Origin of the sequence: Streptomyces sparsogenes (assembly GCF_001704635.1) — a bacterium.
Classification (GTDB): domain Bacteria; phylum Actinomycetota; class Actinomycetes; order Streptomycetales; family Streptomycetaceae; genus Streptomyces; species Streptomyces sparsogenes.
Window position 1 is genome coordinate 56,771 of sequence record NZ_MAXF01000020.1, and the last position, 113,328, is coordinate 170,098.

Annotated in this window: 101 protein-coding genes, 1 other RNA gene, 2 pseudogenes and 1 CRISPR repeat array (2 of these 105 only partly in view); of the genes and pseudogenes, 41 read left to right on the forward strand and 63 right to left on the reverse strand. The window is 72.5% G+C overall.

All coding sequences use genetic code 11. The features are described 5' to 3' along the window. The 3 genes from BBH68_RS03320 to BBH68_RS03330 form a co-directional block, all read right to left on the reverse strand. Nucleotides 1-180, reverse strand: partial view of an endonuclease/exonuclease/phosphatase family protein gene (locus BBH68_RS03320; RefSeq protein WP_076971025.1) — the 5' end (the start) only. Its footprint begins 849 nt before the window's first position; 180 of the gene's 1,029 nt are visible here — the first part of the coding sequence; it begins with the start codon at nt 178-180; its stop codon lies beyond the left edge, outside the window. A gap of 207 nt (nt 181-387) precedes the next feature. Further along, on the reverse strand, nt 388-996 hold the full coding sequence (locus tag BBH68_RS03325) for a TetR/AcrR family transcriptional regulator (protein WP_065958721.1): 609 nt from the start codon (nt 994-996) through the stop codon (nt 388-390). After that, complete coding sequence (locus BBH68_RS03330) at nt 993-2,618, reverse strand: MFS transporter (protein WP_065958722.1); 1,626 nt, start codon at nt 2,616-2,618, stop codon at nt 993-995. Before BBH68_RS03330 ends, BBH68_RS03325 begins: the two co-directional genes overlap by 4 nt. 200 nt (nt 2,619-2,818) lie before the next feature. Between BBH68_RS03330 and panB the strand changes: the two genes are divergently transcribed. The 3 genes from panB to BBH68_RS03345 all read left to right on the forward strand — a co-directional run bounded on the left by panB (nt 2,819) and on the right by BBH68_RS03345 (nt 5,704). Beyond that, entirely contained in the window at nt 2,819-3,709 is an 891-nt protein-coding gene (gene panB / locus BBH68_RS03335; RefSeq protein ID WP_065958723.1) for a 3-methyl-2-oxobutanoate hydroxymethyltransferase, read from the forward strand. Nucleotides 3,710-3,851: 142 nt separating this feature from the next. Continuing rightward, complete coding sequence (locus BBH68_RS03340) at nt 3,852-4,883, forward strand: ATP-binding cassette domain-containing protein (RefSeq protein WP_065958823.1); 1,032 nt, start codon at nt 3,852-3,854, stop codon at nt 4,881-4,883. Beyond that, the gene (locus BBH68_RS03345) at nt 4,880-5,704 is read left to right on the forward strand and encodes an ABC transporter permease (RefSeq protein WP_065958724.1); all 825 of its coding nucleotides are present in this window, start codon (nt 4,880-4,882) and stop codon (nt 5,702-5,704) included. The genes BBH68_RS03340 and BBH68_RS03345 overlap by 4 nt, the downstream gene beginning before the upstream one ends. A gap of 30 nt (nt 5,705-5,734) precedes the next feature. Here the strand turns inward: BBH68_RS03345 and BBH68_RS03350 are convergent, their stop codons facing one another. Next, on the reverse strand, nt 5,735-9,262 hold the full coding sequence (locus tag BBH68_RS03350) for an AfsR/SARP family transcriptional regulator (RefSeq protein ID WP_245737865.1): 3,528 nt from the start codon (nt 9,260-9,262) through the stop codon (nt 5,735-5,737). A gap of 155 nt (nt 9,263-9,417) precedes the next feature. On the opposite strand from BBH68_RS03350, the gene BBH68_RS03355 reads away from it, so the two are divergent. After that, complete coding sequence (locus BBH68_RS03355) at nt 9,418-10,206, forward strand: site-2 protease family protein (RefSeq protein WP_065958726.1); 789 nt, start codon at nt 9,418-9,420, stop codon at nt 10,204-10,206. Here BBH68_RS03355 and BBH68_RS03360 read toward each other — a convergent pair. The 6 genes from BBH68_RS03360 to BBH68_RS03385 all read right to left on the reverse strand — a co-directional run bounded on the left by BBH68_RS03360 (nt 10,196) and on the right by BBH68_RS03385 (nt 15,684). Continuing rightward, nucleotides 10,196-10,405: a hypothetical protein gene (locus BBH68_RS03360; protein WP_065958727.1), complete on the reverse strand. Its 210-nt coding sequence runs from the start codon at nt 10,403-10,405 to the stop codon at nt 10,196-10,198. The two genes, BBH68_RS03355 and BBH68_RS03360, sit on opposite strands and share 11 nt — an antisense overlap. Nucleotides 10,406-10,504: 99 nt before the next feature. After that, a complete protein-coding gene (npdG, locus tag BBH68_RS03365; RefSeq protein ID WP_065958728.1) occupies nt 10,505-11,230 on the reverse strand; it encodes an NADPH-dependent F420 reductase in 726 nt (241 codons plus the stop codon). 53 nt (nt 11,231-11,283) lie between these two features. After that, on the reverse strand, nt 11,284-12,114 hold the full coding sequence (locus BBH68_RS03370; RefSeq protein WP_079150781.1) for a carbohydrate ABC transporter permease: 831 nt from the start codon (nt 12,112-12,114) through the stop codon (nt 11,284-11,286). 107 nt (nt 12,115-12,221) lie between these two features. Continuing rightward, entirely contained in the window at nt 12,222-13,214 is a 993-nt protein-coding gene (locus tag BBH68_RS03375) for a carbohydrate ABC transporter permease (protein ID WP_079150767.1), read from the reverse strand. Further along, the gene (locus BBH68_RS03380) at nt 13,211-14,569 is read right to left on the reverse strand and encodes an ABC transporter substrate-binding protein (RefSeq protein WP_065958730.1); all 1,359 of its coding nucleotides are present in this window, start codon (nt 14,567-14,569) and stop codon (nt 13,211-13,213) included. The genes BBH68_RS03375 and BBH68_RS03380 overlap by 4 nt, the downstream gene beginning before the upstream one ends. Continuing rightward, nucleotides 14,566-15,684 (reverse strand): sialidase family protein, encoded by a 1,119-nt coding sequence (locus tag BBH68_RS03385; RefSeq protein WP_065958731.1) that lies wholly within the window; start codon nt 15,682-15,684, stop codon nt 14,566-14,568. Before BBH68_RS03385 ends, BBH68_RS03380 begins: the two co-directional genes overlap by 4 nt. Before the next feature lie 212 nt (nt 15,685-15,896). Between BBH68_RS03385 and BBH68_RS03390 the strand changes: the two genes are divergently transcribed. The 3 genes from BBH68_RS03390 (at nt 15,897) to BBH68_RS03400 (ending at nt 18,154) form a co-directional block, all read left to right on the forward strand. Further along, entirely contained in the window at nt 15,897-16,094 is a 198-nt protein-coding gene (locus tag BBH68_RS03390; protein WP_065958732.1) for a DUF5708 family protein, read from the forward strand. Nucleotides 16,095-16,174: 80 nt separating this feature from the next. Continuing rightward, nucleotides 16,175-16,771, forward strand: coding sequence for a hypothetical protein (locus BBH68_RS03395; RefSeq protein ID WP_065958733.1), 597 nt, complete (start codon nt 16,175-16,177; stop codon nt 16,769-16,771). Between the two features lie 159 nt (nt 16,772-16,930). Further along, nucleotides 16,931-18,154, forward strand: coding sequence for an MFS transporter (locus BBH68_RS03400; RefSeq protein WP_245737874.1), 1,224 nt, complete (start codon nt 16,931-16,933; stop codon nt 18,152-18,154). 165 nt (nt 18,155-18,319) lie between these two features. Here BBH68_RS03400 and BBH68_RS03405 read toward each other — a convergent pair whose 3' ends face one another. Then, nucleotides 18,320-18,550: a hypothetical protein gene (locus tag BBH68_RS03405; RefSeq protein ID WP_065958735.1), complete on the reverse strand. Its 231-nt coding sequence runs from the start codon at nt 18,548-18,550 to the stop codon at nt 18,320-18,322. A gap of 71 nt (nt 18,551-18,621) precedes the next feature. Here BBH68_RS03405 and map point away from each other — a divergent pair, with 71 nt between their 5' ends. The 5 genes from map (at nt 18,622) to BBH68_RS03430 (ending at nt 24,124) form a co-directional block, all read left to right on the forward strand. After that, nucleotides 18,622-19,479: a type I methionyl aminopeptidase gene (map, locus tag BBH68_RS03410; RefSeq protein WP_065958736.1), complete on the forward strand. Its 858-nt coding sequence runs from the start codon at nt 18,622-18,624 to the stop codon at nt 19,477-19,479. Between the two features lie 148 nt (nt 19,480-19,627). Continuing rightward, nucleotides 19,628-20,755: an iron uptake system protein EfeO gene (efeO, locus tag BBH68_RS03415; RefSeq protein WP_065958737.1), complete on the forward strand. Its 1,128-nt coding sequence runs from the start codon at nt 19,628-19,630 to the stop codon at nt 20,753-20,755. 13 nt (nt 20,756-20,768) lie between these two features. Continuing rightward, the gene (efeB, locus tag BBH68_RS03420) at nt 20,769-22,232 is read left to right on the forward strand and encodes an iron uptake transporter deferrochelatase/peroxidase subunit (RefSeq protein ID WP_079150768.1); all 1,464 of its coding nucleotides are present in this window, start codon (nt 20,769-20,771) and stop codon (nt 22,230-22,232) included. Between the two features lie 58 nt (nt 22,233-22,290). Further along, on the forward strand, nt 22,291-23,268 hold the full coding sequence (gene efeU / locus BBH68_RS03425) for an iron uptake transporter permease EfeU (RefSeq protein WP_065958738.1): 978 nt from the start codon (nt 22,291-22,293) through the stop codon (nt 23,266-23,268). After that, nucleotides 23,219-24,124 (forward strand): SCO2278 family lipoprotein, encoded by a 906-nt coding sequence (locus tag BBH68_RS03430; RefSeq protein WP_065958739.1) that lies wholly within the window; start codon nt 23,219-23,221, stop codon nt 24,122-24,124. Before efeU ends, BBH68_RS03430 begins: the two co-directional genes overlap by 50 nt. An 86-nt stretch (nt 24,125-24,210) precedes the next feature. Here the strand turns inward: BBH68_RS03430 and BBH68_RS03435 are convergent, their stop codons facing one another. Beyond that, on the reverse strand, nt 24,211-24,945 hold the full coding sequence (locus tag BBH68_RS03435; RefSeq protein WP_065958740.1) for a bifunctional DNA primase/polymerase: 735 nt from the start codon (nt 24,943-24,945) through the stop codon (nt 24,211-24,213). A gap of 158 nt (nt 24,946-25,103) precedes the next feature. Between BBH68_RS03435 and BBH68_RS03440 the strand changes: the two genes are divergently transcribed. Beyond that, a complete protein-coding gene (locus tag BBH68_RS03440; protein ID WP_065958741.1) occupies nt 25,104-25,928 on the forward strand; it encodes a glycerophosphodiester phosphodiesterase in 825 nt (274 codons plus the stop codon). A gap of 60 nt (nt 25,929-25,988) precedes the next feature. On the opposite strand, the gene BBH68_RS03445 is transcribed toward BBH68_RS03440, so the two are convergent. Continuing rightward, nucleotides 25,989-26,618, reverse strand: coding sequence for a TetR/AcrR family transcriptional regulator (locus BBH68_RS03445; protein WP_065958742.1), 630 nt, complete (start codon nt 26,616-26,618; stop codon nt 25,989-25,991). A 177-nt stretch (nt 26,619-26,795) separates the two neighbouring features. Here BBH68_RS03445 and ddaH point away from each other — a divergent pair, with 177 nt between their 5' ends. Continuing rightward, nucleotides 26,796-27,590, forward strand: a complete 795-nt coding sequence (ddaH, locus tag BBH68_RS03450) for a dimethylargininase (RefSeq protein ID WP_065958743.1) — start codon at nt 26,796-26,798, stop codon at nt 27,588-27,590. A 154-nt stretch (nt 27,591-27,744) separates the two neighbouring features. Beyond that, nucleotides 27,745-28,758, forward strand: coding sequence for a small ribosomal subunit Rsm22 family protein (locus BBH68_RS03455; protein WP_065958744.1), 1,014 nt, complete (start codon nt 27,745-27,747; stop codon nt 28,756-28,758). A 4-nt stretch (nt 28,759-28,762) separates the two neighbouring features. Here the strand turns inward: BBH68_RS03455 and BBH68_RS03460 are convergent, their stop codons facing one another. Next, nucleotides 28,763-29,962: a serine hydrolase domain-containing protein gene (locus BBH68_RS03460; protein WP_425428767.1), complete on the reverse strand. Its 1,200-nt coding sequence runs from the start codon at nt 29,960-29,962 to the stop codon at nt 28,763-28,765. After that, the gene (locus BBH68_RS03465; protein WP_076971022.1) at nt 29,926-31,281 is read right to left on the reverse strand and encodes a multidrug effflux MFS transporter; all 1,356 of its coding nucleotides are present in this window, start codon (nt 31,279-31,281) and stop codon (nt 29,926-29,928) included. The genes BBH68_RS03460 and BBH68_RS03465 overlap by 37 nt, the downstream gene beginning before the upstream one ends. 99 nt (nt 31,282-31,380) lie before the next feature. On the opposite strand from BBH68_RS03465, the gene BBH68_RS03470 reads away from it, so the two are divergent. After that, nucleotides 31,381-32,376, forward strand: coding sequence for a Gfo/Idh/MocA family protein (locus BBH68_RS03470; protein WP_245737867.1), 996 nt, complete (start codon nt 31,381-31,383; stop codon nt 32,374-32,376). 39 nt (nt 32,377-32,415) lie between these two features. Here BBH68_RS03470 and BBH68_RS03475 read toward each other — a convergent pair whose 3' ends face one another. Then, the gene (locus tag BBH68_RS03475; RefSeq protein ID WP_245737875.1) at nt 32,416-33,747 is read right to left on the reverse strand and encodes a phosphatase PAP2 family protein; all 1,332 of its coding nucleotides are present in this window, start codon (nt 33,745-33,747) and stop codon (nt 32,416-32,418) included. Nucleotides 33,748-34,002: 255 nt separating this feature from the next. Continuing rightward, nucleotides 34,003-35,625 carry an alkaline phosphatase D family protein gene (locus BBH68_RS03480; protein ID WP_065958748.1) on the reverse strand — a complete coding sequence of 541 codons (1,623 nt, stop codon included), beginning with the start codon at nt 35,623-35,625 and terminating at the stop codon, nt 34,003-34,005. Between the two features lie 415 nt (nt 35,626-36,040). Here BBH68_RS03480 and BBH68_RS03485 point away from each other — a divergent pair, with 415 nt between their 5' ends. The 3 genes from BBH68_RS03485 to BBH68_RS03495 all read left to right on the forward strand — a co-directional run bounded on the left by BBH68_RS03485 (nt 36,041) and on the right by BBH68_RS03495 (nt 38,388). Next, nucleotides 36,041-36,703 carry a hypothetical protein gene (locus tag BBH68_RS03485; RefSeq protein ID WP_065958749.1) on the forward strand — a complete coding sequence of 221 codons (663 nt, stop codon included), beginning with the start codon at nt 36,041-36,043 and terminating at the stop codon, nt 36,701-36,703. A gap of 155 nt (nt 36,704-36,858) precedes the next feature. Next, the gene (locus tag BBH68_RS03490) at nt 36,859-37,443 is read left to right on the forward strand and encodes a hemerythrin domain-containing protein (RefSeq protein WP_065958750.1); all 585 of its coding nucleotides are present in this window, start codon (nt 36,859-36,861) and stop codon (nt 37,441-37,443) included. 264 nt (nt 37,444-37,707) lie between these two features. Further along, on the forward strand, nt 37,708-38,388 hold the full coding sequence (locus BBH68_RS03495) for a response regulator (RefSeq protein ID WP_076971021.1): 681 nt from the start codon (nt 37,708-37,710) through the stop codon (nt 38,386-38,388). 143 nt (nt 38,389-38,531) lie between these two features. Here BBH68_RS03495 and BBH68_RS03500 read toward each other — a convergent pair whose 3' ends face one another. From BBH68_RS03500 to BBH68_RS03550, 11 genes are read right to left on the reverse strand one after another with little or no spacing between them, the layout of a single operon-like run. Continuing rightward, complete coding sequence (locus tag BBH68_RS03500; RefSeq protein WP_065958751.1) at nt 38,532-38,981, reverse strand: SRPBCC family protein; 450 nt, start codon at nt 38,979-38,981, stop codon at nt 38,532-38,534. Between the two features lie 18 nt (nt 38,982-38,999). Then, nucleotides 39,000-40,346: a hypothetical protein gene (locus BBH68_RS03505; RefSeq protein ID WP_065958752.1), complete on the reverse strand. Its 1,347-nt coding sequence runs from the start codon at nt 40,344-40,346 to the stop codon at nt 39,000-39,002. Beyond that, the gene (locus BBH68_RS03510; RefSeq protein ID WP_065958753.1) at nt 40,279-42,639 is read right to left on the reverse strand and encodes an MMPL family transporter; all 2,361 of its coding nucleotides are present in this window, start codon (nt 42,637-42,639) and stop codon (nt 40,279-40,281) included. The genes BBH68_RS03505 and BBH68_RS03510 overlap by 68 nt, the downstream gene beginning before the upstream one ends. 41 nt (nt 42,640-42,680) lie before the next feature. Further along, entirely contained in the window at nt 42,681-43,859 is a 1,179-nt protein-coding gene (locus BBH68_RS41750) for an acyl-CoA dehydrogenase family protein (protein WP_065958754.1), read from the reverse strand. A 5-nt stretch (nt 43,860-43,864) separates the two neighbouring features. Beyond that, nucleotides 43,865-44,929, reverse strand: coding sequence for a methyltransferase (locus tag BBH68_RS03520; RefSeq protein ID WP_158080324.1), 1,065 nt, complete (start codon nt 44,927-44,929; stop codon nt 43,865-43,867). A 2-nt stretch (nt 44,930-44,931) separates the two neighbouring features. Then, nucleotides 44,932-46,728, reverse strand: coding sequence for an AMP-binding protein (locus BBH68_RS03525; protein ID WP_079150772.1), 1,797 nt, complete (start codon nt 46,726-46,728; stop codon nt 44,932-44,934). Beyond that, nucleotides 46,725-47,969, reverse strand: coding sequence for an aminotransferase class I/II-fold pyridoxal phosphate-dependent enzyme (locus BBH68_RS03530; RefSeq protein ID WP_065958756.1), 1,245 nt, complete (start codon nt 47,967-47,969; stop codon nt 46,725-46,727). The genes BBH68_RS03525 and BBH68_RS03530 overlap by 4 nt, the downstream gene beginning before the upstream one ends. Beyond that, entirely contained in the window at nt 47,962-48,255 is a 294-nt protein-coding gene (locus tag BBH68_RS03535) for an acyl carrier protein (protein ID WP_065958757.1), read from the reverse strand. The genes BBH68_RS03530 and BBH68_RS03535 overlap by 8 nt, the downstream gene beginning before the upstream one ends. Next, nucleotides 48,255-49,061 (reverse strand): acyl-ACP desaturase, encoded by an 807-nt coding sequence (locus BBH68_RS03540; RefSeq protein WP_065958758.1) that lies wholly within the window; start codon nt 49,059-49,061, stop codon nt 48,255-48,257. Before BBH68_RS03540 ends, BBH68_RS03535 begins: the two co-directional genes overlap by 1 nt. Before the next feature lie 3 nt (nt 49,062-49,064). After that, nucleotides 49,065-49,337 (reverse strand): acyl carrier protein, encoded by a 273-nt coding sequence (locus tag BBH68_RS03545; protein ID WP_065958759.1) that lies wholly within the window; start codon nt 49,335-49,337, stop codon nt 49,065-49,067. Continuing rightward, nucleotides 49,334-51,058, reverse strand: coding sequence for a fatty acyl-AMP ligase (locus BBH68_RS03550; protein ID WP_079150773.1), 1,725 nt, complete (start codon nt 51,056-51,058; stop codon nt 49,334-49,336). Before BBH68_RS03550 ends, BBH68_RS03545 begins: the two co-directional genes overlap by 4 nt. Before the next feature lie 323 nt (nt 51,059-51,381). Here BBH68_RS03550 and BBH68_RS03555 point away from each other — a divergent pair, with 323 nt between their 5' ends. Beyond that, nucleotides 51,382-53,043, forward strand: coding sequence for an FAD-binding oxidoreductase (locus tag BBH68_RS03555; protein WP_065958761.1), 1,662 nt, complete (start codon nt 51,382-51,384; stop codon nt 53,041-53,043). Nucleotides 53,044-53,406: 363 nt separating this feature from the next. Here BBH68_RS03555 and cas2e read toward each other — a convergent pair whose 3' ends face one another. The 9 genes from cas2e to BBH68_RS03600 all read right to left on the reverse strand — a co-directional run bounded on the left by cas2e (nt 53,407) and on the right by BBH68_RS03600 (nt 64,556). After that, nucleotides 53,407-53,754 (reverse strand): type I-E CRISPR-associated endoribonuclease Cas2e, encoded by a 348-nt coding sequence (gene cas2e / locus BBH68_RS03560; protein WP_065958762.1) that lies wholly within the window; start codon nt 53,752-53,754, stop codon nt 53,407-53,409. Then, nucleotides 53,751-54,704: a type I-E CRISPR-associated endonuclease Cas1e gene (gene cas1e, locus BBH68_RS03565; protein WP_065958763.1), complete on the reverse strand. Its 954-nt coding sequence runs from the start codon at nt 54,702-54,704 to the stop codon at nt 53,751-53,753. The genes cas2e and cas1e overlap by 4 nt, the downstream gene beginning before the upstream one ends. 8 nt (nt 54,705-54,712) lie before the next feature. Next, the gene (gene cas6e, locus BBH68_RS03570; RefSeq protein ID WP_065958764.1) at nt 54,713-55,417 is read right to left on the reverse strand and encodes a type I-E CRISPR-associated protein Cas6/Cse3/CasE; all 705 of its coding nucleotides are present in this window, start codon (nt 55,415-55,417) and stop codon (nt 54,713-54,715) included. Further along, nucleotides 55,417-56,133: a type I-E CRISPR-associated protein Cas5/CasD gene (gene cas5e, locus BBH68_RS03575; RefSeq protein ID WP_065958765.1), complete on the reverse strand. Its 717-nt coding sequence runs from the start codon at nt 56,131-56,133 to the stop codon at nt 55,417-55,419. Before cas5e ends, cas6e begins: the two co-directional genes overlap by 1 nt. Next, nucleotides 56,130-57,329 (reverse strand): type I-E CRISPR-associated protein Cas7/Cse4/CasC, encoded by a 1,200-nt coding sequence (cas7e, locus tag BBH68_RS03580; protein ID WP_065958766.1) that lies wholly within the window; start codon nt 57,327-57,329, stop codon nt 56,130-56,132. Before cas7e ends, cas5e begins: the two co-directional genes overlap by 4 nt. After that, entirely contained in the window at nt 57,326-58,000 is a 675-nt protein-coding gene (gene casB, locus BBH68_RS03585) for a type I-E CRISPR-associated protein Cse2/CasB (protein WP_065958767.1), read from the reverse strand. The genes cas7e and casB overlap by 4 nt, the downstream gene beginning before the upstream one ends. Nucleotides 58,001-58,027: 27 nt before the next feature. Continuing rightward, nucleotides 58,028-62,575 carry a type I-E CRISPR-associated protein Cse1/CasA gene (gene casA, locus BBH68_RS03590; protein WP_079150774.1) on the reverse strand — a complete coding sequence of 1,516 codons (4,548 nt, stop codon included), beginning with the start codon at nt 62,573-62,575 and terminating at the stop codon, nt 58,028-58,030. Nucleotides 62,576-62,748: 173 nt separating this feature from the next. Beyond that, nucleotides 62,749-63,073: direct repeats of the CRISPR family, unit length 25 nt; unit sequence GGGACCATCCCCGCGGGTACGGGGA. 452 nt (nt 63,074-63,525) lie between these two features. Next, nucleotides 63,526-63,929: RNase P RNA component class A (gene rnpB, locus BBH68_RS03595), an RNA gene on the reverse strand. A gap of 57 nt (nt 63,930-63,986) precedes the next feature. After that, complete coding sequence (locus BBH68_RS03600) at nt 63,987-64,556, reverse strand: Uma2 family endonuclease (RefSeq protein WP_065958768.1); 570 nt, start codon at nt 64,554-64,556, stop codon at nt 63,987-63,989. Nucleotides 64,557-64,758: 202 nt separating this feature from the next. Between BBH68_RS03600 and yaaA the strand changes: the two genes are divergently transcribed. Together yaaA and eda are read left to right on the forward strand one after the other, a co-directional pair. Next, nucleotides 64,759-65,556: a peroxide stress protein YaaA gene (yaaA, locus tag BBH68_RS03605; protein ID WP_065958769.1), complete on the forward strand. Its 798-nt coding sequence runs from the start codon at nt 64,759-64,761 to the stop codon at nt 65,554-65,556. Nucleotides 65,557-65,708: 152 nt separating this feature from the next. Then, the gene (gene eda / locus BBH68_RS03610; protein WP_065958770.1) at nt 65,709-66,359 is read left to right on the forward strand and encodes a bifunctional 4-hydroxy-2-oxoglutarate aldolase/2-dehydro-3-deoxy-phosphogluconate aldolase; all 651 of its coding nucleotides are present in this window, start codon (nt 65,709-65,711) and stop codon (nt 66,357-66,359) included. A 118-nt stretch (nt 66,360-66,477) separates the two neighbouring features. On the opposite strand, the gene BBH68_RS03615 is transcribed toward eda, so the two are convergent. The 3 genes from BBH68_RS03615 to BBH68_RS03625 form a co-directional block, all read right to left on the reverse strand. Continuing rightward, the gene (locus BBH68_RS03615) at nt 66,478-67,857 is read right to left on the reverse strand and encodes a bifunctional RNase H/acid phosphatase (protein ID WP_065958771.1); all 1,380 of its coding nucleotides are present in this window, start codon (nt 67,855-67,857) and stop codon (nt 66,478-66,480) included. 166 nt (nt 67,858-68,023) lie between these two features. Next, entirely contained in the window at nt 68,024-68,767 is a 744-nt protein-coding gene (locus BBH68_RS03620) for a zinc ribbon domain-containing protein (protein WP_104531212.1), read from the reverse strand. Continuing rightward, nucleotides 68,764-69,648, reverse strand: a complete 885-nt coding sequence (locus BBH68_RS03625; RefSeq protein WP_065958772.1) for a Nif3-like dinuclear metal center hexameric protein — start codon at nt 69,646-69,648, stop codon at nt 68,764-68,766. The genes BBH68_RS03620 and BBH68_RS03625 overlap by 4 nt, the downstream gene beginning before the upstream one ends. A gap of 207 nt (nt 69,649-69,855) precedes the next feature. Here BBH68_RS03625 and BBH68_RS03630 point away from each other — a divergent pair. Together BBH68_RS03630 and BBH68_RS41755 are read left to right on the forward strand one after the other, a co-directional pair. Next, a pseudogene (locus tag BBH68_RS03630) lies at nt 69,856-70,941 on the forward strand (hypothetical protein); the annotation flags it as partial. A 746-nt stretch (nt 70,942-71,687) separates the two neighbouring features. After that, complete coding sequence (locus BBH68_RS41755) at nt 71,688-71,858, forward strand: hypothetical protein (RefSeq protein WP_170066527.1); 171 nt, start codon at nt 71,688-71,690, stop codon at nt 71,856-71,858. Between the two features lie 164 nt (nt 71,859-72,022). Here BBH68_RS41755 and BBH68_RS03635 read toward each other — a convergent pair whose 3' ends face one another. The 4 genes from BBH68_RS03635 to BBH68_RS03650 form a co-directional block, all read right to left on the reverse strand. Further along, nucleotides 72,023-72,721 (reverse strand): hypothetical protein, encoded by a 699-nt coding sequence (locus BBH68_RS03635; protein WP_065958773.1) that lies wholly within the window; start codon nt 72,719-72,721, stop codon nt 72,023-72,025. Nucleotides 72,722-72,780: 59 nt separating this feature from the next. Beyond that, nucleotides 72,781-73,728: a 3-oxoacyl-ACP reductase gene (locus BBH68_RS03640; protein ID WP_065958774.1), complete on the reverse strand. Its 948-nt coding sequence runs from the start codon at nt 73,726-73,728 to the stop codon at nt 72,781-72,783. Between the two features lie 80 nt (nt 73,729-73,808). Beyond that, nucleotides 73,809-74,894 (reverse strand): Zn-dependent alcohol dehydrogenase, encoded by a 1,086-nt coding sequence (locus BBH68_RS03645; protein WP_065958775.1) that lies wholly within the window; start codon nt 74,892-74,894, stop codon nt 73,809-73,811. A 68-nt stretch (nt 74,895-74,962) separates the two neighbouring features. Next, on the reverse strand, nt 74,963-75,817 hold the full coding sequence (locus BBH68_RS03650; protein WP_065958776.1) for a MaoC/PaaZ C-terminal domain-containing protein: 855 nt from the start codon (nt 75,815-75,817) through the stop codon (nt 74,963-74,965). 338 nt (nt 75,818-76,155) lie between these two features. Between BBH68_RS03650 and BBH68_RS03655 the strand changes: the two genes are divergently transcribed. After that, nucleotides 76,156-77,370, forward strand: a complete 1,215-nt coding sequence (locus BBH68_RS03655) for a sensor histidine kinase (RefSeq protein ID WP_065958777.1) — start codon at nt 76,156-76,158, stop codon at nt 77,368-77,370. Then, nucleotides 77,367-77,972 (forward strand): response regulator transcription factor, encoded by a 606-nt coding sequence (locus tag BBH68_RS03660; protein WP_065958778.1) that lies wholly within the window; start codon nt 77,367-77,369, stop codon nt 77,970-77,972. The genes BBH68_RS03655 and BBH68_RS03660 overlap by 4 nt, the downstream gene beginning before the upstream one ends. A 50-nt stretch (nt 77,973-78,022) precedes the next feature. Here the strand turns inward: BBH68_RS03660 and BBH68_RS03665 are convergent, their stop codons facing one another. The 3 genes from BBH68_RS03665 to BBH68_RS03675 all read right to left on the reverse strand — a co-directional run bounded on the left by BBH68_RS03665 (nt 78,023) and on the right by BBH68_RS03675 (nt 81,018). Continuing rightward, complete coding sequence (locus BBH68_RS03665; RefSeq protein WP_065958779.1) at nt 78,023-78,919, reverse strand: double-stranded RNA binding motif domain-containing protein; 897 nt, start codon at nt 78,917-78,919, stop codon at nt 78,023-78,025. After that, complete coding sequence (locus BBH68_RS03670; RefSeq protein WP_065958780.1) at nt 78,916-79,455, reverse strand: SigE family RNA polymerase sigma factor; 540 nt, start codon at nt 79,453-79,455, stop codon at nt 78,916-78,918. Before BBH68_RS03670 ends, BBH68_RS03665 begins: the two co-directional genes overlap by 4 nt. 66 nt (nt 79,456-79,521) lie before the next feature. Beyond that, a complete protein-coding gene (locus tag BBH68_RS03675) occupies nt 79,522-81,018 on the reverse strand; it encodes an MFS transporter (RefSeq protein WP_065958781.1) in 1,497 nt (498 codons plus the stop codon). Between the two features lie 298 nt (nt 81,019-81,316). Between BBH68_RS03675 and BBH68_RS03680 the strand changes: the two genes are divergently transcribed. The 5 genes from BBH68_RS03680 (at nt 81,317) to BBH68_RS03700 (ending at nt 85,616) form a co-directional block, all read left to right on the forward strand. Beyond that, complete coding sequence (locus BBH68_RS03680; protein ID WP_065958782.1) at nt 81,317-82,021, forward strand: class I SAM-dependent methyltransferase; 705 nt, start codon at nt 81,317-81,319, stop codon at nt 82,019-82,021. Between the two features lie 164 nt (nt 82,022-82,185). Next, nucleotides 82,186-83,094 carry an N-acetylmuramoyl-L-alanine amidase gene (locus BBH68_RS03685; RefSeq protein ID WP_065958783.1) on the forward strand — a complete coding sequence of 303 codons (909 nt, stop codon included), beginning with the start codon at nt 82,186-82,188 and terminating at the stop codon, nt 83,092-83,094. 165 nt (nt 83,095-83,259) lie between these two features. Next, complete coding sequence (locus BBH68_RS03690) at nt 83,260-84,081, forward strand: DUF5336 domain-containing protein (protein WP_065958784.1); 822 nt, start codon at nt 83,260-83,262, stop codon at nt 84,079-84,081. 127 nt (nt 84,082-84,208) lie between these two features. Continuing rightward, the gene (locus tag BBH68_RS03695) at nt 84,209-85,219 is read left to right on the forward strand and encodes an LLM class F420-dependent oxidoreductase (protein ID WP_065958785.1); all 1,011 of its coding nucleotides are present in this window, start codon (nt 84,209-84,211) and stop codon (nt 85,217-85,219) included. A 103-nt stretch (nt 85,220-85,322) separates the two neighbouring features. Further along, nucleotides 85,323-85,616 (forward strand): hypothetical protein, encoded by a 294-nt coding sequence (locus BBH68_RS03700; RefSeq protein ID WP_065958786.1) that lies wholly within the window; start codon nt 85,323-85,325, stop codon nt 85,614-85,616. A 206-nt stretch (nt 85,617-85,822) separates the two neighbouring features. Here BBH68_RS03700 and BBH68_RS03705 read toward each other — a convergent pair whose 3' ends face one another. From BBH68_RS03705 to BBH68_RS03715, 3 genes are read right to left on the reverse strand one after another with little or no spacing between them, the layout of a single operon-like run. After that, on the reverse strand, nt 85,823-86,917 hold the full coding sequence (locus BBH68_RS03705; protein WP_065958787.1) for a prenyltransferase/squalene oxidase repeat-containing protein: 1,095 nt from the start codon (nt 86,915-86,917) through the stop codon (nt 85,823-85,825). Then, nucleotides 86,917-87,651 carry a class I SAM-dependent methyltransferase gene (locus BBH68_RS03710; RefSeq protein WP_065958788.1) on the reverse strand — a complete coding sequence of 245 codons (735 nt, stop codon included), beginning with the start codon at nt 87,649-87,651 and terminating at the stop codon, nt 86,917-86,919. The genes BBH68_RS03705 and BBH68_RS03710 overlap by 1 nt, the downstream gene beginning before the upstream one ends. A 39-nt stretch (nt 87,652-87,690) precedes the next feature. After that, entirely contained in the window at nt 87,691-89,187 is a 1,497-nt protein-coding gene (locus BBH68_RS03715; protein WP_425428765.1) for a glycosyltransferase family 4 protein, read from the reverse strand. 365 nt (nt 89,188-89,552) lie between these two features. Here BBH68_RS03715 and BBH68_RS03720 point away from each other — a divergent pair, with 365 nt between their 5' ends. Then, on the forward strand, nt 89,553-90,164 hold the full coding sequence (locus tag BBH68_RS03720; protein ID WP_065958832.1) for a TetR family transcriptional regulator: 612 nt from the start codon (nt 89,553-89,555) through the stop codon (nt 90,162-90,164). A 318-nt stretch (nt 90,165-90,482) separates the two neighbouring features. Then, nucleotides 90,483-90,941: pseudogene (locus tag BBH68_RS38925) on the forward strand (response regulator transcription factor); the annotation flags it as partial. Here BBH68_RS38925 and BBH68_RS44215 read toward each other — a convergent pair. From BBH68_RS44215 to BBH68_RS03745, 6 genes are all read right to left on the reverse strand, one after another. Then, nucleotides 90,867-92,888 carry an ATP-binding cassette domain-containing protein gene (locus tag BBH68_RS44215; RefSeq protein ID WP_065958789.1) on the reverse strand — a complete coding sequence of 674 codons (2,022 nt, stop codon included), beginning with the start codon at nt 92,886-92,888 and terminating at the stop codon, nt 90,867-90,869. The pseudogene BBH68_RS38925 and the gene BBH68_RS44215 overlap by 75 nt on opposite strands. 97 nt (nt 92,889-92,985) lie before the next feature. Beyond that, nucleotides 92,986-94,941 (reverse strand): ABC transporter ATP-binding protein, encoded by a 1,956-nt coding sequence (locus BBH68_RS03730; RefSeq protein WP_065958790.1) that lies wholly within the window; start codon nt 94,939-94,941, stop codon nt 92,986-92,988. A 196-nt stretch (nt 94,942-95,137) separates the two neighbouring features. Next, entirely contained in the window at nt 95,138-95,272 is a 135-nt protein-coding gene (locus tag BBH68_RS40445; RefSeq protein ID WP_104531210.1) for a SapB/AmfS family lanthipeptide, read from the reverse strand. Between the two features lie 15 nt (nt 95,273-95,287). Continuing rightward, nucleotides 95,288-98,137 (reverse strand): class III lanthionine synthetase LanKC, encoded by a 2,850-nt coding sequence (lanKC, locus tag BBH68_RS03735; RefSeq protein ID WP_065958791.1) that lies wholly within the window; start codon nt 98,135-98,137, stop codon nt 95,288-95,290. A 219-nt stretch (nt 98,138-98,356) separates the two neighbouring features. Continuing rightward, a complete protein-coding gene (locus tag BBH68_RS03740; RefSeq protein WP_065958792.1) occupies nt 98,357-98,599 on the reverse strand; it encodes a ferredoxin in 243 nt (80 codons plus the stop codon). After that, nucleotides 98,599-100,101, reverse strand: a complete 1,503-nt coding sequence (locus BBH68_RS03745) for an aldehyde dehydrogenase (protein WP_065958793.1) — start codon at nt 100,099-100,101, stop codon at nt 98,599-98,601. The genes BBH68_RS03740 and BBH68_RS03745 overlap by 1 nt, the downstream gene beginning before the upstream one ends. A gap of 139 nt (nt 100,102-100,240) precedes the next feature. On the opposite strand from BBH68_RS03745, the gene BBH68_RS03750 reads away from it, so the two are divergent. The 4 genes from BBH68_RS03750 (at nt 100,241) to BBH68_RS03760 (ending at nt 105,518) form a co-directional block, all read left to right on the forward strand. Next, nucleotides 100,241-101,290 (forward strand): Strvi_7410 family MBL fold metallo-hydrolase, encoded by a 1,050-nt coding sequence (locus BBH68_RS03750; RefSeq protein WP_065958794.1) that lies wholly within the window; start codon nt 100,241-100,243, stop codon nt 101,288-101,290. A 158-nt stretch (nt 101,291-101,448) separates the two neighbouring features. Then, nucleotides 101,449-102,906 (forward strand): cytochrome P450, encoded by a 1,458-nt coding sequence (locus tag BBH68_RS42900; RefSeq protein WP_245737868.1) that lies wholly within the window; start codon nt 101,449-101,451, stop codon nt 102,904-102,906. Next, the gene (locus BBH68_RS03755) at nt 102,888-104,039 is read left to right on the forward strand and encodes a cytochrome P450 family protein (protein WP_245737876.1); all 1,152 of its coding nucleotides are present in this window, start codon (nt 102,888-102,890) and stop codon (nt 104,037-104,039) included. Before BBH68_RS42900 ends, BBH68_RS03755 begins: the two co-directional genes overlap by 19 nt. Nucleotides 104,040-104,342: 303 nt before the next feature. Further along, nucleotides 104,343-105,518 (forward strand): serine hydrolase domain-containing protein, encoded by a 1,176-nt coding sequence (locus tag BBH68_RS03760; protein ID WP_079150776.1) that lies wholly within the window; start codon nt 104,343-104,345, stop codon nt 105,516-105,518. 32 nt (nt 105,519-105,550) lie between these two features. Here the strand turns inward: BBH68_RS03760 and BBH68_RS03765 are convergent, their stop codons facing one another. Beyond that, complete coding sequence (locus tag BBH68_RS03765; RefSeq protein WP_065958795.1) at nt 105,551-105,814, reverse strand: hypothetical protein; 264 nt, start codon at nt 105,812-105,814, stop codon at nt 105,551-105,553. Between the two features lie 20 nt (nt 105,815-105,834). Beyond that, nucleotides 105,835-106,587, reverse strand: a complete 753-nt coding sequence (locus tag BBH68_RS03770; protein ID WP_065958796.1) for a TioE family transcriptional regulator — start codon at nt 106,585-106,587, stop codon at nt 105,835-105,837. A gap of 69 nt (nt 106,588-106,656) precedes the next feature. Between BBH68_RS03770 and BBH68_RS03775 the strand changes: the two genes are divergently transcribed. Beyond that, nucleotides 106,657-107,862: an erythromycin esterase family protein gene (locus BBH68_RS03775; RefSeq protein WP_065958797.1), complete on the forward strand. Its 1,206-nt coding sequence runs from the start codon at nt 106,657-106,659 to the stop codon at nt 107,860-107,862. Here BBH68_RS03775 and BBH68_RS03780 read toward each other — a convergent pair. Together BBH68_RS03780 and BBH68_RS03785 are read right to left on the reverse strand one after the other, a co-directional pair. Continuing rightward, a complete protein-coding gene (locus tag BBH68_RS03780; protein ID WP_065958798.1) occupies nt 107,849-108,466 on the reverse strand; it encodes a GNAT family N-acetyltransferase in 618 nt (205 codons plus the stop codon). The two genes, BBH68_RS03775 and BBH68_RS03780, sit on opposite strands and share 14 nt — an antisense overlap. A 65-nt stretch (nt 108,467-108,531) precedes the next feature. Continuing rightward, nucleotides 108,532-108,963: a DUF2000 domain-containing protein gene (locus BBH68_RS03785; protein ID WP_065958799.1), complete on the reverse strand. Its 432-nt coding sequence runs from the start codon at nt 108,961-108,963 to the stop codon at nt 108,532-108,534. Nucleotides 108,964-109,012: 49 nt separating this feature from the next. Here BBH68_RS03785 and BBH68_RS03790 point away from each other — a divergent pair, with 49 nt between their 5' ends. Beyond that, entirely contained in the window at nt 109,013-109,816 is an 804-nt protein-coding gene (locus BBH68_RS03790) for an AraC family transcriptional regulator (protein ID WP_065958800.1), read from the forward strand. A gap of 10 nt (nt 109,817-109,826) precedes the next feature. Here BBH68_RS03790 and BBH68_RS03795 read toward each other — a convergent pair whose 3' ends face one another. After that, entirely contained in the window at nt 109,827-110,477 is a 651-nt protein-coding gene (locus BBH68_RS03795) for a TetR/AcrR family transcriptional regulator (RefSeq protein ID WP_245737869.1), read from the reverse strand. Between the two features lie 162 nt (nt 110,478-110,639). Between BBH68_RS03795 and BBH68_RS03800 the strand changes: the two genes are divergently transcribed. Then, complete coding sequence (locus BBH68_RS03800; RefSeq protein ID WP_065958802.1) at nt 110,640-110,855, forward strand: DUF4287 domain-containing protein; 216 nt, start codon at nt 110,640-110,642, stop codon at nt 110,853-110,855. A 49-nt stretch (nt 110,856-110,904) separates the two neighbouring features. On the opposite strand, the gene BBH68_RS03805 is transcribed toward BBH68_RS03800, so the two are convergent. Both BBH68_RS03805 and BBH68_RS03810 read right to left on the reverse strand, forming a co-directional pair. Further along, nucleotides 110,905-111,528: an RraA family protein gene (locus tag BBH68_RS03805; protein WP_065958803.1), complete on the reverse strand. Its 624-nt coding sequence runs from the start codon at nt 111,526-111,528 to the stop codon at nt 110,905-110,907. A gap of 110 nt (nt 111,529-111,638) precedes the next feature. Then, nucleotides 111,639-112,985: a hypothetical protein gene (locus tag BBH68_RS03810; protein ID WP_065958804.1), complete on the reverse strand. Its 1,347-nt coding sequence runs from the start codon at nt 112,983-112,985 to the stop codon at nt 111,639-111,641. A 151-nt stretch (nt 112,986-113,136) separates the two neighbouring features. Between BBH68_RS03810 and BBH68_RS03815 the strand changes: the two genes are divergently transcribed. Then, nucleotides 113,137-113,328 carry the beginning of a TetR/AcrR family transcriptional regulator gene (locus tag BBH68_RS03815; protein WP_245737870.1) on the forward strand. The gene runs 633 nt beyond the window's last position, so 192 of the gene's 825 nt are visible here — the first part of the coding sequence; its start codon is at nt 113,137-113,139; its stop codon lies beyond the right edge, outside the window.

Below are 113,328 nucleotides of genomic sequence, written 5' to 3' on the forward strand. Positions count from 1 at the left end.
CTCGGCATGGAAGATCATGACCAGCGCGAGGACCACCGCGATCGCCGCGAGCACCAGACCCCGCCGCCAGATGCCGCGGTCACGCCGGAGCCCGTCGAGGAGACGCCGGACCCTGGAGCCGGTCGGCCGCGGGGCATCCCCTGGGTGCTGCGCCGTCTCCTGCGTGTACGCCTGCGCCATTCGCTGTCCGTCCCTCACTGCCTCTGCCACTGCCTCGTCCGCCGCGCCCTGCGCCAAGACCCTAGGCGATCACCAGGCTTCCCCCGACACCCGGGCGAGCGCCCCCCGACAAGGGGACGTTCGCCGGGAGCGTACGGGTTCCGGATGCCGGGGGAAGCGGGACCGTTGTGACAGAACGAGCACAAACCAGCCGCAAGGCGGCGGATGTCACGGCCGGGGCCGCACCCCCTCCAGCACCGTATCGACGATGGTCTCGGCCAGTCCCTCCGGGAGCGCCTTCCACTCGTGGAGGATCACGCGGGACAGCATCGGGCCGGTGAACAGGTCGGCGAGCAGCTCGAGGTCCAGATCGCCGCGGATCTCGCCGCGGGCCATCCCGCGGCGCAGCACCTCGTACAGCATTTCCCGCCGGGCCGCTATCACATGGGCGTCGTAGGCGCGCCACAGCTCCTGGTTGGCGTGCATCTGGGTGACGACCGTACGCAGGAGGGCGGAGTTCCGCTTGGCCAGGCCGCGCCGCCGCATCAGCTCCAGGAGGGTGACCAGGTCATCGCGGACCGAGGCCCCGGCCGGCCTCGGGTTCGGCTCCTCCAGGGAGCGCATCACATCGATCATCAGCGCTTCCTTGCCGGACCAGCGGCGGTAGACGGTGGCCTTGCCCACCCCCGCCTCGCGCGCGATCCGCTCGATGGACAGCTCCCCGATCGTGGCGCCCTCCTCGATCAGCCGCAGCGCGGCCTCGATGATCGCGGCGTCGGCGGCGGCGCTGCGCGGCCGCCCCGGCAGCCGGGCCCCCGCGTACCCGGGCGCGGTCATCGTCCCGCCCCGGCTCCCGCCTTCTCCCTCGGCCGGCCGGCGTCGGGGTCGTCGGGGGCGGCTCCCTTGCGGGGGAGGAAGGCCACCGAGACCAGCGCGCCGAGGAGGGCGACCGCGGCCGAGCCGAGCGCGGTGACGTGCATGGCGTGGATGAAGGCGTCATGGGCCGGGCCGATCAGCGCCTGGCCCTTGGGCCCCAGCTTCTCGGCGAGGCCGAGGGTGGCCTCGACGGACTCCCCCGCCGCGTGGCGCGCGGAGTCGGGCAGCCCGGGCACGGCCGCCAGCGTGTCCTTGATGCCGTCGCGGTAGGCGGTGGAGAGCACCGAGCCGAGCACCGCGACCCCGAGCGCGCCGCCGACCTGGCGGAAGGTGTTGTTGAGCGCCGAGCCGGAACCGGCCTTCTGGCGCGGCAGCGTCTGCATGACCGTCAGCGTGACGGGCGGCATGATGTGCGCCATCCCCGCGCCCTGGACGAAGAAGAGCACCTCCATCACCACCAGCGGGGTGTCCACCGCCAGCTGGGTGAAGCCCGCCATGGTCCCGGCCACCAGCAGCATGCCGCCCGCGCACACCGTCCGGACCCCGAACCGCTCGACGACCAGCCGGGTGCGCGGCGCGAAGATCAGCTGGGCGACGGCGAGCGGAAGGATCAGCAGGCCGGACTCCAGGGCGCTGTAGCCGCGCACGCTCTGGATGTAGAAGACCATGAAGAAGGTCACGCCCATCAGGGCGAAGAAGACCAGCGCGATCGCGGCGATGGCGGCCGAGAAGGCGGGCTTGCGGAAGTACGAGACGTCGATGGCCGGGTGGTCGCTGCGCTTCTCGTGCACCACGAACAGCACCAGGACGGCCAGTCCGCCGCCGATGGTGCCCAGCACCCGCCCGTCCGTGAAGTCGGCGAGCTGGCCGCCCTTGATGATGCCGTACACCAGCAGGACCAGGCCCACGACCGACAGCACCACCCCGCCGGGGTCCAGCCGGCCGGGCGCCGGATCCCTGGAGTCGGGGACCAGCAGGCTCATCGCGACCAGCGCGACGATGACGATGGGCACGTTGACGAAGAAGACCGAGCCCCACCAGAAGTGCTCCAGCAGCACCCCGCCGGTGATCGGGCCGATGGCGATGCCGAGGCCGACGGCGGCGGTCCAGATGCCGATGGCCCTGGGCTGCTCCTCGCGCTCGAAGACATTCACCAGGATCGCGAGGGTGGCGGGCATCACGAACGCCGCGCCCAGGCCCATCACGGCCCGGTAGCCGATCAGTTCGCCCGGCGAGCCGGAGAACGCGGCGAGCACCGAGCCGATGCCGAACACCGTCATGCCGCCCAGCAGCACCTTCTTGCGGCCCAGCCGGTCCCCGAGGAGCCCGGCGGTGAACAGCAGCCCGGCGAAGACGAGGGTGTAGGAGTTGATCGCCCATTCCAGCTGGCTCTGGGCGGCGCCGAGCCCGGTGGGCTCGGGCGAGGCGATGGTCTTCATCGCCACGTTGAGTATGGAGTTGTCGAGGACGACGACCAGGACGCTGAGCATCAGCACGACCAGGATCGCCCACCGCCTGCGGTGGATCACCTCGGGGACGCCGCTCACGGCGGGGGCGCCCTGGGTGTCGGAGGGGGATGCCATATGTCCCAGGCTAGGCAGCGTTCCGAGACGGCCCCGTCTCGTATTGGAAAACCTTTGCGAGCCTTTACCGGACTTTTCGAGTCATGCGTGGCCCAGCACACGTCGGGGGCCCACTTTCGCGCCGCGACACCGCGTGCCAGCATGGGGGTGGTCCGGGGACGCCGTCAGGGCGCCTCGAGATGACGAACAGGAGCGTTGCGATGACGCACGTCACCCCTGCCGGGAAACAGCACGACAGCAGCGGGACCGGCCCCTCGGCGGCCGGTAAGGCGCTGTACGGAGGGACCGGGTCCCGGCGCATCACCGTCCGTGACATCGCCGCCGCCAAGGAGCGCGGCGAGAAGTGGCCCATGCTCACCGCCTACGACGCGATGACCGCCTCCGTCTTCGACGAGGCCGGCATCCCGGTCATGCTCGTCGGCGACTCCATGGGCAACTGCCACCTCGGCTACGAGTCCACCGTGCCGGTCACCATGGACGAGATCACCATCCTGTCCGCCGCCGTCGTCCGGGGCACCAAGCGCGCCCTGATCGTCGGCGACCTGCCCTTCGGCTCGTACCAGGAGGGCCCGGTACAGGCGCTGCGCAGCGCCACCCGCCTGGTCAAGGAGGCCGGCGTGGGCGCGGTGAAGCTGGAGGGCGGCGAGCGCTCCGCCCACCAGATCGAGCTGCTGGTCCAGTCCGGCATCCCGGTCATGGCGCACGTCGGCCTCACCCCGCAGTCCGTCAACGCCTACGGCGGGTACCCGGTGCAGGGGCGCGGCGAGGAGGCCGCGCAGCAACTGCTGCGGGACGCCAAGGCCGTCCAGGACGCGGGCGCCTTCGCGGTGGTGCTGGAGACGGTCCCGGCCGAGGTGGCCGCCGAGGTCACCCGCTCGCTGCACATCCCGACCGTGGGCATCGGCGCCGGGCCGGACTGCGACGCGCAGGTCCTGGTGTGGACCGACATGGCCGGGCTGACCGCGGGCCGCGTGCCGCGCTTCGTGAAGCAGTACGCGCAGCTGCGGCAGACCCTCGGGGACGCGGCGCGCGCCTTCGCGGAGGACGTCGTCCAGGGCGCCTACCCGACCGCGGAGCACTCCTTCCACTGACCCCTGAAGGGGCCCGCTCATGGGCCCCGCCGAGGCACGCCGAGCCATCGCGGTACACCGACAGCCCGCCGATCTTCCCCCGTCGGCGGGCTGTCTGCCGCCTGTCGGCGATCTGTCGGTGGCCCCTGCCATCGTGGGGGACATGACGCGATACGAACGAAAGACCAGCGGCGGCAACGCCGTCGAAGTGCGGGGGCTGGTCAAACACTTCGGCGACACCAAGGCGGTCGACGGAGTGGACCTGGACGTGCCGGAAGGCACCGTCCTCGGCGTGCTCGGCCCCAACGGCGCCGGTAAGACCACCCTCGTCCGCTGCCTCTCCACCCTGCTGGTGCCGGACGCCGGCACCGCGGTGGTCGCCGGGTACGACGTGGTGCGCCAGCCGCGGCAGCTGCGCCGCACCATCGGGCTGACCGGGCAGTACGCCTCGGTCGACGAGAAGCTCTCCGGCCGGGAGAACCTCTACATGATCGGGCGGCTGCTGGACCTGTCCCGCAAGGAGGCGCGGGCGCGGGCGGACGCCATGCTGGAGCGGTTCTCGCTCACGGACGCGGCCAAGCGGGCCGCGCGCACCTACTCCGGCGGCATGCGCCGCCGGCTGGACCTGGCCGCCTCCATGATCGGCCGGCCCGCCGTGCTCTACCTGGACGAGCCGACCACCGGTCTGGACCCGCGCACCCGCAACGAGGTGTGGGACGAGGTCAAGCTGATGGTCTCCGAGGGGGCCACGGTCCTGCTGACCACGCAGTACATGGAGGAGGCCGAGCAGCTCGCGGACGACCTGACGGTCATCGACCGCGGCAAGGTCATCGCCGAGGGCCGGGTCAACGAGCTCAAGGCCAAGGTCGGCGGCCGCACCCTGCAGATCCGCCCGGCCGACCCGGGCGAGCTCCACCGCATGGTCGGCGCCATCGCCCAGGCGGGGCTGGACGGCGTGACCGGGGCGACCGCGGATGTGGCGGAGGGCCTGGTCAATGTGCCGATCGTCAGCGACGAGCAGCTGACGGCGGTGATCGGCCTGCTCGGCGAGCGCGGCTTCGCGATCTCCGGGATCGACACCCATCTGCCCAGCCTGGACGAGGTGTTCCTGGCCATCACCGGCCAGAAGACGTCCACCCCGCAGGACCAGGTCGACCACATGGACGACAAGACGCTCGAGGAGGTCCCGGCGTGAGCGCCGCGACGTTGAGTTCCGCGCCCCTGGAGGCGCACGGCGAGGGCCGGATCGGGCTGCGCGCCAATCTGCGCCACATCAGCGCGCTGGTGCGGCGCAACGCGCTGCAGATCAAGCAGGACCCGGAGTCGATGTTCGACGCCCTACTGATGCCGATCATCTTCTCGCTGCTGTTCGTGTACGTCTTCGGCGGCGCGGTGGCGCAGGGCGACCGCGACGCCTACGTCAATTACTTCATCCCCGGGATGATGGCGATGGGCGGTCTGAACATCGCGATGTCGGTCGGCACCGGCGTCAACGACGACTTCAACAAGGGCGTCATGGACCGCTTCCGGACCATGCCCATCGCCCGCTCCTCGGTGCTGATCGCCAAGCTGATCGTGGAGACCGGCCGGATGCTGGTGTCCACCGTGGTCCTGCTGATCATGGGCTTCGCCATGGGCTTCGACCTCGAGACCGGACCGCTCGAGCTGCTCGCCGCGGTCGCGCTGGCCCTGCTCTTCGGCTCCTCGCTGACCTGGGTATTCATGCTGCTGGGCCTGTCGGTCAAGACCCCTCAGGCCGTACAGGGACTGGGGTTCCTCGTGATCATGCCGCTGCAGTTCGGCTCGTCCATCTTCGCCCCGACCGCGACCATGCCCGGCTGGTTGCAGTCCTTCACCAAGTACAACCCGCTCTCCCAGCTCGCCGACGGAGCCCGGGCGCTGACCAGCGGCCACGGCGCGGTCGCGCACCCGGTGACCATGGTGGTGATCTGGGCGCTGGCCATCACGGTGGTCACCGCGCCGCTGGCGGTGGCGAAGTTCCGCAACAAGACCTGAGCGGGATGCGCCACCCGCCGGACCGCCGTGTCAGACGAGGGCGGTGGCCTCCTCCAGGGACAGGCCGCCGCCCTCGGCGTGCGCCCGCTCGTACGCCGCGTCGCCCAGCCGGGCCCGCAGCGCGGCCTCGGTCCGCCGGCGGCCCGCGCTCTCCGAGAGGAGGACGCGGAAATGCGGCTGCCGCAGCGCGTCGTACGCGCCCACCAGCCGCGCCGCGGCCTCGGTGCGCTCCGGGCCGCCCAGGTCGCACAGCGCCCAGGCGCCGATCAGCACATGGGTGACCTGGATGTGCGGCGCGACCATCTCGGCCAGCGGGTCGTCGACCTTCGCGATGGCGCCGCGCACCCGCACGAGTGCCTCCTGGGGCCGTCCGTCGACCAGGTCCAGCCAGGCGATCAGCCCCTGCACCACGCCCTCGAAGAGGCCCAGCGCGCGCCGGCCGAACTCGTCCAGCAGCCGCTCGAGCTGGTCCCGCGCCTCGTGGGTGGCGCCGGTGTTGCCGCAGCGCATGGCCAGTTGCAGCCGGGCGTACGACAGGGCCTCGCTCCCGGCGTGCGGGCCCTGCTCCACCACCGCCCGCAGGATCCGCTCCCCCGCCGCCGCCTCGGCCTCGTCCCGCGACTCGACCATCGCCCCGCCCAGCCGTGCCCGCAGCAGTGACACCTGCGCATGCGCCCCCAACTGCTCGGCCCAGCCGATCGCCGCCCGGTAGTCGGCGGCGGCCGCCTCGCCCTCGCCGCGCTGCTCCAGCAACTCGCCGCGGCCGGACAGCGCCTCCGCCGCGCCCCACGCGTCCCCGAGCCGGGTGAAGATCTCCAGGCTCTCGTCGGCGTCCCGCAGCGCCTCCCGGCTTCCCCGGCCCACCTCGGCGCCCATCGGACCGCTCAGGACCTTGGCGCGCAGCTGGAGGAGCATGGCCTTCTCCCACTCGTAGCCGAGCTCCCCGCAACTGCGCACCCCTTGCTCGACGACCTCCCGCAGCAGCGCGAACCGGCCGGTCAGCAGCACCGCGTAGAACCACATGAAGCCCGGGATGCGGCAGGTCTGCGGAAGCCCGGGGCGGTAGGCGCGGACGATCCCCTGGAGGTCTTCGGCCGCCTCGTCGTCGCTCAGCCCCCGCAGGTCGCCCTCGATGTTGGCCAGCCCGAGCAGCCGCACCCCGCGCCGCGCCTCGTCCAGCAGGTCGGGCGGCATGGGCGGCGGGCGGTCCGTACAGGACTCCAGCAGCGGGGCGACCGGGGAGACGGGCGGCGCGAAGGGGTTGGGACCGAGCGCCGCCGCGGCCGTCGTCCACTGGCGTGCCTCGCCGCGGTGCCCGCGCAGAGCCCAGAACCAGCCGAGCGACAGCACCAGGCACAGCGCCTCCTGCTCGTCGCGCGCGGCGACGGCGCGGCGCAGCGCGGCCCGCAGATTGTCGTGCTCCGTCTCCAGCCGGGCGAGCCACCGGCGCTGCTCCCGGCCGCGCAGCAGGGGGTCGGCGGTACGGGCCAGCTCCCGGTAGGCGACCAGGTGCCGCCGCTCGACCGCGGCGCGCTCCCCCGCCTGTTCGAGCCGGTCGGCGGCGTATTCGGCGACGGTCTCCAGCAGCCGGTAGCGCATGCCGTCGGTCGCGTCCGGGGCGGCGACGACCAGGGACTTGTCGACGAGCGAGCCGAGGAGCGCGGCGACGTCGAGCGGATCCACGCCCTGGGCCCCACGGGCCCCGCCGGCCCCGGCGCCGACCCTGCCAGGCCCGCCGTCCCCGCCGGTCCCGTCGGCTGTGCCGTCCGGGTCCCCGCACACGGCCTCCGCGGCGGCCAGGTCGCAGCCGCCGGCGAAGACCGACAGCCGGCGCAGCACGGTGCGCTCCCGCTCGTCGAGCAGCCCCCAGGACCAGTCGACGACCGCGCGGAGCGTCTGCTGGCGGGGCAGTACGGTGCGGCTGCCGCTGGTCAGCAGGCGGAAGCGGTCGTCGAGCCGGTCGGCGAGCTGGCGCGGGGTGAGCACGCGCAGCCGCGCCGCGGCCAGCTCGATGGCCAGCGGCAGGCCGTCGAGCCGGCGGCAGATCTCGGCGCAGGCCGCCGGGTCGTCGGCCACCCGGAAGCCGGGCCGGGCCGCCGCGCCCCGGTCCTGGAGCAGCCGCAGCGCGACGGGGTCCGGCAGCGGGTCCACGGGGCGTACCAACTCCCCCGGGACCGCGAGCGGTTCTCGGCTGGTGGCCAGGACGGTGACGCCGGGGCAGCGGGTGAGCAGGGTCTCGGCGAGCCGGGCGGCGGCGTCGACGAGGTGCTCGCAGTTGTCGAGCACGATCAGCATGCGGCGCGGCGCGCAGTGGTCCACGAGCTGGGCGAGCGGGTCGAAGGCGGTCGGGTCGGTGGCGGCCCGCAGTTCTTCGGCGGCGGTGCCGCGGATGACGGTCTGACGCGCCCCGAGCGCGGTGAGCACGGCTTCCGGCACGGTCCCGGGGTCGTCCACGGGGGCGAGTTCGGCCAGCCAGACGCCGTCCGGCCAGGCGTCCGCCACCGATTCGGCGGCCTCCTGGGACAGCCGGGTCTTCCCGGCCCCGCCGGGCCCGAGCAGGGTGACCAGCCGGTGGGGCCCGGCCAGATCGGCCCGCAGCACGCCGAGGTCGGTCTCACGGCCCACGAAGCTCGTCAGCCGGGCCCGCAGATTGCCCCCCGACCGCGCCGCGACTCCCTGGGCAGGGGCTCCGCCGGAGGCGGGCACGGAGCCGCCAGGCAGGAGACCGCCAGAGGCGGCGGACGGCCGGCCCGTCGCGGGCCCGGGGTGGCCGGGCCGGCCGGCGGCATCCGCCGGGGCCGGGACCGGGGCCGAGGTCCGGGCGGGGTGGAGCAGGTCGGCGTGGAGGGCGCGGAGGGTGGGGCCGGGGTCGGCGCCGAGGCGGTCGGCGATCTCGCGGCGGATCGCCTCGTACGCGGTCAGCGCCTCCGCCGTGCGCCCCGCGTCGCGCAGGGCGCGGATCCACAGGGCGTGCAGGGGCTCGTCGAGCGGATGGGCCGCGCACAGCTCGGCGAGCCGGGGCAGGACCCGCTCGGCGCGGCCGAGCGCGAGGTCGGCCGCGATCCGGTAACGGCGGGCGTCCAGCCGGCGGGCCTCGGCGCGAGCCGCCGCCGAGGCGGCGCCGGGGAGGTCGGCGAGGGCCGGGCCGCGCCACAGGGCGAGCGCGTCGTCGAGGACGGCGGCGGCCTTGGCCGGGTCGCCGTCCTCCAGCGCCGCGGACCCCGCGGTCACGAGGCGTTCGAAGCGGTGCAGATCGACGTCGTCGGGGTCGGCGCACAGCCGGTAGCCGCCGGGGACTGAGCTCACGGCGTCCTTGCCGAGGGCCCTGCGGAGGCGGCCTACGAGGGCCTGCAGCGCGCCGTGGCCGTCGGCGGGCGGGTCGGCGTCCCAGATCTCGCCGATCAGCGCGCCGGTGGTGTGCACCCGTCCCGGGCGGAGCGCCAGCACGGTCAGCAGGACGCGCAGACGGGTGCCGCCGAGCGCGACGGGGGTGCCGTCGTCGCGGTGGGCCTGGGTGGTGCCGAGCAGGGCGTAGCGCACCGCCCCATTGTCATGCACGGCGAGGGCGATCCGTTCAGCTGTTCGCCCGCGTCGGCCTCGCCGGCGACTCCCCGGGGTCCCCCGCCGTCGCTCCCGGAACCTATGACACCCTGCTCGACGTTTCCCGGGCACCGCACGCCGCGCCCCCCGATCCACACGGAGAGACCTCACGCATGGCCACCGCAGTAAGCCGCCGCGACCGGCGCATAAGCCCCGTCTTCCTCGGCCTGGTCGCGATCATGGGCGTGTCCGGATGGGCGGTGTGGACGGGCTCCTCGGCGAGCCCCGGCTTCGCCGTCTTCCTCTTCGTGGTCTCCGGCTGGGTGGTGTCGCTGTGTCTGCACGAGTACGCCCACGCGCGCACCGCGCTGCACGGCGGTGACATCTCGATCGGCGCCAAGGGCTATCTGACCCTGAACCCGCTGAAGTACACCCATGTGGCGTTGAGCATCGTGCTGCCCGTGATCTTCGTGATCATGGGCGGGATCGGGCTCCCCGGCGGGGCGGTGTTCATCGAGCGGCACCGCATCCGCGGCCGCTGGAAGCACAGCCTGATCTCGGCCGCCGGGCCGCTGACGAATGTCGCGTTCGCGGTGGCGCTGACCGCGCCGTTCTGGCTCGGCGCGCTGGACGGGGTGCCGGAGGTGTTCCGTTACGCGCTCGCGTTCCTGGCGATGTTGCAGGTCACCGCGGCCATCTTGAACTTCCTCCCGGTCCCGGGGCTCGACGGGTACGGGGTGATCGAGCCGTGGCTGTCGTACCGCGTGCGGCGGCAGGTCGAGCCGTACGCGCCGTTCGGACTGCTCGCGGTGTTCGGGGTGCTGTGGATACCCGAGGTCAACCAGGTCTTCTTCGACGCGATCGACGGGGTGATGCGGACCCTTGGCGTCTCGGAATGGGAGACCTACTGGGGTCAGGAGTTCTTCCGCTTCTGGCAGGGCGAGCCCCAGCTCACCCCGTGACCTCGGCCTCCCGGCCGGTCTCGTGGGCGGCGGCCCGGTCCGCCTTGGCCTTGCGCAGGTAGTACCAGGTCATGTTGGAGGAGATGCCCGCCAGCAGGATCCACACCACGCCGAGCCAGCTGCCCCGCGCGAAGGACAGGACCGCCGCGACGACGGCGAGGACGCAGACGGCGAGGGAGTAGAGGGCCAGTCGGGGCATGGTGTCGGCTCCTGTCCGGGATGTGGTGGTCCCGGACATTGTCCCCCATGCCCCGTCCCTCTCCCCCATGCCCCGCCCCGCTCCGGCCGGTGACCCCGCTCAGACGTCGGTGACCCGCAGGCCGGCGTGCGCCTTGTAGCGGCGGTTCGTCGAGATCAGGTTGGCCACCAGCGACTCGACCTGGTGGGCGTTGCGCAGCCGCCCCGCGTACACGCCCCGCATCCCGGGGATGCGGGCCGCCAGCGCCTGGACCAGGTCGGTGTCGGCGCGGCTCTCGCCCAGCACCATCACATCGGTGTCGATCCGCTCGACCCCCGGGTCCTGCAGCAGCACCGCCGACAGGTGGTGGAAGGCGGCGGTCACCCGCGAGTCGGGCAGCAGGGCCGCGGCCTGCTCGGCGGCGCTTCCCTCCTCGGGCTTCAGCGCGTACGCGCCCTTCTTGTCGAAGCCGAGCGGGTTCACACAGTCGACGACGAGCTTGCCGCTCAGCTCCTCGCGCAGCGCCTCCAGCAGCCCCGCGTGGCCCTCCCACGGCACGGCGACGATCACGATATCGCTGCGCCGCGCGCACTCCGCGTTGTCCGCGCCCTCGATGCCGAGCCCGGCGCCGCCGAGCTCCTCGGCCGCGGTCCGCGCCCGCTCCGCGGCCCGCGATCCGATGATCACCTTCTGGCCCACCCGGGCCAGCCGGTACGCCAGGCCGCGCCCCTGGTCGCCGGTGCCCCCGAGCACCCCGACGACCAGGTCGGACACGTCCGGCAGGTCCCAGGGGTCCTTCGCGGGGGCCTTCTTGGCGGGCGTCGCGTCATCAGCAGCAGTAGTCATGACAGCGATACTGTCACGCCCACGTCACGCCTTCACGCTGCCCTCCATGAGCGTCACGCCTTCACGCTGCCCTCCGTGAGCCCCGTGCGCCAGTACCGCTGCAACACCCCCATGAGGACCATCAGCGGCAGAACGGACAGGAAGGCGCCGCCGACCGTGTACTGGTAGAGCTCCGGTTGCCGGTCCGCGTACCCCTGCCAGGAGGTGAGCCCGAGCTGGATCGGATACAGGTCGGAGTCGGAGAGCATCACCAGCGGCAGCAGGAAGTTGTTCCAGATGTGCACGAACTGGAACAGGAAGACGGTCACCAGCGCGGGGGTCATCAGCCGCAGCCCCAGCACGGTGAAGATCCGCGCCTCGCCCGCCCCGTCGATCCGCGCCGCCTCGAGCAGCGAGTCGGGCACGGCGGCGGTCGCGTAGATCCGGCACAGATAGACCCCGAAGGGGCTGACCATGCTGGGCAGCAGCACCGACGCGTAGGTGTTGGCGAACCCCATCTCGCTGAACAGGAGGTACAGCGGCAGGGCGAGCGCGGTGCCCGGGATCAGCACCCCGGCGAGGACGACGTTGAAGACGCCCTCCCGGCCGGGGAAGGGGAACTTGGCCAGGGCGTAGCCGGCGGCGGCCGACAGGAGCGTGGCGGCCAGCGCGCCGGCGCCCGCGTACAGCAGACTGTTGCCGAACCAGCGGACGTAGATGCCGTCGTCGTAGGTGAGCACCCGGCGCAGATAGTCGATGGGGTGCGGGTCGTGGAACCAGAAGCCGAACGTGCCGAAGAGGTCGCTGCTGGACTTGGTCGCCGACACGGCGAGCCAGTACACCGGCATCAGGAAGTACAGGGCCGCGACGGTGAGCAGGGAGACGGTGATGACGCGGTGGCGCAGCGGCGGCCGCCGGCCGTCCCGGCGGCGGCCGGGGCGGCGCGACTCGCTCGCCCCGGTGCCCGACGCCGGAGCGCCGTCCGCCGGGATGTGCTGGGTGACCTCGGTGCTCACCTGCTCGTCCCGCCCTTCCCCTTGGACCCCTTGACCCGCTTGGCCCCCTTGGCCCCTTTGGGCTCTTTGGGCTCTCGCTGCCCCACGAGCCGCAGGAAGCCGAAGGACAGCACGCACGCGACCAGCGCGAGCAGCACCGCCTCGGCCGCCGCGGTGTGCTGGTTGTTGCTGGTGAACGCCTCGTTGTAGGCCGCCAGGTTGGGGGTGTAGCCGGAGTCGATGGAGTTGCTGAGCGGCTTGAGCACCTTGGGCTCGCTGAACATCTGGAGGGTGCCGATGATGCTGAAGACGGTGGTGAGCACGAGCGCGGGCCGGATCAGCGGCAGCTTGATGTGCCAGGCGATCTGCCAGCCCCTGGCCCCGTCGATGCGCGCCGCCTCGTACAGCTCGCCGGGCACGGCCTTGAGCTGCGCGATCAGCACCAGCATGTTGTAGCCGGTGAACTGCCAGGTGACGATGTTGGCGATGGACCACAGCACGGCCCCGCGGGACAGGAAGTCCACGTCCCAGCCCGCGGAGTGGGCGATCTCCACCAGGGGGCTGATGCCCGGCACGTACAGGAAGCCCCACAGGATGGAGGCGATGACGCCGGGCACCCCGTACGGCAGGAAGAAGGCGGTCCGGAAGAAGCCGACCCAGCGGGCGGAGGCCGCCTCCAGCAGCAGCGCCAGCCCGGTGGCCAGCGCGATCATCACCGGGATCTGTACGGCGCCGAACAGCAGCACCCGCCCGAAGCCGGCGGTGAAGCGGTCGTCCTCCAGCGCGGTGGCGTAGTTGGACAGCCCCGCCCAGACCTCCTTGGTCTCGCCGCCGAGGCCGAGCGTGCCCGTGCGCTCGACCTTGAGCAGGCTCTCGTAGACGGCGTAGCCGATGGGCGCCAGGAAGCACAGCGCGAAGAGCGCGAGGAAGGGCAGCAGGAATCCGGCCGCCGCCCGTGCGCCGCGGAGCTGGGTGCGGGTGGGGCGTCTCACCCGGGCGGGGCCTGTCACCCGGCCTTCACCTTCAGTCCCTTTTCCCTCAGGTCGCTGATCGTCTGGCCCTGCACGGTCTTCAGTACGGACCTGAAGGAGCCGCCGTCGCCGATGGCGGCGGTGAAGGCGTCGCCGAGCCGCTGGTAGAGGGTGTCGGTGGCCGGGCCCCACCGCCAGCTGGTGTCCACGCCCCTGCTCGCGGCGTCGAAGACCTCGCTGTACTCCTGTCCGCCGAAGAAGTCCTTGTGCACATCCAGGTCGGAGGTGGCGTAGCCCTGCTTGGCGGCGGGGGTGCCGTAGCCGTTGTCGATGAGCAGCTTGATGGACTCGGGGTCGGTGTTGAGCCAGATCGCGAAGTCCAGTGCCTCCTTGGGGTACTTGCTCTTGGCGAAGACCGCGGTGGTGGAGCCGCCCCAGTTGGCGAAGGCCCCGTCGCCCTTCTTCCACTGCGGCATGGGCACGACCCGCCACTTTCCGCTGGTCTTGGGGGCGTTGCCGACCAGCAGCGCGTCGCCCCAGCTGGCGCCGAGCCAGGAGGCCATCGCGCCGGTCTGGACGTCCTTGTACCAGGCGTTCTGCCGGTCCGGGATGGTCTTGATCAGCTTCTGCTCGACCAGCGCCTCCCAGTAGTCGGCGACCTTGCGGGTCGGCTCGTCGTCGATGCTCACCAGCCAGGTGTCGCCCTCGGCGCCGAACCAGCGCGCCCCCGCCTGCCAGGCCAGGCCCGCGAAGCGGTTGCCGTTGGTCGCCGAGAAGGTCTCGATCCAGGCGCCCTTCTTGCGGATCGCCTTGGCCGCCGCCTCGTACTCGTCCCAGGTGGTGGGGGGTTCGATGGCCCACTTGTCGAACAGGTCCCGGCGGATGAACAGCCCCATCGGCCCGGACGCCTGCGGGACGGCGTACACCGCCTTGCCGAACACCGACTGCTGCCACTGCCAGCCGACGAACTTGTCCTTGTGCTCGCCGACCCCGTACTTGGTGAGGTCCAGCAGGCCGTTGTCGATGAGGAAGCTGGGCACGACCGGGTATTCGATCTGGCCGAGGTCGGGCGGGTTGCCCGTTCTGATCGCGGCGTGCATCTTCGCGTACTGGGCGCCGTCCACGGCCGAGACCTTCTCGACCTCGACCCGCACCTCGGGGTTCTTGCTGTTCCACAGGTCGACGGGCTTGTCGATGCCCGGCACCCAGGACCAGAAGGTCAGGGTGATCTTCTCGCCCTTCTTGCGGCCCTTGGGCTCGTCGTCCCCGTCGTCCGAGCCGCAGCCCGCGAGGGCGAGGCCGGCCGCCGCGGCGGCCGCGCCGCCCAGGACGGCGCGCCGCCCGGGGCCCTGGGGCCGGCCGTCGTGGGATCTGTGCGGGTACGTCTCGCTCATATCAGCTCCTCCACCGGAATGCGCCGGAAGGTGATCGTCGAGTAGGCACTGAAGTCGCCGGTCTCGTACAGCAGTCCGACCGTCGCGTCATCGATCCGGACCAGGTCGGAGTAGGCGGCCGGCAGCCCGTCGACGGTGTGCGCGGGCCGCCAGGTGACTCCCCCGTCGCGGCTGGCCCGCACCGTCATCAGCGCCCGGTGGGCGGGGTCGGCGGGCCCGGAGAACAGCAGCGGGTCCGGGCCGTCTGAGCGGCTCAGGTGCAGCACGCTGCCCTGGACGACCGGCCCGGCCAGCCCGGCCTGCGGCCGGAAGGGCCGCTCGAGGCTCGCGCCGCCGTCGGACGAGTGGGCGTCGGCGCGCCGGCCGGGCGCGGCGCCGTCGTTGCGGGCGTTGAAGTACACCCGGCCGTCGGGGAGTTCGGCCGCCGTGGTCTCGTTGGCGTTGACGTATCCGTCGGGGTTGTCGTCGACGTACCCGATCCGCCAGGTCGCGCCGTCGTCGTCGCTCAGCAGGTCGTGGCCGCCGTCGTACTTCCCCTCGGCCCCGGTGTCGCCGGCGGCGGTCGGCGGGGTGGAGTGATTGCCCGGTACGACGAGCCGGCCCGCCCACGGGCCGTGGCGTAACCGCAGGGCGTGCCCGGGTGTGGTGGCGTACCAGCGCCACTCGGGCCGCTTCGCCTCCCCGGTGATCTCCCGGGCCGCGCTCCAGCTCGCCCCGTCGTCGTCGCTGTGGGTCACCCACACCCGCCGCCCCTCGGCGGCCGGCACCCGGCCGCGCCGGATCAGGTCCTCGGTGGCGCCGGCCGCGCTGGTCACATGGACGAGGACGACGCGCCCGTCCCCCGCCACCACGGGCGCCGGGTTCCCGGCCGTGCCGCCGCCGTTCTCCGCGACGACCTGTAACGGCCCCCAGGTCCGCCCGCCGTCGGGCGAGCGCTTGAGGACGAGGTCGATGTCCCCGTGGTCGGCGGCCGACCGCACCCGCCCTTCGGCGAAGGCCAGCAGCGTCCCGGCGGGCGTCGCCACCACCGCCGGAATCCGATAGCTCGCGTACCCCTCGGCGCCCGCCCGGAACGGCACGGATGTCTCGTACGCGCGCGCTGCCCCACCTGCCATCCGATACCCCGTCACCATCGAGTGCCGCCGCCCCAATGACCGGACGTAGGACGTCCCTTGTGTCCGGCGACCTTAGGGTTCGCCCCCCGGAGCGTCAAGGGACGGCGCAATGAACACTTGGCGGCGGGTCGGTCGAAGGATGCAGAGAACCGCTTGTCGATCTCATCCGTCGGATCGAGGAACCGTCAGGCGGGCGGCCATAGCGTGGGCTTATGACCAAAGCTCTCAAGCAGCTCCTCGAAGGGAGCGTCACCCTCGTCGTCGGCCTGGCGCTGTGGCTGTTCACCGGGGACGTCGAACTCCCCATCATGACCCTCACCAAGATCGGGGTCGTGATGATGTTCTGGGGCGGCGCGCAGCTGCTCTACGGCGCGTACCTGGGTCTGGCCGGGCAGCGCGCGAAAAGCTGACGCGTTCCGGACCCCTCGAAGGGGTGAGGCTCCGCGGATCCGCCCCGCCGCCCCGGGTGCCGGGGCACCATCCCCATGCCATGGACGCCATACGGGTCGCGCTGCTGCGCGAGGTGCTCGCCGGGACCGAGTGGCCAGGGGCCGCCCGCCGCTTCGCGGGCTCCCTGCGCGCCTCGGTCGGGACGCGCGGGGGCGGGCTGCTGTTGGTGGGCACCGATGCGTACGAGCCGTGGCATCTGGCCGCCCACCTCGACGACGAGGCCGCCTGGGCGGGCCTGCCCGAGCTATCCCCCACCCTCGTACGCCACCGGATACCGCACGGCCCCCTCCCGGCGCACCTGTCCGTCGGCCTCCGCCGCCTGGAGCGCGCCGGGCGCGGTGAGACCCTCCTCGTGGTCGCGCCGGACGCCCCCGGCGCCGGGCTGCTGGAGCGGGTGGCCGACGCCCGGCGCGGCGGCGTCACCGTCCTCGCCCTCGACCACGGCCACGCCGAACTCCACGCGCTGGCCCACGACGCGCTGGCCACCCCCGCCGGGGCGGGCCCCGACCTGGACACCCTCCAGCACCTCGTCAGCGCCGCCGCCACCACCGACCCCCGCCTCGCCGCCCCCCGCCTCCGCGACCGCCTCGCCCGCCTGACCGCCCACCTGACGGCCCCGCCCCCGGCGCCCTGGTGAGCCGGTCCGTGGCGGAAAAATTCGTTTGTCGGCGGCGCGGTCGGCGCCGGAGCATGTCGCCTTGTGACGGACGACGAGCATCCCCCGCCGGCGGGGGCGCGCCGACGCGCGCTATTGCCGGATCTCGCGCCCTGGCGCTCCTCCCGCGACTTCCGCCTGATGTGGACCGCGGGGCTGGTGACGGCGTTCGGCAGCTTCCTGACGATGGTGGCGCTGCCGCTGCAGATCAAGGAGTTGACGGGGTCGGCCTTCGCCGTCGGCGCGATCGGCGCGGTCGAGCTGGTGCCGCTCGTCGTGTTCGGGCTGTACGGCGGGGCGCTCGCCGACGCCGTGGACCGCCGGAAGCTGATCCTGCTCACCGAGGCGGGGCTGGGCCTGCTGGCCGCGCTGCTGCTGGTCAACAGCCTGCTGCCGGACCCCATGCTGTGGCCGCTGTACGCCGTGGCCGCCCTGACCAGCGCGCTCACGGGGCTGCAGCGCCCGGCCATCGACGCGGTGACGGCCCGGATCGTGCCGCACGACCAGCTCACCGCGGCCGCCGCGCTGAACTCGATGCGCTGGCAGCTGTCGGCCGTCGCGGGCCCCTCGCTCGCGGGGGTCGTCGTCGCGTACGCCGGGCTGCCGTTCGCGTACGGCCTTGACCTGCTGACCTTCGTCGTCTCGGTGCTGCTCGCGCTCGGCCTGACCCCGGCGCCGCCCGCCCATGACGCGGAGAAGCCGTCGCTGCGCGCGATCGGCGAGGGCGCGCGCTACGCGTGGCGGCGCAAGGAGCTGCTGGGGACGTACGCGGTGGACATGGTCGCCATGTTCTTCGCCTTCCCCAACGCGATCTTCCCCTTCCTCGCCGACGAGCTGGACGCGCCCTGGGCGCTCGGCCTGATGTACGCCGCCGGGTCGGTGGGCTCGATGGCGGTGAGCGTGACCAGCGGCTGGGCCTCCCGGGTGCACCGGCACGGCCGGATGGTGGTGCTGAGCGCGGCGCTGTGGGGGGCGGCGATGGCCGCCGCCGGGTGGCTGCCGAACGTCTGGCTGGTGCTGCTGTGCCTGGCGGTGGCGGGCGGCGCGGACATGGTCAGCGGGCTGTTCCGCTCGACGATGTGGAACCAGACGATCCCCGACGGGCTGCGGGGGCGGCTGGCGGGCATCGAGCTGCTGTCGTACGCGACGGGGCCGCAGCTGGGGCAGGTCCGGGCCGGCGGGATGGCCGCCCTGGTGGGCGTACGGGCCTCGGTGTGGACGGGCGGCCTCGCGTGCGTCGCGTCGATCGGGCTGCTGGCGCTGGCCCTGCCGAAGCTGATGACGTACGACGCGAGGACGGACGAACACGCGCGGCGGGTCCGAACCCAGCGCGAGGCCGCGGCCCCGGCGGCCCCGGCGGCGTGAGCGCGAACGTCGCCGGCGACCTCGCGGTGGGTACCCGCAAGACTTCGCGGTGAGCACCGGCGGCTTCGCGATGAGCACCGGCGGCTTCGCGGTGAGTACCGGACGGCGACACGCCGTGGTGTCGGCGTGTCGCCGTCCGATACTCACCGCAGATCGGGCTCCGGGTCAGTCCGCGTCAGGGCCCGGCGTGGGCTCGTCGCGCCAGCGGGGGTCGCGCTCCCACTCCGCGTTGCGCTCCTCGGCCAGCTCGACCGCGCGTGCGGCCTCGGTGCGGCTCGGGTACGGGCCCAGGCGGTCGGCCGCCCGGCATTCGGGGCCCTCTTCGACCTTCTGGTGCTTGATGCAGTAGTACCACTCGCCCGGCTTCCCCGCGGCTCGCTTCCTGAACAGCGCCATCGCGCCCTCCCGCCCTTTTCCCTCCGGTTTTCCGCCATGCTGCCCGATGCGCCGCCGATACACTCGCTGACATGTCTGGCCAGTCGCTTCTTGTCCCGGGAAAGCTCTCCCCGACCCGCTCCGTCCCCGCCTCGATCCCGCGCCCCGAGTACGTCGGCAAGGAGGGCCCGACCCCGTACACGGGGTCCGAGGTCCAGGACGCCGAAACGATCGAGCGGATGCGGATCGCGGGCCGGATCGCCGCGCAGGCGATGGCGGAGGCCGCGAGCCGGATCGCGCCGGGGGTCACCACGGACGAGCTGGACCGGGTGGCCCATGAGTTCCTGTGCGACCACGGCGCGTACCCCTCGACGCTGGGCTACCGGGGCTTCCCCAAGTCGCTGTGCGCCTCGGTGAACGAGGTCATCTGCCACGGCATCCCGGACTCCACCGTGCTGCGCGACGGCGACATCGTGAACCTGGACGTGACCGCCTACATCGGCGGCGTGCACGGCGACACCAACGCCACCTATCTGTGCGGCGCGGTGGACGACGAGTCGCGGCTGCTGGTGGAGCGCACCCGGGAGTCCCTCAACCGCGCCATCAAGGCGGTCAAGCCGGGCCGCCGGATCAACATCATCGGCCGGGTCATCGAGTCGTACGCCAAGCGCTTCGGCTACGGCGTGGTCCGCGACTTCACGGGCCACGGCATCAACTCGTCCTTCCACTCCGGCCTGATCGTCCCGCACTACGACAGCCCGCACCACACCACCGAGATCAAGCCGGGGATGACCTTCACCATCGAGCCGATGCTGACGCTGGGCACCTACGAGTACGACATGTGGGACGACGGCTGGACGGTGGTCACGAAGGACCGGAAGCGGACGGCACAGTTCGAACACACGCTCGTGGTGACCGAGACCGGCGCCGAAATTCTGACCCTGCCGTAGGTTTATTACCTAATTTTTGCTCTTTACTTACGGGTTCTTGGGGCCCGGCTGGAGTTGGGTAGGCAAGCCTCAGTTAAGTTAGGGCGGCCTATCCGGCCCCTGTCTCGACATGTCCGCATGGTCGACCCCGATTGCCTGGAGCCCGTATATGAGAGCCGCCCGCTCTTCCGCCGTCACCGCCGTCGCGGCGGTCGCCTCGCTCGCCGCCGTGTCCGGCTGCGCCGAGAAGTCCGACGCGAAGGGCTCCGACGCGATACGGATCACGGCGTCCGACGACGCGTGCGAGGTCTCCAAGACCTCTTTCCCGGCCGGGCACGTGAAGCTCGCGGTGGAGAACAAGGGCTCCAAGGTCACCGAGGTCTACGTCTACGCGCCCGGCGACCGGATCGTCACCGAGCGGGAGAACATCGGCTCCGGCCTCAAGGCGAACATCACCGCCGAGATCAAGGCCGGGACGTACGAGATCGCCTGCAAGCCCGGCATGAAGGGCCACGGCATCCGGCAGAAGATCACCGTGACCGGCGGCAAGACCGCCAAGCGGAACCCGAAGCTCGACAAGGCGGTGGCCGACTACCGCGCCTATGTCCAGACGCAGGCCGACGAGACGCTGCCGAAGGTCCAGGAGTTCGTCGACGCGATCAAGAAGGGCGACCTGGAGGCCGCCAAGAAGGCGTACGCCCCCTCGCGCGTCGGCTGGGAGCGCACCGAGCCGGTCGCCGAGTCCTTCGGCGACATCGACCCGAAGGTCGACCTCCGCGAGGACGGCCTGGCCAAGGGCCAGAAGTGGACCGGCTGGCACCGGCTCGAGAAGTCCCTGTGGAAGGCGAAGAAGATCACCGCCGAGGACAAGAAGCTCGCGGACCAGCTGGTCAAGGACCTCAAGGACTGGCAGAAGCGGGTCGGCACCGCGGACATCACCCCCACCGGCATGGCCAACGGCGCCAAGGAGCTGCTCGACGAGGTGCAGACCGGCAAGGTCACCGGCGAGGAGGAGCGCTACAGCCACACCGACCTGGTCGACTTCGAGGGCAACGTCGACGGCGCCGAGAAGTCCTACCAGCTGCTCAAGCCGGTGGCCGCGCAGAACGACCCGGCCCTGACCAAGGACCTCGACAAGCGGTTCGCGGCGGTGAAGAAGCTGCTCGACACCTACCGTGAGGGCGAGGGGTTCGTGTCGTACGACACCGTCGGCCAGGCCAAGCGCAAGGAGCTGTCGGACGCGGTCAACGCCCTGGCCGAGCCGCTGTCCAAGCTCGCCGCGGCCGTCGCGAAGTAAGGGCGCGCCGATCATGACCGACCACACCACCGACCGCACCACGGACCACGAGCCGGCCTCCCCCGACGGGCAGGACACCACCGGCGGACAGGCCCCGGCCGACGGACAGGCCGCGGACCACGAGCCGGCCTCCCCCGACGGGCAGGACACCACCGGCGGACAGGCCCCGGCCGACGGACAGGCCGCGGACCACGAGCCGGCCGCCGCCGGCGCGCCCGCGGCCGCGCGCCGCGCCGCCCCCTCCCGCCGCGCCCTGCTCGGCTGGGGCGGCGCCGGGCTCGCGCTCGGCGCCGCCGCGGCCGGGGGCACCGCGGCCGCCCTCACCGGCACCGACGAGGAGAGCGGGGCGGCGGCGGCCGACAGCGGGGCCGCGGTGCCCTTCTACGGGGCCCACCAGGCCGGGATCGCCACCCCCGTACAGGACCGGCTGCACTTCGCGGCCTTCGACGTCACCACCGACGACCGCGACGAGCTGATCGCGCTCCTGAAGGAGTGGACGAAGGCCGCCGCCCGGATGACACAGGGCAAGACGGTCGGCGGCGGGGCGATCGGCGGGCTCGCCGAGGCCCCGCCGGACGACACCGGCGAGGCGCTCGGCCTCAAGCCGTCCCGGCTCACCCTCACCTTCGGGGTCGGGCCGACCCTGTTCAAGGACAAGAAGGGCAAGGACCGCTTCGGCCTCGCCTCCCGCCGCCCCGAGGCCCTGATCGACCTGCCCGCGTTCCCCGGCGACAACCTGGACCCGGCGCGCAGCGACGGCGACCTGTGCGTCCAGGCGTGCGCGGACGACCCGCAGGTGGCGGTGCACGCCATCCGCAACCTGGCCCGGATCGGCATGGGCAAGGTCGCGATCCGCTGGTCGCAGCTCGGCTTCGGCAAGACGTCCTCGACGACCCCGGACGCGCAGACCCCGCGCAACATGATGGGCTTCAAGGACGGCACCCGGAACATCGCGGGCACCGACTCCGCCGCCCTGGACAAGCACGTGTGGGTGGGCGCCAGGACCGGCCCCGCCTGGCTGGTCGGCGGCTCGTACCTGGTCGCCCGCCGCATCCGGATGCACATCGAGACCTGGGACCGCGCCTCCCTCAAAGAGCAGGAGGACGTCTTCGGGCGCACCAAGGGCGAGGGCGCGCCCCTCGGCAAGCGGCGCGAGCACGACGAGCCGAACCTGAAGGCCCTGCCGCCCACCGCGCACGTACGCCTCGCCCACCCGGACTCCAACGGCGGGGTGCGGATCCTGCGCCGCGGCTACTCCTTCACCGACGGCACGGACGGCCTGGGGCGGCTGGACGCGGGGCTGTTCTTCCTCGCCTACCAGCGGGACGTACGGCAGGGGTTCGTGCCCGTGCAGCAGAGCCTGGCGCGCGGCGACGCGCTCAACGAGTACATCCAGCACGTGGGTTCGGCGCTGTTCGCCGTCCCGCCGGGCGTCCGCGACGCGGACGACTGGTGGGGGCGGGCGCTGTTCTCCTGAGCGACCCAAGGGCCCGCGCGACCCGCGGGCCCGAGGACCGAAGAGAAAGGCCAACCTCGTGTTCGGCAACTACCTGATCGGACTGCGCGAAGGGCTGGAGGCCAGCCTGGTCGTCTGCATCCTGGTCGCCTACCTGGTCAAGACCGACCGCCGCGCGGCGCTGCGGCCGGTCTGGCTGGGCGTCGGCGTCGCGGTCGCGCTGAGCCTGTCCTTCGGGGCGGCGCTGCAGTTCGGCTCGCAGGAGCTGACCTTCAAGGCGCAGGAGGCGCTGGGCGGTTCGCTGTCGATCCTCTCGGTGGGCCTGGTGACCTGGATGGTGTTCTGGATGCGGCGCACCGCCCGGCACCTGAAGGCCGAGTTGCAGGGCAAGCTGGACGCGGCGATCGCGATGGGCACCGGCGCGCTCGTGGTGACCGCCTTCATGGCGGTGGGCCGCGAGGGCCTGGAGACGGCCCTCTTCGTGTGGACGGCCGTGCAGGCGAGCAGCGACGGCACGCCGCGGCCGCTGATCGGGGTGGCGCTGGGGCTGCTCACGGCGGTGCTGCTGGGCTGGCTGTTCTACCGCGGCGCGCTGAAGATCAACCTGTCGAAGTTCTTCACCTGGACCGGCGGCATGCTGGTCGTGGTGGCGGCGGGCGTGCTCGCGTACGGCTTCCACGACCTCCAGGAGGCGGAGTTCCTCCCCGGCCTGCACGACCAGGCCTTCGACATCAGCGGGGCCATCCCGCCGGACTCCTGGTACGGCACCCTGCTCAAGGGCGTCTTCAACTTCCAGCCGGACCCGACCGTGGTCCAGGTGGTGGTGTGGCTGCTGTATCTGGTCCCCACGCTCGCCTTCTTCCTGCTCCCCGGTAGGGTTGCGCCGTCCCGAGCAGTCCCGAAGGAGCCCAAGCCCCATGACTCGCAGGTCACAGCGTCGGCAGTGCGCAGTTCCGGCAGCCGCGGCGGCGGCAGCGGTGGCGCTGGCGATGACGCTGACAGGCTGCATGACGGTGCACGGCGAGCGGGAGAACATCCCGTCCGTCGCGAAGGATGAGGCGCCCAAGGCCCTCAAGCGGTTCACGGACACCTACAACAAGGCCTACCGCGAGCTCGATCCGTCGCTGGTGGGCCAGGTCGAGACCGGCCCGCTGCAGGACATCAGCACGGCCGACCTGAAGGCGCAGCACGCCCAGACCCCGGGCGGGAACCCCAACGCCTCGCCGCTGAAGCTCAGCGACGCGCGCTACATCATCCCCAAGCAGGTCGGCTGGCCGAAGTTCTTCGTGGCGGACACCGAGAGCAACCGCGACGACAACCGCTGGCTGCTGGTGTTCACCCGGGGCGGCGCCGACGAGCCGTGGAAGGCCGCGTATCTGTCGATCCTCAGCCGGGACGAGGTGCCGGACTTCCAGATCGACAAGGACGGCTGGGCCAAGCCGGTGCCCGCCGACGGCGGAACGCCGAAGCTGACGGCCGGGCCCGAGAAGCTCAGCGGCGCGTACACCGACTACCTGATGACCGGCAAGGGCGAGGTCTTCGCGGACGGGGGGTCCACCTCGGGGCTGCGGACCACGCGGAAGAAGTACCTGCGCACCCCGAAGTTCTGGACCGAATACATCGACACCGCCGCCCAGGGCGCCCGCTACGCCCCGGTGGGGCTGCGCCTGAACGACGGCGGGGCGCTGGTCTTCTTCGCCTCCCACCACCGGCAGAAGCAGACCATGGCCAAGGGCTACCGGCCCAACCCCACCCCGCAGATCAAGGCGCTGATGACCGGCGAGGCGAAGAAGTCGGTGACCTTGACGCGGATCTCGGAGGCGGCGGTACGGGTCCCGGCGCGGGACGCGGCGGACCCGAAGGTGGTGTTCCTCAACCGGCTGGAGGGCGTGACGGCGGCGAAGGGCGAGTAGGCCGGCCTTCCGGTCCTCCCCGGTTCACGGCCCGCCGAGGGGCTCACTGGCTCACGGCCTGCCCAGCGGCCCACGGCCTCCCCGGCTCACCGTCCTATCGGCCAGGCGTGCGACTCGTGTTCGTGCCCCTCGTCCGCGAACCGCGCGCACGCGTCGGTCAGCGACTCCAGCAGCGACAGGGGGTCCGGCAGCGGACGCTCCGGTCCGAGCAGCCAGGCCACCCGCCCGTCGCCCGGCAGCCGCGCGGGCGGCAGCAGGACATAGCTGCCCCGGCAGTGCCAGCGCAGCCCGGGGTGCTCGTCCATCGTCTCGGGGTGGCAGTCCAGCTCGCACGGCCACCACTCGTCCTCGTCCTCGGGCGTGCCGCGGGTGGCGGTGAAGAACAGCATGCGGTCCTGGTGGAGGTCGGCGCTGCTGGTGGCGACGGGGCCGACCTCGACGCCGGCCTCGCCGAGCCGCTCCAGGGCCAGCCGGCCGGCGGCCACGGGCACGTCCAGGACGTCGTGGGCCATGCCGGTGGCGGTGATGAAGTTCGCCTCCGGGTCGGCGCGCAGCCACCGGGCGACCTTCTCCGGGTCGGTGGTCGCCTGCGTCTGCCAGGCGAAGGAGACCGGGTGCCGCCCCGGAGTGGGACAGCCGATCCGGTCACAGGAACAGCCGTAGCCGGACGGGTGGGCCGCCGGGGCCAGCGGGAACCCGGCCGCCGCGGCGGCCATGAGCAGATCCTCTCGGGCACCCGCGCCCGCCCCCGTGTCCGTGTCGCCGCCCGCCCCGCCCCGCGGTCGGCGCAGCCACTGGGAGAACCTGCCCTTGCGTTCCATCTACCGCCTCGCTTCCCCGCCGGTGCCGCCGATACCCCGTCAATGCTGCCACCATCCTGCTCCGGAGGTGGCCGGTGTCCGCATCCGGGGTGACCGGGAACCCACCTCTGGGTGCGGATATCAGGCATAACAGAGCGGGCGCCCCTAGCGTTCCCTTTATGGTCACGAGGTCTCTACTGGCCGGTATGGCGGTCCTCACCCTGTCCGTGCCGGCCGCTACCCCGGCCCTGCCGCCCGCGCGGCGGGGCGGGCCCCCGACCGCCGATTCGCTCCCGGGGATCACCTACGCGGCGCACCGCGGCGGCGCCCTGGAGGTGCCCGAGAACAGCATGTCCGGGCTGACCACCGCCTTCGAGCGCGGCGTGGCCCCGGTCCTGGACTTCGACACCAGGATGCTGCGGGACGGCACGCTCGTGGTGATGCACGACGCGACGCTGGACCGTACGACGTACTCGACCGGCCCCGTGAGGTCGCTCACCGCGGCCCAGTGGCGGTCCGTACGGCTGCGGCCCCGGGCCGGGCTGCCCGGGCTGTGGCTGCCCGAGCGGCCGCCGACCGTCGGGGAGGTGCTGGACCGCTTCGGCGGCCGCAGGGTGCTGACGGCGGAGGCCAAGGACCCCGACAGCCTGCCCCGCCTGGCCGCGATGATCCACGAGCGCGGTCTGACCCGGTCCGTCTTCGTCAACACCAACCACGTCCGGCTGGCCCGGCAGGCGCACCGGATGGGGCTGCTGACGCAGCTGTGGCGCTCGGCGCGGCAGCTCCGGGAGGACCGGCCCCGCGCGTGGCGGGGGTTCGTGGACCTGCTGGACGTGGACTACCAGGCGCGGGGGTCCGATCTGCGGCGGGCCGTGACCTCCGGCATCCGCCGGGTGTGGGCCCATACGGTGAACACCCCGGGGGCGCGGGACCGGGTGCTGCGGCTGGGGTGCGGGGGCATCATCACGGACGCGCCGACGCTGCTGACCTCGACGGCGCGCTGACCACCGCGCTGACCACCGTGCTGACTACCGCGCTGGCCACCGTGCTGGTCATGGCGCTGGTCACTTCTGGAGGATCCCGCGCAGGGCGGTCTCGACCACCGCGTCCGCGTACTCATGGGTGAGCGGGAGGGTGCGCAGCAGCCAGCGGTGGGTCAGCGGGCCGCAGACCAGCTCGACGGCGACCCTCGGGTCGATGTCGCGCGCGACCTGCCCGGCGTCCTGGGCGGCCCGCAGCCGCTCGGCGAACAGCCGCAGCGGCGGCTCCAGGACCTGGGCGACGAAGTGGGCGCCGAGTTCGGGGTTCACCAGGCCCTCCGCGGTCAGCGCCCGGGCCGGCAGGTCGTACGCGGGCGCGTTCATCTGGTCCACGGCCGCCCGCAGCACGAGCTTGAGGTCCGCCTCCAGGTCGCCGGTGTCGGGCAGCGCGGCCCCGGCGCGCTCGGCGCCCTCGGATGCCTCGGCGCCCTCGGGGGTCGCCCCCCGGTCGGTGAAGGCGTCGAGCAGCACCGCGGCCTTGGAGGGCCACCAGCGGTAGATCGTCTGCTTGCCGACCCCGGCGCGGGCCGCGATGGCCTCGACGGTGAGCCGGGGATAGCCGAGTTCGCCGAGCAGTTCCAGGGCGGCGTCGAGGATCGCCCGGCGGGAGCGTTCGCTGCGGCGGGAGGAGTCGGGCGCTGCTTTGTCGGCCATGGCGCACAACCTACCGACCGCCGAAACCATCCATACGGCTCATGCCGCGGGCGGGCTCCCGGGCGCACCATGTGACCAGGACCACGTACGACGATCCGTACGGGCCTGCCTCCCCGTGAGGAGCCATCCTTGTCCTTGCGTACCCCTGAGCGCCGCGCCACCGCGCGCCGCTATCTCATGTGTCCGCCGACCCACTTCAAGGTCACCTACTCCATCAACCCCTGGATGGACCCGGCCAAGCCCGTGGACATCCCGCTCGCCGTCGCCCAGTGGGAGGACCTGCGCGACCGTTACCGCTCCCTCGGCCACACCGTCGAGGAGCTGCGGCCCCGCCCCGACCTCCCCGACATGGTGTACGCGGCGAACGGCGCGACCGTCGTCGACGGCCGCGTCCTGAGCGCCCGCTTCGCCCATCCCGAGCGCACCGCGGAGGCGGCGATCCACCTGGAGTGGTTCCGCGCCCACGGCTACGCGGAGGTGCGGGAGCCCCAGCACGTCAACGAGGGCGAGGGCGACTTCGCCGTCACCGCCTCCTGGCTCCTGGCCGGCCGCGGCTTCCGCAGCAGCCCGCTCTCGCACCCCGAGGCCCAGGAGTTCTTCGGCCGCCCGGTGATCGGCCTGGACCTCGTCGATCCGCGCTACTACCACCTCGACACGGCGCTGTGCGTGCTCGACGACACGACGGACACGGAGATCATGTACTACCCCGGCGCCTTCTCACCGGGCAGCCGGGCCGTCCTCGGCCGGCTCTTCCCCGACGCGATCATCGCCACGGAGGCGGACGCCTCGGCCCTCGGGCTCAACGCGGTCAGCGACGGCCGCCATGTCGTCCTCCCCCAAGCGGCCGCCGGGCTCTTCGGCCCGCTGCGCGAGCGGGGCTACGAGCCGATCCCGATGGACCTGAGCGAACTCCTCAAGGGCGGCGGCAGCGTCAAGTGCTGCACGCAGGAGCTGAGGGCCCCGGCCGGCTAGGGCGGGGGCGGCCCCGGTGCGCTGGGGCCGGGGCCACCCGGTGCGCTAGGACCGGGCGGCCCCGGTGCGGCCGGGCCGGGGAAGCGGTGCGCCGCTCCCCCGGCCCGGCCGCCACGGGACCGGCTCCCGACACGCCGCCGGTAGAATCTGCCGGATGCACGCCCCCGCTCCCGAAGCCGCCCGTACCGGCGAGGCGCTGCGCGTCGCGCTCGCCGGATTGCTCGATGGGCTGTCGCCCCGGCAGGCCGCTCAGGCCACGGGGCGGCTGATCGAGAACTACCGGGGGCGCACCCCGACCGACGCGCCCGTGTTGCGCGACCGCTCCGACGTCGTCGCGTACGCCGCGTACCGGATGCCCGCGACCTTCGAGGCCGTGCGCTCCGCGCTGGCCGCCTTCCGCGCGGCGGCGCCGGAGTGGCGGCCGGGCTCCCATGTGGACATCGGCGGCGGGACCGGCGCGGCCACGTGGGCGGTCGCCGCGGCCTGGCCGGGCGGCGGGCCCGCCACCACCGTGCTGGACTGGGCCGAGCCCGCGCTCGCGCTCGGGCGGGAGCTGGCCGGCGGGGCGGACGTGGAGGCGCTGCGCGCGGCGCGCTGGCAGCGGCAGGCCATCGGCGACGGCCTGGCCCTCCCGGACTCGACCGACCTGGTCACCGTCTCGTACGTGCTGGGCGAGCTGACCGCCGCCGACCGCCGCGCCGTCGTGGACGAGGCGGCACGGGCCGCCCAGGCCGTGGTGCTGGTCGAGCCCGGCACCCCGGAGGGCTATCTGCGCGTCCGCGAGGCGCGGGAGCGGCTGCTGGCGGCGGGGCTGCGCGTGGTGGCCCCCTGCCCGCACAGCGCGGCGTGCCCGATCGAGCCGGGCGCGGACTGGTGCCACTTCTCGGCCCGGGTCGCCCGGTCGTCGCTGCACCGGCAGGTGAAGGGCGGCTCGCTGCCGTACGAGGACGAGAAGTTCGCGTACGTCGCGGCGGCCCGCTTCCCCGCCGCGCCCGCCGACGCCCGGGTGGTGCGCCGCCCGCAGCTCCGCAAGGGCCAGGTGCTGCTCGACCTGTGCGCCCCGGACGGGCTGCGCCGCGAGACCGTCACCAAGCGCCAGGGCCCCCACTACCGCGCGGCCCGCGACGCGGACTGGGGCGACGCCTGGCCGGCCGCGGACGGCGACTGACGGACTACCCCAACGCGAGCGCCCGCGCCAGCGCCGTCCCCGCCGCCGCGCGCGGGGCGCTGTCGGCCGGGTGGCGGCGCGGGTGGACGGTGTTGGCCAGCAGCACCAGGAACGAGGACGTGGCCCGGTCGATCACCAGGCTGGTGCCGGTGAAGCCGGTGTGGCCCGCCGCGCCCCGGCCCGCCAGCTCGCCCATGAACCAGGGCTGGTCGACCTCGAACCCCAGCCCGGGCGCGGTCAGCATCAGGTCGACGGACTCCGGCCGCAGCACGGGCGGGCCCCCGCCCAGCAGGGCGCGGCACAGCAGCGTCAGGTCGGCGGCCGTCGAGAAGAGCCCCGCGTGGCCGGCGACGCCGCCCAGGGCATGGGCGTTCTCGTCGTGGACGACGCCCCGCAGCATCCCGCGGTCGAGCTTCGCCCAGGGGCGCCGCTGGTCCTCGGTGGCGGCGATGCGGGGCAGCCAGGCGCGGGGCGGGCGGAAGCGGGTGGCGGCCATGCCGAGGGGGTCGGTGATGTCGTCGCGTACGAGCCGGTCCAGGGGGCGGCCCGCGGCCCGCTCGACGACCCGCTGGAGCAGCAGGAAGTTGAGGTCGGAGTAGCGGCGGGCGGTGCCGGGGGCGGTGGTCGGGGGTTCGGCGCGCAGCCTCGCCAGCCGCTGTTCGTGTCCGTCGTACTCGTACAGCGGGAGTTCGGGCAGCAGCCCGGAGGTGTGGGTGAGCAGCTGCCGCACGGTGATCCCGTGCTCGGCGGCGGCCGTGAACTCGGGGGCGTACGCGGCGACCCGGCCGTCCAGGTCGATCTCGCCGCGCTCGGCGCACCGCATCGCGACGATCGTCGTGAACAGCTTGGTCAGCGAGGCGAGATCGAAGACGGTGTCCCGGGCGAGGGTGTTCGGGACGACGGTGTCCCGGGTGAGGGTGTTCGGGACGACGGTGTCCCGGCCGGCAGTATCCGCATCCGCGTCCCGCCCGGCGCGCATCGGCACCCATCGCTCGCGCGGCAGCTCCACCCCCCGGTCCGTGGCCGCGTCGTACGCCGCGTAGCGCACCGCCCAGCCGAAGGCCGCCTCGACGAGGACGTCCTGCCCCCGCCCGGCGGCCACGACCACCCCGGCGCACCAGGGGCGCTCCCCCTCGGGGAGCGCCGCCACGCCTCGTATCAGCCGGTTCAGCCGGTCTTGCCGCGCTGCTGCCACGGGCGGCAGAGTCCCACGAAGCAGCCCACGGCCGCGAGCGCACACACCAGCTGGACCACGGTCATGGGCACCGCCGTGTGCTCGCCCGCGATGCCGACCAGGGGCGAGGCGACCGCGCCGACGAGGAAGGAGGAGGTGCCCAGCAGTGCGGACGCGGACCCGGCGGCGTGCTTGGTGCGCATCAGCGCCTGGGTGTTGGTGTTGGGCATGGCCAGGCCCATCGCGGACATCAGCACGAACAGCCCGGCGGCCATGGGGACGAGGCCGGTGTCGCCGAAGACCCCGGCGGCCATCAGGCACAGCGCGACGGCCGAGAGGGTGATCGCGGCCAGGCCCACGGCCAGCGCCACGTCCAGGTTGACCCGCCCGGCCAGCACCTTGCCGTTGAGCTGCCCGACGGCGACCAGGCCGATCGAGTTGAGCCCGAAGAGCAGGCTGAAGGTCTGCGGGGAGGCGCCGTAGATCTCCTGGACCACGAAGGCGGAGCCGGAAACGTAGGCGAAGAGCGCGGCGAAGGCGAAGCTGCCCGCGAGCATGTAGCCGGTGAAGACGCGGTCGGCGAGCAGCCCGCGCATGGTGCGCAGCGCCTGGCCGACTCCGCCGCCGTGGCGCCGCTCGGGCGGCAGCGTCTCGTGCAGCCGGCGCCAGACGACGGCGGTCAGCAGCACGCCGACGACGGTCAGCACGACGAAGACGCCGCGCCAGTCGGTGAGGCGGAGGATCTGGCCGCCGATGAGGGGCGCGGCGACGGGCGCGACGCCGGAGATCAGCATGAGGGTGGAGAAGAAGCGGGCCATCTCGGCGCCGTCGTACAGGTCGCGGACGACGGCGCGGGAGATCACGATGCCCGCGGCCCCGGCCAGGCCCTGCAGCAGCCGGAAGGCGATGAGCAGCTCGATGGTGGGCGCGAAGGCGCAGATGGCGGTGGCGACGACGTAGATGACCATGCCGATGAGCAGGGGCCGGCGGCGCCCCCACTTGTCGCTCATGGGGCCGACGACCAGCTGGCCGAGCGCCATACCCGCCAGGCACGCGGTGAGGGTGAGCTGGACGGTGGCGGCGGGGCTGTGCAGCGCGCCGGTGACCTCCGGCAGGGCCGGGAGGTACATGTCCATGGACAGCGGCGGGACGGCGTTGAGGCCGCCCAGGATGAACGTCACCAGCAGACCGGCGCGGCGTGCCCGGCCCTGCTCGGAAGAGGAAGCGGAAACGGAAGCGGAAACGGACGAGGAAGCGGACGAGGAAGCCGAGGGGGAAGGGACGGCGAGGGGGGTGGCTTCGGGTATCGGACTGTGGTCGGGGGCGGACGGGGGGCCGGACTGCGGCATTCAGCGCTCCGTGAGTCGTTGAGTCTTCTCTATGCTCTCAGCTATTCGTTGTGGTCATGACCGGTACTGCGACCGGTGCGGAGCGGAATGAGGGTGGGGATGGCGGACAGCGTGCGGTGGGGAATCCTGGCGACCGGCGGCATCGCGGCGGCGTTCACCGCGGATCTGCTGGAGATGGCGGACGCGGAGGTGGTGGCGGTCGGCTCCCGCCGCCCTGAGTCCGCGAAGCGCTTCGCCGAGCGGTTCGGCATACCGCGCGCCCACGGCAGCTGGGCCGAGCTGGCCGCGGACGACGAGGTGGACGTGGTCTACGTCGCCACCCCGCACTCGGCACACCGCGCCGCGGCCGGGCTGTGTCTGGAGGCCGGGCGTGCGGTGCTGTGCGAGAAGCCGTTCACGCTCAATGTGCGGGAGGCCACCGAGCTGGTCGCTCTCGCCCGGTCCACCCGCCGCTTCCTGATGGAGGCGATGTGGACGTACTGCAATCCGGTCGTCCGGCGGATGACCGAGCTGGTGCGCGACGGCGCGATCGGCGAAGTGCGCGCGGTGCACGCGGACTTCGGCATCCCCGGCCCCTCCGATCCGGCGCACCGGCTGCGCGACCCGGCCCAGGGCGGCGGCGCGCTGCTCGACCTGGGCGTGTATCCGGTGTCCCTCGCCCATCTGCTGCTGGGCGAGCCGGACGAGATCCAGGCGTGGGCGCGGCTGACCCCCGAGGGCGTGGACGAGAACACCGGCGTCCTCCTGGGCTGGGACGGCGGCGCGGTGGCGCTGCTGAGCTGCTCACTCGTCGCGGACACTCCGCAGACCGCGTCGGTGACCGGCTCGTCGGGCCGGATCGAGTTCCCGCGCGGCTTCTTCTACCCGGAGCGCTTCGTACTGCACCGGTCCGGCCGCGACCCGGAGGTGTTCACGGCCCCGGCCACGGAGGCCGCCCGGCACGGCTACCAGCACCAGGCGGCGGAGGTGATGCGCTGTCTGCGAGCGGGCGAGACGGAGTCCCCCCTGGTTCCCCTGGACGGCACCCTCGCGGTGATGCGCACCCTGGACGCGGTGCGCGAGCGGATCGGCGTGCGCTACCCGGACGAGGGCTGACCGGCCATCTGACGCACCGGCCGTCTGGCGCGCCGCGACTCACACCGGCTCGGGTTGCGGTTCCGGCCGTGGTGCCGGGGCGGTCGCCGGTTCCCACAGTCTGGTGGTGCGTATGTAGACGTGGATGACCGAGGCCATCGCCAGGAGGAGCAGCGGTCCGGACACCCAGGGGTGGGTGGCCATCTCCATCGGCAGATAGCGGTAGCAGACCAGGAGTGCGGCGAAGACGGTGGTGCCGTAGGCGACCATCTGGACTGCCGACCGGTTCCAGCCGCGGTCGAACGAGCGCAGGGCCGCTTCGATGGTGAGGGCGAAGACCACTCCGGCGATGAGGTCCACGCCGTAGTGGTAGCCGAAGCCGAGGGTCGCGGTGAGCGTGGCGACCAGCCAGAAGGTGCCCCCGTAGCGCAGCAGGCGGGGGCCCTTGCGGGAGTGGATGAAGATCGCGACGGCCCAGGCGGTGTGGAGGCTGGGCATGCAGTTGCGCGGGGTGATGCCGTCGTAGGGCATCGGGTGCGGGGGGCTGATGGACGGGAGGGTGTGCGGCCACAGGTTGATCAGGGCCCATTCCGGGCCGCCGGTGCCGGAGGCGCCGGGGCCGTAGGCGAAGACCGGGCCGACCACCGGGAAGATCATGTAGAAGGCGGGTCCGACGAGGCCGATGACCAGGAAGGTGCGCACCAGGTGGTGGCCGGGGAAGCGGCGCTCGGCCGCGACCTTGCGCAGTTGGTAGAGGGCGACGACGACCGCGGCGACCGCGAGCTGGGCGTAGACGACGGCGACGATCTGGGTGGGGATCGGACCGGCGGCGTCGAGGGCGCGGCCGACCAGCCAGGAGGGGTTGCCCAGTGCGTGGTCGGCGGTGGCCACGTACGGGTCGAGCACGGTCGGGTGGGCCTTGGAGGTGATGAGGAGCCAGGTGTCGCCGGTCTTGCGGCCGGTCACCAGCAGCAGGCCGAGACCGACGCCCTTGAGCAGCAGAGCGCGCTCATTGCCGGTGCGGCGGGTGAGGGCGATGACGGCGCAGCCCAGCATGACCCACATGGCGCCGTTGCCGAAGAGCCGGTCCTCGGGCACCTCGACGCCGGCCGCCCATCGCACCAGGGCGAGGACGATGTCGATGCCGATCGCGGCGCCGATCGCGATGAAGCGCTGCCGCCAGGTGAGGACCACCATCATCAACGCCAGGCCGCCGTACAGCGGCCCCGGCTTCGGGGGGAGTATCACCTCTTTCGCCTGGGTGGCCATCGGCCCGGGAAGGCCGTAGTGATGCGCGGTGATCTCCAGCGCGATGAGGAACCCGAGGGTCGCCACACCCGCCGTGACCCACAGGATCGCCCGGGGCTGCCGCCATGCGCCGGACTTCAATATGCGGTTTACGCCGTCTATTCGCGACAACACCCGCGACACTATAGGTATCAATTTTTTGACCGATTTGCTCGATATTGAGTAAAGAGGTCGTTCTTCGTGCCGAATAGCATAGTTTTCTCGTGAAGGACAGTCGATGAGAGTTCTCGTCAATGTCCGATCATGCCATCGCAGCGGTGCGGGTGGTTTGGCCGCCCGACGACAGAGCCGGGCCACCGCGGAGCGCGCGCTCCGCGGTGGCCCGGCTGGGGGCGAGGGTCAGACCTCGTGGAGGCCGGGGTTGCCGGCCTCGCTGACGAACGACGCCGCCGTGGTGAGCGGCGCGCCCGGCGTGGTGACCGCGGGGACCGTCTTGTAGTCGGCCCGGGCCTGCTCGCGGTCCAGGGTGACCGTCACATAGCCGCGGCGGCCGTTGTAGAACTTCATGTGCGGGTTGGCCGCCATGTACGTGGCCCAGTTGGCGGGCTTGTCGGCGCCGTCCTTGCCGCTGGTGATGGAGGTGCCGACGAACTCCACGCCGAGGGTGCGGGAGGCGGGGTCGTCGAAGTCCTTCTTGATGTCGAAGGCGTAGTGGACGTGGACGTCGCCGGTGAGGACGACGAAGTTCTCGATCCCGGCGGCCTCGACGCCCGCGAGGACCCGGGCACGGGAGGCGGGGTAGCCGTCCCAGGAGTCCATGCTGAGCTTGGAGCGGGCGGCGGTGGTGTTCTTCCGCCGGGAGAAGGTGACCTGCTGCGGGATCACGTTCCACAGGGCCCTGGAGCGGTGGAAGCCGTCGAGCAGCCAGCGCTCCTGGGCGGCGCCGGTCAGGGTGCGGGACGGGTCCTCGGACTCGGGCCCGGGGTACTGCCAGCCGTCGCCGTAGGCTTGGTTGGAGCGGTACTGGCGGGTGTCGAGGATGTCGAACTGGGCGAGCCTGCCGTAGTGGAAGCGGCGGTAGAGCCGCATGTCGGGGCCGTCGGGCCGCTGGGGCATGCGCAGCGGCATGTTCTCCCAGTACGCGCGGTAGGCGGCGGCCCGGCGGATCAGGAACTCCTCCGGCGGGTTCCCGTTCTCGTCGACGTCGCCGGCGTAGTTGTTCTCGGTCTCGTGGTCGTCCCAGGTGACGTACCAGGGGAAGGCGGCGTGCGCGGCCTGGAGGTCCTCGTCGGTCTTGTAGAGGGCGTAGCGCAGCCGGTACTGGTCGAGGGTGACGGTCTCGGTGTTGAAGTGGGCGGGGAGGGTGCGGTCGGTGTAGTTGCGGGCGCCGCCCACCGCGTTGACGGCGTACTCGTACTGGTAGTCGCCGACGTGGAAGACGGCGTCCAGGTCCTCGCCCGCGAGGTGGCCGTAGGCGGTGAAGTAGCCGTCGTGGTACGCCTGGCAGGACACCAGGCCGAAGCGGCCCTCGCGGACATGGGCGCCGGTGGCGGGGGCGGTGCGGGTGCGCCCGGCGGGGCTGGTGAACCGGCCGGCGCGGAAGCGGTACCAGTAGACGCGGTCGGCGTCGAGGCCCCTGGCGTCGACGTGCACGGTGTAGTTGAACTCGGCGTGCGCGGTGGCCGTGCCCTTGCGGGCCACGCGTCTGAAGCGCTCGTCGTGCGCGATCTCCCAGTCGACGCGTACCACACCCTCGTCGGGCAGCCCGTTGCCCGGCTCGTACGGGCGCGGGGCGAGCCGGGTCCACAGCACCACGGCGTCCGGCAGCGGGTCACCGGAGGCCACGCCGAGGGTGAAGGGGTCCTCGGTGAGGGAGTGCGAGGTCAGCTCGGCGGCGTGGGCACTGGGCAGGTTGGTGGTGAAGGCGAGCGCCGCGGCGGCCCCGGTGACGGTGAGGAAGCGGCGGCGGCCCAGGCGCGCTGCCGCGGCTCGTATGGCCTGCTGGTGCGGGTGGTGTGCCATGTGGCTCTCCCCTGGCTCGTGGCGTGTGGCATGTGGCGGGTGGCGTCTGGCTTCGTGCGTCACAGGCATTGGAAGGGCAGAGGACGGCCGGGCGCTAGCCTGTACACGTCATCAAGATGTCGGAACGGTGAGTTCCACAGCGGGATGGGACCTTTGCGGCGATATGCCCTCGGCGGGCGGCAACTTGACGAGACGTAGGTTGCCGGGCCATGCGTACGGATCGTCACCACCCCTACTTAACCAATCACTTGATCAGATAATTGGATCAAGTGGCGATTTCACTCCTTAGGGTCAGCCCGGCTGACCCGGCCTTCCCGCGCAGGGCCCCCCGGGTGTTCGCAGACACGTTCGTATGGCATGGTCGTCTCCCACTCGCGCCGCTCACCATGCCGCTCACGACCGAAGAGAGACCGCCGTGCGTTCTCTGCCGCTCACGCTGGTCGCCCGCCTGCTGCCGGTCGCCGTACTCGCCGCCGCGGGCGTGGCCATGACCACCTCCGACGACGCCGACGCGCGCCCCGGGCCCTCCGCCGCCTCCCCGCACCCCTCCCGGACGGCCCCGGCCTCACCGGCCCCGCCGTCGGGCGGCCAGGGCCGCGGTACGGCCGCGCCGCGCTACCCCCGGCCGCCGGCCGAGCCCTGCGCCACCCTCCCGGCGGGCACCGTCAAGGACCTGGTCCCGGCCGCCCCGACGGCCGGCACCGAGCTGAGGACGAGCGACACCGCCCACCGCTCCGGCTGCTCCTGGCACGCGCTGAGCGGCTTCGACTACCGCTGGCTGGACATCTCGTACGACGTGTCGGCCTCCGCGGCCGCGCGCGCCCGCTCCGCGCTGGGCGGCGGCCCCAGCACCCCCGTGCCCGGCCTCGGCGACCGGGCGACCGTCAGCCTGAACGTCACCACCGACGGCGAGCAGCGCATACGCGAGGCCGTCGTGGTCGCGCGCCGGGCCAACGCGGTGGTCACCGTGACCTACAACGGCGGCGACTTCGAGACCCACGAGGCGGCGGGCGCCGACGAGATGCGCCAGGGCGCCGTCGCCGCCGCGAAGAAGGCCCTCGCCGCGCTCGACGGCTGAACGCCGCAAGGAGTAACCGCCTCCGCGCCATAAGGATGAAACCGGGGCGTCCGGCGCCGTTTCGGGTGGACGGCCGGTGCCGTCTGTGAAGCACTGACCTGGGCGCATCAGGGTATCCGGGCGTCCGTTCCCGAGTCCGACCGAACGGAGCGACGATGACCGACCGGACGCAGCGCGGCGCGACCAGCACCGACGAAGACGTCGTGGCGCTGCTCACCCATCAGCACGACATCATCCGCGAGATGTTCCAGCAGGTGGAGCGGGCCACCGGAGACGCGCGGCGGGACGCGTTCCGCCGCCTGGTGCACATGCTGGCCGTCCACGAGACGGCGGAGGAGGAAGTGGTGCACCCCACCGCCCGCCGCGCCTTCGAGGGCGGCGAGCAGGTGGTCCAGGAGCGGCTGGAGGAGGAGCGGCAGGCCAAGGAGAAGCTGAGCCGTCTGGAGTCCATGAACCACGAGGACCCGGAGTTCATGCCGCTGTTCATCACCCTGCGCGAGGCGGTGCTGCGGCACGCGGAGGCCGAGGAGCAGCAGGAGTTCACCCAGCTCAGGGCCAACACCGACGCCAAGCGGCTGGCCAGGATGGCCAGCGCGGTCAAGGCCGCGGAGGCCGTGGCGCCCACCCATCCGCACCCCGGTACGGAGAGCGCGGCCAAGAACCTCGCCCTGGGCCCCATCGTCTCGGTCATGGACCGCACCCGCGACGCCGTCCGCAAGGCCATGGAGAAGCGGGGCTGAGCGGACCGCCGCCCGGAGACGTGTGCGCGGGGGGCGGCGAGCCGGGTGCCCCGCCGCCCCTCGCGCACGCTCGGCTCCCGCTCGGCGGGCACGAGCACGGCCGACGCCGCCCGTGATGGCAGGAAGATGACTCTCCGTCAACAAATGAGGCGCGGCGGATTAAGTTTTGCGGACGCTTGAACCGTCTCTGCTCGGCCGGGCACCTTCCGGTGTCGTCGTGGATGAGAGGAGCTCGAAGAATTGACCATAACGGGGGAGGAAGCAGTGCCGATCAAGGTCCTGATCGCCGACGGGCATTCCCTGGCGAGACTGGGGCTGTCCACCCTGCTGGGCTCGGCCCCCGGGCTGCGCGCCGTCGGCGAGGCCGCCGACGGCGACGGCGCCCGCACCCTGGCCGCCGTGCACGGCCCGGATGTCATCCTCATGGACATCTCCCTGCCGCGGCTGGGCGGCATCGCCACCACCCAGCGCATCCTGGAGGCCGCACCCGCCCGGCCGCCCCGCGTCATCATCACCGCCTCGAAGGTCATCGACGAGGAGATCCAGGCCGCCCTGCGGGTGGGCGTCGCCGGGATCCTCCTCAAGGACACCTCACCGCAGAAGCTCACCGCCTCGATCAGCGCGGTCGCCACCGGCGACATGGCCTTCTCGCCCAGCGTGATGGAGCGGCTGATCGACGCGTACACCTACCGCGCCACCGCCACCGAGACCTCGGGATCCAGCCTGGCCATGCTCACCATGCGGGAGACCGAGGTGCTGCGGCACGTCGCCAAGGGCCGCAGCAACTCCGCCATCGCGCGGGAACTGAAGATCAGCGAGGCCACCGTGAAGACCCATCTGAACCGCGCGATGACCAAGCTGGGCATCACCAGCCGGGCCCAGGCGGTGGCGCTGGGCTACGAAAGCGGCCTGGTCGTCCCCTCGCAGCCCCAGCCGGTCGGCTGACCGTAGGTCTCCTCCCAAGCCGTAAGCCCGTAAGCCTGTGAATCCGTACGTTCCATGAGTTCTGCCTTTTGCTGACGAGCCCGCCCCCGCGGGCCGGGCCGCGACCGGTGACGATGACGGCGCTTCCGGCCCCCGGGGCGGGCTCACCCCCGTTCCGCCGCCTCCCTGATCCTGGCCAGGGTCGCGCGCATCCCCTCGACCATCAGCCGCTCCCGCCGGAAGCCCACGAGCCCGCTGGCGTCGACCGCCCGGATCAGGAGGTTGGGACGCCCGAAGTGCTCCCGCCACTCGGTCAGCACCACCCCCGCGCCCTCCGGCTCGATCCGGTAGCCCCACCGCACCTTCGACTGGGCGACCTCGAACGCGAAGACCTTCTCCTCCTCGCACTCCACGACCGTGCAGTCCGTGGTCCAGAAGATCAGCCCCCGCCGGTTGCTGCCCCGGAACCGGGCCCCGACCGCGGGGCCCGAGGCCGGGCCGACCCAGCGTCCGCCGGTGCACTCGGGGCTGAACCGGCCCATGCCGGTGACATCGGAGACCAGCCGCCACACCCGCCCGGGTGCGGCGGCGATGGAGATCGAGACCTCGTCCACCGCTCCCCGCCCTCCCGGTCAGCGCCCGTGCCAGTCCCGCAGGTGGGACCGGTGCACCTCGGGCACCACGGACGGGTCGTAGAACTCGTCGTAGAAGTCCACGTCGAGGTGCACGGACTGGAATCCCATCTGTGTGTGGTAGGCGGGCAGGTAGGAGGGGAACCGGCCGGACTTCTTGTACAGGTACTCGCAGTAGGACACCACCGCGTCGATGGCCTTCTGGCTGATGCCGCTGATCCCCTCGGACACCTTCTCCGGCTCCCGCCAGCCGCCCCGGCCGATGCCGCCGCGGTAGATGCCGTCCTTGCCGAACTTGCGGTCGACGACCGCGTACACCGCCGCCTCCATCGACTCGTAGTACGGCGGGCAGTAGGGCTTGAGCAGCACCTCGCCGTCCCGCTCCAGGCCCAGCGGATAGGCGAAGCCGGCGTCCTGCCCGCGCAGCTTGAGGACCATCCTGGCCAGTGCGGGCACCCGGAAGTAGCGGCTGATCGGCATCTCGGCCATCCGGAAGTCCAGCGCCTCGAACCACCCGCCGTCGTGCCCGGTGTAGTGCGGGAAGCCGCCGAGCCCCAGCGCCTGGCTGACCAGGCCCAGGTTCTGGAGCATCATGCCCATCTCGATGGCCGCCGTCTCCACCAGGATGCGCTCGGCGAACTCCACCGGCAGGGCCTTCAGCTTCCGCGGGTCGTCGTCGAGGTGGCCGCCCTTGGACTTGCCGAACCTGCCGAGCCCGGCCGGCAGGTACATCCGCCGCTCGTCCAGGCAGAAGCAGGCCATCTCCTCGTTGAAGAACTCCAGCAGCACGTTGATGTAGAGGTACGACAGGTCCTCGATCGGCAGGAAGTACGTGGACCCGGGCGTGTGCAGCGACCACTGGTTGCCGGTCAGGTTGTACGGGGACTCCACCGGCGGGTGGCGGCGCTCGGTCCCGATCCTGATACGGGTGGCCCGGTACGCCCCGACGAAGTCGTTCTTGGCCACCATGTCCTGGACCTGGCGCAGCTCCGCGGTGGTCAGGTCGGCCGGCCGGCGGACCAGATAGGTGGCCTCGTCGTCCATGACCACCATCGCCCCGCTCTGGAGCGCGTCGGAGCTGGAGACGGTGCGGCCGACCACGCCGGCCATCACGTTGCCGCCCTTGCCCTTCTCCCAGTTCCAGTCGTTCAGCGCGGGGCCGGTGATGCCGCACGCGGCGAAGGTGAGGATGGCCTGCTCCTCCTCCGTCAGCGGCACCGGCTGGTGCTTGCTGCGGTACTCCAGCGGCCCGCCGGGGATGTTCATCCCCATGCCGAATCTACGGGCGCGGCGGGACTTCAGGCCGTCGATCAGCGGGAAGCTCTGCCAAGTGTCGCTCGCTGCCATGCTGTTGCGTGCTCCTAGTCCTTGAGTGAGCGGGGGTGGACGATGCGCGGCGGTGGCCGGGGAACCACCAGTTGGCCGAGCCCATGAGCTTCATGGCGGCCGGTACGACGAACATCCGTACGAGCGTGGCGTCCACGGCGATCGCCACCGCCATGCCGAAGCCCAGCTCGCCGATGGGCTGGATGCCGGAGAGGGTGAAGCCGCCGAACACCGCCACCATCAGCACCGCCGCCCCGGTGATCAGCGGGCCCGTGGCGGAGATGCCGAGCGCCACGCTCTCGGTGTTGCCGGCCCCCGCCTTGTAGTACTCGCGCACCCGGCCCAGCACGAACACCTCGTAGTCCGTGCTCAGGCTGAACAGCAGGGCGAGCAGGAGCACCGGTACGAAGTTGGTGACCCGGCCGGACGGGTCGAAGCCGAGCGCCTCGGCCACCGGGCTGCCCTCCCGGAAGGCGAGGGCCAGCATGCCGAACGCCACGGACACCGACAGCACATTGACCGCGATGGCCTTCAGCGGCAGCAGCACCGAGCGGAACGACAGCATCAGGATGATGAAGATCGCCAGCAGCATCACCCCGACGACCGTGGGCAGCCCGTCGGCGATCACCTTGTTGGCGTCCACGCCCTCGGCGGTCTGGCCGCCGACCTCGATGCGCAGCCCGTCGCCGTCGGCCTTCGCCGCCACCTTCCGGACGTCCGTGAGCAGCCGGCGGGTCCGGGTGGCGGAGGCGTGGTCCTCGGGGATCACCTGCGCGATCAGCTCGGTGGCGTCCCTGGAGACGAAGTGGCCCACCGTGGCGCGGGCGGCGGTCGGCAGCCGGTCGCGTACGCCGGGGGCGAGCGCGTCGAACGGGCGGCCCGGGGCGGCCTGTTCCAGGACGTCCAGCGCCGAGTCCACCCGCCGGACGTGTTCCAGGGCGCCCAGCTCGTCACGCAGCGCGGCGATCCGTCCGCCCGCCCCGCGCAGCGGGTGATCGGAGCGGATCAGCACCACCATCGGGGAGGCGTCGCCCTTGCCGAACTGCTCCTCCACCCGGTCGTAGGACTGGCGCACGGTCGAGGTGGTGGGGGTGATCCGGGCGTCCGGGGTGAAGGTGTCCAGGCCCAGGGCCGGGACCGCGCCCACCGCCAGCACCGCGCCGCCGCCGACCAGGGCGAGCACCGGGCGGCGCAGCACCCGGTGGGCGAAGCGGTACCAGCCGCGCTCGCGGGGGTCGGCCGTGGCGCTCGCCGGGCGCAGCCGGGCGAACAGGTCCCACCGGCCGATCCGGGGGCCGACCGCGTACAGCAGCACGGGCAGCAGCAGGAGACTCGTCAGCACGGACACGGCGACGACCAGGGCGGCGCCGAGGGCGATCGACTGGATCACCGGCAGGTCGACGAAGGCCAGCGTGGCCATGGAGACGATGACGGTCACGCCCGAGGCGAGCACGGTCTCCCCGGAGGTGGCGAGCGTGACGCGCAGGGCGTTCGGCACCGGTTCGCCGCGTTCCAGCTCGTCGCGGAAGCGGCGCATGATGAACATGGAGTAGTCGATGCCGACGCCGAGACCCAGCATGGTGGCGGTGTTCTGCACGAACACCGACAGGTCGTAGGAGTCGGCGAGCAGGGAGAGGACGGCGAAGGTGACCACCGCGGCCGCCCCCGCGGTGATCATGGCGATCACCGCGGAGACCGCGCTGCGGAACAGCAGGAGCAGGATGAGGGTGATCAGCGGCAGCACGATCACCTCGGCCCGGACCAGGCCCTCCTCGCTGAGCACGTTGATCTCGCCGAAGAACGGCGCCGTGCCCACCATGCCGACGGTCAGGCCGCGCTCCCCGTACCGCGCGTCGAACTCCCGCTGGATGTCGGGGAGGATCCGGCGCGCGGTGCCGTCGTCCACGTCGAGGCCGAACATCTCGATCGCGGTGTGGCCGTCCCGGCCGACGAACGTGTTCTCCGTCGCGCCGCGGAAGGTCGACCACCCGTAGTGGGACGCGGCCTTGAGCCGGCCGTCGTCCTCGATGTCCGCCACGGCCTGGCGCACCCGCCGGTCGAAGCGGTCCGTACCGGCGGCGAAGCGCTCGTCGTGGATCACCACCGTGACGCTGGTCTCGCCGCGGCCGGTGAAGCCGTCCTTCTGCTGCTGCGCCACCCAGGTGGACTGCGCCCCGGGGACGTACCAGCCGCCGCCGCTCAGCTTGTCCGGCAGCGAGAGGGCGAGCGCCCCGCTGACCACCAGCAGCACGCCCCACACCGCCAGCAGCGGCCACCGCACCCGGCCGATGAACCGTACGAACCGCTCCGTCACGTGCCCTCTCCCCGGTTTCTCCCCGTGCCGTCCGCTGGGTGTCAGTAGACCGTGGTGTCCAGGTCCTCGCCCAGGAAGTAACCGGCCAGCGCGGGCAGGGCCTTGGCCCGGGCCGGCGGGTGGAACGCCAGGGCGCGCGTGGCCTGGAGGAGGTAGCCGACCTCGGTGTCGCGGATGAAGGAGATGCCGCCCGCCAGTTCGGCGGCGGTCGTGGACACCTCCATCACCGTCTCCTGGACGTGGAAACGGGCCAGCAGCGAGTGGGCCATCTGCCCGCCCGGGTCGTCCATGGAGCCGGCCATGTCCCGGGCCACGTTCTCCACCGCGCCCATGGCGCTCTCCAGCTTCACCAGCAGGGCGCCCAGCTCCGCCCGGGAGACCCGGGGGGAGGCCATCACCTTCTCCACGAGCAGGCCGGCCACGCCCACGTACGAAGCCGCCGCCAGCAGTTCGAACCAGGTCCAGCCGCGGATCTGGAGGATGTCCATCCGGCTGCCGGGCTTCTGATCGGTGAAGACCATCAGCGACTCGTCCAGGACCAGGTCCTCCAGCACCACCTCGTCGCTCTCGGCGCCCGCGAGCACCTCGCTCTCCCAGAACGGGCGGCGGACCAGGCCCTCGGTCGCGGCGGGCACCACGGCCATGGCGAGGTGGCCGTCGTACTTCTCGTCGCCCTCCACCAGCACGCTGGCGGTGAACCAGTCCATCGACTGCGACAGGCTGCACGGCTTCTTGCTGCCGCTGATCATGAAGTTGCTGCCGTCCCGGCGGGCCCGCATGGTCGGCTCCAGCATGCTGCCGCCGCGCCTGGCCTCGGCGGAGGCCGAGGCGACCAGCTGGTTCTCACCCGCGATCGTCTTCAGCAGAATCCACTCGAACGCGTCGGGGGCGCAGTGCGCGGTCAGGTACTCGGTGAAACTGGCCAGCGAGAGGTGGTGCATCATGGCGGCCACCGCCAGCGAGGGCGAGCGCATCGCCAGCGCCCGCTGGACCCGGATGCCCTCCAGCGGGTCGGCGCCCAGCCCGTTGTGCTCGGTGGGCACCAGCAGCCCGGCCCCGCCGGCCTCCCGGAACGCCGGGATGGCCGGGCCGCCGCGCTTCTCCAGTTCGGCCAGCGGATGGGCCGCCAGCTTCTCGTCGAGCCCGGGGAGCAGCCGCTCCAGCACCGCGCGCTCGCGCGCCCCGAGACGGCCGGCCGGGGACGTTGTGGTGTCGGTCATGGTGACTACTCCGGTTTCGCGACGACGGCACAGACGGGGGAGAAGCCACGGTGCACGGCTTCCAGGCGGAACCCGGCGGACGCGAGCAGAGCGCCGATCTCCGGCTCGGTGCGCAGCTCACCGCCGCTGACGACCAGGCACTCGATGTCGCCGAGGGTGGCGAAGGAGGGGGTGTTGTTGCGCGGGATGACCATGTCGAACAGGACCAGGGTGGCGTCCGGGCCCATGGCGGCCCGGGTGTTCTCCAGCAGCGTGCGGGCCTTGTCGTCGTTGTAGTCGTTGACGACCATCGACAGCAGATAGCAGTCGCCGCCCTGGGGCACCGAGGTGAACATGTCCCCGGACACGAACTCGACGCGCTCGGCGTGTCCGGCCTCCGTCAGCAGCCGCTTGGCGTTGTCCACCACCCGCTCGCGGTCGAACAGCACCCCGCGCAGGCCGGCGTGGGTCTCCAGCAGGTTGGACAGAACCACCCCCTCGCCGCCGCCGACGTCCACGACCGTCTGGTGGCCGCCGAAGTCGTACAGGGACACGGCCAGCAGCTGGGCCTGGGCGGCCATGGCCGTCATCGCCCGGTCGAACAGGTCGCCTGCCTCCGGGCGTTGGCCGATGTACTCGTAGTACGGCGCGCCGTGGTGTTCGGAGAAGGTCTCGCCGCCCTTGCGCACCGCCTCCGGGGTCAGCGACCACGGGTCCCAGTGCCAGCGCGAGCCGTGCAGCATCGCGTTGTAGCGCATCGAGAACGGATAGTCGGTGCGCAGGAAGTGTCCGGCCTCGGTGAGCGAGAAGGTCTCGTCGTCGGCGTGGTCCAGCACCCGCAGCGTCGCCGCGGCCCGCAGCACCCGGTACAGCGCCCGGGGGTCCACGTCGTGCTGCTTGGCCAGGTCCTCGGCGCCGCGCGGGCCGTCCGCGAGCGAGTCGGGGATGCCGAGGGTGGCCAGGGTGGCCACCACCTGGCTGCCCCAGTGGCCCACGATGATCTGCATGAGGCCGGCGACCGGGAGCGCGGCATGGGCGATGACGTCGACCGGTTTGAGCTGTTGGTCGGCGGAATCGGCGTGCTCGGACATACTCATCCTTCCTCGGGGCGCCGCGGGCGGTGGGCCACCACCTCGCCGGCCAGTTTCTGTTCGAGGTACTGGGACAACATCAGTCGGCGGCGGGGCTTGCCGCTGGAGGTGCGCTGGATGGTGCCGCGCCGGCAGCCGACCACGGTGACGTCCACCACCCCGCCGACATGGAGGGACAGCGACTCGGCCAGCCGCTCGGCCCAGGGGCCCGGCGCCAGTTCGGCGAGCACCACGATCCGGTCCGCGTCCACCAGCGTGGCGCAGCGGTGCCGGTCCACCCCGGAGGTGTCCGCGAGCCGTACGTCCAGGTCCTCGGCGTAGATGTTGCGGCCCCGTACGCTCAGCGCGTCGCCCAGCCGCCCCAGCACATACGTCTGACCGTCCAGCAGGAATCCGGCGTCCCCGGAGAACACCTTGCCGTCGGCGAACCGGGACGAGCTGTCGGCGTCCGCGGGCTCGTACCCGGCGGCCGTGCTGGTGCCGGACAGCACCAGCTCGCCGAGGTAGCCGTCGGGCAGCGGCCGGCCTTCGCCGTCCACCACGGCCACCGAGACGCCGTCGATCGGGATGCCCGAGCTGACCAGCCACTCGGCGGGGGTGCCGGAGGGGCCCGCGTCCCGCAGTGTGCCGCGCGCCATGATCTTGACCGGCTGCTCCGGGGTGAGCGACTGCCAGTCGAGGTGGACCGCCTGCGGCACGGTGCCCGGCGGGTGCCCGGTGATGCCGAGCGTCATCTCGGCCATGCCGTAGCAGGGGGTGAAGGTGGCGGGGTCGAAGCCGTACGGCTCGCACAGCCGGGTGAACTCCCACAGCCCGCGCGGGTCGTGGCGCTCCGCGCCCAGGGCGGCCGAGCGCAGGGTGGAGAAGTCGGCGCCCTCCAGGTCCCCGGGGGTCAGCCGGCGGGCGGCGTACGCGAATCCGAACGAGGGCGCCGCGGTGATCTGGATCCCTTCCCTGGCGATGCAGTCGATCCACCGCCGGGGGTCGTAGATGAACTGCTCGGGGCGCATCAGGGTGAGGTCGCCTTGCTTGGCCACGATGGTCATCAGACAGCCCACGAGCCCCAGGTCGTGGTACATCGGCACCCAGCTCACGGTGGACTGGTCGCCGTCGAAGGAGATCAGCCGGGCGTTGCCGGCCGCGTTGGCCTCCATGTTCGCCCAGGTGATGCGCACCCCGCGGGGGCTACTGGTGGAGCCGGAGGTGAACTGGAGGGTGGCCAGCTCGGTGGTGGGCACATCGCTGAGCCGGTCGGTCTCGGTGCCGGTGGAGAAGTCGCTGGAGAGGACCGCCACCGGGACGCCGCCGGCCTCGCTCGCCGCCTCGGCGGCGTCCTTCAGCACCGCCAGGTGCACCGGCTCGCCGACCACCGCCGAGGCCCGGGTCAGCTCCAGCACCCGGGCGACGTGCCGTACGTATTCCTCGCGGCCGCCGAAGCGGGCGGGCGGCGCGATGGCCGTGGGGACCAGCCCCGCGTTGACCGCTCCGAAGTAGCCGGTCACGAAGCCGACGCTGTTGGGCGTGGCCAGCACCACCCCGGGGCGGCCCGGCAGGGCGCGGGCGCGGAGGGCCGCGCTCGCCAGGGAGACCAGATGCGCCAGGTCGGCGTAGCTGTAGCGGTCCCAGCCGCCCGAGCCCCGGGCGAAGCGCACCGCGCGGTCGGTGCGCGGGGCGACCAGCCAGGACAGCAGCGGTGAGGGGGCGGCGCCGGCCGGTCCGGCCTCGGGCTCCCCGGCCACGGGGGCACCGGCCACAGGGGCACCGGCCACCGGGGCACCGGTCACGGGAGCACCGGTCACAGGGTGCCCGCCTTCCGCCTCATCACCTTCTGCACCTCCGCGAACACCTCAAGGGCCCGCTCGAGCTGGGCGCGGGTGTGGGTGGCCATCGGGCAGATGCGCAGCATGGCCCCCGTCGGCGGGACGCCCGGGTACAGTGCCACGCCGGTGAAGACACCGCGGTCGTAGAGTTGCCGCCACCACTCCATGGCCAGGTCGTCGTCGCCGAGGATGACGGGGATGATCGGGGTGGTGCGCTCGGGCAGGTCCGAGTCCGGGCCCATGGGCAGGCCCAGGCCCTTCAGTTCGGTGCGCAGGAAGCGGGAGTTGTCGCGCAGCCGCTCGGCGAGCTGGTCGCCCTCCTCCGAGCGGCGGATGCGCACCGCCTCCAGCGACCCGCCGAGCGCCGCCGGGACACCGACCGTGGTGAACACGAAGGAGCGGGCCGTGACCTGGAGGTACTCGATCAGCTCCCGGCTTCCGGCGATGAACCCGCCGACGCCGGCCAGCGCCTTGGACAGGGCGCCCATCCGGATGTCGATCTGGTCCTCGACACCGAACACCTCGGCGGCGCCGGTGCCGTGCTCGCCGAGCACGCCGAGCGAGTGCGCCTCGTCCAGCATCACGGCCGCGTCGTTCTCCCGGCAGATCTCCAGCATCTCGTCCAGCGGCGGCAGGTCCCCCTCCATCGAGTACAGGCCGTCGAGGATGACCAGGGTCCGGCCGCCGTCGGCCTTGGCCCGGCGGACGCTGTCGGTGAACAGGTCCATCCGGTTGTGCCGGAAGCCGCGCAGCTTGGCCCGGGAGAGCCCGACCCCGTCGAGCATCGAGGCGTGTGCGAAGGAGTCGGCCACCACGGTGTCGCCCACGCCCACCAGGGCGCTGATGGTGCCGATGTTGGTCTGGAATCCGGTGGTGAACAGCAGGGCGGCCTCCAGCCCCAGCCAGTCCGCCAGCTCCTCCTCCAGCTCCCGGTGCAGCGCCGTGGTGCCGTTGAGGATCCGCGAACCGGTGAGCGAGGTGCCGTAGCGGTCCACCGCGGCCTTGGCGCCGGCCAGCACCCGGGGATGGCTGGCCAGGCCCAGGTAGTTGGGCGAGCCCAGCATCAGCCGCGGTTCGCCCTCCATGGTGACGACCGGGTCGAGCAGGGATTCCGCGGACCGGAAGAACGGCAGGTTGCCGGAGGCGACACCGCGGTCGTAGGTCGCCACGAACTCCGTGGCCCGCAGGCCCTTCAGCCAACTCGCGGAGTACTCAGCCATCGTGGGCCCCCTGGTCCGCGGTGCGGTCGTCCGACTGCCGGACGATGAAGTCCACGGCGTCCCCCACCGTGCGCAGCTCGATCGCGTCCTCCTCACCGATCTTCACGTGGAAGGTGTCCTCCAGCTCCTGGGTGAGCGTGAGGATGTCGAGCGAGTCGATACCGAGGTCGGCCTTCCAGGCGGCGCCGCGCATGATGCGTTCGGCGGACACGCCGCGGATCACCAGGTGGTCCTCGATCACCCGGAGGACATCGCGCTCCGTCACCCGCGTTGACTGCTCTGCCATCACACGTCCTCTCCTTGTTCCTGGCGCAGCAGGCCACGGGCCCGGACCAGATCGCGGCGGCTGATGCCCACCTTCTTCAGCGTCGGCATGAGGACATCGCGGAAGAACACCTCGCGGTCGATTCCGATGACCTGCATGACGGCCAGCCGCTTGTCGAAGTCCGGCAGCAGGTCGTAGGCCGGCATCCGGAATTCCTTGATCACATGCGCGATGTCCTTGAGCGTGCCCTCGTAGTCCTCCTGGAGGCACGCCTGGAGGGTGCGCTGATAGAAATCCGCGTGCGCGGCCTCGTCCCGCGCGATATAGCGGCAGATCTCCGCCATCACGGGGTCACCGAGCCCACGGGCCCGGTTCAGCTGCTGCCGATAGCTCATCCAGGTCGTCTTCTCCTGGATGGCGCCGTACACGAACATTCTGCGCGGGGTGCTGTGCGGCATCTTCCACCGCCGGCTGAGCACCATCTTCTCGAATTCCCTGATCTGCTCCTCGGTGCGCTGACCGCTGCGCAGCAGGAATTCCTTGAGGGCGAGCGCGTGCTTGGACTCCTCGTATCCCCAGTTGACCTGGAACCAGGTCTGCCCGAAAGAGGTCCGCATCATGTTGAGCCCCTCGGAGACGTAGTCCGGGAGGTACATCTCCACGCCGAGGAAGGTCTCCGCGCACTGTGCCAGGTGCTCGTCCCGGCTCTGCTCGTGCCATGTGTCCCAGGGGATGTCGTCGAACACGCTCCACCGGCGGCGGCGTTCGGCCAGCTCGAAGAACTCCATGTACTGGCGGTACAGGGTCTCCTCCGACAGGAGGTCCACGGGTCAGCCCTCCCGCCCCGCCGGCGCCCCGGACCGGATCAGTCCGACGACATCGCCCACGGTGTTGACCCCGAACAGCACGTCGTCGTCGAAGCCGATCCCGGTCTGGTCCTCGATGGAGACGATCAGCTCCAGGGTGGCCACCGAGTCCAGGCCGATCTCCCCGATGTCGTCCGCCATCGTGAACGTACGGTCGGCCAGCCGGGGGTCCACCTCCGCGGCGGCCCTGGCGACGATGCGGAGCGCCTCTTCTTCCGTCACTGCGGCGGTCGTCACTGAAGTCCTCCATGGCCCGCGGGGGTGGATGGGGAGTACGCGTCGCGGCAGGCGGCGCGGCGCAGCTTGCCGCTGCTGGTCTTGGGCAGCGTGCCGGGCTTCACCAGCACCACGTCGTCGGGTGTCACCCCGATGGAGCCGCGGACCCGGGTGGCGATCTGCCGCGCCAGGTCCGGGGGCGCGAGGGCGGGCTTGTGCTCGGCCACCACCACCAGGCGCTCGTCCGGCGTGGAGAAGGCGATCACGTGGTCGGGGCGGACGCCGGGCAGCCCCAGAGCGGCCCACTCGATGTCCGTCGGGTGGTACTTGCGCCCGTGGTGGATGACCAGGTCCTTGGTCCGGCCGGTGACGTACAGCTCGCCCTCGTGCAGGAAGCCGAGGTCCCCGGTACGCAGCCAGCCGTCCCCGAAGGTCTCCGCGGTCAGCTCGGGCGCCTCCCAGTAGCCCTGGGCGACGCTGCCGCCGCGGAGCTCGATCCGTCCCTCGGCGGACTCCCCCAGCAGTTCCCCCGAGGCGGCCCGGACCCGAACCTCCCAGCCGCTCAGCGGCCGTCCGCAGGAGACGATCTCGCGGGCCCCGGGCCCGTCGGCCACCGGGCGGACCACGCCCCGCTCCGCGAAGTCCGCGGCGTCCACCGTCAGCGTGCGCAGCCCCCGGCCGACCGGGGTGAAGGCCACCCCCAGGGTGCCCTCCGCCAGCCCATACGACGGGTTGAGCGCCGCGGCGTCGAACCCGGCCGCGGCGAACCGTTCGGCGAACCGCCGCATCGTCGCCGGCCGCACCGGCTCCCCGCCGACCCCCGCGACCCGCCAGGCGGACAGGTCCCACCCGGCCAGCTGCTCCTCGGTCGCCCGGCGGGTGACCAGGTCGTAGGCGAAGTTGGGGGCGTTGCTGAAGGTGCCCTGCGCCCGGGACATGCAGTCCAGCCAGGTGGTGGGGCGGCGCGCGAACTCGTACGGCGGGAGGAACCAGGTGGAGATCTCGTTCACCAGCGGCACCAGCGTGTAACCGATGAGCCCCATGTCGTGGTAGACGGGCAGCCAGCTGACGAACCGGTCCCGCTCACCGGAGGCCCCCACCGCCTCCGTCATGCACCGCACGTTCTCCATGAGGCTGTCGTGCGTGACGACCACGCCCTTGGGGGCGGCGGTACTGCCGGAGGTGTACTGGAGGAACAGCGGGTCCCCGCCGTCCGCGTCCACGAGCTGACCGGTCGGCTCCCCGGCGGCGAGCTCCGCGAAGTTGACGGGCTTCTCTCCCACCGCCTCGACGCAGATGTCGAACAGCGCGTCATCGGCGACGATGTGCCGCGGCAGACACGACGCATGGATCGAGTGCAGGCGCTCCCGGTAGGCCTCGACCCGGGTCAGCATCGCCGGTGGGAATACCGGCACGGGAATGACACCGGCCCGCACCATACCGACGAAGGCGATGATGAACTCACGCTGACCGGACAGCATCAGAATGCCCCGGTCACCTCGCTGAAAACCCGCGGAAGCGAGCCTTCTGCCGAAGTCCTCACCGGCGGCCTTCAGCTCCGCGAAGCTGAGAAAATCAGTGGAATCCCCGGAGACGAAGGTGAAGCCCCGGGACGTTGACGACAACCGAGCGATGACACGAGACAAGCTCACGTGCTGGAAACCTCCACGTGCACGTACACCCCACGGCAAGGGGGCATTGTTTTGCCGGACCGGTATTTCGGTCCCGGCGCCGTGCGACATGGAAAGAAAATAGCGAGACCGGCACCTCACGGAATCCCGCGCCCGGTGGAACTCGCGCTGCAACCCGGGCGGAAGCCCGGGGTCAACCTCCCGCGGCACACCGCCTCAACCCCAGGGGGTGGGGCCGGGCGGGCGTGCCACGGAGGGTTGCGGCCCGGCGACGGGAACGGCGGGCAACGGCGGGGCGGCGCGGAGGGGGGAATCCCCCGGGGCGAGGTGGTGCCGGATGTACTACGGATACTCGCCCCAGGCCACCTCCCAGGGCCGCTGTTCCCTTCTAACGTCGGAGGCCACCCTGTCCACGGAACAGTGAGGGAACAGCCATGGGTTCGACAGACGAGCACAACCGACGCACCGTCCTGCGGGCCGCCTCGGCGGCGGGCGCGGGCCTGGCGCTGACCCCGTCGGCGGCGTCGGCGGCCTCCCCGGCGGGCGCCGCCGGATCCGCCACCTGCGCGTCGGACTGGCTGCCCGAAGGCCCCCTGCGCGTGTCCCCCGCCGACCCCCGCTACGACCACCTGATCACGCGGGGGGCGAGCAACCGCTTCCGGGGCCGGCCCGACCGCGTCTACCTGGTCGGCTCGACGGAACAGGTCGTACGGGCCGTCCAGGAGGCGGTACGGTCCGGGGCGCGATTCGCCGTCCGCAGCGGCGGCCACTGCTTCGAGGACTTCGTCGACAACCCCGCCGTCAAGGCCGTCATCGACATGTCGCCCATGCGGGAGGTCTCCTTCGACCCCCGGCGCCGGGCCTTCGCCGTCGAGGCCGGGGCCACCCTCGGCGAGGTGTACCGGAAGCTGTACCTGGGCTGGGGCGTGACCTTACCGGCCGGCTACCACGCCGAGGTGGGCGCGGGCGGGCATGTGCCCGGCGGCGGATACGGCCCGCTGTGCCGGCTGTTCGGGCTGGTCAGCGACTACCTCTACGCGGTGGAGGCCGTGGTCGTGGACCGCGCGGGCACGGCGCGCGCCGTCGTGGCCACCCGGGAGGAGGACGACCCGCACCGCGATCTGTGGTGGGCCCACACCGGCGGCGGGGGCGGCAACTTCGGCGTCGTGACCCGCTTCTGGTTCCGCTCCCCCGAGGCCACGGACGGCACGGACCCGACCCGTATGCTGCCGACCCCCACCAGGACCGCGCTCACCTTCACCGCGGACTGGAGCTGGCAGGGCATGGACGAGGCACGCTTCACCCGCATGGTGCGCAACCACGGCGAGTGGGCCGAGCGCCACGGCACCGCCGACGACCCGAACGCCGCCCTCTACGCCGAGTTCGCCCTCACCCGCCGCGCCGCGGGCGCCCATCTCCTCCTCGGCCAGGTCACGGCGGAACCCGGCGAGGACCGCCGCCTGCTCGACGGCTTCCTCCACGCGATCAGCGCGGGCACCACCCGCCCCACCAACCTGGTGATCCGCCGGCTGCCCTGGCTCACCGCCGCGCTGAACGGCTCGGGGGAGGCGGTGGGCGACTGGCACATCAAGATCAAGTCGGCCTTCCTCCGCCGCCGGCTCACGGACCGCCAGATCGCCGCGGTCCACCACCACCTCACCCGCGCGGACACCGATGTGATCGCCGGAAGCGTCGTCCTCAACACCTACGGCGGAGCCGTCAACACCCTCTCCCCCACCGCCACCGCCATGCCCCACCGCGACTCCGTACTGAAGCTCTCCTGCCTCGCCTCCTGGTCCACTCCCGACCAGGCGGCCGAGTACCTCACCTGGATCCGCGCCTGCTACCGAGACCTCTTCGCCGCCACCGGCGGCGTCCCGGTCCCCAACAAGACCACCGACGGCGCCTTCATCAACTACCCGGACACCGACCTCGCCGACCCCCGCTGGAACACCTCGGGCACCCCCTGGCAGACCCTCTACTACAAGTCCAACCACGCCCGCCTACGCGCGGCCAAGACCCGCTGGGACCCGCGCGACGTCTTCCACCACGCGCTCTCGATCCGCCCGACCCGTGGTGCGGGGCGGACGGGATGAGGCCCCGGTGAACCATCGGAGGTGGGGCGCCGCGCGCTGCGGCCTGTGGCATGAAGTGGGTGTAGGTGCGAAGCGTCAAGGCGGGGTCGGAATGCCCTAGCCATCCACCGTCGGCGAAGTTCTGCTGGGGCCATCCCCGCAGGAGCGGGGAGCAGAGGTGGATCCATCAGCCGACAAAGCGGCGCGTGGGACCATCCCCGCGGACGCGGGGGCAGGGCTCGCGAGCCCATCCCCACCGGCCCCTCCGTGGGACCATCCCCGCGGGTGCGGGGAGCAGACTCAGTGACCTGCATGTTCGTCGGGCCGAGGGCGAACCGAAGAGCACTACCATCGAACCCGACATAACTCCCATAATTCGCTTGTTTATCGATTCCCAAACCGCCGACGCCTGGACGCCTTACTCCACCCCCGCTGGACGACCGCTGGCTTAGCCACCTGTTCGTTCGGGCGGCGGATGAGCGTGAGGCCCTCGTGGTCCACAGGGTGCCATTTGTGGTCGTGGGTCTCGAACGCGAAGCCCTGCTCGTTGTTCGTGTTGTAAGCGAGCAGTGCGCGGCCGTTGCCGGCGTACTGCTTGACCTCGTGCCAGAGGGCTTCACGGATGCGCGTGGAGGGGCCGCCGACGAACACGCCCGGAGATATCTCAAGTAGCCAGCGAGTGAGGAAGCCCCTCAGGCCGACAGGGCATTGGGTGAGGACGATGACGGTCACCAGATCACTTCCTCGGCGTAGTTGCGGCCTGCTGCCACGTCCAGCCCGCGGTCCGACTGCAGTGTTACTCGGTCCTCGTGCTCGCTAGTGGCCTTGTCCGCCTGCGAGGACACGGCGAGGAGTTGTTTGATGTCGTTGACGCAGCGGTCCAGCAATCCGATCTGGTTGGCCTTGTCACGGATGGCCCGGCGGGTGCGGGAGCCGATGTCTTCACCGCCTTCAGCTGCCACATCGAAGGCGGTGGGGATGCCGATCTCCGTCTTGTAGAGGTCAGCTATGTCCAGCACGAAGGACAGCTCATGTCCGGAGTGGATGAAACCGAGGCCGGGACTGCAGCCAAGCGCCGCGACAACGGCTTGGGCGATGCCGTACATGCACTGGGCCGCGGCGGTGACCGCCTGGTTGGGAGCGTCTCCGGAGGTGAAGTCGCCCGGGACGAAGTGGCGACCTCGCCAGGGGAGGCCGGTGCGGGTGGCCTCCTTGCGGTAGCAGTCCTTGACGCGTTGGCCTTCGCGGCCGAGGAGTTCGTGCCGGGTGAGGCCGGATGGGTCCTCGTCGGGGAATCGTTTGCGGTACATGGCGCGGGCCACGCTGAGCCGGGTTCTGCGGTTGGCCCATGCGGTGGCCTGGGCTTCGACCAGAGCGGACGAGCGGGTCAAGGCTCGGCCACCCGCGTAGAAGCGGACTCCGTGTTCGCCGACCCACACCACGCCTGCGCCGCTCTCGCCGAGGACGCTCATCGCCTGGTGCGTGATACGGGTGCCGGGGCCGAGGAGGAGGGTACCGATGGTGGCGGAGGGGATGTGCGTGGTGCCTTCGGCGTCCTCGGCGGTGATGGCGTTTGCGTCCCGGTGGACGGTGCACCGTTCGAGGTAGACGAAGGAGAGGCGGTCTGCGACCCGTGTGAGTTCGCGTGGGCCGGACAGACTCCGCTTGCTGATCGTGGACACGCCCGTCCTCACCTCACGGGGGCGAGCGTCATCAGCCCGCAGCCGTACGCCTTCGCCTTCCCCAGCCCCATGGCGAGGACGCGCCGGAAGGCATCGGGGTCGGTCACCCGCAGTCGTCCGTCGAAGGTGACAGTGGTCAATTTGACGCGGCTTCCGCGACTGCTGCCCTGGCCGGCCTTGGCGAAGGACAGGCTGCGCTGGTCGCGGACGACAAGCTCGTACGTGTCGCCCTCCGGCAGCAAACGACGCTCGGCCGGTTTCTCCAGGATGGCAAAGCCTGACGCATCCTGGCGGTCCAGCAGCCAGCGCATCTGATGGTGCGGTGTGAGATGGGCCGTGCGCTTGGTGGGCTCACCGTCTTTGCGACGGATGCTGTGAACGGGATTGGCAGTAAGCCGGAAGGCCCAGGTGTCCCCGATCGTCAGCCGCTTCAAAAAGCGGGTGTAATCGAAGGTCTCCCAGCGCGCGGTGGTGGGCCAGCCTGCCTGTTCCACCAGGTGTGTCAGGTCGGGCCGATCGGGGCTGACGATGTAGAGCACCACGTCGGCCTTGTTGTTGTGGTCGATCCGCCACAGCACCCGCGCCCTCTCGCCTGCCTGAGTCGGGACCTCGGCGAAGGAAGACATGACGGCAGCGTGGAGCACTTGGGGAGTGGACAGCAGACGTCGGGCTCCGATCCTTGCGGTGTTGATGCGGAAGCGCGTCAGGTACATCAGGCACCGTCCAGCAAGAGCGTGGGGTCGTGATCGACGGCCGCGGCAGCGGTCATAGCCAGGGGGTTGGGAACTTCCACGGTCTGCGAGCGGACGGTACGCAGGCCGTGGCGCCGGTGCCGCGGATCGAAGCTCAGCGGCTGATCGCGGAGGCTGTCGCCCAGGGCATCGCCCGCTTCTGTTTCGGTGATCAGGTCCAGGGGGACGAGGGCTTCGCGTCGGCGTCGACGCTGGTACCACGGGGACGCGCGCCACCGCTCTGTCTTCAGCACGTCTTCCAGGTGAGCCTCGGGGTGGATGTCCAGGTCGACGGGCCGGGCCGGTGGGCAGGAACGGCGCCCCAGGTACGGAAGATAGACCGGTTCACGTACGGCGGCGTGCAGGGCGTGGATCAGGGCCGCATTGCCTTCAACCGCGGCCACGAACACCGCGTCCGCCAGATAGAAGCGCTCGGACACCGGCATGGACTTGCCGGTGTCGCCATGGTGGGCGGTTTGATAGTCCCGTATCCGAGTGCCGGGCTGGTCGATGCGTACGCCGAACCGCAGGGCCGCCAAATCGGCTAGGTCGGCTCTGCGGTCGCGGCCCTGGGCGGCGGCCAGCAGACCGAGCACCCCGCTCTTGGTCGGGGCGAACTCGGTGGTCCGGCGAGCGAAACGAGCGGAGGCACCCCACGATTGGAGAGGCCCCGCCAGTTGCAGAGTCAGAACGCTCATTCACCCGGCTCCAGCGAGCCGGCCACGGCCGCTTCGACGGCCTCGATGAGTCCTCGAAGGGTCACCTCGGTGCCCAGCCCAGCGATCGGCTGAGTGTGCACACCAACCCGCAGCACCCAGGTGGTGGTGCTCTCCTCGGCACCGTACGCACCCTCGATGCTGGGTACGTAGTCGGCCAGCGCCCTGCACGCCGCCTCCACATGGCCACCCTCGCCATTCGCTCGGACCGGCTTCTCGAAGGCGCCGACAAAGCTGATGGGGCGGGATGTGCGGAGTTTGACGACCACCGCGTCCGGCAGGGTGTGGTTGCCGAAAGTGTTGATCTTCCCAGTGGGGAGTGAGGTGATGAATCCTTCGACGAACGCAGCAACGGCACGCCGTACGGGTTCCGTGCGGGGTTCGTCGTCGCGCAGTCCCTCACCGAGGTTCCGGCGCAATTGGTCGACGTCCAGAGCCGCGTAGCGGTAGAGCGTGGCGGAGTTGAAGTCGACGACTCCGATCATGCCGGCGCCGGGTTCCGCGTCGGTGTTCCGGTCGTCGACGGCGGTGTAGTAGTCGGATTCGTTCTCCACCGCATGCACGCTCAGAGCGTGGGCTACTTGGGTAGCGGCGTCCACGTTGATGTCGGAGGAGTCGGCGACCATCCGGCCGAAGAGGGCGATGTCGACGGAGTGGCGGGTGTCGGCGAGTTCGCGGGCGCGTGTTTTGTTGTCCTTTTTCTTGAAGAACGTCTTGATGTCACCCTCTTCCTTGGCGCCCTCGACGGCCAGGTGCGCAAGCCCGTCCAGCTGCCGGGAGCTGAGGAACATCAAGTACGAGGACTCAGGGGCCGGCTGGTCCTCGCCGTTCTTCGCAGCGCTCGCCTTGCGCTTGGGTACGTCGATCTTGGAGCCGGTGGCGGCCTGGACTGTCTCGGCGGCCAGTGTCAGCGCCTCCGCACCCCTCAGCGAGGGTTCCAGAGCGGTGATCTGCTCAGCCAGCACCTCGGCGACCTTCTTGGTGCGGACACCCAGCTCGCTCGGGTCGAGCAGTTCCTTGAAGGAGCGCCGGGTCACACGCTTCCATGCCTGGCTGGAAACCCTGGCGCGGCGCACCCCGCCATAGACGGCTGTTTTCGGGGAGCCGGTGTCGTCCCGGTTGAGGTTGCTCGGCGGAACGGTCTGAAGGATGTGCACGTCGAGGATGGTGCGGCTCACGAGAGGTCCTTGTCGGTGGCGGTGGTGTCCGGCTTCTTGGCTTTTTCGGTGTTCGGGGGGCGATAGGCGTGGAAGCTGCGCCCCCAGGAGCGATGGATCTCGGCCTGTCCCTCGGGCTGCTGCCATCGGAAGAGCTGGTCGGAGAGCAGCCCGTAGTCCAACGGGATGGCGCCGCGGCGCAGCAGGAGTACCAGTTCGCGAAGGCGCTGCGCGAGGATGTCCACCGAGGAAGCGGTGCCGGCTCGTACGAAGCGCTTGCGAATCGGCTCGTCCAACTCACCGTCCGGCATCAGGCGACGTACGGCGCTGCCCAGTTCCGGGCCTGCCGGCACATGCATGTCGGCACCGCGGTGTGACTGCTGGTGCAGAGCCCACAGCGTCACGGCGATGTGGACAGCCTCCTCAGCCTGGGTGGTCCGGGTCTCCGGCCAGTCCGTGATGCCCGCGTACAGCTGTTCCGTGCCGGTCAGCCCCCACAGGTCAGGCAGTGCGCCGGCGGACTTGCCCGCCCCCCGCCGGATGCGGGCCAAGGTGGCGACCGCGTCCGGGCGGTCCTGACGATAGCCCTGCTGCAGCCGCTGGATGTGTGCCGCGACGGTCGTGCCGACCGGACCGAGCGGCTTGCGTCGCTGGGCGGGAAGGGCGGAGGGGGCTTCGTGACTGGTGGTCATGCGGTGCCCTTTGGGTGACGTAGGCGGTCAGTGTGTGTTCGGCGTCTCGGCTGTGGCGAAGGGGTGGTGCAGAGCCCTGTTCAAGCGGCCGCGAAACCACCAGTCGGCACTTGTGTCGTCCAGCCAGCGTGGGCCCTTGGGAGTGTCGACAATGCGTCCTTCCCACGCCGCTTTCCCGGCAGCGTTCAGAAGTTCCCTGGCCCGTGCGCTGATGGTCCGGTGCGTCGTGCGCTGCCACTCGCCACGGGCGCGCCCCGGGTCGTCGCTGTCACCGAGCTCCCGCAGCCACAGGCGGTACGGGCCGTCGAGCGCCGCGAAGCCCAGGTCCCGGGCGGAGTTGCGGAACGGCTCCGGTTCGGAACCGGCGGCCTTGGCAAGGTCGGCAGCCAGGTCGCCCAGAGCGGTGACAGCGCCCTCCGCGTCGCTGACCGCGTCGACGGCCGCCTGACCGTATCGAGGGTCCCGCTCGTGGAGAAGGATCACGGACATGGTGACGCCGTCGTCGATCATCTCGTCGATCACCGACTGCTGTGTGCCGTACACCGCGCCGACGATCCGGGCTCGGATGAGACTGCGCCGCGGGATCGCGCCTTCGGTGGCCAGCCGGGCCACCCAGTCCAGCACGCGCGGCCGGATGACATCCGGGGCCTCGCCACCCCGCGCGGCCACTTGCTGTCCGTGTCCCGCCTGCAACAGGCTGCCCAGCCCGCGCCAGGCCCCGCGGGTCGGGTCGTGCTCGCGCGGCATGTACACCAGCGGCCTGCCGAGCTTCTTCTCCTGCGGCTTACTGCGCCGCCACCCGGTCATGGGCTCGCTGGGGTGCATGTTCTGCGGGCTGAGCGGGTCGCCGTAGCAGAGCACAACCCCGTGCACCGCGTCCCCGTCGTGGTGCAGGCGAAGGCGCCGAGACTGCCAGGTGTACAGATCACGCGTTCCTGAAGGGCGGGAGGCCAACTCCGCCTTGGCCGCTGCCGCCGGGCCGCAGGGCTCCCGACGCCAGGCGGGGCGATCGTCCTTCTCCACTCGAAGGCCGCCCGTGTCAGCGGCGATCAGATTGAGCAGCAGCGTCTCACGCAGGTTACGGCCCTCAGCGAGGACTCCGCCCAGGTTCCCCACCCAGGCGACGCCTTGCGGATACCCCTTGCCACCTTTGACCCGGGGATCGCCCACTGCGCCCGACTTGATGCCCGAGGTGTCGTACGCATGGGCGTGAACCACCCATCGGGCCGCCTCGGCGAAGCTCAGCCGCTCCACCTGGGGCATGCGCATGGTGAAGAACGGATCGCCGTTGGGCACATCGGCGACGATCCGGTTCAAGGACGCGACCTCGTCCTTCTCCGTCCGCAACCCGGCCACCTGGTAGAAGGGCGCCGTCGGGTGCAGCAGATCGAACCGCTCACGGTGCCGGTCGAGGTACGTGGCCACTTGGGCGAACGGATCCTCACTCCCCCACATCTCCTCCCACTCATCCAGATCCTCGGGGCCGTCCACGGCGTCGTGGACGATGGCCAGCAGCAGCCGTAACAGGGCGAATTCCTGAGTGGGGACATCACCCACCAACCGCCGCAGCCTCTTGGCCTCGGCGAAGACTTCCCTCAGCGACAGCTCCGCCGTTGTGCCGTCCGCCCGCTGCACCGGCAGCCAGGGACGAGAGACCAGATCGAAGGAGGGCACGCCGTTCACCAGCCTCACATCCCGCGCCCCCGCAGGAGTGACCTGCAGTCCGTCGACGCTGCTGTAGTGGAGTTCGTAGCCTGCCAGGCGGGTACGGCAATCCTCGTCCAGTACAAGAATCAGCTCGCCTGCCAGCCAATGGCAGTCCTTCGCCTGCCAGGAGGGCACACACAGCTCCTCCAACTCCCCGATCGCCCGGTCCAGCACCCAGGGCTTCGAGAAGTGATACGGCAGCCGCAACGCACTCGCCGCGACCGCGCGAGCCGCGCGGGGGTGCGGCACCGCGTCGGTGGGCAGTTCCAGACCGCCCAGCCCGCGCTCCAGCCAGGGCACAGTGGTCAGTGTCCCGTCGGCGCGCCGCTGGACGACGAGCACCTCCAGGCTCTCCTCACTGTCCCGGACCTGCGCCCGGCCGGCGCGGGTGTCGTCCGCATCCCCCACACCCGCGTCGATCCAGCCGATCAGGGCCCGACCCGGCTTACGGACCTCGTCCAGCCGGAACACCTCGGCCCGGGCCCGCTGCTCTCCCGCACGCTCTTGGTGCTCCTCGTACGCCTCTGCCATGGCCCGTGCCCAGGTTTCCGGACCCTCCGGGGCATCGCCGTAGGCGCGTTGCACGAGTCGGCTGATGTCCTGGGGCAGGCTGAGCGGACGGCCGTCCAGAAGCGGCTGCAGCACGGCCAGCGAGCGCAGCAGGGTATGCAGTCCGTATACCGCACGCGAACCGCGCACCGGCTCCGGTGGTTCCGCCCGCCAGTCGACGCCCGTGAGCAGGCAGCGGGCGGTACGCAGCCGCGCCGGACGGTCCCGCTGGTGGCGGTGGAGTCTGCCCATGCGCTGCAGCACCAGGTCGACCGGGGCCAGGTCGGTCACCAGCAGGTCGAAGTCGATGTCCAGGGACTGCTCGGCGACCTGGCTGGCCACGACGACATGTGGACTCCGCGGGCGGTTCCCGTCCCGTCCGAAGCGGGCCAGCAGATCGGCGTCCTTACGGGCCCGGTCCACATCGAGGAACCGAGAATGCGCCACGGTGACATTCGCTGGCCCGAACCGCTCCCGAAGCCGCTCGGCCGTCTCCAGGACGCGGTCTACCGTGTTGCGTACGACCAGGGCGCAGCCACCCTCCGACAGCTCCTGTCCCAGTCTGTCGGCGAGCAGTCCCACGTCGTCGCCGAGCGGTTCCAGCCAGATGTCCGTACGCCGGTCCGAAGCCGCGGGCGGGGTGGCAATCACGGGAGCGCCTTCGGGGGGCACAGCGGTCAGCAGCGGATATCCGTCGGCTTCAGCCACAGCCACCACATCCACCGAAGCCCCGGCATACGCCTCGACCAGCGCACGGCGCCGTGCGGCGGGCAGTGTCGCGGAGAGCATCACGACCGGCACACGGTAGCTTCCAAGCCACGACAGAACCCGCTCGAGGTAGACGTTCATGTACGCGTCGTACGCGTGGACCTCATCGATCACCACTACCTTGCCGGCCAGCGCGAGATGCCGCAGCGCCAGGTGCCGGCTCTTGAGCCCGGCGAAGAGCAGTTGATCGATCGTGCCCACGGCGAACGAAGACAACATCCCTTTCTTCCGTCCACGCAGCCATTGATGGGCGACCAGCTCAGCGGAGCCTGCCCGTACGTCCTGCGAGGACCGCGAGACATCTTCCGGTCCGTCCATCTCGACCGCCGCGATCGTACGAGCACCTGCTCGCATCAGGCCCGCGAACCGGTCGTTCAGCGCTGCCTTGGCATGGGCCAGAAAGACGGTGCGGCCACCGCCACCCGGCAGATGCTCCAGCCACTGCAACAGCCGGGGAAACATGGCATCGCCCGTCGCCCTCGTCGGCAGCGCCACAAAGCAACCGCCCGCGCCGCTTCGAGCAGCGAAAATCTCCGCCACGGCCAGCGCCGCCTCTGTCTTCCCCTCCCCCATCGGCGCCTCGATCACCATCAGCCCAGGCATCCCCATCTCCCGCGCCCTGCGCACGGCCTCCTCTTGCACCGGCCTGATCCGCGCACCCAACGGCAGATCGAACCGCGCCGCGAACAACTCCGCAGCCGACCCTTCGGGCTCCTCTGCCGACCACGCCTCAGGAAGACTGAGCCCACGCCAGGCCGCCGAGATTCGCTCGTTTTCGGTGCGTGAGCGCTCTTCCGGGTAGTAGGGGAATAGGTCCGGATTGCTCGCGATCCAGTCGGCGACGATGACCAAAGCGGTGAGAAGCACTTGCACCGGCTGGGGAAGCTTCACCGTCCGCCAGTCCGGCAGGCGCCCAGTCACCTCGTACTCCTGCGCGCATGCCTCAAGAAGTTCTGCCTGCACGCGGCGCCATACCTCTTCGCCGGGGCCCGGCGTCCGTAACAACTCCGGGTGAAGATCGAGGTCGTGGATCTGCCCGTGCCCCGGCGGCACGCCGTGGTGTCCCCCCGCAACGACCGCGAACTGCGCCGCCCCTCGGTCCGACCATCCGTAATGCCCGGACAGCCATTCCTGAAGCAACAACTGCCCGGCCAGCCCGTGCGGCGCCAACCGCCGATCGTCCCCAAGTTGCTTCTGCGGCGGCATCTCGAGCCCAGCGGCTCGCATACGATCGGCGAGGCCGTCCACCTGGCACGCGAAGGCGGGCGTCGCCTTCCCGATGTCATGGGCCGCCGCCAACCACACCGCCAAGCGGCGGGCGTCATCCTCGCCGGCTGGCAGTACATCGGCCACTAACCGCCGCACATTCCGGGGCACCCACCGGTCCCACAGCATCCCGGCAACGGCCGCGCTGTCGGCCATGTGTCGCCAGAGCGGCAGCCATCCATCCGTTTTTCTGTCGTGTTTGGCCCATGCTGTCCGGGCTGTGGCCGTCAGCCTTGCGCCTACGATCTGCGCCCTCCCTTGCGTCACGTCGCCATTCAAGTGCATAAAGGCCCTTTGACGAGCTATTTCTTCGAAACCAAGCAGGGTGTACGCGCGGTTTGGTATGTAGCCGACGGTGAGGTGCGGCCGTGCTCGCGGACCACCAGACGCGGCGCCCCGGTCTCCGCGCGCGGGTGCGGCGAGTAGGACACCGAGACCGGCGAGGAAGTGCTGATTCCGGGACCACCCCCGCGGGTGCGGGGAGCAGATGATGCGCCCCTCACTGGTCGGTCATCATTTGGGACCATCCCCGCGGGTACGGGGAACGTCACGACGTAGCCGGTGGTGGACTCCTCGGGACCATCCCCGCGGGTACGGGGAGCAGGCAGCTTCCGGGCCTCAGCAATGTGGTGCTTGGGGACCATCCCCGCGGGTGCAGGGAGCAGCTGCGGTAATCCTGGGCCATCGCCCAAGCGCGGGGACCATCCCCGCGGGTGCGGGGAGTAGTCCTGCATGATCGGGCCGTCGCCGTCCGGCGGGGGACCATCCCCGCGGGTGCGGGGAGCAGACTCAGCGACCTGGGGGTTTACCGGCGCACGTCCTGCGCCTTGCACACTTTCAGAGAGTCCGACACAAGGGGCATAGATGCACAACTTTCCGCCACCTTGCAATTCCTGACCACCCGGGGTGCCTTCAACCGTAACTGCTCGCGAAATGCCGCCGCTCGACAGCCAGACTGATGCACCGAGTGATCAAGGTGGTCGTAACAGCCGTCTGCTCTGCTTGGGCTCCATACTGGTCGCTTACGGTGTCGCGGGCGTCGGCGGCGGTTGTGAAGTCGCCAGGCGATGGTGCCAGGTCTGGACTGAGGCCGTCAGCAGGTTCCTCCTGAGGATCCTCTGGATGGCTGGCGGTCGGGCCGTCACGACCTGCCCGATACGGGGCCTTCCGGCCTTGTCGCTGCCGTCCCTCTCATCGCCGCCGGGATGGCCGGACATGGAAAGTCGCAGGTGGGGCGGACGAGTCGGCCTGTACGCCGGGTTCTGTTCCTCAGGGCCCTCGCGGCCCCTGAGGCGGCGGCCATCCATCTAGGGCCGACGTTGCCGCCGGCCTCGTGCGGTCTACCCGCGGACTCGGGCGGGCAGCCCTCGGTCGTCCGCGCAGAGCCGCCTGGGCGGCTCCTCTTGACCTTGCTCCGGGTGGGGTTTACCGAGCCGTCCGAGTCACCTCGGACGCTGGTGGTCTCTTACACCACCGTTTCACCCTTACCGGAAGCCTCGCGGCTCCCGGCGGTCTGTTTTCTGTGGCACTGTCCCGCGGGTCACCCCGGGTGGGCGTTACCCACCACCCTGCCGTGTGGAGCCCGGACGTTCCTCGGCGGGATCCCGAAGGATCCCGACGCGACCGCCCGGCCGGCTCGTCCGCCGTGGTGACCATGGTACCCGGGGCGTGCGGTGGCCAGCGCCCTGCGGCGGCGTCAGAGGAAGTCGGCGGTCTTGAGGGGGAAGGAGAAGGGCGCGGGAAGGTTGATCGACTTGCCGAAGGGGACCGTGACGACCTCCCGGTAATTGGCATTCTCCGGGTCGCTGAACAACGTCACCGAGCTCTTCTCCCGGTCGACGAGGAGGTAGAGCGGGATGTTTCCGCTCGCGTAGCAGTGGCGCTTGGCCTCCCGGTCGCGGTCCGGCTTGGTCGAGGTGACCTCGACGACCATCGATACGCCCGCGCAGTCCGTCCAGGGCCCGGCACCTCGGAAGAGTCGCTGGTCGTGGGGCACGAGGGTCCCGTCAGGGATCACATGGTCGGGCACGGTCCGCGCGTGGCGAGGGACCTTGAGCCCCTTGTTGCCGGAGAAGTCCATATCGGTGGCGGACTTCCTGATCACCTGCCTGACAATCCGGCTGATGTAGGTCTCGTGGTCCCCGTCCGGCAGCCCGGTCACGACGATCTCCCCGTCGATCAGCTCGGTCCGGAGGCATTCAGGCGTGTCCAGGAGCAGAAAACCCTCCAGCAGGACCTCCTCCTGCGTCAGCGACTCATGCGTCATGGCACTCGCTCCCCCACTTATCCGGTGTTGCCGCCACGGTAGGTGGTGAGGGAGACGGCGCCGTGCGAAGCGGGGTTCGCCTCACTCGATCGTGCGCACGGGTGCCCGCGCGCCGGGCGGCGGGTCGGCAAGTCGTAGGCTGCCACGGGCCCGCCTGGAAGCCGCGAAGGCCCGGAAGTCGTGAAGCGAGGGAGAGAAGACCGTGCTCGTGCTGTTGCCGCCGTCGGAGGGGAAGGCTCCGGCGGAGTCGGGGAGTCCGGTGGAGTTGGGGGCGCTCTCGTTGGCGGGGCTGGGCGGGGCGCGGGGGGTGGTGCTGGACGAGGTGGTGTCGCTGTGTTCGGGGGATGTGGTGAAGGCCGCCGAGGTGCTCGGGTTGAGCGAGGGGCTGCGGGGTGAGGTGGCGAAGAACGCGGCGCTGCGGGAGGCCGGGACGCGGCCGGCCGGGGAGATCTACACCGGTGTGCTGTACGACGCGCTGGGGCTGGCCAGCCTGCCGGCGGCCGCGCGGCGGCGGGCCGAGCGGTCGCTGCTGGTGTTCTCAGGGCTGTGGGGCGCCGTACGGATCGATGACCGGATCCCGTCGTACCGCTGCTCGATGGGCGTGAAGCTGCCGGGCCTCGGCGCGCTCGGGGCGTTCTGGCGGGCGCCGATGGGCGAGGTGATGCCCGAGGTGGCCGGGGACGGGCTGGTGCTGGATCTGCGGTCGGCGGCGTACGCGGCGGCGTGGAAGCCGAAGGGTGAGGTGGCGGAGCGTACGGCGACCGTGCGGGTGCTGCAGTCGAAGATCGTGGACGGGGTGGAGAAGCGGTCGGTGGTCAGCCACTTCAACAAGGCGACCAAGGGGCGGCTGGTGCGGGATCTGCTGGTGGCGGGGGCGGAGCCGGCCGGGCCCGAGGAGTTGGTGGAGGCGCTGCGGGGGCTCGGGTACATCGTGGAGGCGGCCGCGCCCGGCAAGCCCGGGCGGGGCTGGGGGGTGGATGTGGTGGTCACCGAGGTGTAGGGCCCGAGCCCCTGGTCTCCAGCTCGGCGCGTTCCTTGCCGAGCTGCCGGGCCGACTCCCCGCTGATCCCGAAGCGGCCGCCGGGCGCTGACGAGACACGCACGTTGCAGCATGTGCAATGGACGTTGCTAATAGTGTGCGGCGGCGGCAGGATGGCGGCCGTGAACAGCGCCGCCCCCTCCGCCAAGCCCTCCGTACTCGACCTCGCCCCCGTCATCCCCGTCGTCGTCATCGACGACGCGGCCCACGCCGTGCCCATGGCCCGCGCCCTCGTCGCGGGCGGGCTGCCGGCGATCGAGGTGACGCTGCGTACCCCGGCCGCGCCGGACGCGATCCGGGCCATCGCCGAGGAGGTGCCCGGGGCGGTCGTCGGCGCCGGGACGGTGCTGACGGCGGAGCAGGCGGAGACGGCCGTCGCGGCCGGGGCGCGTTTTCTGGTCAGCCCCGGGTGGACGGACCGGCTGCTGGACGCGATGCGCGCCTCGGGCGTGCCCTTCCTGCCGGGGGTCTCGACCACCTCGGAGGTCGTGGCGCTGCTCGAGCGCGGGGTGAGCGACATGAAGTTCTTCCCGGCGGAGGCCGCCGGGGGGACGGCCTATCTGCGCTCGCTCGCCTCCCCGCTCCCCCAGGCCCGCTTCTGCCCCACGGGCGGCATCGACGCCTCCCTCGCCCCGGGCTATCTGGCCCTCCCCAACGTGTGCTGCGTCGGCGGCACCTGGATGCTCCCGCCGGACGCGGTCGCCGCGCGGGACTGGGGGCGCGTGGAGCACCTCGCGCGCGAGGCGGCGTCGCTGCACGCCTGATGACGGCGCGGGCGCCGTCAGGCGGTCGCCGGCGCTGAAATCTGCGGTGAGTATGGGACAGCGCCGTGGTGTCGGCGTGTCGCTGTCCCATACTCACCGCAACCCGGGCAATGGCCCGTTAGCGCAGGTGCGTCGTGTCGTTCAGCAGCCGCAGCGACGCGTTGCCGTCCGCGTAGTACGCCAGCGCCGACAGCGACGCCGCGGAGATCTCCATCCGGAACAGCGCCTCCGGCGGCGCGCCCAGCGCCAGCCGCACCAGGGTCTTGATCGGCGTCACGTGGGTGACCAGCAGCACCGTACGGCCCGCGTAGCGCGCGACCAGCTTGTCCCGGGCGAGCGCCACCCGGCGGGCGACCGTCGCGAAGCTCTCGCCGCCGCCGGTGGGGGCCGTCTTGGAGGAGGTGAGCCAGGCCTGGAGGTCGTCCGGATAGCGCTCCCGTACCTCCCCGAACGTCAGGCCCTCCCAGGCCCCGAAGTCGGTCTCCCGCAGCCCCTCCTCGATACGGACGTCCAGGCCCAGGCGGGCCGCGACCGCCTCGGCGGTCTCCACGCAGCGCGTGAGCGGTGAGCTGACCACGGCCTGGATGGTGCCGCGCGCCGCGAGCGCCGCCGCCACCAGCTCGGCCTGGCGGCGGCCCACGGGGGAGAGGTGGGGGTCGCTGCCGCCGCTGCCGGAGAAGCGCTTCTCGGGGGTGAGCGCGGTCTCGCCGTGCCGCAGCAGGACGAGGGTGGCGGGCGCGCCCAGGTCGGCGGGCGCGGCCCAGCCGCGGGGTGCCGCCATCTGGGCGGAAGTCGGCGGCGGGGTGGCCCCCGGAGTGGCGGTTGGGGTGGTAGTCGCCGGAGGGGCGGTCGCGGCGGCGGTTGCCGGGGCAGCAGGCGCCGTGGGTGCCTCCAGGGCGTCGTCGGCGGATGGCTGGGCCCCGGCTCCCGCGTCGTGGGCGGACGGTTGCCCCCCGCCGCCCGCTTCCCCGGCGGCCGTCGCGCCCCCCGCCGCCCCCGCGAGGTCCTCCCCGCCCGCCAGCGAGCCCCCCGGCGGCGGCTTGGGCCGCCACTGCTCGCCCCGCTTGCCCGCGTCCATCGCCTCGTTGGCGAGCCGGTCCGCGTGCTTGTTCCGCTCGCGCGGGATCCACTCGTACGACACCCGGCCCGGCGGGAAGACCACCCTCGCCTCGGCCGCGAGCGGGCGCATGCCGGGGTGCTTGATCTTCCAGCGGCCGGACATCTGCTCGACCACGAGCTTGGAGTCCATCCGGACCTGGACCTCGGCCTCCGGGTCGAGAGCGTGTGCCGCCCGCAACCCGGCGATCAGGCCCTTGTACTCGGCGACGTTGTTGGTCGCGGTGCCGATGTACTCCGCCGCCTCCGCGAGGGTCTCGCCGGTCTCCGCGTCGCGGACGACCGCGCCGTAGCCGGCCGGTCCAGGGTTGCCCCGGGAGCCGCCGTCCGCCTCGACGAGGAAGCGGCGGGTCACCGGCCTAGGGGGTGTCTTGCGGATCATGCTGGGCTCCCGACGCCTGGCACGCCCGCCCCCAGGCTTCGCCCGGGAGGTGCCCCCGGCTGCGTTGTCGTCGTCGCACGCAGCGCCGCTGCGCTCTCCTCCTCCGCCTTGCGGCTGGACGCACCAGACGCCGCTCGCTGATCCAGCCTGACCCGCAAGACACCCCCTACAGCCCCGACTCGGGCATACGGACCAGGATGCGGCGGCAGTTCTCGCAGCGGACCACCGCGTCGGGGGCCGCCGCCCGCACCTCGTTGAGCTCGGTGATCGCCAGCTCCTGGCGGCAGCCGTCGCAGCGCCGCTGGTAGAGCCGGGCCGCGCCGACGCCGCCCTGCTGCTCGCGCAGCTTGTCGTAGAGCTTCAGCAGATCGGCGGGGATGGTGCCGGCGATGACCCCGCGCTCCTTGGTGACGGTCGCCACCTCGGCGTCGATCTCCCCGGCCGCCGCGTCCCGGCGGGCGGTGGTGTCGCCGATCCGGTCCTGCAGCGACTGGACGCGGCCGGTCAGCTCGGTCACCCGCTCCTGCGCGGCCTCGCGGCGCTCCATGACCTCCAGGACGACGTCCTCCAGGTCGCTCTGGCGCTTGGCGAGGGAGGCGATCTCGTGCTGGAGGTTCTCCAGGTCCTTCGGGGAGGTGACGGCGCCGGAGTCCAGGCGCTTCTGGTCGCGGGCGGCGCGCTGGCGCACCTGGTCCACGTCCTGCTCGGCCTTGGTCTGCTCGCGGGCGGTGTCGCTCTCCTCGGTCTGCGCCGCGACGAGGAGGTCGCGCAGCTGGGTGAGGTCGGCGTTCAGGGCGTCCAGCTCGGCGTGCTCGGGCAGCGTCCTGTGCTTGTGGGCGAGTTGGGAGAGCCGGACGTCGAGGGCCTGGACCTCGAGGAGGCGGATCTGGTCGGCGGGCGCGGCGTTCAGCGGGGGGCTCCAGGGGTGGTGGTGGGCGGGACGTGAGCGGGGGTGGGCGCGTGAGCGGTCCAAGGGTCGGTGACCGTACGGGAGATATGGGTCCGCAGACCCCAGCCGTGGCGGTCGGAGATCTCGTCGAGCTGCGCGGCGGCCTGCTCGACCCAGGGCCACTCGGTGGCCCAGTGGGCGGCGTCCAGCAGCGCGAGGTCGTCGCCGCCGGGCATCGCCGCGGCCTGCTGGGCCTCGGAGGCGGGGTGGTGGCGCAGGTCGGCGGTGAGGTAGGCGTCGACTCCGGCCGCGCGCACCTCGGCGAAGAGGCTGTCGCCCGAGCCGCCGCAGACGGCGACCGTGCGGATCAGCCGGTCGGGGTCGCCGGAGAAGCGGATGCCCTGGGCGGTGGCGGGCAGCCGGGCCGCGGCGCGCTCGGCGAAGTCCCGCAGCGCGACGGGGTGGTCCAGCTCGCAGACCCGGCCGAGCCCGCGGCGGCCCGCCGGGTCGGTGGGGTCGGGCACCAGCGGGCCGGTGATCCGCAGGTCGAGGGCGCCGGCGAGGGCGTCGGAGACTCCGGGGTCGGCGCGGTCGGCGTTGGTGTGGGCGACGTGCAGCGCGATGTCGTTCTTGATCAGGGTGTGCACGACCCGGCCCTTGAAGGTGGAGGCCGCGACCGTGGTCGTCCCGCGCAGGTAGAGCGGGTGGTGGGTGACCAGCAGGTCGGCGCCCAGCTTCACCGCCTCGTCGGCGACTTCCTGGACGGGGTCGACGGCGAACAGCACGCGGCCGACCTCGGCGTCGGGGTCCCCGCACACCGTGCCGACGGCGTCCCACTGCTCCGCCCGCTCGGGCGGCCAGAGTGCGTCGAGTGCGGCGAGGACGTCGATGAGTGCGGGCACGGGGCAAGGCTACCTCCCGCACCCCCCGCAAGCCTTGCCCCTGCCTTCACTCAGCGCGACGGCCGGGGCTGGTTCGGCACCCAGCACAGCCCGGCCAGACTTCTCCGGCGAATCGGGCGACAGACACACTTACGTGTGAAGCGAGCCGATTTCGGTGTTCGGCAGGGAGTGCGAAAACTACGTTGAGTGGTCGGAGGTGACTCAACGATGACAGCCTGTGCCTTCGATGCCGCGCTCGCCGCAGGCCCCACCGGTGCCCTGGGCGCCGCCCAGCGGCGCCGAGCGGCGTTCACGATCGCCGCGGACGGGTCGTACGGTGCCCGGCTCGCGCTCAGCGGCGAGGCCGGGTGCTGGTTCCCGGAGCGGTGGACGCTCGACGGGCCCGAGCCGTACGCGGTGCCGCTGCCCGCCGCCCAGCCCGAGGAGCCGGACAGCGAGGTGCTGCCCCTCGCCGACGGGCAGGTGCTGATCCGCCGCCGGGTGGCCGGCCGCCACACCCTGTCCCTGCTCTACCCGGCCGGCCCCGGCACCGGTGAGCGGCCGCTCGGGGCCGTCGAGTGCGCCGAGCTGTCGCTGCTGCCCCCCGCGCCCGGCGGCTCCTCCGCCTTCGCGCTGGGCCACGGCGAGCGGTCGACCTCGGTGTGGCTGGTGCACGGCGGCGGCTTCGGGCCGCAGCACCTGGCCGAGGTGCCCGGCCACTGCACGGGCGGCATCTGGCTGGACCGTACGGGGCGGCTGCTCGCCCTCGACCGGCGGCTCGACGGCCGCACCAAGACCGTGGTCGTCGATCTGCGCCGCGGCGGCGAGACCAGCCCGCTGCTGCAGATCACCGACGACAGCGACGACCGGCTGCTGCTGGCCGACCCGGACAGCGGGCTGCTGCTCGTACGGTCCGACGCGCCCGGGGACGAGCGGCTGGGGTGGGGGGTGCTGGGCAGCGCCCGGCCCGTCAGGTTCCCCGACTGTTTGCGGCCCGCGCAGGCCGAGGCCACGCCCTTCGCGGTGCAGCCGGGGCAGGTGCTGACGCCGGAGGCGTGCGCGGTGGCCTTCCGCATGGACGGCCCGGCCGGGCGGCCGTGGGTGGGTCTGTGGCGGCCGTCCGAGCGGCGGTTGCGGCAGCTCCCGGCGCCGGAGGGCTGGCTGGCCGGCGCGGGCCTGTGGTCCCGCGACGGCGAGCTGCGGCTGCCGTACGCGACGGGGCAGGTGCCGTGCGGGCTGGCGCGGCTGCGGATGCCCGAGCCACCGGAGCCGCCCCGGGTGGCGCGGGTCGCGTCGCCGTCGCTCGCGGCCGGGGTGGCGGTGGCCGCGTGGACCCGGGTCGGGGCGGGGGCGGCGGCCCCCGGGGGCGAGACCGGGGTGGAGCCGTGGGCCGGGACGGGGTCCTGGGCCGGGGTCGCGCAGGAGACCGGCCCGGAGGCGGAGCCCGGCCCCGAGGCCGGGCAGGAACCCCGGCGCGACGGCGGACCTGGCTCCGGGCCACCTGCCGGTGCCGAGCGGGGGAGGGAGCGCCTCCCGCAGCGGGAGCGGGAGCAGCTACCGCTGCAACAGCGGGAGCCCGTACGGGTGCGGGAGGAGGGGCTCGCGGGCGAGCAGGGGGGCATCGCCGGACGGGAGCCCGGGCAGGGGGGCATCGCCGGACGGGAGCCCGAACAGGGGCCTGCACGCCTGCCCGAGCGCTTGCCCGCCCACCGGCTCAGACCCCAGCTCATGCCCGGCCCCGCGCTCGACCTCGCTCCCGGGCCTGGTGTGGCCGCGCGGCCCGTACCACTCCAGCAGGCCCCGCTCGCCCGCCGCGACCAGCTCCGTCCGTCCCATCCGTCCCATGAGCCCCGCCCGCCCCGTCCACCCCGTTGGGTCCGAGATCGACGCTCTGGTTAGACTCCTGCGGGGGGCCACGGCAGCCGCGTTCCGTTCACCCGCGGGGCGCCCGGTGACACGTGTTGACGTCTCTTGACCCTCGTCGTGACGTCGTGGCGAGTTGACTTCCTGATCGGCCTCCCGTACACCGTACGCAGCGATCTGACGGGGTGACTTCCCAGATGTCCCAAGCCCGCACGAACACGACCGAGTCGCGTCCGCAGGAGGCGGCCGCCGCCGCGGGGGCCGCCGACACCGTCCACGGCAAGCACCGGGGCCCGGCCGCGTCCGAAGACGCCCAGACCCCGCCCCACGGCCGTCACCGCCGCCCCGGCGAGACGGCGGCGTCCTGAAAAGCCGGCTGACCTGGCCCGCCACGGGGCCGGGACCCCGCCGGGGTCCCGGCCCACGTCGGATGTGGTCCGCCCGCTGGTCTGGAAGACCCTAGGTCCGGCTCAGACCCTAAGTCCGGCTCAGACCCTAGGTCCGGCTCGGGCTCTAAGTCCGGCTCAGACCCCTAGGTCCGGCTCGGCGCCTTGACCGGGACGCAGGGGAACTCGTCGGTGTCCACCTCGACCTTCTTCGTGGGCCCGCACAGCTCGAACGACGTGGCCTTCTCCGTGTCCGACAGGCTGAACCCGACCACGCCGACCTTGGTCGCGCCCTGCTCGACGGTGCTCCCCAGGAGGGATTCGCTCCAGCCGTAGGTGCGCCAGTCGCCGCCCGTGTCCTGCTGGACGTCATCGAGGTCCACCAGCTCGCTGCTGGGGTACGCCTCGGCGAAGCAGTAGCCGCTCTCCCCGATCTCGCACGGATGCTCCGTCGACTTGTACTTCAGCCGAAGGTATTTGATCTCGGCCTCTTCCACCGCACGGTCGGGCAGTTCCCCGGTCACGGCGACGTAGACGGCGACATAGTGCTTCCCGGGCTCGGCCGACTTGCCTGCCAGCTCGGGCGTCCAGCTGGTGTCCACCGGCTTCACCCGCAGGCCGAGGGGCATCCCCGGTTCGGTCGTCACAAAGTCCTTGCCCGGGAAGTCGGCGAACTTGGTATACCTGGGCTGCGAGGCGGTCGACGACGGCCCGGCGCTGTTGGACGGCGCGTCGCCGGCGCCCTTGGCGCCACCGCCGCTCTTGTCGTCACCGCCGCCGCCCGAACATCCCGCGACCAGGAGAAGTGAGCCGATAGCGAGCGCGGTCAGCGTGCGAGTCGACATGTGTCCCCCTCAGGCCGTGGCAGAAGCCGCATCATAACGAGGAGGTCAGCGCAGCGGCCCTACCCGCGCTTGAGCCCCAGCACCTCCACCGCCGCGAAGGTCTCCGCGCGGGGGCGGCCGGCGAAGTAGGGCGTCAGGGCCGCGTCCAGCTCCTCGAAGGTGAAGACGTCCTTGGCCGTGTCCACCTTGACCGCCACCTTCGGCCGCTCCAGGACGGCGACCATGCCGCCGTGGACGACGAAGACCTGCCCGGTCACCCCCGCCGCCCCCGGCGCCGCCAGGTAGCCGACGAGGGGGGCGACGTGTTCGGGGGCGAGTGCGTCGAGGGTGCCGTCCTCGGGGGGTTCGAGGGCGGCGAAGACGTCCTCGGTCATGCGGGTGCGGGCGCGCGGGCAGATGACGTTGGCCGTGACGCCGTACTTGGCGAGCGCGGCCGCCGTGGAGGTGGTGAGCCCGACGATGCCGCCCTTGGCCGCCGCGTAGTTCGGCTGGCCCGGGGAGCCGGCGAGGAAGGCCTCGGAGGAGGTGTTCACGATCCGGCCGTGGACGGGGCCGCCGTCCGCCGCCTTGGATCGCTCGCGCCAGTGGGCGGCGGCGAAGCGGGTGGTGTTGAAGTGGCCTTTGAGGTGGACGCGGATGACGGAGTCCCACTCGTCCTCGCTCATCGAGAAGACCATCCGGTCCCGCAGGATGCCCGCGTTGTTGACCAGGATGTCGAGCGCGCCGTACGTGTCGACCGCGAGCCGCACCAGCTCGGCCGCCTGGTCGAAGTCGGCCACGTCCCCGACGTGGGCGGTGGCGTCTCCCCCGGCCGCCCGGATCTCCGCCGCCACCGCCTCGGCGGGGGCGGCGGACGCCTCGCCCGAGCCGTCGCGCCCGGGGCGGCCGAAGTCGTTGACGACGACGCGGGCGCCCAGGCGCGCCAGCTCCAGGGCCTCGGCGCGGCCGAGGCCGCGCCCGGCCCCGGTGACGATGGCGGTCTTCCCCGCCAGTGGCGTGTTGGGCATGGAACGTCCTCCCGGGTCCGGGTCGGTCTCCAGGGTCGGCTGCCAGGTCGTGCGGGCGGCGCGCGAGGCGCGGGGCGGCGTCAGACCTCGACGCAGGTGCGCAGCGCCTCTCCCGTGCGCATCTGGTCCAGCGCGTCGTTGATCTCGGTGAGCCGTACGCGGTGGGTGATGAGCCCTTCGAGGTCGATCCGGCCCGCCCGCCACAGCGCGACGGCCCGGCGGTACGAGCGGAGCACGTCCCCGCCGCCGTACAGCGAGGGCAGGATCCGCTTCTCGTCGAAGAACAGCTCGAACATGCTGAGCTGGAGGAAGTCGTCCAGCGCCCCCGCCCCGACCACGCACAGCGTGCCGCCGCGCCGCGTCGCCTCGTAGGCGGTGCGGGCGGTGGCGGACCTGCCGACGACCTCGAAGACGTAGTCGAAGCCCTCACCCGCCGTGACGCGGTTCTTGGCGTCGGCCAGGCCCTCGGGAGCGACGGATTCGGTGGCGCCGAAGCGGAGCGCCGCCTCGCGCCGCGACTCGACGGGGTCGACGGCGACGATCTGCGCGGCGCCCGCCGCCCGGGCGCCCTGGATGGCGCTGATGCCCACGCCGCCGCAGCCGATGACCGCGACCGAGGAGCCCGCCTCGACCTCGGCCGTGTTGAGGGCGGCGCCGAGGCCCGTGGTCACCCCGCAGCCGATGAGGGCCGCGATCTCGTACGGGACGTCGTCCGGGATCGGCACGGCGCACTGCGCGGGCAGCACGGCCTCCTCGGCGAAGGTGCCGGTCCCGGCGAAGCCGAAGATGTCCTGGGGGGTGGCGCCCGGGCGCTTGAAGTTGGGGGTGCCGGCGTTCATGAAGCCGGCCAGGCACAGGTGGGTCTGGCCGCGCTCGCAGGCCGGACACGAGCCGCAGGCGGGCAGCCAGCACACCAGCGCCCGGTCGCCCGGGCTCAGTCCGGTCACGCCCTCCCCCACCTCGACGATCTCGCCCGCGCCCTCGTGGCCGGGGACGAAGGGCCCGGGCTGAGGCAGTACGCCGCTCATGGCGGACAGGTCGGAGTGGCACAGCCCGGTGGCCTTGACGCTCAGCCTGACCTTGCCCGGTCCGAAGCCCACCGCCTCCATGTCGTCGACGACCTCGAGCTTGTCCTGCCCTATCTCGTGCAGTACGGCTGCGCGCACAGCGGCTCCTCTCGTCCGTGGGAGGTGCGAGGTGGGGTTCTTCGGGTTCCTCAGATTCCTCAGGTTCCTCAGTGGTGCACGACCGCCGTGTCGGTCAGGACCGGCGCGTCGTCCCGTTCGACGGCCGTGGCCAGCAGCCGCACCTGGCCGGGCTCCCGCCACATCCGGATGCGCAGCGTCTCGCCGGGGAAGACCACCCCGGCGAACCGCGTGGTGTACGAGCGGACGCCGGCCACGTCGCCGCCCAGGGCGGTGTCCACGACGGCCTTGAGCGCGATCCCGTAGGAGCACAGGCCGTGCAGGATCGGCCGGTCGAAGCCCGCGACCTTGGCGAACTCGGGGTCGGCGTGCAGCGGGTTCCAGTCCCCGGAGAGGCGGTAGAGCAGCGCCTGGTCCTCGCGGATCGGCCGCTCCACGGTCAGGTCGGGCTCGCGCGCGGGGGGTTCGACGCGGTCGGCGGGCCCGCGTTCGCCGCCGAATCCGCCCTCTCCGCGTACGAAGATCCGGCTGTCGCAGGTCCACAGCGGGCCGTCCGCGTCGGCGACCTCGCTGCGCAGCACGATGACCGCGGCCTTGCCCTTGTCGTAGACGGCGGCGACCTTGGAGGTCTGGGTGGCGTCCCCGGCGAGCGGGATGGGCCGGTGCAGCTCGATGGTCTGGCCGCCGTGCAGGACGGCGGCGAGGTCGACGTCCACGCCGGGGGCGCTGAGGCCGCCGGCCAGCGCCATGCCGCCGCCGGCGACCGTGGCGAAGCTGGGGAGGACGTGCAGCCTGCTCTCGAGGGTGTAGCGGAGCTCGTCGGGGTCGGTGGCGGGGATGCCCGCGCCCACGCCGAGGTGGTAGAGCTGGATGTCCTTGTGGCCCCAGGTGAGAGCCGTCGTCCGGGGTTCGGCCGAGACGGCCTTGGCGGCATCGATGGGCATCGCTGAGAGCACTCCTCGCCACGCTGTGGAAGACCCCGGCCCGCCCGTCCGCACCGTCGGCCGTGCCGGGGTCGTAACTGGTCGGCCGCTGTGTTTCCGGTGTACGGGCGTGTTGGGCGGCCCGCGCGGCGGAGCCGCGTATCGACACAGGAACGTGTTCTAGCCGATGGCCCATGTATAGCCCAATCCCCTCCCGGTGGGAAGACTGCTGACGATGCGTCAGGTCTCGCCCGGATCCCTTGCGGCCCCGCCCCGCGCCCGGCCGGGACAAATGTCACGGGCCACGCTCTGACAACCGGATCTGCCCAGCTCACCGATGGCTTCCGTAACCTCGGACCATGTCTGCCAGAACCGCCGACGCCCCGGAGACCCCGCGCATCGCCCGCCGCAGGCCGCCCGGGCCGGTCGCCTTCCTGCCCTGGTTGTTCATGCTCACGGGGGGCGTCATGGACCTCGTCCAGGGCGAGACCCCGCTGCCGTGGCTCGGCGCCGCCGGGGTGGTCGCCTTCTGCGCGCTGTACGCCGCCACGGTCTTCACCGGCCTCGACAGGCGGCGCCGCCACACCCCGCTGTGCGTCGGCTCGCTCGCCGGGCTGGCCCTCGTCGGCTACGCGCTGGCCATCGGCTACGCGGACAACTGGCTGCTCTGCTTCCCGCTGCTGTCGCTGGCCACCGGCATCGTGCTGCGGGGCCGCCCGCTGGGGCCGCTGATCCTGCTGTACTCGGCCTCCGCCGGGATCGTCTCCGGCTGGCGCGGCGGCGGGGACGAGGCGATGACCGTCGCCTACGGGACGATGTTGTCCGGTCTGGTCACGGCGGCCATCCTGTCGCTCTTCGACACCGTCGCCGAACTCCGCGCGACCCGCCAGGAGCTGGCCCGCAGCGCCGTCGAGAAGGAGCGGCTGCGCTTCTCCCGCGATCTGCACGACCTGCTGGGCCACACCATGTCCGTGGTGGTGGTCAAGGCGGAGGCCGTACGCCGGCTCGCGCCGCGCGACCTGGACGCCGCGCTGGGCCAGGCCGCCGACATCGAGGCCGTCGGCCGGCAGGCCCTCACCGAGATCCGGGAGGCCGTCACCGGCTACCGCGAGGGCAGCCTGGCGACCGAGCTGGACCGCGCCCGCTCCCTGCTGGACGCCTCCGGCGTCGACTCCGTCGTCCGCCGGTCCGGTCCGCCGCTCCCCCCGCAGGCCGAGGCGCTGCTGGGCTGGGTGGTCCGCGAGGGCGTCACCAATGTGGTGCGGCACAGCGGGGCGCGCCGGTGCGAGATCGAGGTCCATCAGGAGGCCGGTCGGGTGCGCCTGGAGATCGTCGACGACGGGAACGGCGTAGGCTCCCGTTCCGCCGGTGAAGCCGTCCCTGGTGGGCGGGGAGGTACGGGCCTCAAGGGCCTGGCCGAGCGGCTGGCCTCGGCGGGCGGCTCGCTGGAGGCGGGCCCGGCCGGGCGCCGCGGCTTCCGGCTCGTGGCCGCGCTGCCGGTGGACGGCGACGGTGCCAACGGGCAGGACAGGGAAGGGGGTCCGATGGACGCCAAGGAGGTCCGGACCGCGTGATCAGGCTACTGCTGGCCGAGGACCAGGGCATGATGCGGGGCGCGCTGGCCCTGCTGCTCGGCCTGGAGCCGGATTTCGAGATCGTCGCGCAGGTGGGCGCGGGCGACGAGATCGTGCCCCGCGCCCTGGAGACACGCCCTGACGTGGCCCTCCTCGACATCGAACTCCCGGGCCGCAGCGGCCTGGACGCCGCCGCCGCGCTGCGCGAGGCGCTCCCGGCATGTCAGGTGCTGATCCTCACCACCTTCGGCCGCCCCGGCTATCTGCGCCGGGCGATGGAGGCGGGGGCCGCGGGCTTCCTGGTCAAGGACGGCCCGGTCGAGGAGCTGGCCGTCGCGGTCCGCCGGGTGCTCGCGGGCGAGCGGGTCATCGACCCGGGCCTGGCCGCCGCGGCCCTGAGCGCGGGCCCCAACCCGCTGACGCCACGCGAACGGGACGTGCTGTCGGCGGCGGTGGACGGGGCGACCGTCGCCGACATCGCCGCCAAGGTCCACCTCTCCCCCGCCACCGTCCGCAACTACCTCTCCTCGGCCATCGGCAAGACGCAGACCCGCAACCGCATGGAGGCGGTGCGGGCGGCGCGCCAGAACGGCTGGCTGTGAGAGCGGGCTCCGGTGTCCGCCGAAGCCCGCCGTGGGCCGCCCGCCCGACGTCACCTCCCGGGCGTCTTCGCCTTCGCCCGCGCTTTCGTCCCGATCACGTCCTCCTGCCGCATGGCGGGCCCGAGCCGCGTCCGCTTCCCCGTGGCGTCGTAGAGGTCGATGAAATCGTCCGGTACCCCGGCGGCCGGGCGCTCGCTGACGATCCAGCGGACGTCGGTGCCCTTCACCCGGAGCAGCTTCGGCTCGTCGGTCGAACCGCCCTTCCAGTGGATCACCACGCGCTCCACGTCCGGCGCCAGCCACGCCATCCCCACCGGGGCGGCCTCGGCACCCTGGTGCTGGTACGAGCCGCCCAGCAGCGTCTCCCCCTTGCCGGGCTTCGGCGACACCCAGTCCGCCATCGTCCGCGGCTTCCCCCCGCCCTCGGTCACCCGGGTGGAGAACCAGGTCACGCCGATGCGCAGGGTCTTCGGGTACTTCCCCTCCCACGTGTCGTTGAGTATCGGGTAGGCGTCCCCCCGGCGCGTCGCCAGATCGTACTGGCGGCGGGCCTCCTCCTTCGTCCGCGCGGGCCCGTAGACGGTGACCGAGACCTGCCACCGCTTCCCGTGGGCCGTCCCCTTGGCCACGACGGTCGTGACCGGGTCCAGCGGGGCGGGCGCCGACGCCGGGGCGGCCGCGGCGGACGCCGTCCCTCCCCGGCCGGACTCGCCGAACTGCCCGAGGCCCACTCCTCCGGCCACCAGCACGGCCGTGACCGCCAGCGCGGTGGCTCCCACCCGGCGGCGGGCCCTGCGCCGGCGGCCGGCGCGGACCACGTCCGGGTAGGGCGCGGGGCCGATGGTCACCTCGTCCGCGATCGTGCCCAGCCGGTCGGCCAATTCGCCCCCTTCACGGTCCGGGTCCCCCGCGTACTCGGGCTCCGCGTACCACGACTCCCTGTTCATCGCACCTCCCCGTGACCCGCGGTCACGTCTTCGCGCGCCAGCGCCGCCCGCAGCTTCGCCAGCCCCTTCGCCGCCTGGCTCTTGACCGTTCCGACCGAGCAGCCCATGGCGACCGCCACCTGTGACTCGCTGAGGTCCTCCCAGTACCGCAACACCACGGCCTGACGCTGCCTGGGCGGGAGCTGCGCCAGGGCGTGGCGCAGCATCTCCCGGTCGTCGGCCAGGGAGATCCGGTCCCGGTCGGGCGTCTGCGAGCCGTCGGCGTGGTCCTGGGAGAGGGTCAGCAGCTCCTTCAGCTTTCTGCGGTGGCGCCGCGCGTGCTCGTTGACCAGCACGCGACGCACATAGGCGTCCGGCTCGTCCGCGGCGCGGACCCGCCGCCATGCGACATAGACCCGGACCAGGGCCGACTGGACCAGGTCCTCGGCCGTGTGCTGCTCGCCGCACAGCAGATACGCCGTGCGCAGCAGCCGAGGCCAGCGCGCGGCGACGAACTCCCGGAACTCCTCGTCCCGGTCCGCCGTCGTGTCCCCCATGGGCACCTCCTTCGCCTTACGGAGTCCACGAAGGCGGCGAACCGTTGCCCGGCCGCGGAGGAATTCTCAGGGGCGGCGGTGCGGGAGGGCCACGGCCATCAGCACCACGGCGGCCGCGATGATGCACGAGGCCACGGTGAACGCGTGGCCGTACCCGGCCGCCAGCGCCACCGGCCCCGGCCCGTCGCCGGTGCCGCCGCTGCCGTCCCCGGCACCGCCCCCGGCTCCGGTCGCGGTCGTGGCAGCCGTCGCCGTCGCCGAGATGCGGTCGGCGGCGACCGCGGTCAGGACCGCCAGGCCGAGCGCGCCGCCGATCTGGCGGCTGGTGTTGACCAGGCCCGCCACCAGTCCGGCCTCGGACGGCGCGGCGCGCGAGGTGGCGGCGGTGGCCAGCGGGGTCATCATCAGGCCGGAGCCGAGCGACATGACGATCGCGGGGCCCAGGACGGTGCCGAGGAAGGTGCCGTCGGCGTCCATCCGACTCTGCCAGGCGTAGCCGACGACGGCCATGGTCCCGCCGGCCATCGCCAGCGTCTTGCCGCTGACCACGCCCATCAGCCGGGGCGCGAGCTTGGAGCCGAGGATGATGGACAGGGTGTGCGGGAGGAAGGCCAGCCCGGCCTGGACGGGGCTGAAGTGCAGCACGTTCTGCAGGTAGAGGGACATGAAGTACCACATGGCGAACATGCCGCCGCCGCACACCAGCATCACCGCGTTGGCCGCCGAGACCGCCCTGACGCGGAACAGACCGAGCGGCATGAGCGGCTCCCGGGTGCGCGCCTCCACGGCGACGAAGGCGACGAGCAGCGCGCACCCGCCGAGCAGCGGTACGAGCGAGGCGGCGGCGCCCCAGCCGTGCTGCTCGGTCCCCACGATGCCGTACGCGAGGGAGGCGACCCCCGTCGTGACGAGGACCGCCCCCGGTACGTCGAGCCGGCGGCCGGCCGCCGCCCGGCTCTCGACCAGCCACCAGCCCGCTGCGACCAGGACCAGCGCGCCCACGGGCACGTTGACCAGCAGCACCCAGCGCCAGGAGAGGTAGTCGGTGAGCAGCCCGCCGACCAGCCCGCCCGCGGCGCCGCCGCCCGCGCCGACCGCCGTCCAGGTGCCGATCGCCCGGGTGCGCGCCGCGCCGCCCGGGAAGGAGGTGGTGAGGATGGTGAGGGTGGCCGGGGAGAGCACGGCCGCGCCCAGGCCCTGGGCGGCGCGGGCGGCGATCAGCTGCCAGGGCTGCTGGGCGAGCCCGCCCGCGAGGCTGGCCGCGGTGAACAGGCCGAGGCCCACGAGGAAGGCCCGCTTGCGGCCGAAGAGGTCGGCGGCCCGCCCGCCGAGCAGCAGGAACCCGGCGAAGGTGAGCGCGTAGGCGTTGACCACCCACTGGAGCGCGGTCTCGCCGAGCCCCAGGTCCGTACGCATGGACGGCAGCGCGACATTGACCACCGAGACGTCCAGGACCACCAGGAACTGTCCCGCGCACGCCACCAGCATCACCGCCCAGGCCGGTGGGGTGACGCGGGGGGCGGCGGATGAGTGGTCCGTGGCGGAGGGGGTGTGGGCGGACATGGCCGTGATGCTGGCATCGAGCGAGGCGAGGTGCATCGTATTTTTGTCGTACCTAAGGGGGGTGTTGGGCGTAGAGCTCGCGTAGGAGGCGCACACGCATGTGCGCAAGCCGGGGCGCGCGCTCGCGCTACGCCGGGGGCGCCGGGTGAAGCGCCGGAGGGACTGATCATGTCGGTGACGCCGGGGATCGGCCCATGGGCCAAGGCCGAGCCCGGCTCCGCGCACCACCGCCCGGTACCGCCACCCGATACCGCCACCCCCGCTGCCCCGCCGCCGCGCCGTACGGCACGATGGCCGGGTGACCCAGCCTGCTGCCTCCGCCCCCGCCGGCGCTCCCACCGAGACCCCCGACGCCCGTACGCCCGACGCCCGTACGCTGGCCGCGTTCGAGGCCGCGAAGGGCTTCATGCCCGTGGACGAGGGCCTCGCCCTGTACGCCGCCGCGGCGGACGCGGCCGCCGCGCTGCGGCTGCCGCTCCTGGAGGTCGGCACGTACTGCGGCCGCTCCACGATCCTGCTGGCCGCCGCCGCCCGCGCGGCGGGCACGGTCGCGGTCACCGTCGACCACCACCGCGGCTCCGAGGAGCAGCAGCCCGGCTGGGAGTACCACGACCCGGAGGTCGTCGACCCGGAGGTCGGCCGGATGGACACCCTGCCGACCTTCCGCCGCACCCTCCACGCCGCGGGTCTCGAGGACCATGTGATCGCCGTCGTCGGCCGGTCCCCGCAGGTCGCGGGCGTGTGGGGCAAGCAGGTCGGGCTGGTGTTCATCGACGGCGGCCACACCGACGAGCACGCGAGCGCGGACTACGAGGGCTGGGCCCCGCACCTGGCCCCCGGCGGGCTGCTGGTGATCCACGACGTGTTCCCCGACCCGGCCGACGGCGGCCAGGCCCCGTACCGGGTCTACCGCCGCGCCCTCACCTCGGGCGCCTTCACGGAGGTCTCCGCGACCGGCTCGCTGCGCGTGCTGCGCCGCACGGAGTCAGCCGCGTCCGGCTGACCCCACCAGCCTGACCCTGCCCGGCTGCCCCTCTCCTGCCGCCCCTGCCCGCCTGCCCCTGCCCGGCCGCCCCTGCCCGGCTGACCTGCCCCCGGCTGCCCCCGTTCGACCGCCCTGGCCGACCCGCCCGCGCCCGCCGGTCCCGCACGGCTACCATCGCCCGAGTGTCGAACGGAAGCTTTCCTCCCAGCCCGGGCCGCCGTGGCGGCACCCTCGCGGTGGTGCTGACCGCGCTGGTGCCCGCCTGTCTCGCCGGGTGGCTGATATGGGATTCCATGGGCGACCCCGAGAACGGCGACGCCGGCTCCCGGCCGACCGCCGACAGCACCTCGATCGCCCCGCCCCACAGCGGCGGGCCGCCGGGCACGGCGACGAAACGTCCGAAGGACGACGCCGCCCGGCCGCTCGCCGGCAAGGTCGTGGTCATCGATCCCGGCCACAATCCGACCAACCGCGACCACCCCTCCCGGATCGCCCGCAGCGTCGACATCGGCACGGCGACGAAGGAGTGCGACACCACGGGCACGGCCACCAACTCCGGCTATGCCGAGGCGTCCTTCACCCTGGACGTCTCGCGCCGCGTGCGCGCCCTGCTCCAGGCCCGGGGCGCGAAGGTCGTCCTCACCCAGGACGGCGACCGGGCGTACGGGCCCTGCGTGGACGAGCGGGCGGAGATCGGCAACGAGGCGCACGCCGACGCCGCCGTCTCGGTCCACGCGGACGGGGCGGCCGCCGGGCAGCGCGGTTTCCATGTGATCCTGCCGGCCTCCGTGCGCGGGGGCGGGGCCGACACCTCCGGGATCACCGGGCCTTCCCGCCGTCTCGGCGAGCGGCTGGTGAGGGAGTTCCGCGCGGCGACCGGCAGCGAGCCCGCCAACTACATGGGCGACGGCACCGGTCTGAAGGTGCGCGACGACCTGGGCGGACTCAACCTCTCCACCGTTCCCAAGGTGTTCATCGAGTGCGGCAACATGCGTGACCCGAAGGACGCGGCACAACTGACCGACGCGGCGTGGCGGGAGCGCGCCGCCCGGGGGATCACCCAGGGCATTACGGACTTCTTGAACGGATAGCGCAACAACTCCCGAACGGCAGGTCACGACCGGGACACCGATCGGGCACCCCTGCTCACCGGCGATAGATTCACCCGTACGATGGGGCACCACCCCCGACGCCTTCGCGCCCCGCGCCCGGCGACTGCCGTCCCGTAAAGACGAAACCGACAAAGGACTTCTACGTTGAACATCCGCTCCCTCACTCGAGGCGACGGCGTGGTGATCGGAGCAGCGGTGTTGCTGTTCATCGCCTCGTTCCTCGACTTCTACACGGTCGACTGCAATGGCCCGTGCTACGGCGACAACGGCACCAACGCCTGGGAGTCCGAGATCTTCCCGGTGCTGCCGTCGATCTTCCTGGCCGGTGTGATCGCCGCCGCCCTCATCGTCTCCGCGCGCTTCCAGCCCCAGGGCCGCAACCTGTTCGGGCTCGCGCTCGACCAGTGGGGCACGGCCCTCGCGGTGTTCGCGGCGTGGACCTCGCTGTGGACGATCATCGGCGGCCCCAAGCAACTCGACTCGGGCGTCGGCCAGATCCTCGGCCTGATCGCCACCCTCGCGCTGGCCGCCGGCGCCCTGCTCACCCAGCGGGTCCCGGCCCTGAAGGCCCCGCTGATGAACGCGGCCGGCCCGGTCCCGTCCCCGTACGGCGCCCCCGCCCCGCAGCCCGGCTACGGCTACCCGGGCCCGGGTGCCGCGCAGCCCGGTCCCGCCCCGTTCGGCGCGCAGCCGGGCCAGCCGACCCAGCCGTTCGGCGCCCAGCCGGGCCAGAGCCAGCCGACCCCGCCCCCGGCGTCGGGCGGCTCGGACTTCGCCCCGTTCTGGTTCGCGGTGCCGGTGGCCCGCCCCCTGTACGCGGAGGACGGCTCGTCGTCGACCATCGCCGAGCTGGCCCCCGGCACCTGGTACCTCGCGGTGGAGCAGCGCGGTCAGGCGCTGGTCGCCCAGACGCAGGACGGCCGCCGCGGCGTGCTCCAGGACACCACGGGGATCCAGCGCGGCTGACCCTCCCGGGCGACGGCCCCCCGACCGGTCTACCGGGCGGGGGGCCGTTGCCATTCCCGGACCGGGCCCGTACAGTCCGAGCGTCCAGATGGCCTGACGCACCGTCATACGGGATGGAAGGGGTGCCATGCGGCTCGGACTGGCGCTCGGCTACTGGGGCCGCGGCCCCGACCCCCGCCATCTGGAACTGGCCCGGCAGGCCGAGCGGTTCGGCTATCACTCAGTGTGGACGGCCGAGTCCTGGGGGTCGGACGCCTTCACCCCGCTCACCTGGATCGCCGCCCACACCACCCGCGTCAGGCTGGGCACGGCCGTCGCGCAGATGGCCGCCCGCACCCCCACCGCGACCGCGATGCACGCCCTCACCCTCGACCACCTCTCCGGCGGCCGGATGATGCTGGGCCTCGGGCTGTCCGGCCCGCAGGTCGTCGAGGGCTGGTACGGGCGCCCGTTCCCGAAGAGCCCGCTGACCGCCACCCGCGAGTACGTGGAGGTCATCCGGCAGGTGCTGCGCCGGGAGGCCCCGGTGCGGCTGGACGGGCGCTTCCACGCGCACCCGTACGCCGGGCCGGACGCCACCGGCCTCGGCAAGCCGCTCAAGCCGATCGTCCACCCGCTCCGTGGCGACCTGCCCCTGCTGCTGGGCGCCGAGGGCCCCAGGAACATCGCGCAGACCGTGCGGATCGCCGACGGCTGGCTGCCGCTGTACTGGTCACCGCTGCGCACCGAGCTGTTCGAGGCGGCGCTCGCCGAGGCGGCCAAGGGGTTCTTGGTGGCGCCCATGGCGCAGGCCCGGGTCTGCGCGGACGTCGCGGAGGGGCTGCTGCCGGTGAAGGCGATGCTCGGCTTCTACATCGGCGGCATGGGCCACGCGGCCCGTAACTTCCACGCGGATCTGATGGCGCGCATGGGCTACGAGGCGGAGGCGCGGCGGATCCAGGAGCTGTTCCTCGCGGGCCGCCGCGAGGAGGCCATCCAGGCGGTCCCGGACGCCTTCGCGGACGAGATCTCGCTGGTCGGGCCGCGCGAGCGGATCGCGGAGCGGCTGGAGCTGTGGCGCGCGGGCCCGGTGACCGACCTGCTGGTGACCGCCCCCGACCCGCACACCCTGCGGGTCCTGGCCGAGCTCAACACCTGACGGGCCGTTCGATTGGGCTTCGCTCGCGCGGCCGCGGTCGGCTTCTCCGCGTTTGGCTCACTCCGCCGCGTTTGGCTTCGGGTGAGCGGGCAACCCGCCTGGCATGTCCCGAAGTTATCGCTACGGAAGCAATGAGGCGGCCCGGGTGGTGGCGATCGCGGCGGACGTGACCGCGGTCATCCTCGGGCTGTGGATCCTCTTCTCGCTCCTCGACGCCAACCGCGCGAACGACCTGGTGTCCTTCGTGCACGACGCCGCCCGGTGGCTGGCGAGCTGGTCGCACGACCTGTTCACCATGGACACCGACTGGCTGCGGACCGTGCTGAACTACGGTCTGCCCGCGCTCGTCTACCTGATCATCGGCCATGCGCTGGCCGCGCGCATCCGGCGCATCTAGGGTCTGTCGTCAAAGGGGGCGCCCGGCCGCGAGCGGCGTCTGGCGCAGGGGGCACCTCCCAGCGGTAGCTGGGGGAACATCGCAAGGCGGAGCATCGCCCTCGTACTGGGCGTACTTGGGCGATGCGACAACGCGGCGAGGTGCCGTGCCAGGCGTCGGGAGCAGGGCGCCCCCTTTGACGACAGGCCCTAGCACCAGCCGGGCGGCTACCCGCAGCAGTCCGAGTCCAGCCCGCGCGGCAGCCGCTCCCCGCCGAAGACCGCCGTGGTGGCCTCGTCCCCGCCGAGCGCGGCCACCGCCAGCAGCAGCGAGCCCGCGGTCCAGGTCGTGCGCTCCTCGGGCCAGATGGCGTCGTCCTCGAAGACGTACCCGGTCCAGTACATCCCGTCCTCCGCGCGCAGCGGGGGCTGGATCCACCGCAGTATGTCCACCGCCCGGTCCGACTCCCCCATCACCCACAGCGCGAGCGCCAGTTCGCAGCTCTCGCCGCCGGTGATCCAGGGGTTGGTGGACAGGCAGCGCACGCCCAGGCCGGGGACGACGAAGCGGTCCCAGCCCTCCTCGACCCGCTCCTTGGCGGCGGCGCCGGTGAGCGCCCCGCCGAGGATCGGGTAGTACCAGTCCATCGAGTAGTGGTCCTTGTTGAGGAACCGCTCGGGGTGGCGGCGTATCGCGTGCCCCAGCAGCCCGGCCGACAGCTCCCAGTCCGGCTGGGGCTCCTCCCGGTGCTCCGCGATGGCCAGGGCGCAGCGCAGCGCCTGGTAGACCGAGGAGGAGCCGGTGAGCAGCGCTTCGGTGGCCGCGGTGCCGTCGGCCTCGCGCCGCCAGCCGATCTGCCCGCCGGGCTGCTGGAGACCGAGGACGAACTCGACGGCGGCGAAGACGGTCGGCCACACGCGGTCCAGGAAGGCGTCGTCGCCGGTGGACAGGTAGTGGTGCCAGGCGCCGACGGCGACGTACGCGCAGAAGTTGGACTCCCGGGCGGGGTCGGCGGGGTGCGCGGTGTCCACCCCGGCGGCCGTGTCGGAGTAGGCGGCGCACCAGGAGCCGTCGGGGTTCTGGTGGCGGGCCAGCCAGTCGTACGCGGCCTCGGCGCGCTCCCGCTCGCCCGCCGCGTCCAGGGCCATCGCGGCCTCGATGTGGTCCCAGGGGTCGAGGTGGTGGCCGCGGAACCACGGGATGGCGCCGTCGTCGCGCTGGACGGCGGTGATGCCCGCGACGGTCCGCGCGGCCTCTTCCGCCGTCAGCACGCCGGGCAGGACGAGGCGTTCGGTGCGGCCGGGCCCGGGGCCGAAGGCCATCACGCCTCCCCCTGGGCGGGGGTGTGCGGCTTGGTCGCGTAGGCCACGAAGCTCTTGCCGACGAGCGGGTTCAGGGCCCGCTCGGCGAGCCGGGTGGCCAGGGGCTTCTTCATGATGTCCCACACCAGGAGCTTGTGGTACGCGCGCACGGGCAGGGCCTTGTCGTTGTCCACGCCGAAGGCGCACTTGAGCCACCAGTAGGGGCTGTGCAGCGCGTGGGCGTGGTGGGTGCCGTAGGGGCGCAGTCCGGCCTCGCGCATCTTGGCCAGGAGTTCGTCGGCGCGGTAGATGCGGATGTGGCCGCCCTCGACCTCGTGGTACGCGTCGGACAGCGCCCAGCAGACCTTCTCCGGCCCGTAGCGGGGGACGGTGACGGCGATCCGGCCGCCGGGCCGCAGCACCCGCACCATCTCGGCCAGCACGCCCTTGTCGTCGGGGATGTGCTCCATCACCTCGGAGATGATGACGACGTCGAAGCTGTCGTCGGGGAAGGGCAGGGCCAGCGCGTCGCCCTCCATGGCGGTGGCGGTGGCGCCCGCGGGGGCCTCGCCGGCCTCCTTCATGGCGGCGAACCACTTGGCGACTTCGCGGATCTCCTCGCCGTTGCGGTCCAGGGCGACGACCCGAGCGCCGCGCCGGTAACACTCGAAGGCGTGCCGGCCGGCGCCGCAGCCCAGGTCGAGGACGCGATCGCCGGGGGCGAGCGGGAAGCGGGAGAAATCGACGGTCAGCACGGTGATCTGCCTTCTGATCAGGGGCTTGGGGGCGGGGCTTCAGACGGGGCGGCGGGTGGTGCCGCGGGCGGCACCGCGTGCGGCGGGCCGGGCCCGGAGGGGGCCGGCCCCGGCCGCGATGGCCTCCCGGTACCGCTCGACCGTGCCGATCGCGGCCCGCTCCCAGGTGAAGCGCGCCAGGACCCGCTCGCGGCCCGCCGCGCCCAGCTTCCGGCGCAGCTCCGCGTCGCCCAGGAGCCGGGTGAGCGCGGCGGCGAGCGCGCCCGGGTCGCCGGGCGGCACCGCGAGGCAGGTCTCGCCGTCGGGCCCGGCGACCTCGGGGATCGCGCCGCCGGTGGTGGCGACCAGCGGGGTGCCGGTGGCCATGGCCTCGGCGGCGGGGAGCGAGAACCCCTCGTACAGGGAGGGCACACAGGCGATCTGCGCCCCGCGCACCAGGTCGACGAGTTCGGCGTCGCTGATGCCCTTGACGAAGTCGACGGCGCCCTCGACCCCGTACCGGGCCATGGCCTCGGCCACCGGCCCGGTCCCGGGACGCTTGCCGACGACGACCAGGTGGGCGTCCGGGTTCTCGGTCCGGACCTTCGCGAGCGCCTCCACGAGGTGGACCAGCCCCTTGAGGGGGACGTCCGCGCTGGAGGTGGTGACGATCCGGCCGGGCACCTCGGGCACGGCGGGGTCGGGGGAGAACAGCCGGGTGTCGGCGCCTATGTGCACGACGTGGACCCGGCTCGGGCGCACCCCGAGGTGGTCGACGATCTCCCGGCGGGAGGAGCCGGAGACGGTGAGTACGGAGGGCAGCCGGCGGGCCACCCGCTTCTGCATCCGGGTGAAGCCGTACCAGCGGCGCAGCGAGGCGCGGCGCTTCCAGTCGGGCGCGGCGTCCAACTCCAGCCGCCGGTCCACGGTGATGGGGTGGTGGATGGTGGTGACCAGCGGGAAGCCGACGCGGTCCAGGCCCAGCAGGCCGTAGCCGAGGGTCTGGTTGTCGTGGACGACGTCGAACTGGCCGCGGCGGGCGGCCAGATGGCGGCGGGCGCGCAGGCTGAAGGTCAGCGGCTCGGGGAAGCCGCCGGTCCACATGGTGGCGACCTCCAGGGCGTCGATCCAGTCGCGGTATTCCTCGCGGCGGGGCGTGCGGAAGGGGTCGGGCTGCCGGTAGAGGTCGAGGCTGGGCAGCTCGGTGAGGGTGACGCCCTCCTGCTCGTCGAGGACCGGGTACGGCTGGGCGCCGATGACCTCGACGGTGTGGCCGAGCCGGGCGAGTTCGCGGGAGAGGTGGCGTACGTAGACGCCCTGGCCACCGCAGAAAGGATTCCCCTTGTAGGTGAGCAGCGCGATCCGCAGCGGTCGGTCCGGATCCCCGCGGACGCCCGGGTCGGTATCCCCGTCGGTGGCCTTGTCGGTATCCCCGTCGGTGACCTCGCCGGTAGCCCCGTCGGTGACCTTGTCGGTATCCCCTTCGACTTCGACGGCGGCTGGAGGCGTGTCGGGAAGCGGTCCGGTCCCGGTCTCCTGCGCGGCCTCAGCGGTCACTCGCGCCCCCTCCTAGGTGCAGCTCTGCGGGAGCGTAACCGCTCGCGTTTCTCTAGAACAAGTTTCACTATCGGATCGCCCGAGAAGTCTCGAAGATACCTGGTCAGCGCACCGGCCCCGGCGCCGGGACGGGTGATCCGTACCACTTGACCGCAGGTCGGGGCATTCGGGCGGAGCGGGGGCGGTCGCGTCGATACTCGCCAGTAGACCTTTACCTGTCTCAACTGGGCAAACGCCGGTGTGGACGGCGGGCCGCCGCGCTAACCTAGAACGAGTTTCAGTGACCCGTCGGCGCTTTCCGCCCCGGCACGCGCGGTCGGCCGGCCGCCGGCGGATCACACATGTACCGCACCGAAGTGAGACAGATGACCGCAGAAGCCAAGCCTGCCTCCCTGCAGCTGACCGAGCGGCAGGAGGCGCGCCGCCGGCGGATCCTGCACGCCAGCGCCCGGCTGGCCAGCCGTGGCGGCTTCGACGCGGTGCAGATGCGCGAGGTCGCCGAGAACTCGGGCGTGGCCCTCGGCACGCTCTACCGCTACTTCCCCTCCAAGGTGCATCTGCTGGTGGCCACCATGCAGGACCAGCTCCAGCACATGCACGAGACGCTGCGCAAGCAGCCGCCGGCCGACGAGCAGCCGGCCGCCCGGGTCGCCCACACCCTCATGCGCGCCTTCCGGGCGCTCCAGCGCGAGCCCCATCTCGCGGACGCGATGGTCCGGGCCCTGACCTTCGCGGACCGCTCGGTGAGCCCGGAGGTGGACACCGTCTCCCGGCTCACCACCGCGATCATCCTCGACGCGATGGGGCTGGACGGGCCGCCGACGCCGGAGCAGCTCTCCGCCGTGCGCGTCATCGAGCACACCTGGCACTCGGCGCTCATCACCTGGCTGTCGGGGCGGGCCTCCATCGCCCAGGTGAAGATCGACATCGAGACGGTCTGCCGCCTCATCGACCTCACCGCGCCGCGCCGGCCGTGAGCGTCGCGCCGGCCGGGGGTGAGGGCCGGGGGCCGGGGGGTGAGGGTCGGGGGCCGGGGGCCGGTGCGGCGCGTCCGGGGCGCAGGAGGCGCGCGCCGGGGCGGACACGGGCGAACGAGCTGTTGCATGCGCCGGTGCGCCCCCCGTTGGCTCAATATGCGCGTTCATGACAGGGGCAACCCCGGTAGGCATCAACGACGCCCGGGACCGGGCGAACCGCACGGGTTGGAGGGACCGTACGTGATCCGCGTACTTCTGGTGCACGACTCCTGCTTGTTGAGATCGGCGTTGGCGGCACTGATCGAAGCCGAACCGGACATGGAGGTGACGACCACATCATGGTGTGACGCGCGGGGCCGAGTCCGCGCGACACGACCGCACGTATGCGTGGTGGACACGGACTGTCCGGGCTCCGGGAGAGCCACGAGAAGAGGGGAGTTAGGGAGGATATCCAGCGAGATATCGGGCAAGGACGGCCGGTGCGAGCTGCTGGTGCTGGCGGACGCGGAGCGGCCGGGCCCGCTGCGCCGCGCCCACGAGGCGCGGGCGCTCGGCTACATCGACCGGAACGCCCCGCCGGCCCGGCTGCTGGACGGCATCCGGCGCGTCGCGAACAAGGAGCGGTTCATCGACGACTCATTGGGCTATGGCTTTCTCCAGGCGGCCCGGATGCCGCTGACGGAGCGTGAACTGAGCGTGCTCTCACTCGCCGCCGAAGGCGCCTCGATCCCCGAGATCGCCCGCAGCCTGCATCTGTCCAACGGCACCATACGCAACTACATGGCCGCGATCACCCGTAAGACCGGGGCGCGCAACCGCGTGGACGCCATCCGTATCTCCCAGGGCGAGGGCTGGGTCTGAGGGCCCGGCGTCCGACCAGTTCCCCGCGAGATCGCGGTAGAGCGCCGAACTCTCCAACAGCTCGGCGTGACGGCCGCAGACCGTGTGCCGCCCGTCCATGACCAGCACGCGCTCGGCGCGCCGCGCCGAGCTGACGCGATGGGCGATCACGATCAGCGTGGTCCCGGGGCGCCGCGCGAAGGCCCGCTCCGCGCGGGCCTCGGCGGCCGGGTCGAGATGGCAGGTGGCCTCGTCGAGCAGCACGACGGGGGCGGGCGAGAGATAGGCGCGGGTGAGCGCGATCAACTGGCGCTCACCGGCGGACAGGGCGGCCGGGTCGACCTCGGCGTACGGCCCGCCGACCCGGGCCAGCAGCGCGTCGAGCCCCATGGCCTCGGCCGCCGCCGCCAGCTCGGCGTCCGTGGGGACCGGGGCCGGGCCCGCGTCCGTCCCCCCGCCCCTCACCGGGCACAGATAGCGGAGGTTGTCGGCGAGCGTGCCGGAGAAGACGTACGCCTCCTGGGGGATCAGCACCCGGGAGGCGGCCCGGGTCCCGGCCCGCGACGCGGCCTGCGACGCGGAGCCCGGCCCCCGTACGGGCTCCCCGCACACCCGGATCTCGCCCGAACGCGGCTCGAGCAGCCCCGCGATCAGCCCCGCCAGCGTGGACTTGCCGATCCCGCTCGGCCCGACCACGGCCAGATGCCCGCCGGCCGGGACGTCCAGGTCCAGGCCCTCGACGACGGGCGCGGCCCGGTCGCCGTACGCGAAGGTGACCGCGCGCAGTTCGACGGCGAGCGGAACGCCCCCCGCCGCGGCGCGGGGCGCCGTCCCGCGCGCCGGAGCATGCCCCGGCGCCGCCCCGCCCGGCGCCGGGCCCGCCGTAGCGGGAGCCCCGGCCTCCGCCCCCGCGTCCGCCCCGGCGTCCCGCGTCGGGGGGCCGATGAGGCGGCGTACGACGACCGCGAGGCGCGAGCCGCCCGTGCCGAGGGCCTGCATCAGGCTCTGGAGGGCGGGCAGCAGCGACTGCTGGAGGTAGGCCAGCGCGCCCACCAGCGCGCCCGTCGTGACCCCCCGCCCGAGCAGCCACGGGGCGGACACCAGCAGCAGCACGACGGGCAGCCGGCCGCCGAGCCCGGTGGCGAGCACGCGGACCACGCCCCAGCGGGCCAGGGAGCGTGCCGCCTGGTACTCGGCGTCGATCCGCTCGGCCGCGTCCGCCCCGACCGGCTCCTCCGCCCCGGCCGCGGTGATGTCCCGCAACCCGGAGGCGACGGCGCCCAGCGTTTCCGCGATGCGCTCGTCGGCCTCCAGGAACGCCTCCTGGCGGCGGGCCATCGGGCGCAGCGTCGCCAGGAACAGCGCCAGTCCGAGGAGGAGCGGGGGGAGGACGACGAGCAGCAGGACCGGGGCGAGCGAGAAGAGTCCGACCAGGGCGCCGGCCGCGACGAACACGAACGAGCGGGAGACCATGACCAGGCCCGCGAAGGTGTCGCGGGCGATCTCCACCTGGTGGGTGAGCCGGGACACCGCCGTCACGCCCCCGCCGCCACCGCCGGTGCCGTACGCGCCACCGCCACCGCCCGCGCCACCGCCACCGCCACCGCCACCGGCCCCACTGCCCGCGTCCCCGACGGCCCGCGCCACCACGCGCCGTACGAGCGCGTCGCGCAGGGGCTCGACGAGGTCGGCCATCGCGCGGTAGACGCGGCCGGTGCCGTACGCGCCGAGGGCCACCGCGAGCGCGGCGAGGCCCAGCCAGGCCAGCCCGGTGCCGCGCTGCCCCGCCAGGAATCCGTCGTCCAGCGCCCGGGCCAGCGCGTATCCGCCCAGGAACGTCTGCCCGGACTCCAGCACCGACCACACGGCGAGGCGCAGCAGCACACGGCGTCGCCCGCGCAGAAAGCGAATGCCCTGGGCATATGGCCCGGGCCTACCTCCGCGCGCCCCGGTGCGGCGGCCCTTTTGGGCCGGGCCGGTTTCAGCCACCTTGAACGCCCCCGTCCGTTTGCGCCTCCCGGGAAACCTCCGGCTCATCGGCCACCTCCGGCCCACTGGACATCTCCGGCCCACCGGCCACCTCCGGCCCACCGGACACCCGCGCCTCTCCGGATGCCTCCGGTACGTCCGGCGCGGCGAAAACCGCCCGGTACCCGGCCAGTTCCCACAGCTCGGCGTGGCTCCCCACCGCCCGTACGCGCCCGTCCTCCAGCCAGACCACCAGATCCGCGCGGGCCGCCGTCGCCGCGCGGTGGGCGACGATCACCCGGGTGCGGGGCCGGGCGCCGAGGAGGCGGCCGGACAGGGCCCGGGACACCCGCAGCTCGGTGACGGTGTCCAGGCTCGATGTGGCGTCGTCCAGGATCAGCAGCCGGCCGTCGTGGGCGAAGGCCCGGGCCAGGCCGAGGCGTTGGGTCTCGCCGCCCGACAGCGGTGCGTCCGCGCAGGGGGTGGCGTAGCCGTCGGGGAGCAGCCGTACGAAGTCGTCGGCGCAGGCCGCGCGCGCCGCCTCGGTGACCCGCCCGGGCAGCGGCGGGGCGGGGCCGAGCGCGATGGTCCCCCCGATCGTGCCGCCGAGCAGCGCCGGGCGTTCGAAGGCGTATCCGATGGCGCGGCGCAGCGCGTCGTGGCCGAGTTCGGGCAGCGGCACGTCGTCGAGCAGCACCTCGCCGCCGTCCGGGTCGGCGAGCCGCCCGGCGATCGCGGCCAGCGTCGACTTGCCGGAGCCGGAGCGGCCGACCACGGCGGCGCAGCTTCCGCCGGGCACCACCAGGTCCACGCCGCGCAGCACCGCGCGTCCGCCGCGCACCGCCTCGACGCCGCGCAGCTCCAGCGTCCCGTCCCCCGGCGGCAGCGGGCGCGTGCCGTACGCGGTGGCGGGCTCGGCGAGGACGGGGGCGAAGCGCAGGGCGGCGGTGCGGCTGCGCACCAGGCCGTTGAGGTGGCCGACCAGCATGCCGATGCCGGTGGCCAGCACGGCGTAGCGGGCGGCGGCGAGCAGGCCGCCGACGCTGAGCTGACCGGACGTCAGCCGCAGCCCCGCCACGGCGAGGACGGCGATCTGCAGGAGCGGGACGATCGCGGCCGCCCACGCGGCGGAGCGGCTCTGGACCTGCCACATGCGCCGTCCCTGGCGGCCGAGTTCGGGCAGTGGCGCGAGCACCCGCGTCCGCTCCCGGACGGCCGTTCCGGCCGCCGCGATGGTCCGCGCCCCGCCCAGCGCCTCGACGAGACGGCCCGCGATCTCGCCTTGGCTCTGCTGGTAGCGGGCGACGCTGTCGGTGGTGTCCCGGATGAAGGTGCGCAGCAGGACGGCGAGGAACGGCAGCCCGACCAGGAAGGCGAGGGCGAGCCACGGGTCGATGAGCGCCAGCGCGACCAGCCCGCCGACCGGGGTGACGACGGCGGCGAGCGCGGAGGCGAGCGCGGTGGGCGCGGCCCCGGCCTGCGCGGCGTTGCCCACGAGCCGGGTCACCAGGTCTCCGGGCGGGAGCCGCCGGCCCGCGCGCGGCCCGGCGGAGAGCGTGTGGCGCAGCAGGCGGCGGCGCAGCCAGGCGACACAGCGGGCGTTGGTGGTGCCGGTGAGCAGCGAGTCCAGCGCGTCCAGTACGACGAGCAGACAGGTGAGGCCGGCGCCGGCCAGCACCCAGCGTCGGGCCTCGGCGCCGTGGGGGGCGGCGAGCAGCAGGTCGAGGGCGTGGCCGAGGACGGCGGGGAGGGCGAGGCCGGCGGCGGCGGACGCGGTGGTGAGGCAGAACACGGCGGCCACGCGGCCGGCGCTGTGCCGCAACACCCCCCGCAACAGCCGGTCCCCCGCCCGGCCGGCGGCCTTCCCGGGCGCGGCGGGTGCCTCGGGCGCCTCGGCTGCGGTGGTGGCGCCGGGGGCCTCGGTGGCGTCGGTGGTGTCGGCGGCGTCGGTGGTGCTGGAAGGGGCCATGCGCGGCAGGTCCTCGACTCCTCGCGGGTGGGCTGGTTCGTCGGCCGCCCGGCCGGAGGCGGTCGGACCCGCGCCGGTCCGGAAGCCCGGCGCGGGACCGCGGCCCGGCGGGGCGGGCCCCGCCGGAGTGACGCCCGTGCGGGGACGCGGCCCCGGGCGGGTTTCCGCCGGGGCCGCGTCGCGCGGGACCGTCAGATCACAGGCACAGCAGCTGGCTGACCGCGCTGTTCTTGTCGCAGAGCAGCAGGCTCACGCTGCTCTCGCCGCCGCCACCGCCGCCGAAGCTCTCGGACTCCTCGGTCTCGAGCGTCTGGAGGTCGAGCAGAGTCATGTCTGTTCCTCTCTCTCAATTTCCCTGGGGATGGGTTTCCTTGATACGGCCCCCGTGCGTGGGAGCCGGTCCTTGGGGCCGCCGCAGGGGCGGCAGGAAGGGCAGGCCGACCGGTCCGTCGTGCGGCTGCCCGCAGGCCGCGCCGAGCGCGAGCAGACAGCCCGCGGTCCCGGTGGCCAGGTCCATGGAAAGGCGCATCATCTGCTCGCCGGGGAAGGCGAGGTGGCCCTCGTACGGCACGGCGTACCAGCCCAGGGCCTCGATCTGGGCGGCGAGCCGTTCGGGCGCGAGCCGCGGGGTGGTGGTGCGGCCGAGGTGCAGCACCATTCCGGCGCGTCCGTTGAACAGCCCCGGCTGGGCGTAGTAGCGCAGGGACGCCGCGGCCACGATGCCGGCGCGGGCCGCCTCGAAGTCCTCGTCGGCACGGTGGGCGAGCCAGCCGTCGAGGACCATCCCGATCCCGACGCTCCCCGCGCCCAGGTACGGCATGGTGCGGAAGCCCTCGTCGACGAGCAGGGCGCCGTGGCGGTCCGGGACGCAGCGGTCCAGGTCCTGGCGGAGCGCGGTGGCGGCGAGGTCGAGCAGCGCGGGGTCGCCGGAGTGTTCGTACAGCCGCAGGAAGAGCAGCGCCGGGCCGGTCGCGCCGTGCAGCAGCCCGGCCCGGTCGCCGGTCAGCCGGCGCCCGCCGGCGGCGTCCCCGCCCGGCCCGCCGCCGACAGCCCCGTCGAGTGCGTCCGCGAGCAGCCGCGCCGCCTCGTCGGCCCGCTCGCGCAGCCCGGCCTCGCCGGTCGCGCGGGCGAGGTGGTCGAGCGTCAGGCCGAGGCCGGCGAGTCCGCCGTGCAGGTCGGGGCCGAGCCGCTGCCACTTCTCGTCGAGGACCCGGGCGATGAGCTGCACCGCGCGGTCGGTGTGCCCGAGCCGCTCCAGGACGTACGCCACGCCCGCGAGCCCGTCGTAGAAGCCGAGCGGGGTGCCGCGCGGGGGCGGGGCGGTGTGCTTCAGCAGCCACTCCTCCCCCGCCTCGTACCGCCCCGCGCCGGTCAGGTCGAGCGCGTGGAGGACTCCTGCCGCCCCGTGCGCCACCCCGAGGCCGCCGCCGTCGGCGAACTGGCCGATGTCGCCGGGGAAGAGCCGGTCGTCGCGCTCGGGGGTGGCCGAGGAGCGGATGGCGCGGGCCATCGAGTCACGGCTGCGGGGCCAGTCGGCGGGGTCCACCGGCACGTACGACGCGCCGCCGCCCCTCACCACCCGGCCGCCACCCCTGGCCGCCGCGCCCGGGCCACCATGCGCGACCGCTCCCGCGCCCCCACCGCTCGCGACCGCTCCCGCGCCCCCACCAACCCGGACAGGCGATCCCTCGCCGCCGTGCTCCGCGCCCGCGATCACTTCCACCGCCTCGTCCAGGAAGGCCCGGTCGAGGGGGAACAGCGCGGCCGCCACCTCCGCCAGGTGCGCGGCCTTCCCGCGGTCCACCACCAGCAGCGTGGTCATCGGGACGAAGAGGGCGAGCCGCAGACACGCGAGGGCGTAGCGGTCCACCTCGAAGCCCCTGCGATCGGGCGGCGCGACGAAGCCGGGGTGGGCGATGGCCTGCCGCCGCCCCTCGCTGATGTGGGCGGCCGCCTCGAAGTCCAGCAGCATGACGGACGACTCGTCGGGGCTGACCATGATGTTGAACATGTGCAGGTCGTTGAAGACGACCCCGCGCCCGTGGACGGCCGCCACGGCCTCCTCGACCGCGCCGTGGATCCGCAGCGCCCAGCGGGTGTAGTCGGCGACGGCGGCCGGGTCCGGCTCGGCGGCCAGCAGCGGATGGCGCCTGGCGAAGAAGGAGTTGAGGGTGCGGCCCGCCACGTGGTCCATGACCAGGAAGCGGTGGTCGCCGAGGGTGAACCAGTCGCGTACCTCCGGCGCCACGCCCAGCCCCGACAGCCGCTCCAGCGCGGCCTTCTCCCGCTCCAGGCGGGTGACGGCGTCCGCCCCGTCGGAGGCGAGCCCCGCGTACGGGCGGGCCTCCTTGAGGACGACCTTCTCACCGCTGCGCGTGTCCGTCCCCACATACACCCCGCCGCCGTTGGAGAAGTGCAGCGCCTTCTCGATGCGGTACGGCAGGTCGGCGACCGTGGTGGCGTTGCGGGCGGCCAGCTGCGGCGCGAGGAAGTCGGGCAGCGTCACCCACTCGGGGATGTGGAAGGCCGGGTCGCGGCGGTCCGGGACGAGCTTGCCGGACGGGTCCTCGATGGCGGGCACGAGCGTGCCTCCGCCGGCCGTCTCATCGACGCAGTAGCGCTGTGCGAATCCGCCGTACCGCACATACAGCGGGCCGTCCTGCCAGCGCAGATCGGTCAGGATGTACGGGCCCGGCTCGCCCTCCAGCAGCTCGCCCAATTCCCGGAGAACGGTGTGGAGTTCCGCCTCGTCCGCCGGGTAGATGGTGGCGAACTTCCCGCTGGAGCCGCGTCCCGCGTATTTTGAGTTGCGCAGGTGAAGGGCGTGCGCGGTGGGCACGAATTTGAAGGGTATTTCCCGGGGCACGCAGTAGTCCCAGACCTTGGCGGCGGCCTTTTCCGCGTTGTCGAGGCAGGCCGAGACATGCACCTTCCAGCCCTGGGCGGGCCGGCCCGGCCGCGGAGTGCCGTCCGGCAGGACGGGGTTGACATGCAGCCAGTCCCCGGAGACGAAGGTCTTCCACCCTTCGGGGACGGCGCGCTGGGCGGCCTCGAAGAAGGCGTCGGAACTCGCCCCGGAGTTCGCGCCGGAGTTCGCGCCGGAACTCCCGTCGGCCCGGCGCCCCGCGGACAGTCGGTCGGGGGTCTCATAGAAATATCTGTCGGCTAGACAGAAGACCTCATACCTTTTGTCCATCGAGTCCCCCTCGGCGTGATGGGCTAGAGATTTCCACGCCACTACCGAGGGGAACAGTCACATCCGTCACGAAGAGACCGTGCAATACGCACGAGTAGGTTCGATGGACTGGCGTTTGGGATACGAGTTCGGAATCTTAGTTCGAAATACCAGTTCGAAACAGCCTATTCGAATTCGCGTGCGATGTGTAGGCCGGGGCCGGGCCGCACCGGCACTCCGTCATTCCTCCGGCGGGTACACCGGCTCGCCCCGGGAGCCGCCCTCCACGAGACGGATGGCGATGGCCTCGACCGGACAGCCCTCGGCCGCCGCCAGCACCGCCTCCGACGCGTCCGTCTCCGGGGCGACCGGGTGCGCCTGCCGTGTCGCGTCGAGCCGGAACCCGCCGGGCGCGGTGCTCGCGCACAGCCCCGAGCCGATGCACACGCCGCGGTCCACCTCGACGTACCAGCGGTCCCCCATCAGCCCTGCCCCCCGTCCCCACCCCGCTCGCCGTCCCCACCCCGCTCGCCGTCCCAGCCCTGCGGCAGGTGGATCATCTTGTGCTCCAGGTACGACGAGAAGCCCTCGGGCCCGAACTCCCGCCCCAGGCCCGAGTTCTTGTAGCCGCCGAACGGCCCGAGCATGTCGAGGCTGAAGGTGTTCACGGAGTAGGTGCCGGTGCGGATGCGGCGCGCGATCTCGATGCCGTGCGCCACGTCCGAGGTCCACACGCTGCCGGACAGGCCGTAGTCGGAGTCGTCGGCGATGCGCACCGCCTCCTCCTCGTCCCCGTACGGCAGCAGGCAGATGACCGGCCCGAAGATCTCCTCGCGGGCGATGCGCATGGCGTTGTCGACGTCACCGAACAGGGTCGGCTCGACGTACCAGCCCTTCTCCAGGGCCGCCGGACGCCCGCCGCCCGTCAGCACCTTGGCGCCCTCCCGCTGCCCGATGGCGATGTAGTCCAGCGACCGCCGCTGCTGGCGCCGCGCCACCAGCGGGCCGACCTGGGTCGCGGGGTCCAGCGGGTCGCCGACGACCAGGGCCGAGGCGGCGGCCGTGAGGCGCTCGGCGATCTCGTCGTAGTGGGCGCGCGGGGCCAGGATGCGGGTCTGGGCGACGCACGCCTGCCCGTTGTTCATCCACGCGTTCGGCACGATCCCGGCGACCGCCGCCTCCAGGTCGGCGTCCGGCAGGATCACGGCGGCCGACTTCCCGCCCAGTTCCAGGGTCACCCGGGTCAGATTGCGCGAGGCGACCTCCATGACCCGCTTGCCACCCGCCACCGAGCCGGTGAAGGACACCTTGTCCACGCCCGGGTGGCCGACCAGGTACTCGCTGACCTCGCGGTCCGCCGGGAGGATCGACAGCACCCCTTCCGGCAGCCCGGCCTCGGCCACGATCTCGGCCAGGACGTAGGAGTCCAGCGGGGTCTCCGGCGAGGGCTTGAGGATCACCGAGCAGCCGGCCAGCAGCGCGGGCGCCAGCTTCGCCGCCGCCGTGAACTGCGGGACGTTCCACGGCACCACGGCCGCCACCACCCCGACCGGCTCGCGCCGCACCAGCAGCGGCCCCAGGACGCCGGCCCGCCGCTCCTCGAAGACGAAGCCGCGCGCCACCGTGATCGCGGCGTCCCACACCATCAGCGCGCCGAGCGCCTGGCCCAGGACGCTCCAGGAGTACGGGGAGCCGTTCTGCGCGCTGATGAGCCTGGCGATCTCCTCGTGGCGGGCGGCGACGGCGTCCTTGACGCGGGTGACGACCGCGATCCGCTCCTCCAGCGACGCCCGAGCCCAGGGCCCCTCCTCGAAGGCGGTGCGCGCCGCCGCGACCGCCCGGTCCACGTCCGCGCGCGAGGCGTGCGGCACCCGTCCGATGACCGCCTCGGTGTGCGGCGAGACGACCTCGATCACCTCCGTGCCGGCCGGGTCGGCCGGCACGCCGCCGATGAAGAGCTGCCCGTGCTCGATGAGGTCGCTCATCGCCGTTGCCTCCCGCCGGGGTCCACCAACGTGGCGCCGCATTTCTGACGCCCCATCAGAACTGATACCAGTTCTAGTTATCGTGGGCAATGCTTGCGATGCTGGCGTTGCTCGCACACGACCCGGAGAAGGGACGGCCATGACGGGGGTAACGGATCACGGCGGCGGGGTGTGGAGCATTCCGGTCCCCATCCCGGACAACCCGCTCGGCCACACCCTCGTCCACCTCCTCGACACCGACCGCGGTCCGGTCCTCATCGACACCGGCTGGGACGACCCCACCGCCTGGCACACCCTCGCCGCCGGCCTGGCCGCCTGCGGCACCTCGGTGGCCGAGGTCCACGGCGTGCTCGTCACCCACCACCACCCCGACCACCACGGCCTGTCCGCCCGGGTCCGCGAGGCCTCCGGCGCGTGGATCGCCATGCACGCCGCCGACGCCGAGGTCGTACGCCGCACCCGCGAGGCCGAGCCCACCCGCTGGCTCGACTACCTCGCCGGGAAGCTCGCCGCCGCCGGAGCCCCCGAGGAGCATCTGGCCCCCCTGCGCGCGGCCCGCGCCGCGGGCCGCGCGGACGCCCTCCCCGGCACCCGCGCCGCCCAGCCCGACCGCCATATCGCGCCCGGCGAACTGCTCGACCTGGCCGGGCGCCGGCTGCGCGCCATCTGGACCCCCGGCCACACCCCCGGCCATGTCTGTCTGCACCTCGAAGAGGCCCACCCGGCGGCCGGCGAGGGCCTGCCCGGCCACGGCCGGCTCTTCTCCGGCGACCACCTGCTGCCCGGGATCAGCCCGCACATCGGCCTGTACGAGGACCCCGACGACGCGACCGTCACCGACCCCCTCGGCGACTACCTGGACTCCCTGGAGCGGGTGGCCGCCCTCGACCCGGCCGAGGTGCTCCCCGCCCACCAGCACGCCTTCACCGACGCCCCCCGCCGCGTACGGGAGCTGCTGCGCCACCACGAGGAGCGCCTGGCCGGGCTGCGCGGCCTGCTGCTGGCCGCCCCCCTGACGCCCTGGCAGCTCGCCGAGGCCATGGAGTGGAACCGCCCCTGGGCCGACATCCCCTACGGATCGCGGAACATCGCGGTCTCGGAGGCCGAGGCGCATCTGCGGCGCCTGGTGAAGCTGGGCCGGGCGGAGCCGGTGCCGGGCACGGATCCGGTGGCGTACCAGGCGAGGTGAATCCCCGCAAGGGGGTGGAGGCACCGCTGATCCACGGCTAGCCTTACCCCGCTCGGCCGGGCCGTACAGCGTCTCCGCACCGCGGGACCGAGCCGTGCCCTCCCCCACTGCCCTGCACTGTCATACCTAGTTCGTTCGAGCGCCACCCAGGAGCACGTGTGCCGATCTCCACCCCCGACTCCGGCCCGACCCCGCCCCCCGGCTGCCCCGCGCACTCCGCCGGGGGCCCGGCCCCGGTCGGCCCCGAGTCCCTGTACGGCCCCGAGTTCGCCGCGAACCCGTCCGCCGTCTACGCCCGGCTGCGCGCGTACGGGCCGGTCGCACCCGTGGAGATCTCCCCCGGCGTCCACGCCTCGCTGGTCACCAGCTACGCCACCGCCCTGGAGATCATGCGCAACACCGAGACCTTCCCCAGGGACCCGCGCCGCTGGGAAGCGCTCAACGACGGCACGGTCCCCATGGACAGCCCGGTCGTCCCGATGATGATGTACCGGCCCAACCCCATGTACACCGACGGCGAGGAGCACGAGCGGTACCGAGGCGCGGTCTCCGACACCCTCAACCGGCTGAACCCGCACGCCCTGCGCACCTACGTCGAGGAGAGCGCGGACCTGCTCATCGACCTCTTCGGCCCCGAGGGCCAGGCCGAACTGCTCAGCGAATACTGCGCCCGGCTGCCCCTGCTCGTCTTCAACCAGCTCTTCGGCTGCCCGCCCGAGCTGAGCGAGAAGCTGGTCAAGGGCATGGCCTCGCTCCTGGACGCCAGCGAGGACGCCGTGGAGGCCAACGCGGTCCTCGTCGAGACCCTCCTCGCACTGATCACCCTGAAGCGGACCGAACCCGGGGCGGACATCACCTCCTGGCTGCTGGCCCACCCCGCCCGGCTCAACGACGAGGAGATGATCAGTCAGCTCATCCTCCTCACGGGCGCCGGCGTCGAACCCGTGAAGAACCTGATCTGCAACGCGCTGCGGCTGCTGCTGTCCGACGACCGCTTCGGGGGTGATCTGTCGGGCGGCACCATGCCGGTGGACGAGGCGCTCGACGAGGCGCTGTGGACCGACCCGCCGATCGCCAACTACGCCACCCACTTCCCGGTCCGCGACGTCACCATCGGCGGGCACCGGGTGGCCAAGGGCAGCCCCGTCCTCATCAGCATGGCCGCCGCCAACAACGACCCGCAGCTGGTCTCCGACCGGCGCGGCAACCGCGCCCATCTGGCGTTCGGCGCGGGCCCGCACGCCTGCCCCGCGAAGGACCCCGCGCGGATCATCGCCTCCACCGCCGTCGAGAAGCTCCTGGACCGCGTCCCGGACATCGAGCTGACCGTCGACCCCGGCCAACTCCAGTGGCGCCCCGGCCCGTTCCACCGGGCCCTGGCCGCTCTGCCTGTGCGTTTCCCCCCGGTAGCCGCCAAGTACGATGCGACCGGCGTCACAGCGACCGACCAGAATCCCGGAGGCAGCGCATGGAACTCCAGTCGAGACCCCTCGACCTCCGCCCTCTCGTCCTCGACCCCGAAGGGCGCGACGTCCACGGAGAAGGAGCGCGGCTCCGCGAACGCGGTCCAGCGACCCTGGTGGAACTCCCTGATCGCGTGGTGGCGTGGGCGATAACCGAGCCCACCCTCCTCAAGCGGCTGCTCACCGACCCACGCGTCTCCAAGGACCCCCGGCTCCACTGGCCCCAGTACATCAACGGTGAGATCCCCCCGACCTGGCCCCTGATCGGCTGGGTCGCGGTGGAGAACATGTTCACCGCGTACGGCGCCGACCACACCCGGCTGCGCAGGCTCGTCGCCAAGGCCTTCACCACCCGCCGAACGGCCGCGCTGCGCCCCCGTATCGAGCAGCTGGTGTCCGACCTGCTGGACGGCCTCGCGGCGAGCGGCCCCGACACGGCGGTCGATCTGAAGGCGGCGTACTGCCACACCCTCCCCATCGCCGTCATCTGTGAGCTGCTCGGCATCCCCGAGGGCGAGATGCGCGAGCGCGAGCTGGGGTACGTCGGCACCATGTTCAGCACGGCCGCGACCCCCGAGGAGGCCGCTGCCGCCTACCAGGGCCACCAGGTCCTGCTGCGCGAACTGGTCGCCCTCAAGCGGGACACCCCCGGCGACGACATCACCACCGAACTGATCTCCGTCCGCGACGAGGACGGTTCCCGCCTCAACGAGCAGGAACTCGCCGACACCGTCGGCCTGCTCATCGCCGCCGGCTTCGAGACCACGGTCCAGCTCCTCGACCAGGCCGTCACCGCCATGCTGACCCACCCCGACCAGCTCGCCCTGGTCCGCTCGGGCCAGGCCTCCTGGGACGACGTCATCGAGGAGACCCTGCGCGCCCAGCCCCCGGCGGCCAATGTGCCGCTGCGCTACGCCGTGGAGGACATCGAACTCGCGGACGTCACCATCAAGAAGGGCGACGCGATCATCCTCTCCATCACCGCCGTCAACCGCCACCCCGACGTCCACGGCGAGGACGCGGACCGCTTCGACATCACCCGCGCCGTCAAGGAACACCTGGCCTTCGGCCACGGCGTCCACTACTGCCTGGGCGCCCCCCTGGGCCGCCTCGAGGCCCAGATCGCCCTCCCCGCCCTCTTCGACCGCTTCCCGGACCTCCGGCTCGCGGTCCCCCAGGAGGAGCTCCGCCCCCTGCCCACCCTCATCTCCAACGGCCACCAGACGCTCCCGGTACTCCTCGGCGCCGACGCGGCCGCGACCCCCACCCCCGGCCCGGCCGCCTGACGACCGCCCCGGGGAGCGCCCACCCGCTCCCCGGGCCCGGCCCCGGCCGATCGGACGGAAGAGGTTCCGGGCCGACTCTCGCGGGTGGCGTGTGTGGGGGGAGGCTCGGCGTCCGTGCGGGGGATAACCCCCGGCACCGCCCTGAGGACAGCGCACGGGCGGGTCGGGGGGAAGCCGGATGGGCCGATCCCGGCTCCGTTGGTGGGATGGTCGTCGACCAGCGGCTCCGGGGGCGCGACAGCCGCGGGCCACGGCCTGAGCGGCCCGGAACGCGCAGGCGACCCGAACAGAACGGGGACCATCATGCAGGTGTCAGGAAGGCGTTGGCGGGGCCTGCTCGCCCTGTCCAGCCTGGCCGCGGTCCTTCTCGCCGCGTCGACCGGACTGACGGCGGCGGCGAAGCCGCGGCAGGCCGATCCGCTGCGACAGCAGGTGGACGCGATCCACGACACCGGAGCCGTCGGGGTGTTCGCCGAGGTGACGTCAGGGCACACACGGCACACCGCGCGCGCCGGGACGGCCGAGAGGGGCACCGGGAGGCCGATGCCGCAGAACGGCAGGTTCCGGATCGGCAGCGCCACCAAGACCTTCACCGCCACGGTCGTGCTGCAACTCGTCGGCGAGGGGCGAATGTCCCTGGAGGACACCGTCGAGCAGTGGCTGCCGGGAGTCGTCCGGGGCCACGGCCACGACGGCAGCCGGATCACCGTACGGCAGCTGCTGCAGCACACCAGCGGCATTCCGGACGTCGCGCCGAAGATACCCGCGTTGAACAGCGCGGACGGCTATCGAGCCGAGCGGTTCCGCACCTACACCCCCGAGGAGTTGGTGGCGATGGCCATGCGGCCCGCTCCCAAGCTCTCCTCGGACGCCGAATGGTCGTACTCCAACACCAACTACATTCTCGCCGCGATGATCATCCAGGAGGTCACCGGCCGGAGTTGGGCCCAGGAGGTGAACGACCGGATCATCCGCCCGCTGGGCCTGAAGGACACCAGTACGCCCGGCGCCTCCCCGTCCATCCCGGGTCCGCACGCCCACGGCTACGCCGCGTTCGACACCGGCACCAGCATCGACGTCACGGCGCTCAACCCGAGTATGGCCGTCGGCTCCGGCTCGATCATCAGCACCACGCACGACCTGAGCCGGTTCTACACCGCGCTGCTCGGCGGCCGCCTGCTGGCTCCGGCGCAGCTCGACGAGATGACGACCACGACGCCCGCGCCCGAGCTGGGCGTGAGGTACGGGCTCGGCCTTGGCGAGATCCCCTTGCCCTGTGGCGGCAGCTACTTCGGTCACCCGGGGGAACTGCTCGGCTATCGCACCTGGGTCGGCGTCACCCGGGACGGGAGCCGGTCCGCCGTGGTGTACGTCACCAGTGACGGCGGCCGGGACACGCAGGGGGCCATGGGCGCTCTCGTGGGTCAGGAGCTGTGCCGGGCCGGCTCCCAGGACGCGACAGCCGTTCACGCGGGGTGACCGCGGGGCACCCCGCCGTGGGAAACGGCCCCTCAGTCCTCGCCGACCACCGCCAGATCGTCGCCCAGGGCCGCGGCGATCTCGGCGGCCCGCGCGTGGTCGTCCAGCCGGCGGGTGAGGTAGGCGCAGGCGTGGTGGTGCCGCAGTGACCACCAGGCGGCCGAGCCGCCGATCCCGCCCTTCGCGATCTTTCCCCTGTCGCGTACGAGGCCGAGTGTCCAGGTGATCCGGGTGCCGAAGACCTCGTCGTGATTGGTGACTTGGGAGGTGAGCAGCTCGGTGTGGAGCCGGGGCATGGGGTATCGCTGGCAATGGCTCATCCGCGCGCGCGGAGGTACGCCTCCAGTTCGGCGGCCCCGGTCAGCATCGCCCGCCCGCGGGCGGACAGCCGGCGGTGCCAGTCGCCCAGCGCGGCCTCCAGCGGCTCCAGCCCGCCGGCCGCCCGTACTTGGGCGATCAGGGGGGCGATCTGCTCCAGCAGGTAGCCGCCCCGCCTGAGCTGGTGGGTCAGCCGGGCGTCCCGTACGTCGGCCTCGTCGTAGACGCGGTATCCGGTGTGCGGGTCGCGGCGCGGGCGCACCAGGCCGGCGCGCTCCCATTTGCGCAGGGTCGCGGGGCGGATGCCGAGTCTCCCGGCCAGCGGCCCGATGAACGTGCCGCCGGGCGCAGGCCTCGCCGCCCACCCGCCGGCCGCCGTGTCCCGCTCAGGCGCCGTGGTGGTGGCCAGGTCGCGGAGGGCGGTCTCCACGGCCTGGAGGGTCCGGCGGTCTTCGAGGAGCTGGGCGTGGCTCTCGTCGAGGAGGCGGAACGCCTCCTCGTCCGCGCCCTCGTTCACCGCCCGCATGATCGACGCGGCCGTCCGGTGGCCATGGCCGGGCACCAGGGCGAGGAACGCGCGCAGGGCGGCGGCGTGCAGCGATGTATAGGTGCGGTAGCCGTGGGGGGTGCGCGCGGCGGCCGGAAGGATGCCGGCCTCCTCGTAGTTCCTGACCGCCTGCGTGGACAGGCCGTGTCCGCGCGCCAGGTCAACCGGCCTGAGCCGTTCGCCCGTTTGAAGGTTCTGCCCCATGAATCCGCCCCGAACCTGCTGACATCGCGGAAAAGTTTCCACCGAAGGTTCAACGATACCGTTGAATCCATGGTCACCGACATCAGAGACACCACCCATGCCGTCGATGCCGCCGCCGTCATGCGGCTGCTCCCGGCCCGGCCCCGGCTGCTCGCCCTGGGCGAGCCCACCCACGGCGAGGACACCGTTCTCGAGGTGCGCAACGAGCTGTTCCGGCAGCTGGTCGAGCAGGAGGGCTACCGGACGATCGCGATCGAGAGCGACTGCCTGCTGGGCCTGATCGTGGACGACTACGTCACCTCGGGCACCGGCACCCTGGACGAGGTCATGGAGCGCGGCTTCAGCCACACGTGGTTCAACGCGTCCGCGCCCAACCGCGAGCTGGTGCGCTGGATGCGCGCGTACAACGACGGCCGGCCCGCGTCCGAACGGCTCCGCTTCGCGGGTTTCGACGGCCCGCTGGAGATCACTCACGCCGCGAGCCCCCGGCAGGCCCTCACCGCGCTCCACGGCTACCTCGCGGCCCAGGTGGACGCGGACCTGCTGCCCTGCGCCCCCGAGACGCTCGACCGCCTGCTCGGCGACGACGACCGGTGGACCGACCCCGACGCGATGAGGGACCCGGCGAAGTCCATGGGGCGGTCGGCCGAGGCCAGGGAGTTGCGGCTGCTCGCCGACGAACTGGTGGCACTGCTCGACGAGCAGACACCCCACCTGATCGCAGAGACCTCCCGGGAGGGCTGGGACCGGGCGCGCCTGTACGGGCGCACCGCGACCGGCCTGCTGCGCTACCACTTCTGGATGGCCGACACCTCACCGGCGCGCATGACCCGGCTGGCGGGCCTGCGGGCCCGGATGATGGCCGACAACCTGCTCGCCGTCACCGAGCGGGGCCCGGCCCTCGTCCACGCCCACAACTCCCACTTCCAGCGGGAGAAGAGCACGATGCCATGGAACGGGAAGCCGCTGGAGTGGTGGAGCACCGGCGCGCTGGTCAGCGCCCGGCACGGCGAGGAGTACGCCTTCGTGGCCACCGCCCTCGGCACGATCCGGCACCAGGGCGTGGACACGCCGCCGCCGGACACCCTCGAAGGGCTGCTGTACGAGCTGCCCGAGGACCGCTGCGTCGTGGACGCCCGCCGGCTGGCCACCGCCCTCGGCGACACCCGGCCCGCGCCCCGCGTGTCCCCCTGGTTCGGCTACGCCCCGCTCGACCCGGCCCACCTGGCGGACCTCGACGGCCTGGTGTTCGTCAAGGACGTCACGCGGGGCTAGCCCCGCCTGAGGTGGCACGGCGGCGCTCCCAGGCCTCCCGCGTCAGGTCGTACTCGACCTCGCCGTGCTCCGATCCGTCGATGACCTCCGGCCAGTCGCCGAAGTAGGTGCGGACGAAGGTCAGGCCGGACTTCTCCATCACCCGCCGCGACGCGGCGTTGACGGTCATCGTGTTCGCGGTCACCCGCTGGACACCCAGCTCGGTGAACCCCTTGTGGATCAGCGCCCGCGCGCCCTCGGTGGCGTAGCCGCGCCCCCAGGTGGCGGCCCGCAGCCGGTACCCGAGCTCCACCACGGCCGGGCTGTCGTCCTCCAGCGGCCGGAACTCGAACCACCCGAGAAACGCCCCAGCATCCTCCGCCCTAGCATCCTCCGCCCCTGTGCCCTTCGCCTCGGCCGCCCAGTAGCCGAAGGTTCCCAGGCCCGGGTGGCGGTGGAGGAGTCGCGGCAGGTGCCGGGTCCGGATCGTGTCGCGGGGCGTGGGCCGGCCGCCGTTGATGTACCGCATCACCTCGGGGTCGCCGTAGAGCTCCACGAGCCGGTCCACGTCGTCGGGGGTGAACGGGCGCAGCACCATCCGCTCGGTCTCCAGGAAGATGTCCATGGCGCGATCCTCACGGCCCTCACGCGGCTCCGCCACCGAATATGCCCGCCGCGACCCGGTGGTGCTCAGGGGTGCATACGAGCGCCCTTGAGCACCTTGTCGACCGCGTTGCGCGGCCCGTACACGGCCAGCCCCACCAGGTCGAGCCCGCCCTTGGGCACGGCCCGTACCGCCGCGCGGTTGTCCCGGTCGTTGCCGGTGGAGAAGAGGTCGGAGGTGAACACCGCGCGGGGAAGCGCGCGGGACAGGGCGCGGTCGTGGGCCGCGGTCAGGGTCTCCTTCGTCCCCTCGAAGACCAGGACGGGCTGGCGGAACATCGGCAGGTACGGGGTGTCGTCGGCGTCGGCGTACGGCTCGCCGATCACCTCGGGCAGCTCCGAGCCCAGGCCGCTGACCAGGAACGCGGTCACGTTCAGCCGCTGCCAGGTCCGCAGGTCCTCCCGCAGCAGCACGGCGATCTTCGTATCGAAACGTACGGGGGTGGTCTCAGTCGTCATGCCCCGAGCCTGCCGACCGGCCCGCCGCACCGTCTTGTACGTTTCTGGCATGGTGTCCCGGCATGAGGTGTTCGCTTGGCGCCCGCGGGTCCCGGGCGTCGTGGAGGTCTTCCACGCCCACTTCACCGAGCACGCGTACCCGATGCACGTCCACGACGTGTGGACGCTGCTGATCGTCGACAACGGCGCGGTCCGCTACGACCTGAACCGCCGCGAGTGCGGCACCCCCGGCGACACCGTGTCCCTGCTCCCCCCGCAGGTGCCGCACAACGGCTCACCGGCCACCCCGCAGGGGTTCCGCAAGCGGGTGCTCTACCTGGACCTGCCCCAGCTCGACAAGGGACTGATCGGCCCGGCGGTGGACCACCCCGACATGGCCGACCCGCTCCTGCGCCGGCGCGTCGGCCGGCTGCACTCCGTCTTGGCGCACCCCGGCGACGAGCTGGAGGCCGAGTCCCGGCTCGCCCTGATCGGCGAACGCCTGCGCGGCCATCTGCTGCCCCGGCTCGCCGCCCGCCCGCCGAAGCCCGACCGCGGCGTGGCCCACAGCCTGCGGGAACTGCTCGACGAGCGGCTGCTCCACGGCGTGACCCTGGACGACGCCGCCAAGCTGGTGCACGCCCACCCCACCCACCTGGTGCGGGCCTTCTCCACGGCCTTCGGCATCGCCCCGCACCAGTACCTGATGGCCCGGCGGGTGGACCGCGCCCGCCGGCTGCTCCTCGACGGCCGCCCGCCCGCGGAGGTGGCCACCGCGGTCGGCTTCTACGACCAGTCGCATCTGACCCGGCACTTCAAACGGTTCATCGGCATCACCCCGGGACGCTACGCCCGGACCGCGGCGGGGGCCTGAGCCGGGCGGGTCAGATGCCGCGTTCGATCATGTCGATGACATGCCGGCCGGCGTCCTGGGCCTGGGTGGGGTGCAGGCCGCGCAGGGGGCCGTCGATGAGCAGCACGGCGAGGCCGTGGACGGCGGACCAGGCGAGGAACTCGGCTCCGGGGCGGCGGTCCTCGGGGAGGAGGCCGGTCTCCACCAGGTCGTCGAGGGCGGCGCCGAGGAGTTCGAAGGGGGTCCTGCCACCGGCTCCGGCGGCGGTTTCGGCGGCGGCGTGGGCCATGTCGCCGGGGACGTGGAAGGCGGCGCGGAACAGGCCCGGCTGCTCCTGGGCGAAGCGCAGGTAGCCGGTGCCGACCGCGCGGAAGCGGGCGCGGGCGGCGGCGACCGGGTCGTCGGCGGGCGGCAGGGCGGCCTGCTCGGCCTCCATGGTGCGGGCCGCCTCGGCCATGGCGGCCTGGGACACGGCGTGCAGCAGGGCGGCCCGGTCGGCGAAGTGCCGGTACGCCGCGTTGGGCACCACCCCCGCGTGGCGGGTCGCGGCCCGCAGCACGACGGCCTCGGGCCCGCCCTCGCGGGCGAGTTCGAGTCCGGCCTTGATGAGCGCGTTCCGCAGGTCGCCATGGCGGTAGGTGTCCCGCTTCGGCTTGCCGCCCTCGGCCACGGTCAACCTCACCCATCCCCTATGTGGACAGCATCCACTTAGCTCGCCTAGACTCCTGCCCGACGGGGGGACGGATCGCCGCACCCTCCGAATGTGGACATCGTACACAAGGGTGGATCGGCAGGACGGCAACCGGTCCGCCGGAACCCGACGACACGGAGGACGACGCACGACATGACCGCACCCGTAAAAGGCCCCGCCAGCTACTTCCCCTCGATCGAGAAGAAGTACGGCCGCCCGATAGCCGAGTGGAAGGACCTCATCCGCTCCTCGCCGCTGACCAAGCACATGGAGCTCGTCACCTGGCTCAAGAACGAACACGGCCTCGGGCACGGCCACGCCAACGCCCTTGTCGCCCACACCCTCGCCGAGGAGACCAAGGCGTGCTGACAGGCGGTCAGCACGGGCGGTCGGCACAGGCGGCGATCAGCACAGGCGGTCAGCCCTCGAAGCCCTGGTCGCTCAGGATCTTGTCGATACGGGCGCGGTGCGCCGCCTCCCACGCGTCGAGGGTCTCCCCGGCCTCCTTGGCCAGCTTCGCCTCAGCCGCGCGGAGCACCTCCTCACGGCGGGCGTGCGGAGTGACCACGACACCCTCCTCGTCGGCCACCACGATGTCACCGGCGTGCACCTCGACGCCGCCGCACCGCACCGCGACATTCAGCGGCCCGGCCGCCGCCTTGGCCCCCGGGATCGGAATCACTCCCCTGGCGAAGACGGGGAAGCCCATCTCGCGCACCTCGCCGAGGTCACGTATCACTCCGTCGAGCACGAACGCCGCGATGCCACGGCGCTGAGCGACGGCGCAGACGTTTCCCCCGGCGAGCGCGTAGTCCACATCCCCCGACTCGACCACGACGACCGAGCCCGGCTCCGCACGGTGGATGGCCGCATGGAGCATCAGGTTGTCGCCGGGAGGGCACCGCACGGTGAACGCGGGACCGGCGACGCGCGGGGTCGGGGACCAGAGCGGGCGGATGCCGATGTCCATGACCTGCGCACGGCCGAGAACATCGGCGAGAGTGGTCGGGGGGATGTGCGCGAAGCCGGTGGCGTCGGTCATGGGGCTGCCTTCCTCCGTGGACGGGGGGCCCGCCGGGCCCCCTCCGCCATGATCGCCCACCCCGGCGCTTACGACATGGAATCCCCCGAAGCACTCCGCCCGCGCGCCCGCTACCGGAAATCGCCGATCTGGGCGTTTCCGCGCAACATGAAGTCGTCCCCCACTCCGGCCGGGAGCGGTCCCAGATCCTCCGGCTCCCCGGGCGACCTCAGGCTGGCGCGGTACAGCCTCACATCGCCCTCGTCCAGGACCTCTTTTGCCGCGATATAGAGGTACTGACGGTCCGCGGACAGGGCAATGGAGAGGATCTGGTTGTTCGTCTCGCGGGCGATTTCCGCCTTCACCCCCGTCTCCAGCGGGTCGCTCGCGGCGGCCCTTTTCCCCAGCTCGCTCGCATCGACCCGAACGGTGAAGAAGGTGTGTGACGCCCCCTCACAGAGGAGGTCGTCGTCGTTGACCCAGGCCACGGGATCGCAAGCACGCACATCGGCGCCGTCACGCACGATCATCTGGTCGGTGGGCCCGTCGAAGATCGAGTCGTCGGACAGCCGGTCCATGCGGGGCTCCAGGAGATCGAGGTCGAGCCCGTCATACGAGTCGATGCCGTCGATGACGGTGCCGGCCTGGACGGCGAATTTCCCGCTCGGGTGAATGAGGCGCGGACAGGTGACGGCCGCCGAGCTCACCGGACGGTAGAAGTACTCGTCCTCCGGCCCGAGTCGTCGTCCGTGACAGGCTTTGCTGATCGGGTGCCGGGTGAGGCGGCCGTTCTCGTCCGCCGAGTAGTACACCTGCTCGTCCCGTAGAAACCACAGCGATCCGTCCGGAGCGAAACCGGGAGCCGCGTCCGAGTGCGTTTCGGGGCTGTAGCCCTTCTTCCGCGCGGCTTCGGTGATGTCCGTGAACTCCCCCGTGGCCAGGTCCAGCCACCCCACATGTGACGACGTGAGGGCGCCCACCTCCTTTGTGACCACCTCGACCGCCACCCGCCGACCGTCCGGCGAGACCGGGCTGACCCCCGAGTCCGCCACGTTCCCGGCGTACTCCGGTTTCCCGCAGAGGCTGCGTACGGACGCCCGGTCCGCGTCCGCCTTCTCTGCGATCTCGGAGAGCCGGGACAACAGCGGTGCCTCGGAGTACGTGGCGACACGCTTGCCGAACGTGGCGTCGAAGGCCGCGACCTGCTCCCCCTTCTCGTCGTCGTCCCAGCAGATCACCGGGCCGGTGGCCGAGGCCACGCGGGAGAGGTTCTTCCGCACCGTGGCGAGCTCGTCCTCCGCCGAACCCGCCGCGCCCGCCCCGGGCTTGTGCCCACCCTCGTCCGAGACGCCGCCGCGCCCGGAGTCCTTGTCCGAGTCGCCGGACGCTCCGCACCCGGTCAGCCCGCCCACCGCCAGCACGGTCGCGGCGGCCGCCGCGACCCAGCCGCGCGCACCGGACCCATACGTCTTACTCACTCAGCTCTCCGCCTTCCCCCATGGCACGGCCGCGACAGCGCCGACCCCTTGCCGGGGCAGCACAACCGTGACTGCCCTTAGAAGCGAGAATAGTATTAACCATGCGATGACCCTTCACCACAAGTCGGCTGCCCCATACGCCCGACAGCCGATGAAGGATCATTGGGGCGCACCCGACCAGCAGGAGGAGGCGACGGTGTCCGGCACCGACGGAGGCAAAGACGGCGGCAACGACGGCGGCGGGGGCGCGCGCGTGGCGGGGCTGACGCGGCGGGAGCGGCTGCGGGCGGAGCTGGAGCGGGACGCCAAGGCCGCCGCGCGCCGGATCACGGCCGCGGAGGGA

Bases quoted from the DNA above. Each gene is read 5' to 3' on its own strand.
- BBH68_RS03325 (WP_065958721.1), bottom strand. From the start codon at position 996: ATGACCGCGCCCGGGTACGCGGGGGCCCGGCTGCCGGGGCGGCCGCGC.
- BBH68_RS03330 (WP_065958722.1), bottom strand. From the start codon at position 2,618: ATGGCATCCCCCTCCGACACCCAGGGCGCCCCCGCCGTGAGCGGCGTC.
- panB (WP_065958723.1), top strand. From the start codon at position 2,819: ATGACGCACGTCACCCCTGCCGGGAAACAGCACGACAGCAGCGGGACC.
- BBH68_RS03340 (WP_065958823.1), top strand. From the start codon at position 3,852: ATGACGCGATACGAACGAAAGACCAGCGGCGGCAACGCCGTCGAAGTG.
- BBH68_RS03355 (WP_065958726.1), top strand. From the start codon at position 9,418: ATGGCCACCGCAGTAAGCCGCCGCGACCGGCGCATAAGCCCCGTCTTC.
- BBH68_RS03360 (WP_065958727.1), bottom strand. From the start codon at position 10,405: ATGCCCCGACTGGCCCTCTACTCCCTCGCCGTCTGCGTCCTCGCCGTC.
- npdG (WP_065958728.1), bottom strand. From the start codon at position 11,230: ATGACTACTGCTGCTGATGACGCGACGCCCGCCAAGAAGGCCCCCGCG.
- BBH68_RS03380 (WP_065958730.1), bottom strand. From the start codon at position 14,569: ATGAGCGAGACGTACCCGCACAGATCCCACGACGGCCGGCCCCAGGGC.
- BBH68_RS03385 (WP_065958731.1), bottom strand. From the start codon at position 15,684: ATGGCAGGTGGGGCAGCGCGCGCGTACGAGACATCCGTGCCGTTCCGG.
- BBH68_RS03390 (WP_065958732.1), top strand. From the start codon at position 15,897: ATGACCAAAGCTCTCAAGCAGCTCCTCGAAGGGAGCGTCACCCTCGTC.
- BBH68_RS03395 (WP_065958733.1), top strand. From the start codon at position 16,175: ATGGACGCCATACGGGTCGCGCTGCTGCGCGAGGTGCTCGCCGGGACC.
- BBH68_RS03400 (WP_245737874.1), top strand. From the start codon at position 16,931: ATGTGGACCGCGGGGCTGGTGACGGCGTTCGGCAGCTTCCTGACGATG.
- BBH68_RS03405 (WP_065958735.1), bottom strand. From the start codon at position 18,550: ATGGCGCTGTTCAGGAAGCGAGCCGCGGGGAAGCCGGGCGAGTGGTAC.
- map (WP_065958736.1), top strand. From the start codon at position 18,622: ATGTCTGGCCAGTCGCTTCTTGTCCCGGGAAAGCTCTCCCCGACCCGC.
- efeO (WP_065958737.1), top strand. From the start codon at position 19,628: ATGAGAGCCGCCCGCTCTTCCGCCGTCACCGCCGTCGCGGCGGTCGCC.
- efeB (WP_079150768.1), top strand. From the start codon at position 20,769: ATGACCGACCACACCACCGACCGCACCACGGACCACGAGCCGGCCTCC.
- BBH68_RS03430 (WP_065958739.1), top strand. From the start codon at position 23,219: ATGACGGTGCACGGCGAGCGGGAGAACATCCCGTCCGTCGCGAAGGAT.
- BBH68_RS03435 (WP_065958740.1), bottom strand. From the start codon at position 24,945: ATGGAACGCAAGGGCAGGTTCTCCCAGTGGCTGCGCCGACCGCGGGGC.
- BBH68_RS03440 (WP_065958741.1), top strand. From the start codon at position 25,104: ATGGTCACGAGGTCTCTACTGGCCGGTATGGCGGTCCTCACCCTGTCC.
- BBH68_RS03445 (WP_065958742.1), bottom strand. From the start codon at position 26,618: ATGGCCGACAAAGCAGCGCCCGACTCCTCCCGCCGCAGCGAACGCTCC.
- ddaH (WP_065958743.1), top strand. From the start codon at position 26,796: ATGTGTCCGCCGACCCACTTCAAGGTCACCTACTCCATCAACCCCTGG.
- BBH68_RS03455 (WP_065958744.1), top strand. From the start codon at position 27,745: ATGCACGCCCCCGCTCCCGAAGCCGCCCGTACCGGCGAGGCGCTGCGC.
- BBH68_RS03465 (WP_076971022.1), bottom strand. From the start codon at position 31,281: ATGCCGCAGTCCGGCCCCCCGTCCGCCCCCGACCACAGTCCGATACCC.
- BBH68_RS03470 (WP_245737867.1), top strand. From the start codon at position 31,381: ATGGCGGACAGCGTGCGGTGGGGAATCCTGGCGACCGGCGGCATCGCG.
- BBH68_RS03480 (WP_065958748.1), bottom strand. From the start codon at position 35,625: ATGGCACACCACCCGCACCAGCAGGCCATACGAGCCGCGGCAGCGCGC.
- BBH68_RS03490 (WP_065958750.1), top strand. From the start codon at position 36,859: ATGACCGACCGGACGCAGCGCGGCGCGACCAGCACCGACGAAGACGTC.
- BBH68_RS03505 (WP_065958752.1), bottom strand. From the start codon at position 40,346: ATGGCAGCGAGCGACACTTGGCAGAGCTTCCCGCTGATCGACGGCCTG.
- BBH68_RS41750 (WP_065958754.1), bottom strand. From the start codon at position 43,859: ATGACCGACACCACAACGTCCCCGGCCGGCCGTCTCGGGGCGCGCGAG.
- BBH68_RS03520 (WP_158080324.1), bottom strand. From the start codon at position 44,929: ATGTCCGAGCACGCCGATTCCGCCGACCAACAGCTCAAACCGGTCGAC.
- BBH68_RS03530 (WP_065958756.1), bottom strand. From the start codon at position 47,969: ATGGCTGAGTACTCCGCGAGTTGGCTGAAGGGCCTGCGGGCCACGGAG.
- BBH68_RS03535 (WP_065958757.1), bottom strand. From the start codon at position 48,255: ATGGCAGAGCAGTCAACGCGGGTGACGGAGCGCGATGTCCTCCGGGTG.
- BBH68_RS03550 (WP_079150773.1), bottom strand. From the start codon at position 51,058: ATGTCGCACGGCGCCGGGACCGAAATACCGGTCCGGCAAAACAATGCC.
- BBH68_RS03555 (WP_065958761.1), top strand. From the start codon at position 51,382: ATGGGTTCGACAGACGAGCACAACCGACGCACCGTCCTGCGGGCCGCC.
- cas6e (WP_065958764.1), bottom strand. From the start codon at position 55,417: ATGTACCTGACGCGCTTCCGCATCAACACCGCAAGGATCGGAGCCCGA.
- cas5e (WP_065958765.1), bottom strand. From the start codon at position 56,133: ATGAGCGTTCTGACTCTGCAACTGGCGGGGCCTCTCCAATCGTGGGGT.
- casB (WP_065958767.1), bottom strand. From the start codon at position 58,000: ATGACCACCAGTCACGAAGCCCCCTCCGCCCTTCCCGCCCAGCGACGC.
- casA (WP_079150774.1), bottom strand. From the start codon at position 62,575: ATGCACTTGAATGGCGACGTGACGCAAGGGAGGGCGCAGATCGTAGGC.
- BBH68_RS03600 (WP_065958768.1), bottom strand. From the start codon at position 64,556: ATGACGCATGAGTCGCTGACGCAGGAGGAGGTCCTGCTGGAGGGTTTT.
- eda (WP_065958770.1), top strand. From the start codon at position 65,709: ATGGCGGCCGTGAACAGCGCCGCCCCCTCCGCCAAGCCCTCCGTACTC.
- BBH68_RS03615 (WP_065958771.1), bottom strand. From the start codon at position 67,857: ATGATCCGCAAGACACCCCCTAGGCCGGTGACCCGCCGCTTCCTCGTC.
- BBH68_RS41755 (WP_170066527.1), top strand. From the start codon at position 71,688: ATGTCCCAAGCCCGCACGAACACGACCGAGTCGCGTCCGCAGGAGGCG.
- BBH68_RS03635 (WP_065958773.1), bottom strand. From the start codon at position 72,721: ATGTCGACTCGCACGCTGACCGCGCTCGCTATCGGCTCACTTCTCCTG.
- BBH68_RS03640 (WP_065958774.1), bottom strand. From the start codon at position 73,728: ATGCCCAACACGCCACTGGCGGGGAAGACCGCCATCGTCACCGGGGCC.
- BBH68_RS03650 (WP_065958776.1), bottom strand. From the start codon at position 75,817: ATGCCCATCGATGCCGCCAAGGCCGTCTCGGCCGAACCCCGGACGACG.
- BBH68_RS03655 (WP_065958777.1), top strand. From the start codon at position 76,156: ATGTCTGCCAGAACCGCCGACGCCCCGGAGACCCCGCGCATCGCCCGC.
- BBH68_RS03665 (WP_065958779.1), bottom strand. From the start codon at position 78,919: ATGAACAGGGAGTCGTGGTACGCGGAGCCCGAGTACGCGGGGGACCCG.
- BBH68_RS03670 (WP_065958780.1), bottom strand. From the start codon at position 79,455: ATGGGGGACACGACGGCGGACCGGGACGAGGAGTTCCGGGAGTTCGTC.
- BBH68_RS03675 (WP_065958781.1), bottom strand. From the start codon at position 81,018: ATGTCCGCCCACACCCCCTCCGCCACGGACCACTCATCCGCCGCCCCC.
- BBH68_RS03695 (WP_065958785.1), top strand. From the start codon at position 84,209: ATGCGGCTCGGACTGGCGCTCGGCTACTGGGGCCGCGGCCCCGACCCC.
- BBH68_RS03700 (WP_065958786.1), top strand. From the start codon at position 85,323: ATGTCCCGAAGTTATCGCTACGGAAGCAATGAGGCGGCCCGGGTGGTG.
- BBH68_RS03705 (WP_065958787.1), bottom strand. From the start codon at position 86,917: ATGGCCTTCGGCCCCGGGCCCGGCCGCACCGAACGCCTCGTCCTGCCC.
- BBH68_RS03720 (WP_065958832.1), top strand. From the start codon at position 89,553: ATGACCGCAGAAGCCAAGCCTGCCTCCCTGCAGCTGACCGAGCGGCAG.
- BBH68_RS03730 (WP_065958790.1), bottom strand. From the start codon at position 94,941: ATGGCCCCTTCCAGCACCACCGACGCCGCCGACACCACCGACGCCACC.
- BBH68_RS40445 (WP_104531210.1), bottom strand. From the start codon at position 95,272: ATGACTCTGCTCGACCTCCAGACGCTCGAGACCGAGGAGTCCGAGAGC.
- lanKC (WP_065958791.1), bottom strand. From the start codon at position 98,137: ATGGACAAAAGGTATGAGGTCTTCTGTCTAGCCGACAGATATTTCTAT.
- BBH68_RS03740 (WP_065958792.1), bottom strand. From the start codon at position 98,599: ATGGGGGACCGCTGGTACGTCGAGGTGGACCGCGGCGTGTGCATCGGC.
- BBH68_RS03745 (WP_065958793.1), bottom strand. From the start codon at position 100,101: ATGAGCGACCTCATCGAGCACGGGCAGCTCTTCATCGGCGGCGTGCCG.
- BBH68_RS03750 (WP_065958794.1), top strand. From the start codon at position 100,241: ATGACGGGGGTAACGGATCACGGCGGCGGGGTGTGGAGCATTCCGGTC.
- BBH68_RS03760 (WP_079150776.1), top strand. From the start codon at position 104,343: ATGCAGGTGTCAGGAAGGCGTTGGCGGGGCCTGCTCGCCCTGTCCAGC.
- BBH68_RS03765 (WP_065958795.1), bottom strand. From the start codon at position 105,814: ATGCCCCGGCTCCACACCGAGCTGCTCACCTCCCAAGTCACCAATCAC.
- BBH68_RS03770 (WP_065958796.1), bottom strand. From the start codon at position 106,587: ATGGGGCAGAACCTTCAAACGGGCGAACGGCTCAGGCCGGTTGACCTG.
- BBH68_RS03775 (WP_065958797.1), top strand. From the start codon at position 106,657: ATGGTCACCGACATCAGAGACACCACCCATGCCGTCGATGCCGCCGCC.
- BBH68_RS03780 (WP_065958798.1), bottom strand. From the start codon at position 108,466: ATGGACATCTTCCTGGAGACCGAGCGGATGGTGCTGCGCCCGTTCACC.
- BBH68_RS03785 (WP_065958799.1), bottom strand. From the start codon at position 108,963: ATGACGACTGAGACCACCCCCGTACGTTTCGATACGAAGATCGCCGTG.
- BBH68_RS03790 (WP_065958800.1), top strand. From the start codon at position 109,013: ATGGTGTCCCGGCATGAGGTGTTCGCTTGGCGCCCGCGGGTCCCGGGC.
- BBH68_RS03800 (WP_065958802.1), top strand. From the start codon at position 110,640: ATGACCGCACCCGTAAAAGGCCCCGCCAGCTACTTCCCCTCGATCGAG.
- BBH68_RS03805 (WP_065958803.1), bottom strand. From the start codon at position 111,528: ATGACCGACGCCACCGGCTTCGCGCACATCCCCCCGACCACTCTCGCC.